The sequence below is a fragment of the Brevundimonas sp. LM2 genome (assembly GCF_002002865.1).
GTDB lineage: Bacteria > Pseudomonadota > Alphaproteobacteria > Caulobacterales > Caulobacteraceae > Brevundimonas.
In genome coordinates this window covers 2,961,321-3,071,307 of record NZ_CP019508.1, presented here as the reverse complement: position 1 = coordinate 3,071,307, position 109,987 = coordinate 2,961,321, and the positions used below count along the sequence as shown (strand labels likewise).

The window sequence follows — 109,987 nt, the reverse complement described above, 5'->3', positions numbered from 1 at the left end:
TCTCGTGGCTCATATTGGCCAGGAAGTCCGACTTGGCGCGGTTGGCGGCCTCGGCGGCGGTGCGGGCCGCCAGCAGCTCGGCTTCGGCGGCGACGCGCGCCGTGACGTCGCGTGCGACGCCGTAGACATGGTCGCCGCGTCTTTGGGCGCGCCATTCCATGGTCAGATAGTGGCCGTCCTTGTGGCGATACCGGTTGATCTGGCCGCGCACCGGGTCGCCGGGCCTGCGCGTCTCGACCTCTCGCGCGCTGTCCCAGGTCACCGGGAGATCGTCGGGATGCACCAGGGCCAGGAGCGGACGCCCCACCATCTCGGAGGGGTGATAGCCCAGGGTGGTGGACCACGACGGACTGACCTTGACCACGATCCCGCGAAGATCCCGAATGACCAGCAGGTCGATCGAGACGTCGAAAAAGGTCGCGATGTCGCCACCGGCGATGTCCGTCGCACCGGGTTCGACTTCGTTAGCGCGCGGCAGCATGGTTCGGCCGATCCACAACGGAAGCTTCGGGTACGCTACCGTACCCGGTGGGGGTTAAGCCCGCATTGATCCTGGCCTTCGGTCGCGCTGCGAGACGCGGGGATGACAAGAAAAAGGCCCGGTGTCTCCACCGGGCCTTTGTCGTTTCAGCGCGGTCCCGAAGGATCAGGCCGCCTCGGCCTCGTCCTCGTCTGCGACTTCGGCGACGGGGGCGTTGGCCTTCTTGGCGCTCAGCGACTTGGACAGCAGCTGGACGGCCGCGTCCTTGTCGATGCGGTTGGCGGCGGCGACCTCGCGGGCCATCCGGTCCAGCGCCGATTCGTAGAGCTGGCGCTCCGAATAGGACTGTTCCGGCTGGCTGTCGGCGCGGTGCAGGTCGCGCACGACCTCGGCGATCGAGACCAGGTCGCCCGAATTGATCTTGGCTTCGTATTCCTGGGCGCGGCGGCTCCACATCGTGCGCTTGATGCGGGCGCGGCCCTTCAGCGTGGTCAGGGCCTTGGTGACGACGTCCTCGCCGGCCAGGGAGCGCAGTCCGGCGGTCTTGGCCTTCTTGGTCGGGACGCGAAGCGTCATCTTTTCATGGTCGAAGGTCACGACATAGACCTCCAGCGACATGCCGGCCACTTCCTGGACCTCGACGGCGGCGACCTTGCCGACACCGTGGGCCGGATAGACGACGGCATCGCCGACCTTGAATTCCAGAACGCTCTTGGTGGTCATGTCATTCCTTTCCCGGACGCAGGGGGGGAGGGCGAACGCAGGCGCGGCGGCGACAATTGCCTTCGGCACCGGCGACGAGGGTCGCCGGAGGAAAACGCATCATTCGTCAGTCGCGGAAACGGATCACCAAACCTCTGGCCGACCCCGTCTTCATGGACGGAGTTCTATCGCAAACGCGGGCGGCGCGTGAAAAACGCATTCCGCCCGACCCAATGTGAAGGAACCTATCACAAAACGGGGCAATTTCAAAACGTCCCGTGCGGACGCTACCAGCGCGCCGTGCGGACTGACCCGCAAACACGGTTCGATCAGGAGTCCTTGCCGGGGTGGTGGTTTCTAGGAGCCCTTGCCCGGCTCGGGGCTGAAATATTTCTCGAACTTGCCGGTCTCGCGCTCGAAGGCCTCGCGGTCGGCGGGCGGTGTGCCCTTGACCGTGATGTTCGGCCAGACCTTGGCGTAGCTGGCGTTGATCTGCAGCCATTTGCCGTCGGGCTCGTCCTCGGTGTCGGGCTTGATGGCGTCGACCGGACATTCCGGCTCGCACACGCCGCAGTCGATGCATTCATCCGGCGCGATCGCCAGGAAGTTCTCGCCTTCGTAGAAACAGTCGACCGGGCAGACCTCGACGCAGTCCATGAACTTACATTTCACGCAGGCGTCGGTGACGATGTAGGTCATGGGCAGGAATTCGGCGTTCTGGAAGGGTGGGCGAAAGGCCCGTCTGAGCGTTCGGGACATGGCAGGCGCGCCTCGCCCCTGTCAACACGTCCGGCGGGCACGGATCGACGCATAAACCTTGCCCTTCCTGATAGCTCGCCTATTTGCACCAGTGCTGATTGCAGTTAGCGCTGTTTTTCCCACTCCAGGAGTTTTCCCATGCTGAACCGTCGCCTGCTCGTGCGTTCCACCGTCGCCGGGGCCCTCGCCCTCGGACTCATTGGCGGCGGCGCCGTCGTCGCCCAGTCCGCCCTGACCCAGAACCCGGCCGAAGTCCGCGCCGGGGCCTATGCCCTGGATTCCGGCCACGGCAAGATCACCTGGTCGGTCGATCACCTCGGCTTCTCGACCTATTACGGCCAGTTCGTGAACGTGAAGGCGGACCTCACGATCGATCCCGCCAATCCCGCGGCCAGCACCCTGACCGCCACCATCCCGCTGACGGACGTCGACCCCAATGACGACCGGCTGAAGGCCCACCTGCAGACCGCCGACTTCTTCGACACCGCCAACCACCCGACCGCCACCTTCGTGTCGCGCTCGGTGACCGTGGACGCGGATGACGCCAACGAGGCCACGGTGGTCGGCGACCTGACCCTGCGCGGCGTCACCAAGCCGGTGACCATCGAGGTCGAGTTCAACCAGGCCGGCACCGCCATGGGCGGCTACAAGGCCGGCTTCGACGGCGAGGCCACGATCAAGCGCTCGGAGTTCGGCATCAACTACGCCCTGCCGGCCGTGTCCGACGAGGTGAAGCTGCACATCGAGGGCGAGTTCAACATCGCCGAGTAAGCCTATTCGGGGTCATCCCCGATCGGGACGTACAGGGCGCGGGCCTCCGCCGGGGGACCGCGCCGCTCGCCCAGGGCCTCGACCCGGACGACCGTGATCCGGCCGTCGCGGGCGAAGACGATCTCGTCGCCCGGGTGGACGACGCGGCTGGGCTTGTCCAGCCGCGTCTGCCGCCCCTGATGCGTCAGCCGCACCGCGCCGCGCTCGACCAGGGCGGCGGCCAGCGACCGCGTCTTGGCGAACCGCGCCCGCCACAGCCAGACGTCGATGCGGACGGACTCGACCGGGTTCATGCGGGGGCCTCCGTCTCCGCCGTCGGCTGCGCATAGGCGGCCGACAGCCGCCGATAGAACCGCGAGTTGAAGGCCACGATCGTGGCGATCAGCCCCAGCACCCCCGCCACCGTGAAGACCAGGGCCATGCCGCGCGCCGGGCCGCGCCCGAACCACTCCCCGATCGCCTCGGCCCCCACGCCGTCGGTCATGAAGGGGATGACCAGGAACTGGGTCAGCGGCCCGATCAGGAAGGCGGTCAGGGGCGAGGCGGCCTGTTCCACTGACTGGGCGAAGCCGAACACCCGTCCCTGCCGCTCGAACGGGACCACCTTCTGCAGCGTCGTCTGTTCCGCCGCCTCCGCATAGGGGCCCAGGAACATCCAGATGAAACAGCCCGCCGCCAGCAGCGGGATGGAGGGCTGGATCGTGAAGATCGCCGCCGTCGTCCAGGCCACCAGATTGACGATCATCAGCGTCCGCAGCGGACGGCTCCCCAGCCCCACGCGCGAGATCAGGATCCCCGACAGGATGAAGGCGATCGAGACCCCGCCCCACAGCAGGCCCCACTGCCGGACCGGCATCATCGACAGGCCATAGGCGTCCATCAGCGCCATGAAGACCCCGCCCAGGAAGTTGTTGAAGGTGGCGAACAGGATCAGGGCGAACAGGCCGGGCACCGCCCCCACGATCCGGATCGTCCCCCTCAGATCGACGCGACGCGGGGCGGCCGTCCCGCCGGTCCCGCCCGCCGGGGCCGGCTCCGGCACCCGCACCAGGCTCAGATGAACGAAGACCAGCGCCGTCAGACCGAGCGCGATGGCCAGGGTCGCGACCATGCCGCCCCAGGCCACCAGCAACCCCGAGATCACCGAGGTGGTCAGGAAGCCTATGCCCGTGACCATGCCGACCAGGCCGTTGGCCCGGTCCCGGCGATCCTCGTCCACCAGCACGGTCACCAGGGTGGGCAGGGCGATGGCGCGGATGTTGCCGGCGATCACGCCCAGCATGATCAGGCCGATGAACACCCACAGGAACGGTCCCGACACCGAGCGCAGCGCGTCCCCTGGCGTCAGCGCCAGCAGCGACAGGGCCGCCGCGTAGAAGGCGGCGGAGACGACGCTGGACCCCAGCATGACCCGCTTCTTGCGATGGTGATCCACCAGGCTGCCCAGCCAGAAGGCCAGACCGGCCGTCAGGGCCAGGTACAGGCCCGCGATCATGCCGGTGGCGAACACCGACCGGGTCTCCAGATAGACCCAGAAGGTCAGGGCGAACCAGACGGTGAAATTGGTCACGTTGGCCACCAGATTGTTGGCCAGCAGATGATGGAAGGGTCGCATTCCGGCGGCGGACCCCATCAGGCAGATTTGGCCACGGCCTTGCGCGGTCGCTTGCGCGCGCGCCGCGCCGAGGCGGCGGGCGGTGCCGGTGCCGGGGCCTGGGTCAGTTCAGCCAGTCGGGCGAAGGGCGAATCCCGCACGACGGCCGGCGGCGCGCCCTCGCGGTCCGGCATCTGGGCCCGGACGACCTTCAGCGCGGCCCAGATCGCCTTGGCGTCCTCACCGGTCCAGCCCAGGGTTGTCAGCGCCTCGTCCGACAGTCGGCCCTTGCCCTCGCGCCTCAGATCGGCGGCCCGTTCCAGCGCCTCGACCGGCACCGCCCGGCCGCCCGCCGCCCGCACTCCGAAGGCGGCCAGCGCCCGCATCGAGGGGCCCGGCACCGGCAGAGGCGTCAGCCCCTCCGCCCGCGCCCGGAACGGCTCGCCCGCGACGAAGGCCTGGGCCATCGCCCGCGCGCGGGGCTTCAGCACGCCCGGCAGCCAGACCGAATGGGTCCCCACCCGGATGGCGAAGGTCTTGATCGTGCGCCGCTCGACCTGGCTCAGGGCGGCCAGATCCCGCTCGACGTCGCGCCGGTCGATGACGCCCCCGGCCTCCAGCAGGCGGAAGGCGATGCCGCGCGGCAGGCCCTTCAGCGCCCCGCTCTCGATCGCGCTCTTCAGTCGTCGCAGGTCGCGCAACGACCGTCCGGCCTCGGCCGCCAGCCAGGCCTCGATCCGCCGCTGGGCCCGATCCCGCGCCGCCGCCGGCCCCAGCTCCCCGATCAGCCGCACCCGGGGGCTGAAGGGCTCGGCATTGACGATCCGCGCCGCCAGGGCCCCGGCCCACAGCACCTCGCCCTCCGGCGTCAGCGAGAAGGCCTCGTCCCCGTCGGCGGCCAGCCTGCCCAGCCGCCGGGCGATCTCGGGCCCGACCGCGCGCAGGGCGGCGGTCTTCAGCGTCCGGTCCGCAAGGGCCGAGCCGCCGGAGGCCACGGCGAACCGCACCCCCTCCAGATGCCCCACCGCCTCGCCGTCGACGGAGACCACCCCGTCCGCCGCCACCTCGGCCATGGTCTCGGCGTGGTCGTGCAGCGACCGCATCAGGGCGGTGGTCTTGCGGTCCACGAACCGCGCCGTCAGCCGTTCGTGCAGTACGTCCGACAGCCGGTCCTCCAGCGCCCGCGCGCGCTCGCGCCAGGCCCTGTTGCCGTCCAGCCAGTCCGGCCGGTTGGCGATGTAGGACAGGGTCCGCACCCCGGCCAGCCGCGCCGACAGTTGGTCGATCTGGCCGTCGTCGCGGTCGACCTCGGCGAAGCGCGGCGCGAACCAGTCGTCGGTCAGCCTCCCCCGCTTGCCGGTCAGGGCGTGGAAGACGTCGCGCGACAGCCGGGCGTGCTCGTCCAGCGTCGTCTTCTGGAAGTCGGGCAGCTGGCAGGCCTCCCACAGCCGCATGATGGTCCCGCGCGACCGCCCGATGCGCTTGACCTCCTCATCCTGCAGGGCGCGGCGCAGCAGGGTCTCGTCCAGCGCCTGGCCGGTCAGCTTCAGCCCGGGGACACCCGGCGTCTGCACCAGCGAGCGCAGCAGGTCGGGCAGGGTGTCGAAATCCAGCCGGGCGTTGCGCCACTCGATGGCCTGTACCGGATCGAACCGGTGCTCGACCACCTGATCCACCAGGTCCTCGTCCAGTTCGTCGGCCTCGCCGGTGACCCCGAAGGTGCCGTCGCGGATGTGGCGACCCGCTCGCCCGGCGATCTGGGCGATCTCGTGGGCGTGCAGCCAGCGGGTGCGCCGCCCGTCGAACTTGCGCATCCCGGCGAAGGCGACATGGTCGACGTCCATGTTCAGCCCCATGCCGATGGCGTCGGTGGCGACCAGGAAGTCCACCTCGCCCGACTGGAACAGGGCCACCTGGGCGTTGCGGGTGCGGGGGCTCAGCGAGCCCATCACCACGGCCGCCCCGCCGCGCTGGCGCCGGATCAGTTCGGCGATGGTGTAGACCTGCTCGGTCGAGAAGGCGACGATGGCGCTGCGCCGGGGCAGGCGGGTCAGCTTCTTGGATCCGGCATAGGTCAGCGACGACAGCCGCTCGCGCGTGACGATCTCCACGTCGGGGATCAGCCGCCGCATCAGGGGGGCCATGGTCGCGGCCCCCAGGAACATGGTCTCGAACCGGCCCCGGGCGTGCAGCAGCCGGCTGGTAAAGACATGGCCGCGCTCGGGGTCGGCGGCCAGCTGGATCTCGTCGATGGCCAGGAACTCGACCTCGCGCTCCAGCGGCATGGCCTCGACCGTGCAGACCCAGTAGTGGGGCCGGGTCGGGATGATCTTCTCCTCGCCGGTGATCAGGGCGACGGCATTGGCCCCCCGCATCCGCACGATCCGCTCATAGATCTCGCGCGCCAGCAGCCGCAGCGGCAGGCCGATCATGCCCGAGGCGTGGCCCAGCATCCGCTCGACCGCCAGATGGGTCTTCCCGGTATTGGTCGGCCCCAGCACCGCGACGACGCGGGACGGGGCGAGGCCGGTGGGGCGGTCGCTCATGGTGAGGATAAGGTGGCGATTCGCCTTGGGTTCCTCAAGGCGGTTGCGGGTCGCGGTGTCGGATCAGACGGTTTTGCGGCCCAGGGTGGCCCGCAGACCCAGATAGACCAGCAGGCCGACCGGCCCGGCCATCAGCGTCAGGAACAGCACCGGCAGCATCGCGGCATGCGGCACGCCCCGCCTGCCCGCATCCTCGATCGCCCACGCCCCGACCCACAGGTCGAAGGCCAGGTAGTGGACCCAGCCCACCAGCACAGCCTCGGGCCGGCTGAAGCCCTCGGTCAGTCCCGCCAGGGTGGTCAGGTCCCCGCCCAGACCGCCGCTCGCGACGGCCTGGACCAGCAGCACCGCATAGGCCACCGCCAGCCCCACCCCGATGCTTCGGGCCGCGGCGATCGCCAGCGGCCGGCGCAGCGGGGCCAGCGCCAGGATCACCCAGCCGACCAGGGCGACCGCATTGGCGAGGTTGAACAGGGCATCCAGGGTCATCTCGGCCTCCTGCGAGACAGCTTAACAGGCCGGCGTGCAGATACGGAACAGGGGCGAAACGAATCAGGACCGAATCGGCGACGCCCCGCGATTCGGGATTTGTTCACCCCCAGATAGGGTAGCTTAACCCGAATTAACCACAAGGCGGGTGTCGGCGCGGCGGGCGGCACGCCCTGCAGGAGGGGCCGAATTCGCCACCCCATCTTTCCCGTCCCGGCGCGACCCGCTAGGACGCGATCAACGGCTCCGTAGCTCAGCTGCATAGAGCAAGGCTTTCCTAAAGCCGAGGTCGGGGGTTGGAGTCCCTCCGGGGCCGCCATCTTTAGAATCGGACCTCACGCGGCTGTCTGGCCGCCTCGATCTCCGAGGGCATGGGCTGGCGGAGGACGGTGAGGCGGTCCGGCCCCACGCGCAGCAAACCCCGCTCCGCGAAACTCTTCAGCCAGCCCTCCATCGGCCAGATCTTCCACCGCGTGTGAAATCGGGTAGCGTTGGCGACGATGGCGTCGAAATGCTGCAGCGGCGGATGGTGGACGGCGTGGTGCTGATGGAACGACCCCGGGCCGCTGCGGAAGACCAGGGGCAGCCCCGCGTCGCGACAGCGGAAGCCGAAATCGGTGTCTTCCGCGCCATAGCCGGTGAAGGCCTCGTCGAACCCGCCGACGTCGTCGAAGGTCCGTCGCCGGGTGCCGAAGGTCAGGGACCAGAACAGGCCGGCATTGGGTTCGATGCGCGAGCCCTCCGGCGGAAAGGCGCGCACCGGGTGGGGCGCGGCGACGGACGTCAGGCCCGCCTCGGTCCAGTCCTCGCCCACGGCCTCGGCCGGCAGATACAGCACCTCGGCGCAGATCAGGTCGTCGGCGGCGCTCAGCGCGGCGTCGATGGACGCCACCAGCCCGGCCATCGGGATACAGTCGACGTCCAGGAACAGCAGGTGCGATCCGCCGGCGTGGCGGGCGGCCAGGTTGCGCGCCTGGGCCAGCGGTAGCCCCGGGGTCTCAAGCCGCACGACCGTGACCGGAAACTCGGGCACGGGATCGAGCGCGACCGGGGGCTCGCTCATGTCGACCACGATCAGTTCGCGGGGCGGCGTCGTACTGCGTCTCAGCCCCTCGACCAGACGTTGAAGGTGCACCGCCCGGTTCTTGACGAGGGTCAGGACGCTGACGTCGCTCATCGCCGTCGCCACAGGTCCAGCCGATAGCGGCTGTGGCGTTCCGTCCGCACCACCTCGATGTCGGTCGCCAGGGCAACCGCCAGTTTCTGGACCGCCGCGTCGCCGGTCTGCGGATAGTCCGTCTCGCCGGTGAAATGGACCAGCAGCAGGTCGCCGCCGGGCACCAGCGCCTGCGCGACGAAGGCCGCCGCCCGGTCCAGGTCGGCGTCGTCCCAGTAATAGGCGACCTCGGACAGGACGATCAGGTCGAAGCCGGGCTCCGTCGGGGTCTGGCCGGGAAAGGCCATCCGGGCGAAACGGACCTGGGGCTGGTCGGCGCAGCGGCGGCGGGCGCGCGCCAGCGCCGTCTCGCTGATGTCCACGGCCAGCAGGTCGCCGGTCAGGGGGGCCAGGCGCTGGGTCAGGGTCCCGCCGGCGCAGCCGACCTCGAAGCCGCGCGGGTAGTGGCGGCCCTCCAGCGCCTGCACCGAGCGATCGAACTTGGCCGCCTCATAGGGCCGGCTTTCCAGGCCCCAGGGGTCGTCGTCGCCCTGGAACATGTCTTCGAAATAGTCGGCCTTCAGGCTCTGGTCAGGACGCGTCATGCTGGGACCTCGGATACAGCCGGTCGCGCATCGGTATGACGCGCTGATGGGGGGGCAGGCGGAAGCCGTCGCCGAAGGCCGGGGTCAATTGCGACCGGTGGGCGGCCAGGGCGGCGCGGCGCCGACCAGGCGTCAACGCCCCGGTCGTCAGGGGCTGGACCCGCGGCGGGGCCTCGCCCCAGACGCAATAGTCGAAGACCGCCACGGGCCTCAGGGCGGCCTGGGCGACCTCGCGGGCCAGCCGGCCGGCGGCGGCATGGTCGCAATGCGGCTCGGCCACGGCGGTCACCGCGAGGGCATCGACCCGCGCGCGCCGGCACAGGGCGGCCAGGGTCCGGACGGTGTCGCGCCACTCCGGCGATCCGGGGCCGAAGGGGCCGGCGTCCGGCCAGTCGAGGAACAGGGGGTCCGGCCCCGACCCGCGCGTCAGCAGCCGGCAGGCGGCGCGCGCCTCGGCCCGGCGCATGGCCCTCAGCCGCGCGCGGCTGGCGGGATCAGGATGCGGATGCGACCCCGTCCCGTCGGTCAGGAAGGCGACGCCGGCCAGTCGGCCCTCGGCAGCGGCCTCGGCGATCAACGCCCCGGCCCCCAGGGTCTCGTCGTCGGCATGGGGGGCCAGCACCAGCCAGCGGGCGGCGCGCCAGCGGGTCGCGGCCAGGCGGCGGGCCCCTACCACAACCGGTCGTCCTCGCCCCAGACGTCGTGATCCAGCCAGGCGATCGCCGCCTGATCCCGCGCATAGTCGGGCCCGGCCTGACGCAGGTACAGGCTCAGGTCGCGGGTGATCTTGTCGATCCTCTGGCCGTCGAAGGCGCTGCGGGTGCCGACCGCGCGGGCGGCGCATTCCATGACGTCCAGCGCCGAGCGCTCGACCACGCCGCGCGTCATCCGGGCGAAGTCCGGCGCGTCCGGGTCATCGACCGCCGCCCGCAAGGCCGCCTCCCGCACCCACAGCCCGGCCGTGCGCGTCGCGGCCACCGCCTCGCCGAAGCGGGCGCGCTGGATCGGATCGGCGCGGGCCGCGTCCGACAGGGCCGCCCGCAGCTCGATCAGCAGGCCCTCGATCCCGCCCAGCTGCACCGCGCAGAACCGCCAGGCCCCGGCGGTGAAGCGCGGATCGCGATCATAGTCGCCGGGCGCGCCCAGCAGGTCGCGGGGCCGGGGCTTCAGGCCGGTCAGGTCGTAGCGCCCGCTGCCGGTCGCCCGCATGCCCCGCACCCGCCATCCGCTCAGATCGGTCCGCTCCGCATGATCGGCGGGGACGACGACCAGGCGGCGCGGGCCCGTCTCGGGACGCACCGTGATCAGGGCATAGGCCAGGCCGCCCGCCCCGGTGGCGAAGGCCTTGGCCCCCTGCAGCCTCAGGTCGTCGTCTGTCCCGACCAGAGTCACCCCGGGGGGCGGCTCGGTCGCCCAGACCCCGAACAGCGCCCCGTCGTCCAGGACGGTCCTCAGCCACGCCGTCTGCTCGGGCGCGCCGTACCAGTCGTACAGCTTCAGGGCATTCACATGGCCCTCGTACAGCCGCCCCAGGCTCAGGTCGGCCCGACCCACGGCGCGCAGCACGTCGAGCAGGGCGAGGGCCTCGGCCGTGGAGTCGTCGAAGGTCTCGCCGCCGCTCTCCACCGGGGCGAAGGTGCGGTGCAGGTCGGCTCCGATCAGGGTCTGGACGCTCTCGATCGGAAAGACCGGCGCGGCGTCGTAGCGCTCGCCCAGCGCGGCCAGCCGCGCGTGCAGCGCCTGCGCCCGCGCCTTCGGGCGGGACGCCTGTGGGGCGGCGAGGATCCGGGCGTGCGCCATCAGTGCGCCGCGCCTTGCGCCGAGCGGTCGGCGAGTTCCAGCAGCCAGTCGCAGGTGGCCTGGCCTGCGTTCGCCGGGATCAGACGGGTCCGGGCCTCTCCCGCTGGCCGCCGCGCGGCGGCCAGCAGGTCGGGCCAGGCCTCGGCGTCGGGCCAGGCCTCAAGCAGCACGGCGGCCCCGGCCGCGGCCAGGCCCCGGCCGGTCGAGCGCTGCTCGTCGAAGGGCCGGTCCTGCGGCAGGCACAGGAACGGCCGATCCGCCGCCAGCACCGCGCCGATGACGCCGTTGCCGGCCGAGCCGATCACGACGCCGGCCGCCGCGATCTCGGCGGCGGCATCCTCCACCCAGCCCAGGGCGACGAGGTTCGGGGGGGCGGCGGCGACGGGGGACATGGGCCCCAGAACGCGCCAGGTCAGGTCCGGGGTGCGTCGCGCCGCCGCCGCCAGGGCCTCGCCGTCCGACGCCCCGCCGCCCGCGCCGAACACCACGACCACCACCGCCTCGTCGACCTCGGCCTCGACGGCGGTGGCCGTCAGCCCGGGGGCATAGCGGGTCTTGGCCCGGACCCAGTCCGGGGTGTCGAGGTCTTCGAGATCGGGGTGAAACGGGGCCAGGATCGCGGTCGCCCCGCGAAAGGCCTCCAGATGGGCCGGATCGGTCCGCCGTCCGGCCAGCCGGACGCAGACCGTCGGCGTCGCGGCCAGCCGCGCCAGCAGGGCGACCTCGACCGAGACGTCCACCACCATCAGCGCCGGCCGGGCCTGGGCGATCCAGCCGGTGATGTCGGCCACGCGCCGGCGCACGCCGGCATGGCCAAGGGGCGCATAGTGAAGGGCGTCGGGACGGTTCGCCGCGCCGTCCTGCCCATTGAAGGCGCGCTCGCCCTCGGGTCGGTCGTCGGCCAGGTCCATCGCCGCCACGGCATCGGTCCGGCCGGCCAGGCCGGTGCCCATCAGGGTGAACCGCTCGGGCGCGCCGGCGGTGATCGCCCGCGCGCGGGTCAGATGTCCGATGCCGTGGTGATGGACGTAATAGCCGATCATGCCGCCACCCCGGGGGTGATCAGCCGGTCCAGCGGCAGGTCGCGGGGCATGGGCGGCAGGGCGGCCTCGGCGGAAAGCAGGGCGGCCTGGCCCAGTCGCGGGCGCTGATCGCGGCGCCAGCGGGCCCGCGTCCGCCAGTGATCGAAGTCGGGCACCTGCGGGACCGCGCCCGTGGTGGCGGCGACCTGCAGCCGTCTCATGTCCTCGGCCATGCCGCCGGCCGCCCGACCCTCCTGGCGCGGCGAGACGCGGGTCCAGACCGACAGGGGATGGGACAGCCGATGGCCGACGGCCCGGGCGGCGGCGACCAGGGCCCGGTCCTCGCCGCTGGGGATGGCCGGCACGCCCCCGGCCGCGGTCCAGGCCGCCACCGTGATGGCCAGGCTGGCCCCCGTATGGTCGCCGTGCCGGGGCGCCGGATCCGGGGGCGAGGGGTCGATGGCGTCCTCGATCGCCCGGACCTGGGCCCAGTACAGATCCCAGAGCGCCCAGACGGCGGCGGCGTGCTCGCCCAGGGGTTCGGCCTCGTCGAGCACCAGACGCCCGCCCACCAAATCGGCTCCGGCCGCGACGGCCGCGAGATTGGCCGAGATCCAGTCGACCGGCGGACGGGTGTCGGCGTCGGTGCTGATCAGGACCGCCTCGGGCCTGCGGGCCAGACGGTCCGCCCCCAGCATCATGGCGCGAGCCCGGGCCGAGCCGGCGTGCGCCAGGTCCGGCGGAAAGACATGGTCGTCGAGCGTCAGGGCCAGTCTGGACCCGTGACGGCGCGCGGCCTCGGTCGCGACGGCCGCCGATCGGTCGGTGGTGTTGTTCAGGGCGATCACCACGGGCACCGGACCCTCGACGTCCTGGTCCGCCAGGGCGCCCAGCAGCGTCGCCAGCCGGTCGGCCTCGTTGCGCGCCGGCACGCAGACGCACCAGGCCCGGGTCTGCGACACGCGCCGCGCGTTCGACCCGGGCCCAGGGGTCAAGGCTGGGCCTCGCCGCCGGCGCCGTCTGGGGTGGGCAGCCCGGCATGGAACCCGGTCCCGGATCGCTGCGGGCCGGGCTCCGCCGCCCGCCGCGGACCGCTCCTGATCAGCGGCGGCAGCGGGTCGGGCACCACCGCGAACCGGGCGTCCATCCGCGCCGGAGCGGGGACCTGAAGCCGCGCCCGATAGTGGGCCAGATACTGGTCGATCATCACCTCGGCATCGCACAGGGTTTCGGCCCTGTGCCGGCAGGCGGATCGCGACAGGGTCAGGGCCTGCCGCGTCGCGACCGCCAGACTGGCGGCGTCGTCGGGGGCGGCCAGGACGCCGCAGGCGTCGGTCAGGATCTCGGGGATGGCCCCGCGCGCGAAGGCCGCGACCGGGACGCCGCAGGCCAGGGCCTCGGCCACCACCAGCCCATAGGGCTCCTCCCAGCAGGGCGTGCACAGGGCCGCGCGGGCCCCCCCGATGACGCCGGCCAGGGCCCCGTGGTCCAGATGCCCCAGATAGACGGTCTCGGACGTCAGCCGCGGCGCGATCTCACGATCCCAATAGGCGCGGTCCAGCAGCGGGCCCGCGAAACGGATCGGCAGCCCGACCAGCCGCGCGGCGTCCAGGGCGAAATGCAGGCCCTTCTCGGGCACGATCCGCCCGTACCAGACCAGATAGGGGTCCGCGGCCGACCGCGGCGCGAAGGCGAACCGGCTCAGGTCGATCCCGTTCAGGATCACCTCATCGACCGTCGTCACCGACGACCAGGCGGAACGGATCGAGCGGGAGACGCCGACGAAACTGTTGTTGCGACCCCGCGCCACCCGCACCCCGCTCTCCAGCCAGGAGAAGGGCGGGGTGTGCAGCGTCGTCACCATCGGCATGGGCAGGGCATCCGCCATGGCGACCGGCAGGTAGTGCAGCGAGTTGTTGTGGATCACGTCGAAGTCGCGATGCCGCAGGTCGTTCATCAGCGACAGATAGGCGTGGTGCTCGCGGAAGAAGGCGACGTCGCGGGCCTCGCCGACGCCGACCGCGCTCAGGGCGGTCTCGTCGCAGATCGCTTCGAGGCCGATGCCGGGCTCCGACAGGGTCGAGGCGAACACGGTCACCTGATGCCCCCGCCGCTTCAGCGCCGACGCCAGCAGATGGGTGTGCATCTCCAGCCCGCCGGCGAACGGCTCGTGGATCGGATATTTAAGATGGGCGATGACGCCTATGCGCAAGGGATCCTCCAGCGTCGCAGTGCGCTCGGCAGGTGGCAAAACACACCGTCATCCAACGGGTTCCGCTGCGCTCTGCCGCAGGACCGATCGACGCGGGTTGCGCGTTGTGCAGACAACCAGGACACGTCGCGCGGCCGTCGCTCACAACATTAAGGAACGCCGGATGTCGGACACCAAGGGCCACGGAAGCCACGCCGCGCGCAGCGCCAACGCCGCCGCCGCCAAGGAGGGCAAGTCCAATCCGCGGACCTCGTCCGCCGCCCAGGCGATCCTCGGCAAGAAGGGTGCGAAGGCCAAGTCGAAATCATGAGCGCCCCGCCGCCGTCGCGGATCCGGGTGGTCGATCTGGAAACAGCGGGGAACGGGCTGACGGACGTCTGCGAGATCGGGTGGCAGGATGTCGTGCTCGGCGGTGACGGCCAGTGGGCGCTGTCCGAGGATCGGGGGGCGCTCTGGGTCAATCCCGGCCACCCGATCTCGCCCGACACCATGGCGGTGCATCATATCCTGGACGAATGGGTCGCCGATGCACCCTACTGGAAGGACGTCGCAGGGACCGTGCTGAGGCCGGAGGGCGGCGCGCTCGCCCTGGCCGCTCATCGCGCCGCGTTCGAGCAGCGCTATTGCACCCCGCGCCTGACCGGCGGAGCCGTCTGGATCTGCACCTGGAAATGCGCGCTGCGGGCCTGGCCCGAGCTGACGCGCTTCTCCAACCAGATGCTGCGCTACCAGCGCCGACCCGCCGGCCTGGTCCATGAGCTGGGTCTGCCCGCGCACCGCGCTTTGCCCGACGCCTACGTCACCGCCCACCATCTGCGGGATCTGCTGAACACCGTGCCCTTCGCCCAGCTCGTGGCCTGGAGCCTGGAGCCCGGTCTCCTGCCCCGGGTGCCCTCCGGCCCCTTTCGCGGCAAGGCCTGGAGCGCCGTGGACCAGGCCGCCCTGGCCGGCCTCGCCGCGGATCGCGACGAAAGCCTTCGCTTCTCCGCGACCCGCGAGCTCGCCCGGCGGCGCGAACAGGGCGAGCCGCCGCCCGAGGCCCCCCTCCAGCGGTCGTTCCTTTGACGCGGGGATGGATGGCGGCCCCTGATCCCCGACCCCGACCGATGGTCGTTTCCGCCGGTCGAAACCCATGTCCAAGGTGATCCGGTAGGCGCGGAGGGACTCGAACCCCCAACCAGACCGTTATGAGCGGTCGGCTCTAACCATTGAGCTACGCGCCCGCCGAACGCCTCGCCTAGCAGGCGTCACGCGCCCGCGAAAGTCCGCGCTCAAGCAGCGAGACGCCGCGCGTCGAGCGCTAGCGCTAACCACAATGCGCTCAAGCAGCGAGACGCCGCGCGTCGAGCGATCGCGCTCGCAAGCCTGTCCGCGATGTCATCGACATGAACGGTTCCTGCCGACGGAACTCGCCCGCCGTTCAGGCGTCAACGGTCAAGGTTCGGCCATGGCCCTCGTCGACAGTGAGGGTCGCCTTCTCGCTCTCGTCAGGATCCACAATGACCCGTTCTCTGCCCGCTCTGATGGTGGGGGCCGCCCTCGTCGGCCTGTCCGCCCCCGCGGCCCTGGCCCAGGCCGCGCCGCCGCCCATGCCGATGCACGCCATGACCCCGGCCCCCGCCCTGAACCTGTCCGCCTATGGCGAGGTCAAGGTCGCGCCCGACATGGCCACCATCAGTTTCGGCGTGGTGACCGAGGCCCCGACGGCCCAGGCCGCCATGGCCGACAACGCCACCCGCATGACCCAGGTTTTCGCCGCCCTGCGCCGCGCCGGTGTCGCCGAGCGCGACATCCAGACCTCGGGCCTGAACCTGTCGCCCCAGTACGACTACGTCCAGAACGAACCGCCCAAGCTCCGTGGCTACCAGGCGACCAACCGCGTCACCGTCGGCATCATGGACCTCGACCGGGTCGGCACCACCGCCGACGCCGTGGTCTCGGCCGGCGTCAACCAGATCGACGGCATCGCCTTCGGCCTGAAGGATCCGAAGGCCGCCGAGGACCAGGCCCGCGTCCTGGCCGTCCGCGCCCTGCAGGACAAGGCGCGCCTGTACGCCCAGGCCCTCGGCGTCGACCTGGGTCCCGTCCGCAGCCTCAGCGAGGGCGGCGGCTACCAGGCGCCCCAGCCGATGCCGCAATATGGGGCCCGCATGGCCATGGCCGAAAGCGACTCCACCCCCGTCGCCGCCGGCCAGCTCGCCGTCCGCATCGACATCACCGGGACCTACGATCTGGGGCGGTAGATCGCTTCCGTCTCCCCTTAAGGGAGAAGGTGGCCGAGCGAAGCGAGGTCGGACGAGGGGCGACTCCCGGTGCTGCCGGTCAGCGTCTGCTCAAGGAAGCTCATCCGTATCCTCGTACCTCTCATCCGCCCCTTCGGGCACCTTCTCCCGCGAGGGGAGAAGGGCTAAGTCCCGATCCAGGGAGACACGCATGACGCTGAACAGCGCGACCTATCTGACCGGCTTCGGCAATCATTTCGCCAGCGAGGCGGTGCCCGGGGCCCTGCCGGTGGGGCGGAACTCGCCGCAGAAGACGCCGATGGGGCTGTATGCCGAACAGCTGAGCGGCACCGCCTTCACCGCGCCCCGGTGCGAGAACCGGCGCAGCTGGCTGTACCGCCTGCGGCCCTCGGCCCAGCATCCGGCCTATCAGCCGCATCCGCAGGGCCTGATCCGGTCCGGCCCCTTCCACAATGCCCCGCCCAGTCCCAACCGGATGCGCTGGGACGCCCTGCCGATGCCGGACGCGCCGACCGACTGGGTCGAGGGGCTGGTGACCTATGGCGGGACGGGCGATGCGGAGGCCCAGACCGGGGTGGGCATCCACCTGTACGCCGCCAACCGGTCGATGGTGAACCGGGTCTTCTACGACGCCGACGGCGAGCTGCTGATCGTCCCGCAGGAAGGCCATCAGACCTTCGTTACCGAGTTCGGCCGCATCGACGCCGGCCCCGGCCATATCGTCGTCATCCCGCGCGGCGTCCGCTTCCGGGTCGAGGTCGAGGGCCCCGTGCGCGGCTATGTCTGCGAGAACTACGGCAGCCCCTTCCGCCTGCCGGACCTGGGGCCCATCGGCTCCAACGGCCTGGCCAATCCGCGCGATTTCGAGACGCCGGTGGCGGCGTTCGAGGACGTGGACCGGCCCACGGAATGCATCCAGAAATTCGCCGGCCGGCTGTGGACCACGACATTCGCCCACAGCCCGCTGGACGTCGTCGCCTGGCACGGCAACAACGCGCCATACCGCTATGACACCGCCCGGTTCAACGCGATCAACACGGTCAGTTTCGACCACCCGGATCCGTCGATCTTCACCGTCCTGACCAGTCCGTCGGACACGCCGGGCACGGCCAATTGCGACTTCGTCATCTTCCCGCCGCGCTGGATGGTGGCCGAGGACACCTTCCGCCCGCCGTGGTTCCACCGCAACGTCATGAGCGAGTTCATGGGGCTGATCACCGGAGCCTATGACGCCAAGGAGGGCGGGTTCGCGCCGGGCGGGGCCTCGCTGCACAACTGCATGAGCGGCCACGGGCCCGATCAGGCGTCCTATGACAAAGCGGTTTCCGCCGATCTCAAGCCGCACAAGCTAGACAACATCCTGGCCTTCATGTTCGAGACGCGCTTTCCGATCCGCACCACGGAATGGGCGCAAACCGCGCCGACGATGCAGCTCGACTACGACGACGTCTGGACCGGATTCGCCAAGGGCGACGTCGGCCGTTGAAAGGACACCCCATGCGCCTCCTGATCGCCGCTCTCGCCCTGATGGCCTCCGCCTGTTCGCCGATGGCCAGCCAGGCCCCCGACGGCGCCGCGCCGGGCCAGACCGCCGAGGCCGCCTGCGCCGCCCGGAACGGCTCGCTGCAGCGGGTCGGCCGGATGCAGACGCTGCAGTGCGTGGTCCGCTACGCCGATGCCGGCAAGCGCTGCACCGACGGCGACCAGTGCGCCGGCGACTGCCGCTATGAGGGCGACGCCTCGGCCCTGGCGGCCAATGCCTCGGTGGCCGGCGTCTGCCAGGCGGACAGCGACCGCTTCGGCTGCCAGACCCCGATCGAGGACGGCAAGGCCACCCCGACCCTCTGCATCGACTAGTCTGATCGTCAGCTGAGTTGACGCCGCTGTCGATCTTTTAGGCGATACGCAGCGCGAAGAAGGTTCATCACAAAGGGCACAAAGAAGTCCACGAAGGACACGAAGGAGCAGAGCCGCGTTGAGGGCGATGCTTTCTGGAGCCGATTCTGGTCGCGGCGTAAGCCGCATTGATCCACGGCGACGACGAGCCTGGTTCTAGCAAGCGCACCGGACCCGTCGTGTCCTTTGTGACCTCCTTTGTGTCCTCTGTGATGAACCCGCCATCGCCGGGACCGAACGGGGACGGTGGGTCAAGTCGAACGATGAAGGCTCTAGATGCGGATCGGCGTCAGCAGTCGGGGCAGTCCGGCATGACGTCGGTTTCCAGCTGCAGGGTGGTGTGGCCGATCCTGAACCGCGTGCGGGCCAGGGTCTGAGCCTCCAGCAGCAGGGCGCGGGGGTCGCCCCGGTCGTGGACGATGTGGGCGGTGAGGGCCGTCTGCGTCGTCGACAAGCCCCAGACGTGCAGGTCGTGAACCGCCTGGACGCCCGGCAGTCCGGCCAGGGCGGACCGCACGGCGGCCACGTCGACCGAGGCCGGGGCCGCGTCCATGGCCAGGCCGACCGAATCCCTCAGCAGGCCCCAGGTCCCCCACAGGATCACGGCCACGATGACGATCGACACCAGCGGGTCGAGGATCGACCAGCCGCTCAGCAGGATCACCCCGCCCGCGATCACCACCCCGATGGACACGGCGGCGTCGGCCATCATGTGCAGATAGGCCCCCCGGGCGTTCAGGTCCGCATGCTGGTCGCGCATGAACAGCAGGGCCGTGCCCAGGTTGATGACGAAGCCGATGCCGGCGACGATCATGACGACGCCGGACTGGACCGGGGCCGGATCGCCCAGCCGCTGCACCGCCTCGAAGGCGATGGCCCCGCAGGCGAAGATCAGCAGCAGGGCATTGGCCAGGGCCGCCAGGATGGTCGCCTTGCCGAAGCCGTAGGTCAGCTGGCTGCCCGCCGCGCGTCGCGCCAGCACCGCCGCCCCGCCCGCCATGGCCAGGCCCAGCACGTCCGAAAGATTGTGGCCCGCGTCGGCCAGCAGGGCGGTCGAGCCGCTGTACAGCCCGGCCCCGAATTCACAGGCCACGAAGGCCAGGTTGACCACCAGGCCGACGCCATAGCGCCAGTCGCCGGTATCGACCGGACCATGGGCGTGCCCATGCCCGCCATGGCCGTGCGAATGGCCGTGCTGGTGGTCATGGTCGTGATCGTGGTGCGCGTGGTCGTGGTTGTGGGCCATGAGGGATGGGTAGGCTGACGGGTGGCTGGTGGCTAGTGGCTGGTGGTTGGTGAGGCTGCGTTAGGAGGTCGGCCTGTCGCGAAAGAAACCGTCGCGTCTTCAGCAACGCCCGATGTTCTTCAGCCACCAGCCACCAGCCACCCGCCAGCCCCTCAGTGCTGATGCGTCACGATCAGCAGCCCCAGCCCGATCAGGGCCAGACCCAGGATCGCCCCCTCGTACCGCGCCCAGCGCTCCAGCTTCAGCACCGAGGCCCCGGCGCGGGCCAGGGTGGTGAAGGTGGCCATGCCGAGGACGGTGCCCAGCGCGAACATCAGAGTGAGCAGGGCCATCACCGCCGGACCCTGCTGCGCCGAGGACATGTAGATCGGCAGCAGCACTTCGCCCGGCGACAGGGCCATGACGGCCACCAGACCCCAGAAGGCGGCCGAGTGCGAGACGGTGGGCTCGGCCAGCTCCAGGTGGGGGCCACCCGCCGGGACCGGGCGGCGCACGAACGCTTTGATCAGATAGAAGCCCCCGAAACCGAACAGCAACACCGCCGACAGATGCGGCAGCAGTCCGGCGACGATCTCGTCCAGGGCCAGGCCGGCGGCGATGATCAGACTGCCGACCACCGCCGTGCTGGCGATATGGGCCAGGCCCGCCGCCATGACTGCAAGCAGGCTGCGCGTCAGGCTCCACCGCTGCGCCCGCCCGACCAGGACGAACGGCAGCCAGTGCGTCGGCAGGGCCGCGTGCAGAAAGGCGGCCGCGAACCCGCCGCCGAGAAGCGACAACAGGACCGGCTGATCGAAAGCGGACGGCGACATTGAAGGCGCTATAGCCTGTTACTTTGTAACGGTCGAGCGTCCTCAGGAAGGTTTGGTTCCGAAACAGCGATGGAAGGCGAAGGACGGGTCCTGGCCCTCTGCCTGATCGCATTCGGGCCGCGATCGTAAGGCCAGTCGCACCGCCTTGACGACGAAGGTCCAGCGCGGCTCGTCGCTGGCGGACGTCGTTCGGCTATGCCCGGCCGAGGCCTGTCCAATCCGCGCGATCCAGGTATGCCTGATCGGCGGCGGGCCGTCGGTCACGGGGCCCGCCGCCGCGCGGGGGTAAGGTTGAAAGGGGTCCGTCCCCTCCAGCATCCTCATGTCCTCCTCGGTCAGCGCGCGCGTCAGCACGAGGCCGTCGCGCCGCAGGATCGTCAGCTCGGCGGCCTGACCCGTTCGCTCGATCTGGATCGCAGGAACCGCGAACATGAAATAGGGATCGTTCAGGGACACCTGCCAGACGTCGCGCCCTGCTTCCGCAGCGTCGGATAAGGACGGCAGGCCCGCGCGGCTCAACTGGTCGCGTTCGAAGTCTTCCTGGCTCCGCTGCGGACCCAAGGCCCCCGCGATTGCCGCCGCCGCCGCCGCTCGCCTAACCGTCTCTTCGTCCGGCAGCGCGGCGGGCTGGGTCTGAATCAGAAACAGCAGGGCGGCGATCGGTGCGAGCGTCATGGCCGTGTCTCCGAACCCGATGCCGCTCGACCGATCGGTCGAGCCTGACGCCCGATGATGACGGACTCACGGTTGCGCGCCTAGTCCTCGCTGAATACCAACGGCGTGTCGGCGGCGGGCAGGCAGGTCTGGTCCACCGCCTTCGTAGGGTCGCGCAAGAAGTCGCGGGCGGCGCGGGCGGCGCAGGCGTTCTGGCCCGTCACGCCATGGGTGGCGTTGGTGACGATCATGACCTGGCTGTCCCGGTAGTTGGCGGCGGCGGCGCGGGTCAGGGCCGGGGGGCAGCCGGGGTCGATCTCGGCGGCGATGAACAGGGTCGGGATGGCGGTGTGGACCGGGGCGTTCTCGACCGGGTCGGCGGCCCCGACGTCGATGGCGGCGCAGACGTCGAACAGTCGCGACAGGCTGGGCACGCTGACCTCGGCGATCGGATCGCCGGCGGCCCCGGCCACCAAAGCGGCCTTGGACTCGAACGGCAGCTCCTCCTTGCACAGGTGCGCCATGTGCTGGCCCTCGAAATAATAGGTCCGGTCCTCGGCGATGGCGGCGACGGGCGACAGATCGCCGCCGATGATCTTCTCGAGATCGGCGGGCAGGCGGCGCACGCCCTGCCGGTCATAGGTCGTGTCCATCAGGAAGGCGGCCAGATCCTCGACGGTCCGGGCCTTGCCGTCCGCACCGGTCCGGGGCCCGGCCAGCCACTCGCGGGCATTGGCCTCGAACCGGGCCGTCAGGTTCGGGTGGCGGGCGTCGCACTCGGACTGGGCCGCGCATTTGCCCAGGATGATGCGGACGGCCGTGGCCACCTGTTCGGGGGTGTGGACCGCCCAGTTGCCTTCCGGCGGCCAGGGGCTGTCCATCACCGCCACGCGCACGATCTGGGGCGCATGGGTGATCACCGCCGCCTGGATGCGGGGGCCGTAGGAGCCGCCGTAGAGGTCGACCTTCGGCAGGCCGAGCGCCCGGGCCAGGTCGGCGACGTCCTGGGCGATCACGGCCGCATTGTATTGCGACAGCTGGACCCCCTGGTCGGCGTACCTCTTCAGGCAGTCCGTCAGCCCCTCGGCATCCTGCGCCGATGGCAGGCCCGCGTCGGTCAGCTCGACGCCGGGGCAATCCATGGACGGGGTCGACTGACCGCCGCCGCGCTGGTCGAAATAGATCCAGTCCTGATCGATCGCCGCCATCGGATCGGCGTCGGGCCGGTCGCGCCAGAAGCCCAGACGGCGACCCACGCCGCCGACCAGGGCTCCCCCGGGGCCGCCATGAAAGACGACGACCGGGGGCAGGGCCTGACCGTTGGCGTCCTGAAAGGGGCGGGACGCGCGGACGCGGACCACGGCGATGTCGATGCGACGGCTGTCCGCCGCGCCCCGCGTCTCGTCGACCGTCAGCGTGCCGCATTCGACGGTCCGCACGTCGGTCGGCCAGTCGGCCGGGCAGTCCTTGACCACATAGACCGGATCGCCCGCCGCAGCGGGGGCGGCGGCCGCCAATCCCAGAAGCGCCAAACCGGCGGCGAGGAGAGTCTTCAGCATGGCGGCGTTCCGGAGAGGTTTGCGGGCTTACCCTGCGCCGGGGCGGCGCTCGGGGTCCAGAGGGGGGGACCTTACCCTTTCGTCATGCCCGGCCTCGCGACGCGCCGAAGAGCGACGGTGCTATCGGTACAGGCTGCCCCGATCCATCGGCAGGCCGCTGGGCCCGGCGCGGCGGCGCTGGGCCACGGTCTGATAGACCAGGATCGAGCCCCGCTCGAACCCCTTGGCGCACATGGCGAAGAAGATCAGCCACAGACGCGTGCGTTCCTCGCCGACCATGGCGATCGCCTCGTCGCGGCGGGCCATCAGGCGGCGGGACCATTCGGCCGTGGTCATCTGGAAATGCTCGCGCAGGTCCTCGACGTCCAGAACCTCGAAGCCGAGGCGGCCCAGGTTGGTCACCGTCATGCCGATGGTGTCCAACTCCCCGCCCGGGAAGATGAATCGGCCGATGGTGCGGGTCGCATTGGTCTGGGGGGCGATGTTGTTCGCATCGCGCCCGCCGCGCCGGACCGAGGCCTGGTGGAAATACAGGCCGCCGGGCTTCAGCAGCCGGTGCATCTCCAGGAAATGCCGGTCGTGGTTGGCGAAGCCCACATGTTCGAACATCTCCACCTGGCTGATGGCGTCGAACCGTTCGGTGGTGGGCAGGTCGCGATAGTCCCTGAGCTCCAGAGTGATGCGGTCCTGCAGGCCCAGGCGCGCGATCTTGGCGTTGGCGAAGGCCAGTTGTTCCTCCGACAGGGTCACGCCGTGCACGGTGACGCCGTAATGCTGGGCCGCCCAGCACGACAGGCCACCCCAGCCGCACCCCACGTCGAGCAGCCTCTGGCCGGGCTGCAGCCGAAGCTTGCGGCAGATCAGGTCCAGCTTGCGGGTCTGGGCGTCCTCCAGCGACTGGTCGGGGCTGGCGTAGGAGGCGCTGGAATAGACCATCTCGGGGTCCAGGAAGAGGCCGTAGAAGTCGTTACCGACGTCGTAGTGGAAGGAGATGAAGTCCTTGTCCCGGCGCGCGGCCTTGTCCTGGCGCTGGCCGACCTCGCCGGTGGCGTCATAGGCGGCGTCGCCGACGGCCCGGGTGCGCCCGCCCATCAGGAAGGGGACCAGTTCGCGCGCGATCAGGCCCTTGTCGACACGACGGGGCAGGTGAACGGCGCGGCCATGGTCCCAGCGGTCGGCCGCCTCCAGCGGGCTGGCGCCCTCGATTCGTACATCGCCCGTGGCGTAGAGCTCGAACAGGGTCATCAGCCCGGGCTTCAGAAGCAGCCGACGCACGGCGGACGGGTCGGACAGCACGATGCGGACGTCGTCGCGCGCGTTCGGCCCCAGCGGCAGGACCTCGCCGGTCCATAGCTGCAGGGAAAGGTCGGCCTGCAGATGGTCGGCGATATGGGCCACGATGCGTCGGGCGGCGATGACCCGGCGGTCAGCAGTCTGGCTCATTTGGGATCCCCGATGGCGTGCCTTCGTCTTTGCACGGCGGGTTCGTTCAGGGCTAGATCACGGTCTGAAATGAGCGCTCCACGGCATTTCCGGCGCCTTTCGCGTTGACTCGAAGGGCACCATCCGTATATGTCGCCGCTCTTCGCCCGCGGGGTCTCCCGGCGGGCGCATTCTTTTTTGCGTTAGCCAAGGCTTCAAGATGTACGCGGTGATCAAGACCGGCGGCAAGCAGTACCGGGTTCAACCGGGCGACACGATCGTCGTCGAGAAACTGGGCGGCGATGCCGGCTCCGAGCTGAAGTTCGACAGCGTCCTGATGCTGGGCGGCGACAATGGCGTGACGCTCGGCGCGCCGCTGATCGACGGTGCCTTCGTCGGCGCCACCCTGATCGAGACCCGCAAGGGCGAGAAGGTCAAGATCTTCAAGAAGACCCGCCGTCAGGGCTATCGCCGCACCAACGGCCATCGCCAGATGGAATCGGTCCTGCGCATCACCGGCATCGACGGCGCCGGCGAGACCGCCAAGTGGGACGGCAAGGTCGACCTGATGACCAAGGCCGAGATCAACCTGCGCGCCCGTGGCCTGGCCAAGCGCGACGCGGCTTCCGCCACCCCGGCTCCGGCCGCCGCTGCTTCGTCCGACGAAGCGTAAACAGTAAGAGAACGGGAGCGCCCAGATGGCTCACAAGAAATCCGGTGGTTCGTCGCGTAACGGTCGCGACTCCCATTCCAAACGCCTCGGCGTGAAGAAGTACGGCAGCGAGAACGTCCTGGCCGGCAACATCCTGGTGCGCCAGCGCGGCACGACCTTCCACCCCGGCAACAATGTCGGCATGGGCCGTGACCACACCCTGTTCGCCCTCGAGCACGGCGCGGTTCAGTTCACGAAGAAATCCAACGGCCGTTGCTATGTGTCGATCCTTCCGGCCAACGACGACGCCCAGCAGGCGATCGCCGCCGAGTAGCGCGAACCGGATCCCGGATCGCGCCGCTTCCCAGAAGCAGCCGATCCGGACCCAGGGAATATTCCGCGGGGAGTCTGGATCACCAGGCTCCCCGTTTGCGTTTCCCGCCTCGAAGTCCGCCCGAGCCCTCTAAGGAGGCGGACCGTCGAACGGGGCAGGGAACATGTGCGTCATCGAGACTTCGCCGGTCGTGGAGACGCGGCGTCTGGTGCTTCGGGCGCCCGCGCCGCAGGAGGCGCCCGTCATCGCCCGGCTGGCGGATGACGAGGCCATCACGCGCATGACCCTGCGCATGCCCCATCCCTATGCTCTGGCCGACGCCGAGGCCTTTGTGGTGAATGTAGCGGCCCAGGATCCCGCCCGGGCCCACACCTTCCTGATCTGCCACGAGGACCTGGGACCGGTGGGCGTCATCGGCCTGTTCGAGGATGCGGATCTGGCCCCGGAGGTCGGCTACTGGATCGGCCGGCCCTTCTGGGGGCGGGGCTTCGCCACCGAGGCGCTGGAGGGGGCTCTGGTCTGGGCCGCCCGGCGCTGGAAGCGGCGCGTTCTGCTGTCCGGGCATTTTGCCGACAACCCGGCGTCCGGTCGCGTGCTGGAGAAGGCGGGGTTTCTCTATACCGGCGAGGTCCGGAACCAGTTCAGCCTCGCCAGGAACGCTCCCGTTCGGACGCGCCGGATGGTCTGGCTGGCTTAACCGCCGGCCAGACCGGGGCCGAAGGCCAGGACGGCGGCCGCCACGCCACCGATCACAGCGGCGGCCGCCCCGGCCATGAAGGCGAAGGCGGTGCGCGTCTGGCGCCGGCGCATGCCGCCGGTGCGGACGCTGCGGATGATGACGAACGGCGATCGGTCGAAGGCTTCCGATCCGACGATGTTGTGCTGGGACATGAACGCGCTCCCCGGGACTGGACTGTCCGGACTGGACATACGACGAAAGCGGTCCGGATGCGTCTGAAAGATGGCGAACGGCGGTTATCCACCGAACCGTGATCGAGTGATCGGCGCTCGTCTAGCCGCAGTAGATCAGCTGACCGGAATAGGCGCGGTAGTAGCCACTGCGCGGATCGTACGAGCGATAGCGGGCGGCGCAGTAGCCCGACCGCCCGTGGTCGCGATAGCCGCCCACCTGCCCGCCGTAGCCTCCGCCGGGATAGACCTGGTCCGGCCGGCCATAGCTGCCGTAGTACTGCGTGCCCTGGTTGTACGGCTGGTAGACATAGCCGCCGCCCTGGCCGTACCGCGAATAGCGGTCGTGGCCGTAGCCGTAGCCATGGCCCTGCGAGCGGTAGGTGCGCTGGTCCCGCCAGCCGGCCCCGCAGTCGTCGCGGCCGCGATCCCAATAGGCGTCGCAGCGATAGTCGCCGGGCCGGTCCCTCTGGCCGTTGTAGTCGTAGCCGTGGCGGCTGTAGCTCGAATACGAGCGGGCCTGATCGGGATAATGCCAGCTCTGGGCCGCGGCGGGGGCCGCGACGGTCAGGACGATGGCGGCGAACGCGAAGGCCTTCATGGTTGACGCCTCAGGCTGGGCGGGACCGGCCCGCCGTGGAAAGGGGACGCTTACAGGGTGACGTTGGCGACCGCGCCGGACCGGGTGACGACGTGGCGCATCAGGATGACGCGCTCGCCGCCCGCGCTGACGGGGGTGATCAGGAACCAGCCGCCGGCGGGCAGGTCGGAGAAGCGGAAGCGGCCGTCCTGGCAGGTCTGCGACCGGACATAGGAGCGGTAGTCGGCGTTGGGATCGGACACCGTCCGGGCGCGGACGACCGCCTCGGGGATGGCCGCCTGTTCGGTCGAGCCGTACAGGGTGCGGAACCGCTGGCGGGTGTAGGGGGTGTCCGGCGTCAGGGCGACCGAGCCGGTGCAGTCGAAGCTCTGGCCGTCGCGGCCGAAGGCGACGCGGCCGTCGATGGCGGCGGTGCCGGTGCGGGCCGACCAGGCGAAGTCCGACACGCTGAAGGGGGCGGGCGCGGCGTAGTTGCCCGCGGTCGCGCCCACGGTCGGGGCGCAGGCGGCGAGGGCGGCGGCGGCGGATAGGACGGCGAGCATTCGGACGGACATGGACCTGGTTCCCCTGACACGGACGCGCGGCGCCCGACAGGCGACCGCCACAAGACCCCTAACGCACCCATAAGGTCAAGGTTGCGACGCCCGGCGCCCTGCGCCACAAGAGCCCATGAGCGTCACATTCGAAGACATCCGGGCGGCCCAGGCCCGGATCGCCGGCCAGGTCGACCGCACCCCCGTCCGCCACTCCCGCCGCCTGTCCCAGGCCACCGGGGCCGAGGTCTGGGTCAAGTTCGACAACCTGCATTTCACCGGCTCGTTCAAGGAGCGTGGCGCCCTGAACCGGCTGCTGTCCCTGACGCCCGAGGAGCGCCGGCGCGGCGTGGTGGCGGCCAGCGCGGGCAACCACGCCCAGGCCCTGGCCTATCACGGCGGGCGGCTGGGCATCCCGGTGACCATCGTCATGCCCGAGGGCACGCCCTTCACCAAGGTGGACGGGACCCGGGGCCACGGGGCCGAGGTGGTCATCCACGGCCTGGACTTCACCGCCTCGACGGAAGAAGCCCACCGGCTGAGGGACACCGAGGGCTTCGTCTTCATCTCAGCCTTCGACGACGCGGGCATCGTGGCGGGCCAGGGGGTCTGCGCGATCGAGTTCCTGGAGGACGCCCCGGACCTGGACGCCCTGATCATCCCCATCGGCGGCGGCGGGCTGATCGCCGGCTGCGCGATCGCGGCCAAGGCGATGAAGCCCGACATCCGCGTCTTCGGCGTCGAGGCGGCCATGTACCCCTCGTTCAGCGCCCGGCGGGCGGGCCTGCCGCCGGTCTGCGGCGGGTCGACCATCGCCGAGGGTATCGCCATCAAGGCCGTGGGGGACATCCCCTTCGCCCTCGCCGACCCCCTGGTCGAGGACGTGGTGGTCTGCGCCGAGGAGGATTTCGAACGCGCCGTCTCGATGTTCGCCACCCTGGAGAAGACGGTGGCCGAGGGAGCCGGGGCCGGGGGTCTGGCGGCCCTGCTGGCCGCGCCGGAGCGGTTCAAAGGGATGAAGGTCGGGCTGGTCCTGTGCGGCGGCAATATCGATGCCCGGATGCTGGCGGTGGTCCTCAATCGCGAGATGGTCCGTGAACGGAGGTTGATCGTCTATCGCATCCTGTCGGACGACCGGCCGGGCATCCTATCGGCCATGGCGGCGGTGATCGGGGACGTCGGCGGCAACATCATCGACGTGGTCCACAACCGGCTGGCGCTCGATGTGCCGGCCAAGGGGGCGGAGTTCGACATCATGGTCGAAACGCGCGATAGCGCCCACGCCGACGAGATCGGACAGGCATTGAAGGACCAGGGTTATGCGCTTCGGATGGGTTAGGCCTTTCGTTCTGACGGCGGTGCTGTCGACCAGCCTGGGCCTGGCCGCCTGCGGGCGCGACGCCGCCACGACCGGCGCGGACGCCGCGGCCAATGCCGAGGCGGCGACCTTCTTCCTCACCTCCAACGCCCGGGCCGAGGGCGTGCGCACCACGGCCAGCGGCCTGCAGTACAAGGTGCTCAACAGCGGCCCGTCCGGCGCCCCCAGCCCCGACCGCAACGACCTGGTCCGGGTCGACTATGAGGGCAGCCTGACCGACGGCACGGTGTTCGACAGCTCCTTCGCCAAGGGCGTCCCCTTCGCCACCCACGTCGACGAGGTGGTGCCCGGCTGGATCGAGGCGCTGCAGCTGATGAAGGCCGGCGACGAGTGGATGCTCTACCTGCCGCCGGAGCTGGGCTACGGCGCCCAGGGGCAGGGGAATATCCCGCCGAATTCGGTGCTGGTGTTCCGGGTCAAGCTGCTGGACGTGGCCCCGGTGCCGGGCGGCGGACGCGGCGTGGGGCTGGCGACGGGCTAGGGGCCGCAGGCCCGTTTTACTGGCTTTGTCGGGGTGGGCGAGGGGGTTCATCACAAAGCGCACCAAGGGGCCACAAAGGGCACGACGGGAGCGTCGATGGGTCGGCCGGCCCGGCCCCTTGGTGTCCTTCGTGATCCCTTCGTGTCCTTTGTGATGAACCCCCTGGCCGTCAAGGCCGCGTCCGGGGCGATGGAGGGACCTGCGGTCCGGGCCGTCGGTCCGGGCGGGGCTCATCCCTGACCGTCGGGCGCGCGGTCTGAAAAAACACCGTCCGACCCGTCCGACCCGTCCGACCTGTTCGCCTCGCGCTGCCCCGCCTGTTCGCGGTGCCAGTCCTCCGCCTCGTCGCGTTCGATCGCTTCCAGGATCTCCGCCGCCTCCGCGTCCATGACCAGGCGCACGCGGCGCCAGCGCAGGGCCTCCATCGCGTCGCCGCGCAGCACCGCCCGCATCATCCGCCGGTGGGCGACGAAGGCCAGGGACCCGAGCTCGACCCGGTCGAGGTCGCCGCCGATCGACTCCTCCAGCGCCACCCCCTCGTCCCAGGGGTCCAGCCGGGCCGGCGGGGTCCAGGGCTGGTCCGCCCGCCGCCACCCCTCGCGCGCCGCCCGCCCCCGCAGGGCGCTCAGCCCGACCCCGTGGAGGCGGCAGCATTCGCTGGCCGACCGCCCGGCCAGATAGTCCTCGCGCACCTGCGCCCACACCGCCTGGGGCGCCGCCACCCCCCGCTGCGATCCCTCGGTCATGCTCCGTCCTCCGTGATGAAAAGGGGAGGAGTGTAAGCCATGGGCGGGGCGTGGTGGGTTGGACGGGGTGTCTTTGCGGACGGGTCTTGAAAGGACGGGGGAATTCGGGGCGAGCGCGGACAGTTTGACGGTGGATGGGGGTAGCAGGTCCCCTTCCTTTCGTCATTCCGGGCGGAGGCGCGCTTGCGCCGGAGACCCGGAACAGGGCGGCGCCGGAGCGAAGCGAAGGCGATGGATCAGCAGCGGTGTCCGCGACAGGTTCGCGCTCTCGCGCGCCGCCTTGTTCCGGGTCTTCGGTCGCTTCGCTCCCTGCGCCCGGAATGACGAAAGGGAAGAAACGCGTTGCCATCTCTGTGGAGATGAACACCAGCCGGGCGCAGCCGAACCGCGTCCTCAACCGAAACGCCTCCAATGTGACGCGCGGCTATTGCTCTCTCGCTAGTGGCAACCAGTCAGGATGTCGTTAGCGAGATGGGGTCAATGATCGAGAGAGGCACTCTCCGTTGAATTGCATACCTTACGACGTCTGCCGTTCCCCCGGCCCCTTCAGCAGGTTCGCCGTCCCAAACAGCCACCAGATGATCGACCTCATCCACTATCCACTTCCCAGCGCGCAAGAATGCCTCAGATTCTTCAAAGCTGAGATCTAGATTTAATACTGTTGATGAAGAAATGAGACGATCGTAACGATCTCGATCCAACCCTATTGAAAACTTATCTCTGTAACTCGAAAAGGGAACAACAGCAACGTGTTCTATGCCGGAATTAATTATGACTTCTGCAAATAACTGATCTGTTCCAATGGCTAGCGATGAATATCCCGCCGATACATCATGCAAACGACGGATCAATGAACCTAACGCGTCGGCGGTCCAGCGCCAATCGATCCCATCCCGTTCTTGATGACCGCTGACCCCGAGTTTCATCACATACAGACCCTTGCGGCATTATCCATGATCCAAGCTGAGGCGGGTTTCCAATCGACGGCCAAAACAAGCTGGAAGAGGTACAACGCTACGAATATTCGAGGTACTGCCGCCTCGGTGATATGAAAAGGCTTGTGTCGAATGCCGTCCTGATCAGGATCAAGTCTCTTCCACTCTTGTGCGAACGGTTGGAAGTGCAGTTCATTCTCCATGTCGTGAATCACAGAAAACTTTGCAGTATTTAGCGTCTTGTAGCTCGATATGCCGGCTGACCACAGGAGGGAGGCTAGTATTCCGGCTGTAGAGAGAGCAAATACCGTCGGCGCGGGAACATCAGAAGTGCGTACGTAGGCGGTGCTGCCGAATATTAGGGTGTTCAAAGTTAGATAAAAACTGTTGGCAACCTGGCGTCTCTGGCTGACGCGGTCCGCCATTTCGACCATAAGCTTATATAGTTCAATCTTCGATAATTCAGAGGGTTGGGCTTTCTTAGCCTCAACACTCTTGGGGGGCTGTTTGGTTGGTATAGCTACCATAATTTTAAGGCGTTGCCACGCTTCCGGTGCACCGAACGTACGTCATCAGCCCACAAATCCAGTGGCTGCTTCCATGGCTGATCCGTCAGATTTGGCGGCTTCGAAAGGTCAAATTCCGGCATCGAAAGGCCGACTGCGCCACGGTCAAAAATGCCGTCATCAATAACCCCCTTCTCTCTCCAAAGAAGTATGGGCAGGCCAATTTGATAAGCCATTGCTGGCTCAATCTGACAGTAGGGGCTGCTCAACCAAGTGCCATTGCGCGACTTTGCAGCTTCGCCGATATCGGAGGCTGGGCGGTCTGTGCCGTCAGCAAGATACGTTCGTCGCAGGCCGATGCATATCAGTCCGCAGCAGGCATTCATTAGGCGACGAACGGCTTCAAGCGGCGCGTTGATGTCATATTCCGACCGACCGAGGGTCACGGGCTCCAACCCGCGATCGGACAGTGAGCGCTCGACGTCGGTCAGAAAATCCTCTTGAGCCTGTAGGTAGCTCTTCGGGGTGCTCACGAAGACCGGTAGTTTCATCGCCATCAGCGGCTACAGCTTCGAAAGGAACGTGCTGATATTATCCCAGGTCCATGCCTTTACAGAAAGCCCAGCGAGGGCAGTAGGAAGCGCGGCAGGGCGATCATCAACAGTTGTGTAGATGCCTATCGTCCGAACGCCTTCTTGGTTTGCCGCTTCAATTTCCCAAAGCTGACCTGTTGCCTTCGCCGTATTCTTGCTAACCAGCGCGATAACTCCATCGCAGTCTTTTATCCGCGCGCGACATTGTGTTTTCCATTTCTCATCCCACGGTTCTTTCACCGACATATCCGTGAATGAGAACGAACTCTTGGCGTTCAGCGCTTGGCCAACGAGATAGTCACGAGCCCATTTGTCTTCGATTGCGAATGCGATGAAAATCCGGTGATTTTTAGCCACGCTTGTCTCCTCCTATGGTTGAGTAACCATGGCTATTTCAAGCCAACAAAGCAAGCACGGGCGATGTGATCTAGAGGAGGTTTGGCGCTCATATCGCCGTGTTACGATCGCAATCTCGCTCCCCCTACAACCGCCCCTTCCGAAACGCCTCCGCCTTCTCCACCGCCGCCTCGGCGCGCCACTTCTTCGGGGCCGCCTTGTCCACCGCCTCGCCCGCCCCGGTCATGATCTCGTTGGCGAACTCCAGGTCCAGCAGTTTCAGCTTCTTGATCTCGTCCCGGAGCCGGCCGGCCTCCTCGAACTCGAGGTTGGAGGCGGCCTCGCGCATCTTGCCTTCGAGGTCCTTCAGCGTGGCCTGGAAATTGTTGCCGATGAAGGCGCGGGCGTCCTCCTTCACGCCGGTCGTGGGGATCAGGACGCGGTCCTTCTCATAGGGGCTGTTCAGGATCTCCTTGATGTCGCGCTTGACGCTCTCGGGCGTGATGCCGTGTTCGAGGTTGTAGGCGGTCTGGCGTTCGCGGCGGCGCTCGGTCTCGGCCATGGCGCGCTCCATCGAGCCGGTGATCCGGTCGGCATAGAGGATGACGCGGCCGTCGACGTTGCGGGCCGCGCGGCCGATGGTCTGGATCAGGGAGGTCTCGGAGCGGAGGAAGCCCTCCTTGTCCGCGTCGAGGATGGCGACCAGGCCGCACTCGGGGATGTCGAGCCCCTCGCGCAACAGGTTGATGCCGATCAGGACGTCGAAGGTGCCCAGGCGCAGGTCGCGGATGATCTCGATCCGCTCCATGGTGTCGACGTCGGAGTGCATGTAGCGCACGCGGACGCCCTGTTCGTGCATGTATTCGGTCAGGTCCTCGGCCATCTTCTTGGTCAGGACGGTGACCAGGGAGCGGTAGCCGGCGCGGGCGACGGCCTTGACCTCGTCGATGACGTCGTCGACCTGGTTGCGGGTCTGGCCGCTGACCGGGCGGATCTCGACCGGGGGGTCGATCAGGCCGGTGGGGCGGATGACCTGTTCGACGAAGACGCCGCCGGTCTGTTCCATCTCCCACGGGCCGGGGGTGGCGCTGACGTGGACCGTCTGGGGCCGCATGGCCTCCCATTCGTCGAACTTGAGCGGGCGGTTGTCGATGCAGGAAGGCAGGCGGAAGCCGTATTCGGCCAATGTGGATTTGCGGCGGTAGTCGCCCCGGAACATGCCGTTGATCTGGCCCACGGTGACGTGGCTCTCGTCGACGAACAGCAGGGCGTTGTCGGGGATGTATTCGAAGAAGGTGGGCGGGGGCTCGCCGGGGCTGCGGCCGGTCAGCCAGCGGGAATAGTTCTCGATGCCGGCGCAGGAGCCGGTGGCCTCCATCATCTCCAGGTCGAAGCGCACGCGCTGTTCCAGCCGCTGGGCCTCCAGCAGTTTCCCGTTCTCGACCATCCAGTCGAGCGTCTCCTTCAGCTCGGCCTTGATGCCGCCGAGCGCCTGGTTGAGCGTCGGGCGGGGGGTGACGTAGTGGCTGGCGGCATAGACGGTGATCTCGGCCAGGTCGGCGGTCTTCTTGCCGGTCAGGGGGTCGAACTCGGCGATGGATTCGATCTCGTCGCCGAACAGGGAGACGCGCCAGGCGCGGTCCTCCTGGTGCACCGGGAAGATCTCGACGGTGTCGCCGCGCTTCCTGAACATGCCGCGGTCGAAATGGACGTCGTTGCGCTTGTACTGCAGGGCGATGAGGTCGGCGCGGAGCTTGGACTCGTCGATCTGGTCGCCGATCTTCAGGTCGAAGGTCATGGCCGTATAGGTCTCGACCGAGCCGATGCCGTAGATGCAGCTGACCGAGGCGACGACGATGACGTCGTCCCGCTCCAGGATCGACCGCGTCGCCGAGTGGCGCATCCGGTCGATCTGCTCGTTTATGGAGCTGTCCTTCTCGATGTAGGTGTCGGTGCGGGGGACGTAGGCTTCGGGCTGGTAGTAGTCGTAGTAGCTGACGAAATATTCGACCGCGTTGTCCGGGAAGAAAGACTTGAACTCGCTGTAGAGCTGGGCGGCGAGGGTCTTGTTGGGGGCCAGGATCAGGGCCGGGCGCTGGGTCGCCTCGATGACCTTGGCCATGGTGAAGGTCTTGCCCGAGCCGGTGACGCCCAGCAGCACCTGGTCGCGGTCGCCCGCCTGGGCCTGGGACACCAGTTCGGCGATGGCGGCGGGCTGGTCGCCGGCGGGGGTGTAGCTGGTCTCCAGGCGGAAGGGGTGGCGGGCGCGGCCCTTCAGGCTCTTGGCCGGACGGTCGGGACGGTGCGGGACCCAGTCGCCGGGGCCGGTGGGGGCCTCCTCCGGCGTCAGGCGCGGCCCGGTGACGGGGGCGAACATGGGGAGGTTCTTCGACGCTTTCGGCATCGGGGGCGCACCGTCGCGGACGAAGGCCGTCGGAGCCTCGGCCACGCCCTTGTTCGGGATGTGCACCGGCTTCTGGATGACGGGGGCCGAGCCCTTGGGGGTCGAGGAACGGTTCATGAACGGAACTTAGTGCGGGGAAGGGGCTGTCGCCAGTCAACGCGCGGGGAGGGGCGGAGGATGCTGCCATCCCACGGTCAGACCTGTGGAGGGGCGTGGTCACAGGGCTGACCCAGAATCGTGGCATCAGGCGGCATGCGGATCCTCACCCTCCTGGCGGTTAGCCTGCTGCTGTCCGGGTGCGGGCGGCTGATCCCCGACGCGCCGGGCAATGGTCCGCGCCCCTACGCTCCGGCGCCGGGGGCGGCGGGGCCGCGCGCCGCCGTGGCATCCGGTGGGGGCGTGATCGACGCCCCCATCGAGGGGGGCACCTTCGCGCGGCTGGGGCGGGCGACGGCCAGTCTGGGCCAGTGCGTGGCCGAGCTGGACGCGGCGCGGGTGACGTTCTCGCCCACGCCCGACCGGGTGAATTCGGAGACCTGCGGCCTGACCGACGCGGGGGTGCTGGGGGCAGACTACGGCACCACGGCGCGGATGGCGCCCTCGGACGTGACCATGACCTGCGCCCTGGCGGCGGCGGTCAGCGTCTGGCGGCGGCAGTCGGTCGAGCCGGCGGCGCGCGAGATCCTGGGCTCCGACGTGGTCCAGATCGACCATATGGGGGTCTATGCCTGCCGGGGGGTGCGCACCGACGCGGGCAGCACGGCGCGGGCCAGCGCCCATTCGCGGGCGGCGGCGCTGGACTTCTCGGGCGTGCGGCTGCGCGACGGGCGCAGGATCACGGTGACGCGCGACTGGGCCGGCGACACGCCCGAGGCCCGGTTCCTGCGCCGCATCCGCGACGAGGGCTGCCAGGTGTTCGGCACGGTGCTGAGCCCCGACTACAACGCGGTCCATTTCGACCACCTGCACCTGGAGGCCGAGCGGGGGCGGCTGTGCCGGTAGTGTGGGGCCCTCTCCGGTGGGAAAGGGCCCTCAAGCCTTAGCGGCGGACGCGGGCCTGGGCCTCGAGCTCGCCGAGGCGGCGGTCGAGGTAGGCGCGGTCGTCGGCGGTGGCGCTGTAGCGGCCGTAGGCGGCCTCGAGCCGGGTCAGGTCGTCGAGCTGGACGCGGACGGCGGCCTGTTCGGTGCGGGACAGGGACGAGACGGCGCGCTCGATCGCGGTCAGGCGGTCGCGCGGGGTCTGCTGGTAGTTGCCGCCATTGTTGCCATTGCCGTAGCCGGTGTCGCCGACGCGGGCGTCCAGGGCGTCGAGACGGGTCTCGATATCGCTGCGCTCGCGGGCGGTCAGGCCGTCGCGCTGATAGCCGGCCTCGACCTGGACCAGGGCGGCGTAGTCGCTGCGCAGGCGGGTGGCGTCGGTGCGGCTGAGGCGGCGGGCGCTGACGGCGGCGTCGACACGGGCCTCGAAGGCGCGGCGGCCGTCGGCCACGGACTGGTAGCCGCCGACGTCGTCGCCGTAGCCGCCGTCCTCGACCGCCAGGGTCAAGGCGTTGTAGCGGGTGGTCAGGTCCTGACGCTCCTGGGTCGTGAACCGGCCGTCGCGGGCATAGGAGGCCTCGAGCTGGACCAGGGCGTCATAGTCGGCGCGGATGCGATCGCCGCTGTAGGACTGAATGGAGCCGGCGCGGATCTGGGCGTCCAGCCGGGTGTCGAAGGCGCTCTGCTGCGCGGCCAGCGGACGGCGGCCGCGGCTCCATTCGGCGTCGACCGTGCCGGTGGTCTGGCCACCCAGCAGCTGCTGCAGGATCTGGCCGAAGACCTGCTGGCCGCTCGACTGGGTCTGGACCGAGGTCTGGGCCTGGCCGTAGGGGGTCTGGGCGGGTGCGGCCGAGGCGGTCGCGAGCGCCAGGGTGCCGGCCGCGAGGGCGGTGAAGGTCTTGAGCGATGTCATGGGGTGTCTCTCCGGGGTCTGGCCCTGTCCGGTGAGAGAACGGGGTGCGGCGGTGAAGGTTGCTTCGGGGCCGGGCCGGCCGTGCTAGGATGGGCCATGACCCACGACGCGAACGACGATGCGACCGACGCAGCGCCCGGCTCCGGACCAACGGCGGGCGAGACCCCGGCCCAGAAGGCCCTGCGGATGAAACAGGCGCGGCTGGACGCGCGGCCCAAGCCCCCACGCGGCGGCAAGTTCCAGAAGGATCAGGCGGCCGGCGTCAATCCGGGGGCCAACCGGCCCTGGACGCACAAGTAACGGACGCGCAGCCGCGTCGGTGTCCGATTCCCGCGAGACGGCCCGGGCTGGACCGGGGCAGGGTCGCCTGAACGAGAAAGGCCCGTCATGACCACCGCCGCCCCCTTTCATGCCCTGCATGCCTCCGGCCTGCTGATCCTTCCGAACGCCTGGGACGCGGCCTCTGCGGCCCTGTCGGTCGCGGCGGGAGCCCGGGCGGTGGCGACGACCAGCGCGGGGGTGGCCTGGGCTTTGGGGTGGCCCGACGGGGGCCGGCCGCCGGAGGTCGAGCTGCTGCAGGCTCTGGCGCGGATCGTGCGGGCGGCCGGTGACACGCCGGTCAGCGCCGACATCGAGGGCGGTTTCTCTGACGACCCCGGTGCCGCCGCGGCCTTCGCCCGACGGACCCGGGACACCGGAGCCGTCGGCATCAATATCGAGGACGGGGCCGATCCGGCGGAGGGTCTGGCCGACAAAATCGCGGCCGTGCGGGCGGCTGTGGGGGGCGACCTCTTCATCAACGCCCGCTGTGACCTGTGGCTGAGAGACATCGGTCCCGCCGAGGAGCGTCTGGACGAGGCGGCGCGACGCGCGGCGATGTACCGGGCGGCGGGAGCGGACGGGCTGTTCATGCCGGGCGTGACGGAGCCGGAGACGATCACCGCGCTGGTCGGCCTGGGCCTGCCGCTGAACCTTCTCGCGCGACCGGGCCTGGCGGACGCCAGGGCTCTGGAAGCCCTGGGCGTGCGTCGGCTGAGCGCCGGATCGAACATCGCGGCGGCGGCCTATGGCACGACGGATCGGCTCAACCGGGCTTTCCTCGACAATGGGGCCTCGGAAGCTCAGCTGGAGGCGGCGTTGGGTTATGGAACGCTGAACGCTCTGATGACGCCTTGAGCGGGTCGGTCAGGGGGAGACGCTTGACTCGGTGTAACCCATAGGTGATATGTAACCCCAAGGTGACATGCATCGGGAGGCGAAGATGATGGCGATGGACGAACGGGATCTGGAACGCGAAGGACGGGGGCGGCGGCGCAAGTTCGTCGCCGGCCTGCTGGCCCTCGGACTGGGCCTGACCCTCGCCGGGCTGGGGTTCGCCCTGGCGCCGTCGCGCTCGGCCGACGCGGCCACCCAGGTGGGGGTCCTGGCCGGGATCGGCGTGGGCCTGGCCATCGGCGGGGCCATCATCGCCTGGAAGACTCGTCCGAACGACCATCGCTGGCACAGCGAGACGGTCGCCGCGCGCCGCGAGCGCTTGCAGGCCGGACGGACCCAGCAGCTGTGGTTGCTGCCGCTGGCCAGCGCGGCCTTCCTGTTCCAGGGCACGCGGGGGGTGACCGCAATCCTGAGCGGCGACGGATCCTGGCCCGACGGGATCAGCGCCCTGCTCCCCGTGCTCTATGCCTGGGTCGCGGCGGCAGTGGCCATGGGCTGGGACCACCGGTCCCGCACCGAGCGGCGTTTCATGGAGGACGAGTTGACGCTGGTCCTGCGCGCCCGGGCCGTGGGCCTGGCCTTCCTGGTCCTGATGGCGGGGGGTACGGTCGCCCTGGGGCTGGGGCTGTGGCGGCCGAGTTTGGCGATCCTGGCCCTCCCGTTCGTGCTGACGGCGGCCGGGGCGACGGCGGGCATCCGCTTCGCCTGGCTGGACCGCGAGGCCGGCCGGGATGGGTGACCCCCGGCTGGGGTCGCGCCTGAAGGAGATCCGCACCGAGGCCGGCCTGACCCAGGCCGAGCTGGCCGAGCGGGCCGGGGTGTCGCGCAAGACGATCAACACGGTCGAGAACGGCGTCTTCGTGCCCTCGACCGTGCTGGCCCTCGCCTTGGCGCGGGCGCTGGGGACGACGGTGGAGGGGCTGTTCTACCTGGTGGAATGAGGCTCCATGCCCCCGCTCATCCCGGCGAAAGCCGGGATCCAGTTCTGTCACCGGCACTGCGCTGGCCATCTATCCCGGCTCGCCGGACACGGTAGCTTGGACAAAGAACTGGGTCCCGGCTTTCGCCGAGATGAGCGGAAGGGGAGGCATCTTGACTCCCTCACACAGTATGCGTCATACACTGTGCGTCACACACTATGTGACGTGAAGGGCTGAACGCGTGACCGTCGACGCCGACCTGTTTGAAACGATGCGGCTGGAGCTGCGGCGCGGGTCGCTGGTGCTGGCGGTGCTCGCCTGTCTGCGGACCGAGCGGTACGGCTACACCCTGCGTCAAGCCCTGGCCGCCGACGGGCTGGAGATGGAGGAATCGACCCTCTATCCGCTGCTGCGTCGGCTGGAGAGCCAGGGCCTGCTGAACAGCGAATGGCGCGAGGAAGAGAAGCGGAAAAAGCGCTTCTATGTGCTCTCGCCCCTGGGCGTGCAGCTGCTGGCCCGGCTGGGCGACGAATGGCGGGCGATCAACGCCTCGCTCGACAAGATTCTCTGACATTGCTGGAGCGAGGGGACCGGGCATGAGCACGAAGACGGAAGACATGATCGAGCGGTATCTGGAGGCCGTGGCGGCCCAGCTGCCGGTCGACGAGCGCGACGACATCATCGCCGAACTGAGGGACCTGATCCTGAGCCGCGTCGAGGCGCGCGAGGAGACCCTGGGCCGGCCGCTGACCGACGACGAGCGCGAGGCCATCCTGCGCGAGATCGGCCATCCGCTGGTCGTGGCGGCCCGCTATCGGAAGGGGCCGGACAGTCTGATTGGGCCGGAGCTGTTTCCCTACTGGCTGTATGGGGTGAAGGCGGGGCTGCTGGTGCTGGTCACCCTGTCGGCGATCGGTCTGTTCATCCGGCTGGTCAGCGGCGGCGACGGGGCCAACCAGGCGATCGGCCAGGCGATCAACGGGGTGATCGGCTCGGGTCTGACCCTGGTCGGCGTTCTGACCGTGACCGGCGCCCTGATGGAACACTACGGCGTCCGGCCGAAATGGCTGACCGACTGGCGGGTCAAGGACCTGTCGGCCTTCGGCCTGTCGGATCCGGCGACGTGGGGCCTGGCGGCGCGGGCCGCCGGGGAGCGGGTCCAGGCGCGCGCGGCGGCCGGCCGACCGGCGGCGGGCCGCAGGGGGTGCCGGGCGCGGCTGACCCCGGTCCGGTCCCTGGTCAGCGAGGCGGCGTTCTCGGCGGTGGCGACCGGGCTGTTCATCCTGTGGTGGGTGGGGCTGGTGTCGTTCCCGGGTCTGGGCACGATGCGGATCAACGGCGATCTGGTGACCGTGACGCCGGCCCCCGTCTGGACGCTGCTGTTCGTGCCGATCCTGATGTATGCCCTGGCCCAGCTGGGGGTCTATCTGTTCACCCTGATCCGGCCGCAGGCGGCGCGGATGCGGGCGCTGCTGGCGGTGGTGGTGGGTGCTGCCGGTCTGTGGCTGACCTGGGCCATCTTCGACGCCGGCCACTGGGCGACGCTGTCGATCGGGGCCGAGCAGGCGCGGATCGCGGGGGACTGGGGGCTGCTGGACGTCGACCGGCTGCGCGAGCTGCGAGACCGGGATCGCGACCTGGTCGGGGTGGCCTCCATGCTGTCGCTGATCATCACCTGGAGCCTGGCGATCTCGGCGGTGAGCCTGATGTACACCATCGTCGCCAACCTGTGGCGCGCGGGGCGGGCCGAGGCTTAGGGGGGCTGATCCGGACAGCGCGTCCGGGGTGGGCCCCCTCCACCCCCCCGCGCAAGCGCGCGGCGGTCCCCCTCGCCCAGTGGGGAGGAGAAGTCCGAAAACCGCGAGACATCGGCGGTGCCGGGGGCCATTCTCCCGACATGGAAAGCGCGAGCGACAGACTGGATCAGGAGGCCTGCTACCGGGCGGCCCTGACGCGCGATGCAAGGTTCGACGGGCGGTTCTTCGGCTGTGTGAAGACCACGGGGATCTACTGCCGGCCGGTGTGCCCGGCGCGGACGCCGAACCGGGAGAACATGCGGTTCGTAGTGACGGCCGCAGCGGCGGAGGAAGCGGGGTTTCGCGCCTGCCTGCGCTGCCGGCCCGAAACGGCCCCCGATCTGGGGGCCTGGAGGGGCACCTCCAACACCGTCAGTCGGGCGCTGAGCCTGATCGAAGCGGGGGCGCTGGACGCCAATTCTGAAGGCGGCGGCGACGTCGATGCCCTGGCCGGGCGGCTGGGGGTCGGGGAGCGGCAGCTGCGCAGACTGTTCAAACAGCACCTGGGCGCGGCCCCGGTCAGCGTGGCCCAGACGCGGCGGGTGCTGCTGGCCAAGGCCCTGATTCAGGAGACCGACCTTTCGATGGCCCAGGTGGCGCTGGGCTCGGGCTTCGGCTCGGTGCGGCGGTTCAATGAGACGTTCCAGGCCCTGTACGGGCAGGCACCGTCGGAGCTGCGTCGGCGCAAGGAGCGGGCGGCGGGGGCGGCGGTGAAGCTGAGCCTCGCCTATCGCCCGCCCTATGACTGGGACGCGATGTTTGCGGCGCTGTCGGCCAGAGGGGATACGGTCGAGGGACGGGTCTGGTCACGGGCGCTGGACCCGGCGGTGGACGGCGCGGCCGGGGTCGTGACCGCGACGCCAGGCAAGCCGGGGCGGCTGGCGGTCTCGGTCGAGGCCTCGGACCTGAAGGCCCTGCCGGGGGTGCTGGCGCGGGTGCGGCGGGTGTTCGACCTGTCGGCGGACCCGGAGGCGATCGCGCGGGACCTGTCGGTCGATCCGGGGTTGCGGCCTCTGGTGGCGGCGCGGCCGGGGCTGAGGCTGCCGGGCGACTGGGTGGATGCGGGCGAGGATGCGCCGAGCGATCGGCTGGCGGATGAGGATCTGGCGGTGCGGGCGGAAGCCTGGCGGCCCTGGCGGGCCTATGGGGCGCTGTATCTTCGCATGGCGAAGAGCGCGGGCGCAGAACGGATGGAGCAAGACGATGACAGACGTGCAGCCTGAGATCCTGACCCTGGACCGGATCGCGACGCCGGTGGGCGAGGTGCTGCTGGTGACCGATGCGGACGGCGCGGTGCGGGCGCTGGACTTCGTGGATTTCGAGCCGCGCATGATGCGGTTGCTGGGTCGGCATGCGCCGGGGGCGACCCTGGTCGCGGGGCGGGCTCCGGAGGCGGTGCGGGGGGCGGTCGAGCGGTATTTCGCCGGCGAGGCGACGGCGCTGGACGGCCTGGTCGTCAAGACGGCGGGGACGGCCTTCCAGGCGGCGGTCTGGGCGGCGCTGCGGGCCATTCCGGCGGGGGAGACGCGCAGCTATGGCCAGCTGGCGGCGGCGGTGGGGTCGCCCCGGGCGGTGCGGGCGGCGGGGTTGGCCAACGGGCAGAACCCGGTGGCCCTGATCGTGCCGTGCCACCGGGTGATCGGCGCGAAAGGGACGCTGACGGGCTACGCCGGCGGGCTGGAGCGCAAGCGCTGGCTGCTGGCGCATGAGGGGGTGGCGATCGGCTGACAGGCCTTCCCCCGCGCTTTGCGGGGGAAAGCCGTCCGTCTTCGAGCGAAGCGAGAACAGGACGGATGGGGGGAACTTCATCCGCAGTTGAAGCAAGACAAGACTTCCCCCATCGGCCCTGGATCGCTGCGCGATCGACGGGCCGCTTTCCCCCATGAAGGATGGGGGAAGGGCTACTTGCTACACCGCCTCCAGGAACAGTTTCGTGGCCGGATTGTCGGTCTCGTCGACATAGGGGTAGCCGAGCGCGGCGAGGGCGGCGGTCAGGGCGGGCTGGTCGGCGGGCGGGACGGAGATCCCGGCCAGGACGCGGCCGACGTCGTCGCCGTGGTTGCGGTAGTGGAACAGGGTCAGGGCCCAGGCGGGGCGCAGGCTGTTCAGGAACTTCAGGAAGGCCCCCGGGCGTTCGGGGAACTGGAAACGCAGGATGCGTTCGTGCGGCAGGCCGGTGGCGCGGCCGCCGACCATGTGGCGGACGTGGAGCTTGGCGGTCTCATTGTCGCTCATGTCCTCGACGTCGTAGCCGTCGGCGACGAGGGCGCGGATCAGGTCGTCCTTCTCGTGCGGGCCCTGTTTGATGGCGACGCCGACGAAGATGTGGGCGCGGCCCTCGCCGGACCAGCGGTAGTTGAACTCGGTGACCGAGCGGCCGTCGAGCGCGTTCAGGAACCGGCTGTAGACGGCGCGGTCGTCGGCCATGGCCACGGCCAGCAAGGCCTCGGTGCCCTCGCCGATCTCGGCCCGTTCGGCGATGTGACGCAGCCGGTCGAAATTGACGTTGGCGCCCGAGTTGACGGCGATCAGGGCGCCCTGATCGGCGATCTCCGGATGGGCGGCGGCCCAGGCCTTGAGCCCGGCCAGGGCCAGGGCCCCGGAGGGTTCGGCCACGGCGCGGCTGTCGTCGAAGATGTCCTTGATGGCGGCGCAGATGGCGTCGTTGTCGACGGTGACGATGTCGTCCAGCAGGTCGCGGCACAGCCGGAAGGTCTCGACCCCCGCGCGGCGCACGGCCACCCCGTCGCAGAACAGGCCGACCTGGTTCAGGGTCACGAGCTCGCCCGCCGCGATGGCGGCCTGCATACAGGCCGCGTCGACCGGTTCGACGCCGATGACGCGGGTCTCGGGGCGCAGGAATTTGACGATGGCGGCGACGCCGGCGGCCAGGCCCCCGCCGCCGATGGGCACGAAGAGGGCGGCGATGGGCTCCGAATGCTGGCGCATGATTTCCAGCCCGACCGTGCCCTGGCCGGCGATGACGTCGGGGTCGTCGAACGGGTGGATGAAGACGGCTCCGTCGGTCAAGGCTCGGCGGCTGGCCTCGGCGAAGGCCTCGTCGAAGGCGTCGCCGTGCAGGATGACGTGGCCCCCGAGCGCGCGGACGGCCGCGACCTTGATGGGCGGGGTGGTCACCGGCATGACGATGGTGGCCGTGGTCCCGCGCTTGCGGGCCGCGAAGGCGACGCCCTGGGCATGGTTGCCGGCCGAGGCGCAGATCACGCCGCGCGCCAGCTCCGGGCCCGTGAGCCCGGCGATCTTGTTGTAGGCCCCGCGGATCTTGAACGAGAAGATCGGTTGCAGGTCCTCGCGCTTCTGCAGCACCGCGCGGCCAAGGCGGCGGCTCAGGCCGGGCAGGGGGTCGAGCGGCGTCTGGATCGCCACGTCATAGACGCGGGCGGTGAGGATGCGGCGGAGGGTTTCTTGCATGGCGGGGCAGTACGGAGGCGTTCGGCGGGATGAAGTCACCTACGATTAGCGGATCAGCGAAGAGATTTCGCCTGAAACCGTGAGGCCCCCGAACGCTCTGCATCCTTGGCCTCGGCCTTACCCTTGCACGCCTCCACCATCGGCCTATATTGGTCGCAGTTATGCTAACTTTGAGCATAAGGGTCGGGAGGCCGCATTGGTCGTCAGTCTGCAGCTGGATCGCAAGATCGCCGAGGAGACCGCGCCGGTCTGGGCCAAGGTCAAGGAGTTCGTCACCCCGATGGAGTGGCCGGATCAGGCGCGGCTGATTTCCGAGATCAACGCCCTGAAACGCGAGCGCGACGCGGTCATCCTGGCGCACAACTACATGGTGCCCGAGATCTTCCACGGGGTCGGCGACTATGTCGGCGACAGCCTGGGCCTGGCCAAGGAGGCGGCCAAGTCGAGCGCCAGGGTCATCGTCCAGGCCGGCGTGCACTTCATGGCCGAGACCTCCAAGATCCTGAGCCCGGACAAGACCGTGCTGATCCCCGACCTGAAGGCCGGCTGTTCGCTGGCCGAGGCGATCACGGGCGCGGACGTGCGGCTGATCAAGCAGCGCTATCCGGGCCTGCCGGTCGTGACCTATGTGAACACCACGGCCGATGTGAAGGCCGAGACCGACATCTGCTGCACCAGCGCCAACGCCGTTCAGGTGGTCGAATGGGCGGCCAAGGAATGGGGCGTCGACAAGGTCATCCTGATCCCCGACGAGTTCCTGGCCCGGAACGTGGCGGCGCAGACGAACGTCGGCATCATCGCCTGGAAGGGACGCTGCATCGTCCATGAGCGGTTCCGTGCCGCCGACATCGAGGAGATGCGTCAGGCCTATCCGGGGGCCGAGATCCTGGCCCACCCTGAGTGCCCGGAGGACGTGCTGGCCGCCGCCGACTTCGCCGGATCGACCGCCGCGATGACGGACTACATCACCGCCAAGAAGCCGAAACAGGTGGTGCTGATCACCGAATGCTCGATGGCCGCCAACATCAAGGGCGACGTGCCCGAGGTCAGCTTCATCGGCCCGTGCAACCTGTGCCCCTATATGAAGCGGATCACCCTGACGAACATCCGCGACGCCCTGCGCGACATGCAGTTCGAGGTCACGGTGCCGGAGGCGATGATCGCGCCGGCGGCCCTGGCCGTGCAGCGGATGATCGACCTGCCGCCGCCGCTGGTGCCCGCGCGCTACGACATGATCAAGGCCCGGCACCATGTGTCGGTGGAACTGATATGAGCGAGACAGGCCCGTGGGGTTCGCGCGACGGACGGGTGGTTACGCCGGTCGCCCCGGTCGCGACGGCGGTGCCCGCCTCCAGCCCCGGCGCGCCGAACATCGACAAGGGGCAGAGCCTGCCCTGGGCCATCGCCTCGACCCTGCTGCTGGGCGGATTTATCTGGCTGGCGACCGGCAGCGGGATCGTGGCGGTGGCCGCGCTGTTCGGCCTGTTCGTGCACGAATACGGCCATGTGCTGGCGATGAACCGGCTGGGGATGGGGCCCGCCAAGATCTACATCATCCCCTTCCTGGGCGGGATGGCGCGGGGGCAGCGGAACCCGGTCAGCGAGTGGCACGGGGTGCTGGTCGCCCTGGCCGGTCCGGCCTTCGGCCTGCTGGCCGTGCTGCCGGCCGTCGGGGTCTGGCTGGCGACGGGCGACGACGCCTGGATGCTGGGGGCCTTCTTCATCGCCATGATCAACCTGGTCAACCTGGCCCCCGCGCCGCCGCTGGACGGCTCCAAGGCCCTGGGGCCGGTGCTGGCGCGGATCGATCCGATGGTCGAGAAGGCCGCCCTGATCGCCATGGGGGCCTTGGCCGTCTGGTGGGGCGTGTCGACCGGGCGCTGGATCCTGGCCGTCTTCCTGGGCATCGCCGTGTTCGGCTCGCTGCAGCGCGGAGCCTGGAGACCGGGTGAGCAGAAGCTGACCTGGGGCGAGGCGGGCAAGTCGCTGGCCCTGTTCCTGATCACCGCCGCCGCCTGCGGCGCGGCCGCCCTGGGCGTGCTGCTGCCGATCGCGGACGGATCCCCGACGCAGGCCCTGTCCATCGCCGCCCGCTTCATCGGCTTCGACCGATGAGTCGCATCGTTCACGACGGGCCGCTGATCATCGGCGGCGGGCTGGCCGGTCTGTCGGTGGCGCTCTCGGCGGCCCCGAGGCCCGTGCTGGTCATCAGCCCGGCCCCCCTGCTGGAGGCGGCGTCCAGCGCCTGGGCCCAGGGCGGGGTGGCGGCGGCGCTGTCGAAGGACGATGCCCCGGCGCTGCACCTGAAGGACACCGAGGCGGCCGGGGCCGGCCTGGTCGACCATCACGCGGCCGAGATCCTGACCGACGAAGGGCGCGCGACCGTCGAATGGCTGGCCTCGCTGGGGGCCCCGTTCGACCGCGACCCCGAGGGCCAGTTCTTCGTCAGCCTGGAAGCGGCCCACTCCATGCCGCGCGTGGCCCGGGTCGGCGGCGACGGCGCCGGGCGGGCCATCCTGTCGGCCCTGGTCGCCTCGGTGCGGGCGGCGGATCACATCACGGTGTGGGAAGACGCGCGGCTGCGGGCCCTGATCCAGGATGCGACCGGCCGCGTGCGTGGCGCGGTGATCGAGCATCCGAGCGGGCGTCTGGTCGAGGTTCTGGCCCCGGCCGTGGTCCTTGCGACCGGCGGGGCGGGCGGGCTGTTCGGGGCGACGACGACGCCGACCGCGCTGAAGGGCGAGGGCATGGCCCTGGCCTGGGCGGCGGGGGCCGAGATCCTGGATCCTGAGTTCGTGCAGTTCCACCCCACCGCCATCGACGTCGGGCTGGACCCCATGCCGCTGGCGACCGAGGCGCTGCGGGGCGAGGGGGCGCGGCTGATCGATCGCGACGGGCATTTCCTGCTGGGCGAAGCCCCGGACGCGGACCTGAAGGCGCGCGATATCGTGGCGCGGGCCGTCCATGCCGCGCGGGCGGCGGGGCGCGGGGCCCTGCTGGACGCCACCAAGGCCATCGGGGCGCATTTCCCGAGCGAGTTTCCGGCCGTCTTCGCCGCCTGCACGGCCGCCGGGCTGGATCCGCGCGTGACCCCGATCCCGGTGGCGGCGGCGGCCCACTATCACATGGGCGGGATCGCGGCCGATCCGGATGGCCACACCGGCCTGGCCGGCCTGTTCGCCGTCGGCGAATGCGCGGCGACGGGGGTGCACGGCGCCAACCGGCTGGCGTCCAACTCCCTGCTGGAGGCGGCGGCCTTCGGGCGGCGGACGGGGCGGGCGGCCGCGCTGGAGACGGGCGTCAGCGGACCCGTCGTCGTCGGGGCGGTCGTCGACGACCTGCCGGATGCGGCGATGCTGGAGCTGCGGACCGGGATGAGCGCGCACTGCGGTGTGGTGCGGGACGGCGAGGGTCTGCACCGTCAGATCGCTCTCATCGATCGGCTGGAAGCCCTGCACGGGGCCCCACCCGCCCTGGTGGCGGCGCGGCTGATCGTCGAGGCGGCCCTGGCCCGGCACGAGAGCCGGGGCGGCCACTATCGCAGCGACTATCCGGACACCGCCACCGTGGCGCGGCATACGCGGTTGATCAAACCTGAGGTTGCAGCGCCTTTTCGCCGGGTGGCGGTTGGGGCATAGTCGCGCCATGGAAGCGAGCGAGGCCAGGGACGGCGTGGAAGAGGGTGCGCGTCGCTTCCTCTTCGACTTCGACGCCTATGAGCGCATGGCCGAGCTGGGCGTGTTCGACGACAAGCCCGGCCGCGTCGAGCTGATCGAGGGGGTGATCGTCGACATGGCTCCGGCTGGAATGGAACACGCCAGGGTCAACAGCGATCTTCTGGTCCGCCTGCACGTCGCCGTCGCAGCGAAGGCGATCGCCGGGTTCGACGTCGTCTCGAACGCGACTCTGCGGATCGACGACCGGAATGCGCCGGAGCCCGACGTCCTCGTGGCGCGACGCCCGGCCGACGGAAAATACTATCGCGGCGAGGATGCCGTCCTGGTGATCGAGGTTTCGGTCTCGACGCAGGATGCCGATCGCAAGGTCAAGGTTCCCCTTTATGCGCGTGCCGGTATCCCCGAACTGTGGATCGTCATGCCGGAGACGCGCTCGGTGCGGATCTATCGGGGGCCGCGCCGCGATGGGCAGTGGGACAGCGAGGTGACCGTGCAGACAGAGGCCCTTCAACCGTTGTTCGCGCCGGAGATCGAGATCGCCTTGACCGAAATCTTCGGCCGTTGATGGTCCCCCGCCTTCCCGACATCCTGATCCTGCCGATCGTGCGCGCCGCCCTGGCCGAGGACCTGGGGCGGGCGGGCGATGTGACCGCGGCGGCCTGTATCCCCGAGCGCGCGCGGATGCGTGCGGTCTTCGCGGCGCGCAAGCCGGGCGTGCTGGCGGGGATCGACTGTGTGCGGCTGAGCCTGCTGGAGATGGATCCCGGGGCCTCCATTGACCTGCGCATGGCGGACGGCGACGCCTTCGAGGCCGGGGCGGTGCTGGCCGAGGTCGAGGCGGGTGCGCGGGCCTTCCTGTCGGCGGAGCGGACGGCGCTGAACCTGCTGGGCCGGCTGTGCGGCGTCGCCACCCTGACGCGGGCCTATGTCGAGGCGGTCGAGGGGACGGGGGCGCGGATCGCGGACACCCGCAAGACCACACCAGGGCTGCGGGCGCTGGAGAAGCACGCGGTGCGCTGCGGCGGCGGGGTCAATCACCGTTTCGGCCTGGATGACGCCATCCTGATCAAGGACAACCACATCGCCGTCTGCGGCGGGGTCGAGGCGGCGGTCCGCGCCGCCCGCGCCCACGTCGGTCACCTGATGAAGATCGAGGTCGAGGTGGACGGGCTGGACCAGCTGGACATCGCCCTGGCCCTGGTCGCGGCGGGCGGGGGACCGGACGTGATCATGCTGGACAATTTCGACCCGGCGATGCTGACCGAGGCGGTGCGGCGCACGCGCGCCGGCGGGCACCCCGTGGTGCTGGAGGCCTCCGGAGGCGTCAATCTGTCGACGGTGCGCCGGGTCGCCGAGACCGGCGTCGATGTGATCTCGGTGGGGGCGCTGACCCATTCGGCCCCGGTGCTCGACATCGGGCTGGACGCCGTCTGAGGCCCCACCGAGCGGCCTCGGAACGCGCCGGGCCGCCACGGGTTAAGCCCGCATGACCGAAGTGCCAGACATCCTGGAAGAGTCTCGCAGCTTCGACGACGAGACACCCGTCCCGGAGCGCGCGGAGCGGAACGGCAGGGCCGTCGAGACGCCGCCGCAGCGACCGGTCCAGCCGGGCTTCGACGGCGAGGACCGGTTCGGCCCCTTGAGTCAGTCCACGCTCAACCGCTGGAGCGTGCGCGACCACAGCCTCTGAGATCTAGGTCGTCGGGGCAGCCGGCGAAGGGGCGGGCACCGGTGACGTCGCGGCCGCGACCGGGACGGCCAGTTCAACCGGCTTGACGGTCGGGGCGGGCGTCTCGGTCGGCCTGTCCTGCGCGGCGGGCGACGACAGGTTTTCCTGCGCGACGACGGCGCTGTAGGCGATCGCCTGACCCGCCTGACGCAGGGTGTTGGCCGGGTCGATCCCGGCATAGACAGCGTTCTGCATCTCGCCGCCGGTCGACGGGCGGGTCTGGTAGGCGAAGGACCGGCTGGATCCCGCGCGGCCGCCGAAGCGGTAGAAGACGTGGGTGCCGACCTGGTTGACCCGCAGCAGCGCGTTCCGCCACGAGGGCGAGACGCCGGTGGTGTGGAAATGGGTGGCGTTGCCGACGCCCACATAGACGCGGCCGGACAGGGCGGCCGAGGCCACCGTGCGGGCCCGGTTCCAGGCGGCGCGATTGACCGGCGCGCGCATCGAGCCGTCGCAGGTGAAGCTGAACTGGCAGCCGACGCGACGGCCGGCCCCCTGGAACACCACGCCGCAGACGCTGTTGGGGAAGGCGGGGTGGCGCGCGCGGTTCAGGACGACCTGGGCCACGGCGCGCATGCCGTCGGCCCCTTCGCCCCGGGCTTCGTAGTAGGCGGCCTGGGTCAGGCATTCCAGATCGCGGCTCTCGTCCAGCGCATTGCCAAGATGGAAGGGACGGGCGGCACCGGCCAGTTCGGTCAGGTTGGCGCGGCGCAGATCGCCGGTGGCGGCGTTGGGGCGAAGTTGCTCGAGGCGGGCCGTCAGCAACTCGGCCTGGCGGTCGCGCTGCGCGGACCCGGCCACGGTGTAGGGATCATGGCGACGGGCGATGGCCAGGGCGCTGGCGTCCAGCCCCCCGGCGGCGGCGGCCAGGGCCTCTTCGGTGAAGCCGGCCGAGGTGGCCCCCTCGATCCGCTCGGCCTGGGCGCGGATGGTGGTCGTGCGGGCGACCGTTCCCCCCAGATAGGCACAGCCGATCGCCAGCCCCAGCACACCGCCGACCACCGCCGCCGCCGTCGTGGGCCGGATCCGGGCCACACGATCGGCGCGCGAGATCGCACGCGACTGCGAGGGATGGAACAAGGGCATCGTCCTATTCAGCAGGGCGGGAAAGCTGCCCCAGGGTCGTCTGCAGAACCGGGCGAGCCGCCTTTCAGGCTGGGTCGCGGGCCGATTTGCGAATCGCGGCTCGATGAACGTCGAGACCGTCGAAGGAAGCGCCTTTAGCCACCCATTTATGTCATCAATGTGGTCGATTCGCAAGTCGGTGCTGCATCGCAGCATTCGCGGGCAGATGTTGGTTAAACGCGAAGCTACCTTTTGACGTTTCCGGTTTCGCCCGAACGCATTCAGCCCCTATTCTGTATCCGGATGCATAGACCAGTGCGAGATCATTTATCGGCCGTCTCAAGACCACTCTAGGCGCGCCTTTTTATTGTATTCGATGCCTGTGTGGCGGCCTGCTGATCTAGCGTGCCGCAGCGCCGCGGAACCTGTGCCGTATGGCGACGTTGTCCTTCTGATCCCCTGAATTTCTGTAGAAAAGCGTTCTGTTCCATGCGTCCCTCCGTCCTGTCCCTGCTGGCCCTCGCCGCCACGGCTCTGGCGCTGTCCGCCTGCGGGCAGACGATCGAACAGCGCGCCGCCACGGGCGCGGTCGCCGGCGCGATCGTCGGCGGGCCGGTCGGCGCGGCGGTCGGGGGCGCGGCGGGCACGATGGTCGGGCAGGCCTCGAGACCCAGATGACCGACCGCGCGCGACGGGGGGTTGGTTCCGCCGCCGCCGACCCCATGTAGGTCGCTCCCCCTGAGGCTCTGGCGCGACGGTCGCTCTCAAGAACGGTCTCAAACCGTGAAAGCTGACCCGGCGCGCTTGATTTTTGCCGTCGATTCGGGTTTGCCGACCGCCGGATGCCTGAGTGCCTCCTGATCGCGTCTTCCGGGTCCATCCGGTCGCGCGACCCAACCCCTCGAAGGACGACCGACCGCCCGCATGAGAGATCTGAAACAAACCGGCTTCAGCGACCGCATCAGCACCCAGCAGGAGGCCAAGAAGGCCCTGTTGGCCAAGTTCAAGCCCAAGCCGACCGTCACCGACCCCGAGTTCGACCGCCTGGCCGAAAAGCGCGCGGCCGAGAAGGAGGCCCTGCGCCTGCAGCACGAGGCCGCCAAGGCCGAGGAGCGCCGCATCAAGCAGGAGCGCGAGGAGGCCCGCCTGGCCGCCCTGCGCGACAGCGAGGAGGCCGTCGAGGCCGAGAAGCGCGCCGCCCGCAAGGAGCGCAAGCAGCTCACCAAGGAAGAACAGAAGGCCGCCCGCGACGCGCGCTACGCCGCCCGCAAGGCGCGCCGCTAGATCCGACGGCGTCGTGGTTCGGCCGGGTGCGCCCGGCCGAGGGCCCGGACGGCGGCCGTCTGCCTCTGTGTCGCAGCGGTCGCTGGCGCCGCAACGCTCGGTCGATGCGCGCGTTTCCGATCCGAACCGCCCTCGCGCGTTCGGGCGATTTCCCCGGACGCGGGTTGGCGAGCGACCGTCGAACCCCTACCTGAGCGGTTGCTCCGCAACCGCCGCCAAAGGAAACGTCCATGACCGCCACCATCGACACCGGCCTGTCCAAGGCCGAACGCGCCAATGTCACCCAGGAGCTCAGCAAGGTCCTGGCCGACAGCTTCGCGGTCTACATGAAGACGCACGGCTACCACTGGAACGTGCGGGGGCCGGAGTTCTTCACCTACCACAACCTGCTGGAGCAGCAGTACCGCGACATCTGGGACGCTCTGGACGACATCGCCGAGCGGATCCGGGCCCTGGGCGAGTTCGCGCCCCAGTCGCATTCGGCCTTCGCCAACCTGACCTCGATCAAGGACGGCGACCCCGAGAAGGACGCCTCGGCCATGCTGAGCGAGCTGATGAAGGACCACGAGACGGTCATCGCCACCTGCCGCACGGCCCTGACGGCGGCGGACGACGATGGCGACGACGTCTCGGTCGACCTGCTGACCCAGCGTCTGGCCGCGCACGAGAAGTTCGCCTGGATGCTGCGTTCGACCCTGGGCGGCCGCTAGGCCCCAGCACAGCCCTGGCCTGAAAAGCGCCGCGAAGGATGGGTAAGCCCCCGTCCTCGCGGCGCTCGCTTCAGGTCCCGAAAGCATTCATGAACGCATTCCTCGCCACGCCGATCGACTGGAACCGGGTGAAGACCCGCGTCCGTCGCTATGCGGCGGCGATGCCGGCGGCCCTTGCGGCCCTGGGCGTGGCCATGGCGGCGGGATCGACGGTGCGGTCCGATACCGATCGGATGGCCGAGGCGGTCGCGCGCGTCACGGGGGGCGACCTGACCCCACGCGGGCTGGCCGCCCTGTCGGCGCGGATGGACCCGGCGCAGATCGCCCTGGCCGATCGCTTCGACCCGAACGCGCGCCACATCATGCTGCTGGGTCTGACGCCGGGCTGGGAGAGCCTGACCCTGGCGGGCAAGCCGTCGCTGGACCTGGGGACCCATGGCCTGGAGGCCCAGCGGCTGAACGCGTCCATGCCCACGGCCATGGGCTCGCTGCGCCCGGCCCAGCCCTTCGTCTTCAACACCGCGAGTCCCGCCGACCGCCAACGCGCGCTGCGCTGCCTGACCCAGGGCGTCTATTACGAGGCCGCGTTGGAAAGCACCGCCGGTCAGGAGGCGGTGGCCCAGGTCATCCTGAACCGCGTGCGCGATCCCAACTATCCGAACACCGTCTGCGGCGTGGTCTTCGAAGGCGCCGAGCGCACCACCGGCTGCCAGTTCAGCTTCACCTGCGACGGGGCCCTCTCGCAGGCTCCGGTCGGCTGGGCCTGGGAGCGGGCCCGAAGCGTGGCCGAACGCGCCCTGGCCGGACACGTCCAGACCCAGGTGGGCACGGCGACCCATTATCATGCGGACTACGTCTACCCCTGGTGGTCGCCGACCCTGGCCAAGATCACCCAGATCGGGGCGCACATCTTCTATCGCTGGAAGGGCCTTCCCGGCGAGACCGCCGCCTTTCGACAGCGCTACAGCGGACGCGAGCCGGTGATCGACGAGGCGCGCTTCTCGCGGCCCCGCCTGATCACTCCACCGACCCTGCTGGCCGAGGCCGGCGACCTGAGCCCGGCCGATGCGGCCATCCTGGCGGCGGGCGGCGCCAATCTGCGCACCGTGGAGATCGACGGACACAGCCGCGTGGTGGGGGTGGCCAGCCTGGGCGGACGCCGTCCCGGAACCGCCGAGGAAATCGCCGCGATCAATGCCCGTCTGGCCACCTTGGAGACCGCCCCGGCCGCGGCCGAGTCCGCGCCCGGCGTCGCGTCGGGAGACGCCGGCATCGCCCGGATGGAGGTCGAGGAAGTCGGTCGCCCGGCCGGTTGACCGGCCGCGCTTGCAACCCGCCCGCCTCCCCGTGCATTTGACGCGATCCCCTCCTGTCGTTGCAAGAGAGACCGATTGACCGCTTCCCCGATAGATCGTCCGTCCTGGGCCGAAGGCGAGCGTCTCCAGACCTTACGCGCCTACGGTATTCTGGACACGCCGCGCGAGGCGGCGTTCGACGACATCGCGGCGCTGATCGCGGGGATCTTCGATGCGCCGATCGCGGTGGTGAACCTGATCGACGAGGGCCGTCAGTGGTTCAAGGCCGAGGTGGGGCTGGGCGTGCGCGAGACGCCGCTGGACACCTCGTTCTGCGCCCACGCCCTGCTGGAGACGGACGGCATGGTGGTGGCGGACGCCACGAAGGATCCCCGTTTCGCCTGCAATCCCCTGGTCACCGGTGAGACCAGCCTGCGGTTCTACGCCGGCCGGTTGCTGAAGACGGCCGACGGCGTGCCGCTGGGGACGCTGTGCGTGCTCGACACCAAGGTCCGGCCCGAGCCGCCGACGGCGCTGCAGATGCAGGCGCTCGACACCCTGGCGCGCCAGGTGATGGCTCAGTTCGACCTGCGTCTTGCGGTGCGGGAGCGGGAACAGGGCCTGGCCGACCTGGCCGAGAGCGAGGCCAAGTTTCGGGCCATCGCCGACTCCCTGCCGCAGATGGTGTGGTCGACTCGTCCGGACGGCTTTCACGACTACTACAACGCGCGCTGGTACGAGTTCACGGGCGTTCCGGCCGGATCGACCGACGGTGAGGGCTGGAACGGCATGTTCCACCCCGACGACCAGGACCGGGCCTGGGCCGCGTGGCAGCAATCGCTGCAGACGGGCGACCTGTACGAGATCGAATACCGTCTGCGCCGGGCCGACGGCATCTATCGCTGGACCCTGGGACGGGCCACGCCGATCCGTAACGCGGAGGGGACGATCACCCGCTGGTTCGGCACCTGCACCGACATCGACGACCTGAAGAAGATGGAGCAGGGCAAGGATCTGCTCAGCCAGGAACTGAGCCACCGGATCAAGAACATCTTCGCGGTGATCTCGGCGCTGATCGCCCTGTCCGCGCGCGAGTATCCGGAAGCTAAGGCCTTCGCCGGCGCGGTCCGGAACCGGATCGGCGCCCTGGCCCGCGCCCACGAATTCGTGCGGCCGCATTCCGAGGTTTCCCGCCCGACGGTGGGGGACACCACTTTGCACACCTTCCTCGGCGCGCTGTTCCAGCCCTATTCCGACAACGCCGGGCGGCCCCGCGTGCTGATCGACGGCGAGGACGCCGTCTTCGACGATCAGGCCGCCACCTCCGTGGCCCTGCTGTTCCACGAGTTGGCCACCAATGCTGCCAAATACGGCGCATTGTCGCGCGAAGACGGGCGTGTCCTTTTGAACACGCGGGCCGAACAAGAGCGGTTCATCCTGCGCTGGACCGAGGTCGGAGGCCCGCCGGTGACCGGCGTGCCCGCCCGCGCGGGCTTCGGCACCTCGCTGGCCACGCTTTCCGTCGAGGGTCAGTTGGGCGGCCGGCTGGAACGAAAATGGCTTTCGGAGGGTTTGGTGGTGGAAGCAAACCTTCCGGCCACGGCGCTTTCAAGACGTCGTGCGGCGCTCAAACTTTCCTAAACCCGGCTCTGGCACCCTTGCCAGCTTCCGGCCCGTCAAAACTGAAACAGAGACTGAAACCGAAGTACCATGACCGCGCGTATCCTGATCATCGAGGACGAAGCCCTGGTGGCCATGGAACTCCGCTTCGTGCTGGAGGATCTGGGTCACGAGGTGATCGCCACCGTCGCGGACGCGCGTGCGGCGCGCGACGTGGCGCGCGAGACGGTGATCGATCTCGCGCTGGTGGACATCCACCTGCAGGACGGGCCGACCGGCATCGAGCTGGGACGCGAGCTGGGTCAGGACATGGGCGTAAGCGTTCTGTTCATGACCGCCAATCCCGGGATGGTGCGCGATGGGGTCGCAGGCACGATCGGCGTGCTGACCAAGCCGAGCGACGAGCGCGCCGTGCAGACCGCGGTCGACTACGCCCTGCGCCGCCGCGAGGGCCGCCCGGTGGAGTACGCACCGCCCGAGCTGCGGTTGTTTGGTTGATCGGACGCCCGTGAGTTTTTCGACGTTTAAAGACGATGCCGGGTCCCGCGCCCGGATCGGTCAGTTAATCTATCGCAGCGTCAGCACCGGATCGGCCCGGGGTGCGATCGAGATCGCGGACATTCTGTACGAAGCGCGATCGAACAACCCGCGGATGGACATCACGGGGGTGCTCGCGGTCGTCGACAACACCTTCGTCCAGGTGCTGGAAGGACCGGATGAGGCGCTGGACCGCCTGATGACGGCGCTCGACGCGGATACGCGTCACACCGGAATGCGGGTCATGCAGCGCCGCCATGTCGAGCAGCGGACGTTCGGCGACTGGGCCATGGTCAGCCCCCGCCTGAGCCCGACCAGCACCGCCAGTCTGGGCCGTCTGCTGGTTGCGAACGACGACCGACTGGATTCCTACGTGCCGATCCTCACGTCCGCCCTGGAGGCGCAGGACCGGCTGGCCGACCACTGGGGCGGCCCCGACCGGAGCGGCGAGTCGGCCTGAGCCGGCCCCTCTACCAGACGCCGATCTTTTCCGCTTCCTGGTGGCTGATCGGATGGTGGGCGCGGGCGTGGTCCTCCTCGGCCAGGAAGCGCACGGCTTCCAGAGCCGCCATACAGCCCATCCCCGCCGCCGTGACGGCCTGGCGATAGACGTCGTCGGTCACGTCGCCGGCGGCATAGCAGCCCTCGACCTGGGTCGAGGTGGTGCCCGGCTTCACCACCAGATAGCCGCCCTGCTTGGTCTCCAGCTGGCCCAGGAACAGCTCCGACGACGGGGCATGGCCGATGGCGATGAAGACGCCGTCGGCCGAGCGCTCGTGGGTCTCGCCCGTCAGGGCGTTTTTCAGCCGGACGCCGGTGACGTTGGAGGCCACGCCGTCGTTCTGGCCCAGGATCTCGTCGACCGCATGGTTCCAGACCACCTCGACCTTGGGGTTGGCGAACAGCCGCTCCTGCAGGATCTTCTCGGCGCGCAGCTCGTCCTTGCGGTGGACCACGGTGACCTTGGCGGCGAAATTGGTCAGGAACAGCGCCTCCTCGACGGCGGTGTTGCCGCCGCCCACCACCACGACCTCCTTGCCGCGATAGAAGAAGCCGTCGCAGGTGGCGCAGGCGGAGACGCCGAAGCCCTGGTATCTCGCCTCGGACTCCAGACCCAGCCACTTGGCCTGGGCCCCGGTGGAGATGATCACGGTCTCGGCCAGGATCTCGGCGCCGGAGTCCAGCGTCAGGCGGAAGGGTCGCCGGGACAGGTCGCAGGCGACGACGATATCCTCGATGATCTCGGTGCCGACGTGGATCGCCTGGGCCTTCATCTGCTCCATCAGCCAGGGGCCCTGGATGGCCTCGGCGAAGCCGGGATAGTTCTCGACGTCGGTGGTGATGGTCAGCTGGCCGCCCGGCTGGATGCCGGCGATGACCACGGGGTTCAGGCTGGCGCGCGCGGCATAGATCGCGGCGGTCCAGCCGGCGGGGCCGGAACCGATGATGGCGACGCGGGTGGTTTTCGGATGGGTCATGAGTGCTATCTAGTCGCTGATTCCGCCGGGCGCGATGCCCGGCTTGCGGATCGCGGACGAAAGGATCGTCGCATGCAGGGACGCAGCTATATCGGCATCTTCATCGCGCTGGGCGCGACGCTGGGGGTGGCCCTCGGCTATGCCGTGGGAAACATCCTGATCGGTCTGATCGTCGGCTTCGCCCTGGGCATCGCCGTCGGGGCGGCGCTGGACGCACGGGGACGCCAGCGCGCCCGACGCGAGGGCGGCGGGGATGGCAGCGACGGGGGCGTCCTGTTCTTCGGGGCCGGCGGCGGCGGTCGCGCCAAGGACAGCCATGGCGACAACGACGGCGGGGCCGACGGCGGCGGTGACGGCGGCGGCGGCGGGGGTGGCGACTAGAGCCGGCCCATCCGCTCCAGGATGATTTGCGCCGCGCGGTCGGTCTCGGCCAGGGGCGGATAGGTCCAGGGCTCCAGGGATCCGTCGAACGGGCGGACCGCGCCCCGCGCCGTCAGATCCGCTTGCAGCCGCGCGAACTTGCCCGGGGCCTTGCGCGCGATCATGGGCAGAAGGTGGACCGGCCGGCCGGTCGTGGCGGCCTCCGCGGCCATGTTGGCGCTGTCCTCGGTGACCAGGATATGGTCGGCCGTCTGCAGGAAGGCAAACAGCGGATTGGGGCCCGTGTCGTCCCAGATCCAGCCCGGCAGGTCGGCCAGCCGCGCGGTCATGGCCGATCGGGCGGCGTCGGGCGTGCGACGCGAGAAGGTCAGCAGGATCGATCCGCCGACGGCGGCCACCGCCGTCGCGATCCGGTCGGCGAGGGCCAGGGCGTGGGCCTCGGTCAGGTCGAAGGCCTTGGACCGCCCGCCGATCAGCATGGCCACATGAGGGCGGGGCAGGGGGGCCAGTCGGCCGGCGAAGGCGGCGGCCGCCTCGCCCAGCCGCTGGGGGGTGATCCGGTTTGGCGAGCCGGTGATGGAGACCACATTCGGGCCCCCCAGCCGATCATGCGCGGGGGCCACCACCAGATCGAACCGGCCAGGATCCAGCCCGGGATCCTGGGTCTGGACCACGAAGGTCCGGCCGCCGCTCCGGGCCCGGGCGCGGAGCGACAGCGGCAGGCTGGCGCGCCCGGTGGCGATCCACAGGTCGGGCCAGGGATCATTGTCCGTCGGAAAGGGCGCGTCACCGGCCGGGTCCAGCAGGGCCGGCGTCTTCAGCGCGACCGGCAGCCAGTCGAACGTCGGCCGCCAGCGCACGCGCCGGACGGCGATCTCGGTCGGGGTCAGTCGGGCGACCGCCTCGGCCAGGCCGAGCGCCTGGTTCTCGATGCCCGCCCGGCCGTCGGTGACGACGCGGATGGAAAGGGGCTGTGCCCCTATTTCCACTCGACCTTGAGGATTTCGTAGGCCTTGACCCCGCCGGGGGTGTTGACCTCGACCGTGTCGCCCACGGCCTTGGAGATCATGGCCCGGGCGATGGGGGACGAGATCGAGATCTTGCCCTGTTTCACGTCGGCCTCGTGCTCGCCGACGATCTGGTAGCGGCCTTCGTCCTCGGTGTCCTCGTCGACCACGGTGACGGTGGCGCCGAACTTGACCTGGTCGCCGCTGAGCTTGGAGACGTCGATCACCTGGGCGCGGCTGATCTTGTCCTCGATCTCGGCGATCTGACCCTCGATCCAGCCCTGACGCTCCTTGGCGGCATGGTATTCGGCGTTTTCCGACAGGTCGCCGTGGTCGCGGGCCTCGGAAATGGCCGCGATCACGCTGGGCCGTTCCACCGACTTCAATTGCTTAAGCTGATCGTCGAGGGTGCGGTAACCCTCGGCCGTCATCGGCACTTTTTCCATGTGGTCGTGATTTTTCTGGGTTGTCGCCCGGTAAACCGGAGAGAGGACGGGGAAGAAACTCTGGCAAGCACTGAATCGCTGGGCGCGAGCGACCGGCCGAAAAGACTAGGGCAGAAGCAGCCCGAACTCAAGACGGCTTGACCGAGGCGTCAGCTGCGGGAGGGGGCGGACCGTCCATGCGACAGCGCGCGCCGGGCGACGCGGTACACGATCCACGACACCAGACCCGCGGCCAGCAGGGCGGCCAGACCGGACATCACCGCGACCCCCATGGCGATGAAGGCCAGGAACAGGACGACGGCGGCGGCCAGGGCGGCACAGATATGGAACATTCTCAGGCGCATGGGCGGATCAACGCCTGGTGTGCGCGTCGGTTGCGCACGGGACCGTCTCCACCCCGAGTCGCCCGGGTCAGGCGTAGGCGTAGGGTCCACCGCGCGCCAGGGCGCGCTGATACGCGGGCCGCGCATGGATGGCGGCCAGAAACGCCTTCAGGCGGGGCTTGTCGGGACCGTAGGGCGCGCGGCTGGCCCCGGCCTCCAGCGGGAAGCTCATCATGATGTCGGCGGCGCTGAAGCTGTCCCCGGCGAACCAGCCGGACTGCGCCAGTTCGGCCTCCCAATAGGCCGTGTGGGTAGCGATCTGAGGGTCGACGAAACCGGTCTGGGCCTTGGTGGCGATGGCCTTGACCAGGGGGCGGAGCAGACCCGGCGACCGCGTCGGCAGGGCCCCGAACACCAGTTTCAGCAGCAGGGGCGTCATGGCGGACCCCTCCGCATAGTGCAGCCAGTAGGTGAAGCGCCGGCCCTCGGCCGTGCCCGGCTGGGGCCTCAGCTCCGCCGTGGGGTAGGTCTCCAGCAGGTATTCGACGATCGCCCCGGTCTCGGCCACGACGATGTCGCCGTCCTGGATGACGGGCGACTTGCCCAGGGGGTGAATGGCGCGCAGTTCAGGCGGCGCCAGCATGGTTCGGGCGTCGCGCTCGTAGCGTTTGACCTCATAGGCCAGCCCCATCTCCTCCAGCAGCCACAGGACCCGCTGCGAGCGCGAGTTGTTCAGGTGATGGACGACGATCATGAGACGGCTCCGCTGGGTCGATACCTCATCCTAGCGGGATTGACGCCGGGGAGGGCAAGGCCCGTTCAGGAGGGGCGGCCGCTCCAGCGCTTGCGCGGGTGGGCCTGGCCCTGGGTCCGGCCGGCGCGGGGCTTGCCGGTCGGGGTCACGCCGTTCTGGCGATTCTGCCACAGCTCATAGGCGAGCGTGGCCAGGGCCAGCTTGCCGGCGTGGCGTCCGGCGAAACGACGACCGCCTTGCGACAGCAGAAGGCCGCCCAGGGCGGTGGCGATACGGGACAGGGCCATAGTCGTTCTCCTCAAGCTCGCAGGTTGAACGGCCGGACACCGCCGAAGTTCACTCGCATTGAGACGAACGATAGCATGTGCTATCAGCTGCGCATGGCTCAACTCCTCGTCAGAAACGTCGGCGACGACACGGTTGAGGCGCTGAAGCGCCGCGCGCTCGCCAATCAGCGTAGCGTTGAGGCTGAGCATCGCGCCCTTCTTGAGGAAGCCCTCGAGACGGAGCGGTTGAAGCAGGTTGAGCGGTTTCGCGCCCGCATCGACGCTCTGCATGAGACGATGAAGGGTCGCACCTTCACGCCGTCGGAAGTCGTGGTCCGCGAGATGCGCGACGAAAATTGATCGTTATCGATACCTCGGTCGCGCTCAAATGGGTGTTGCCAGAGCCGGGCGCCGAGCTGGCGAAGGACGCGCTGCAGCTGGCGCTGATCGCCCCCGACGTCTGGCGGGTTGAAGCTGCGAACGGTATCCGTCGTGCGGTTCGCGAAGGCGTCGGGACGCAAGCCGAGGCGCGGGAATGGCTTTCGATCCTCGACGACGCCCCTGTGCAGGACGTCGCCACCACGAGCGTGCTCAGACAGGGGCTCGACCTCGCCATGGCCCTGGGCCATCCGGTCGATGACTGCCTGTTCCTCGCTCTGGCGATCGACCGTGATTGCCGGTTGCTGACCTCGGACGACAAGTTCCGGCGGGTCGTCGTGGAGAAATCCGATCTGGCATCCCGGATCGTCATGTTGCCGGACCTGTTTCCATGACCCCAGAACCCCGCCTGACCAGCCTCGCCCATGGTGGCGGATGCGGCTGCAAGCTGTCACCCGGCATCCTGCGCGACATCCTGGCCGGCACGCCCCAGGCGGCGGTGTTCGCCAACCTGATGGTCGGCAACGAGACCGCCGACGACGCGGCGGTCTGGCGGCTGAACGACGCCCAGGCTCTGGTGGCGACGACCGACTTCTTCATGCCGGTGGTGGACGATCCGTTCGACTTCGGCCGGATCGCGGCGACCAACGCCCTGTCCGACGTCTACGCCATGGGCGGGCGGCCGATCTTCGCCCTGGCCCTGGTCGGCATGCCGGTCAACGTGCTGTCGGTCGAGACCATCGGCCGGATCCTGGCGGGCGGGGCCAGCGTCTGCGCCGCGGCCGGCATCCCCGTGGCGGGCGGCCATTCGATCGACAGCGTCGAGCCGATCTATGGGCTGGTGGCCCTGGGGCTGGTGCATCCGGACCGGGTGCTGACCAATGCCGGGGCGCGGGACGGCGACGTCCTGATCCTGACCAAGGGGCTGGGGGTCGGCATCCTGAGCGCGGCGTTGAAGCAGGAACGGCTGGACGCCGACGGCTATGCGACCCTGATCGCCTCGACGACCCAGCTGAACGCGGTCGGGGCCGATCTGGCCGAGCGGGGTGAGGTCCATGCGATGACCGACGTCACCGGCTTCGGCCTGCTGGGCCATGCGCTGGAGCTGGCGCGGGGGTCCGGTCTGTCGGTCGAGATCGAGGCGGGGGCCGTGCCCCTGCTGAACGGGGTGGAGGGTCTGGCGCGCGACGGACTGCGCACCGGGGCCTCGGGCCGGAACTGGGCCAGCTATGGCGAGGGGGTGACCCTGCCCGGCGGGTTCGAGGATTGGCGCAGGGATCTGCTGACCGATCCCCAGACGTCCGGCGGGCTGCTGGTCGCGGTCGCGCCGGAGGGGGCCGAGGCGGTCCTGACCCAGATCCGGGCCGCGGGCTTCGACCGCGCGGCCGTCGTGGGCCGGGTCACGGCGGGCGCGGGCGTGAGGGTCGTTTGATCCGTCGCACCACGGACCTGTCGGCGATCGCCCGGGCGGGGTTCGACGCCCTCATCGACGTGCGCAGCCCGGCCGAGTTCGCCGAGGATCATATCCCCGGGGCCATCAACCTGCCGGTGCTGGACGACGCCGAGCGGGCCGAGGTCGGGACGATCTATGTCCAGCAATCGAAATTCCTGGCGCGGAGGATCGGGGCGGCCAAGGTGGCGCGCAACATCGCGGCCCATCTGGACGGAGCCCTGAAGGACCGGGACGGCAGTTTCCGGCCGCTGGTCCACTGCTGGCGCGGGGGCCAGCGGTCGGGGGCGATGGTCTCCGTGATGGACCAGATCGGCTGGCCGGTGACCGTCCTGGACGGCGGCTACATGACCTGGCGGCGCACGGTGCAGACGGCCTTGTATGCCCCGGACGGCCCCTGGCGGGTGGTGCTGCTGGACGGGGGGACGGGGTCGGGCAAGACGGCGCTGCTGGAGCGGCTGGTGGCGCGGGGGGTGCAGACGCTCGATCTGGAGGGTCTGGCGGCGCATCGCGGTTCGCTGTTCGGGGCCCTGGCCGACCGACCCCAGCCGGCGCAGAAACTGTTCGAGAGCCGGCTGTTCGTCGCGCTGGAGGGGCTCGACCCCGCGCGGCCCGTGGTGGTCGAGGCCGAGTCCAGCCGCATCGGGGCGCGCACCGTGCCGCCCGCCCTGTGGGCCGCCATGGGCCGGGCCGAGGTGATCGAGGTCTCGGCCCCGGTCGCGGCCCGCGCGGCCTTCTCGGCCCGGGTCTATGCCGACATCGCCGCCGATCCCGCGGCGCTGGACGCCGCCCTGTCGCGCCTGCCGAAGCACCATTCGAAAGAGACGATCGAGGGCTGGAAGACGCTGGCGCGGGAGGGCGCGTTCAAGGCCCTGGCCGCCGCCCTGATCGCCGACCACTACGACCCCGCCTATCGCCGCATGTCGGCGCGACGCGACCGGCCTGTGCTGGGGCGGGTGGACATGGCGGACGTGTCGGATGAGGCGCTGGACCGGGCGGCGGGTGCCATCGCCGAGACCCTCTCCCAGAGGGAGAGGGCTTGAGCGCCCGAGAGCCATCAGGCGATCGGTCTTGCGCGAAAGGGTGAGGGATTATGCCCTCACCGGTTGGTACCGTAACCCCTCACCCTTTCGGCTAAGACGCATCGCCCCGCTTTGCGAGCCTCAAGCCCTCTCACTCTGGGAGAGGGAGAGCATCTCGATGATCCGGTCCGCCGCCTCGGCCGCCCCGTCCTCCTGCGCCGCCACGACACCCAGACGGGTGGCCGTCTCCTCGACCACCGGGTCCGTCAGCAGGCGCTCTAGCACCGTCGCGACGCGCCTGTCGCGGTAGGCCCGGCGGCTCAGCGTCGCGCCGCAGCCGAGGCGGACGATGCGGGCTGCGTTGTCGAACTGGTCGCCCAGATAGGGCACGATCAGCTGCGGTCGTCCCGCCCGCAGGGCCTGCTGCGTCGTGCCGACCCCGCCCTGGTGCACGACGGCGGCGGCGTGGGGGAACAGCAGGGAGAAGGGGGCGTAGCCGACGGCGATCGCGTCCGGCCCATCGGCGACGGACGGGTCGCCGTCGGGGCCGACCAGCAGGACGGCGCGGCGGCCGAGGCGCCGCGCGGCCTTCAGGCTTTCTGCGTAGAAGTCGCCGGGGTCGTTCACGACGGCGCTGCCCAGGGTGAAGACCAGGGGGGCGGGGCCGGCGGCCAGGAAGGCGGACAGGACCGGGGACAGGCCGACAGGACCGTCGGCCTCGCGGTCGTAGTGGGCCGGACCGACCACCGCGAACCCAGGCGGCGCGTCCGGCTGGGCCGGGCTCAGCAGCGGCGAATACAGACCCAGGGACAGCGCCCGGCCCTCCATCCCATCCATCAGCAGGTTGCGCCGCTCCGACGGCAAGTCCAGCGTCGCGCGGACGGTATTGACGCGACCGGTCCAGCGGGCGGTGCTCGCGCGGGCCATCGCGACGGTCATCCGGTTCAGGGCCAGGCCCAGGCCCCCTCGCGCCGGGAGCAGCCAGGGCGCGGCCTGCAGCCGGGGCGGGTCATAGGCCGAGAACACGACCGCCGGCTGCAGCGCCACCGGCACGAACGCGATCCCCAGACGCTCGGCCGCCATGGCCGCCCCGGCCGCGAAGGTCGCCCCCACGATGGCCGAGGCCCCGTCGGCCGCCTGAATCAGCTCCCGGGATCCTGACTCCAGATAGGGCAGCAGCAGCTTCTCGAACAGGAAGACGCTGGATCGGCCGATGGCGCGGGTCAGGGCGACCCGGTCCAGACCCAGCCGGGCCTCCAGCTCCGCCAGCGTCGGCCCGATGGGATGGAACACCAGCCCCTCGGCCCGGATCTTGTCGGCATACTCGGGCGAAGTGGCGATCTCCGCCTCAAACCCCCGCGCCTCCAGCGCCAGCGCCAGAGCGATGAAGGGATGCAGGTCGCCGAGCGATCCGGCGGTGGCGAGGACGATGCGGCGAGGAGACATGAGCGAAGGGCCTAGCACGCCCTCGAACGGTGCCTCCACCTTGAGAAGGACAAGGCTGAACCCTGTGCTAGCGTTCCCCCATGACCCGATCCCGCACCCGTTCCGTCCTGACCTCGCTGAGCCTGTGGGTGCTCATCGCCCTGGTCGGGGGGGTGGCGGCCGGGGCGGCGGCGCAGGCCTATGGAGTCCCGGGCGGGACGGGGACCATCGCCGTGGTCGATGCGGTGGGGCAGCTGTGGCTCAATGCGTTGCGGATGACGATCATCCCCCTGGTGTTCAGTCTGCTGGTCACCGGCATCGCCTCGATCGCCGACGCGGCGGCGTCGGGGCGACTGGCCTTGAAGGCGGTCCTCGTGTTCGCCGCCCTGCTGATCTTCGCCACGGTCTGGGCGGTCGCATCGTCGCTGGGGCTGCACGCGCTGTGGCCGATCGATCCGGCGGGGGCCCAGGCCCTGATCGCCGGGGCCCCGCCGGAGGCCGCCGGGGAGGTGGCGGGCAATGTGACCGGCGGCGGGTTCGAGGCCTTCCTGACCAGCCTGGCCCCGGCCAACCCGATCCGGGCGGCGGCCGACGACGCCATCCTGGCCATCGTGGTCTTCGCCATCGCCTTCGGGTTCGCCACGACGAAGCTGCCGGAACGCCTGCGCCAGCCCATCGCCCTGTTCTTCGAAGCGGTGGCCCAGACCATGATCGTGATCGTGCAGTGGGTGCTGGCCGTGGCACCCGTGGGGGTCTTCGCCCTGGCCATGGGGGTGGGGCTGCGGGCCGGACTGGGGGCGGCGGGGGTGCTGGGCCACTACATCGCCCTGGTCTGCCTGAGCCTGATCGGGCTGATCGTGATGACCTATGGCGTGGCGACGGTGTTCGGTCGGATCGGCCTGGGCCGGTTCGCCGCGGCCGTGGCCCCGGCCCAGGTGGTGGCTTTCTCGACCCAGTCGTCGCTGGCCTGCCTGCCGGTGATGGTCGAGCGGGCGACGACGCGGCTGGGCGTCTCGCCCGCGACCGCCGGCCTGGTCCTGCCCCTGGCGGTGGCCGTGTTCCGCATCACCTCGACGGTCGCCAACCTGGCGGTGGCCATCTATTGCGCGAGACTGTTCGGCGTCGACCTGTCGCCCCAGGTGCTGGTGGCCGGCAGTATCGCCGCCCTGGCCATCAGCGTCGGTACCGTCGGCCTGCCGGGCCAGGTGTCCTTCTTCGCCTCGATCGGCCCGATCTGCCTGGCCATGGGCATCCCGCTGCAGGTCCTGCCCCTGCTGCTGGCGGTCGAGGTCGTGCCGGACATCTTCCGCACCGTCGGCAACGTCACCGCAGACCTGGCGGCCGCGCGGATCGTCGAGGGGCGCGACGCGGTCGCGGACCCGGAGGCGGCGTCGGGAATCTAGCCGAGCTGGAGGGTGCCCCGATGCACCATGTCCAGCCCGACCACCGCCGTGGTCACCAGGCTGGACACGACATAGGCCAGGACGTTGACCGTCCACGACAGGCGAAGACGGCGGCTGGCGATCACGGTCGGAACCAGCAGCGCCAGGATGACGACGGCGGGCAGGGCCCAGGGGCCCCAGCCCATCAGATCGCTGATCCGCGCCTCGTCGTTCAAGTGAAGGACGCTGACCCCGGCCGCCACGGCGCGCATGAACAGGGCGAAATACAGCACCGCATAGGCCGTCAGGCTCTGCCGCCGCAGCACCAGGACAAAGGCGATCAGCGCCGTGACGACGGTCACCGCCGGCCCGGCCGCCGACATCAGGATCTGATCGATCGGCGTCATCGGCGTGCCGGGGATGACGCTGTTGATGCCGTAGGAGACGGGATAGCCCAGCGCCGCGCCGACCGCCCAGTGCGCCGCCTCGTGGACCAGGTAGGTGGCCACCGCAATGAGCGCGAAACGCCCATAGAAGCCGATCCCGACGCGCGTGGTGGTCATCCTGTCGTCTCCCCTTTTGCCAAGCCATGGCGGGGGTGAAACGACCTGTCGAGTTACGATCCGGTCATGAACGCGCCGGATCGGCCGCGCGATCAGCCGGCGGGCGCGACCTCGGCGGCCACGACGGGGGTCAGGATACAGCCGCCGGCCAGGCCCTGGGCGGCGGCGCAGGGGAAGGCCTCGCTGCTTCCGTCCTTGACGCGGAAGACATAGCCCTCGGCCCCCGAGCATTTGGCTTCGTAATAGGTGCCGTTGGCGCTGGCCCCCATGTAGCGGCCGTCGTCGACCACGCAGCCCGCGCCTTCGGTGCCGGCCAGCAGGGCCTGCAGGGTGGCGTTCTGCTCGGCCGGGGTGGTGAAGGCGCAGGTCGAGCCGGCCTTGACCACGGCCAGGCAGGGGATCTGGCTCCAGCCGGTGGCGGTTTCGGCGATGCGGGCTCCGTCGCGGCCGGCGCAGCCGATCTCATAGATGGCGCGTCCCTCGACCTGACCGATCGCCCGACCCTCGTCCATGGTGCAGGTGACCCCGGCAGCGCGGGCATAGGCGGCCATGGCCGCGTCGACGTTCAGATTGGCGGGCAGGGTGCAGGCGGCGGGCGGGCGGGCCGTGGGGTTGGCGGCCAGGGCGTGGCTGGCCGCCGTGTTGGCGACGACGCAGCCGGTGGCGACCGGCGGCGTCGAGGCGGTGATCAGATGGCCGGGCCCCTCGGCGCACGTGGTCTCGTACAGGTTCAGCCCGTCGTCGGTCGTGCCGCGCAGGATGCCCTGTGACACCACGCAGGTCACGCCGGCCGCCGTGGCGGCCGCGCGCGCGGCGCTGGCGTCTCCGTCCAGCCGGGTGGTCCGCTCGCGGTCGGACTCGCGGGCGGCGTCGGACAGGGCCTTCTCCATGTTGCGGCTGTATTCGCTCATGGCCCCCATGCCGAAGGTGTCCTTGGAGTCCGTGGTGCCGCCGACGGCCTGGGCCAGACTAGGCGACGCCGTCAGCAGTAGCGCCGCCAGGCCGGCGGCAGCGATCGCGCTCAGAGCGGGGAGCTTCGGCATTGGCGTTTCCTCGAATTCTTATTTTCAAAGAGGATTGGCCGGTATGACAGCGCTGTCAATCGATGGTTGCCCGCTTCGACGTTTCTGCGCGTGATCGCGCGGACGTGGCAGGCGACCGCCTCAGGCGGTCAGGGCGAGGGGCGCAACGGTACCCGGCCAGGCGACCGGGGGCAGGGCGGCGATCACCGGCTTGGCCAGCAGATAGCCCTGCATCAGCGTGACGCCCAGATCGCGCAGGGCGTCGTGTTCGCCCACCGTCTCGATCCCTTCGCAGACGGGCTCGATCCCCAGGTCGCGCAGCATGCCCAGGGTGTGGCGCACGATGGTCCGCTTGACCGGGTCGGTGTCGATGTCGCGCACCAGGGCCATGTCCAGCTTGACGATGTCCGGCTGGAACTTGCTGAGCAGCCCGAGGCCCGCATAGCCGGCCCCGAAGTCGTCGATCGCGGTCTTGAACCCCATGGCCCGGTACGAGCGCAGGATGTTCAGGATGTGATTGGTGTCCATCGACTCGTCCTCGGTGAACTCGAAGATGATCCGGTCAATGGGAAAGCCGGTGCGCATGGCGGCCGCCAGGGTCACGCGGATACAGGCGCGCGGCTCATAGACGGCGTTGGGCAGGAAATTGATCGACAGGTGCGACCCGCCGGCCGCCATGTCGAGCCCGGCCGCCAGCTCGATCGCGGTCTTGCGGCACAACTGGTCGAAGGCATAGCGGTTGTCGTGCGACACCTGGGCCAGCACCGCCCCCGCTCCGCTGCCGTCCTGGCCCCGCACCAGGGCCTCATAGGCGAAGACCGTCTGGGTTTCGATGTTGGCGATCGGCTGGAACGCCATGGTGATCGGCAGATCGAATCCGGTTCCGTCCCGGCACGCAACACACGACATAGCTCAGGTCCTCTAAGAGCCCTGACCCTCGCGCATAAATCTTAAAATAAGTTGTCGCACCCCCTCGACTGCACCGAAATGTGGGGCTTGGCTCAACCCCAGCGAGAGGGTCGGGACGCCAGGGCGTCGAGCGAGTCGATGAAGGCCGCATGGCTTTCCAGGCCCTCGACAGCCCCGGGCCTCAGGGCCAGTTCGGCGGCTTCGGCGGACAGGGCGCGCACCTCCGCGCTCCGGCTGGGGCCCAGGGCGGCCAGGCTGCGCGCCCGCGAGCGCACCAGGATCAGGGCGGCGTCCGGATAGCGCCCCTCGAGCCGGGCGATCCACAGCAGGGCCTCCTCGCCCAGCCCCCGCAGGTCGCCGGCGCGCGCTCGGATCATGGCGGCGGCCTCGCGCAGCGCCGGCCAGGCCATCAGGAAGGCCAGCCCGCGGGTGGCGTCGCCCCAGCCCGCTGCCACCGCGTGGGCGCGATCGATCGCCTCGACATCGTCGAAATCGGCCAGGCGCGAGACGAAGGCCCGCAGGGCGGTCTCGTCCAGACTGCGTTCGAAGGCGGCCCAGCGCGCGCGCTGGGCGTCCTCGGTCCGGCCCTCGGCCTCCAGCACCTCGATCTCGGCGGCGTCCCAAACCGGCGACGGCTCGGGCGGGAGATCGGCCTCGCGTCGGCGCGACGAGGCCGTGGGGCGCGGTCGGGCGCGGTCCAGAGCCTCGCGGGCCGCCTCCGCCAGGCCCGCCGCCGCCAGCCGTCGCGCCACCTGGGCCCCCACCTCGGGCCGGGCGCGATCCTCGGGGGCGAAGGTACCGGCCCAGGCCCGGGCGTCGCCGGCGCGATCGGCCAGCTTGCGCACCACCAGGGCCCGCCGCCCGGTCGGGGACGGCCGGCCGGCGGTCAGCGCCTCCAGCAGGCGCATCGCCAGGGCCGGGCTCATCGTCGTGGCGGCGCGTCCGATCCAGCCGCCCCATTCCGACAGCCGGGTCTCGACCGCCTCGGCCAGGACCGGGGCGGCCCGGTCGGGCCCGGCGGCGGTGGCGACGGCCCCCAGGTCCTCGGCGGCGGCGAAGAACAGGTCGGACAGCTCGCCCTTGGGGTCCTTCACCCGGGTGGTCAGGCCTGGATACAGGTCCAGCCAGGCCGACAGCCGGTCCAGGGCGGCCCCGGCGTCGTTGGGGGCCAGCCGCTCGACGATGGCGCGGCGATGGACCTGAAGATCGGCGATCAGCTCCGGCCGCTTGCGCCACGACACCCGGGTCCGGCTGGCCGCCAGGGCGTTCATCCGCTTGTCGATCTCCAGCGCCAGATCGCCGGGGCCGACCTCGGCCGCCAGCTCCAGCTTCAGCCGGCGCTTCAGATTGGTGTCCCCGACCGTCGCCTCGATCAGCAGCGTCGCCAGCCGCTCGGCCCCCAGGGCGGCCAAGTTGGCGGTCGACAGGGTCTTGCGGGCGGAACTGGAACGCGGGGCCATACGGCCATCAACGGGCTGCGCCGACCCAGGTCAACCGCCGGGCGTCGCGCAAGGCCGTTGACGCGAATCTGCGAAGCTGTTCGGCTACCGTTCACATGTGGGCCCCCAAACGGGTCCATCACGTTGGCAGGAGGGTCGCATGGCCCAGATTAGCTACTCGGATCTTTACGGCATCGCCCACGAGCGCGGGTTCGACGAGGTCATCGCCGCCGGCGACATGGTGCGCACCGGACCCAACCTGTTTCCGCACTACACGGTTATCGCGGTGGACGGGGACAAGGCCTGGCTGCGCGATGTGCAGACCGGGGTCGATGCCCTGGCGGACCTGGGCCGCTGTCGCAAGATCAACGGACCGTCGACCCCCGAGGAAGACTGAACCAACGACTCCGCGGGGAATGAGCCAGCCCCCGCCGACCTGTGCCCCGGAGAGTGCGCCATATCCGCCTTCATGTTCGCCACGGGGATCGAGAATTCCATCCCGCGCATCAAGAACGGGACGGTGCGCGTCGATCAGATGGAGGTGTGCGGACATTACCGTCACTGGCGCCGGGATTTCGACTGTGTCGAGGAACTGGGCATCCGCTTCCTGCGCTACGGCCCGCCGCTGCACACCACCCTGATCGGGCCCGGCCGGTACGACTGGTCATTCGCCGACGAGACCTTCGCGGACCTGTTCCGGCGCCGTCTGATCCCGATCGTCGACCTGTGCCATTTCGGCGTGCCCGACTGGCTTGGCGACTTCCAGAATCCGGATTTCCCCGTCCATTTCGAGGCCTATGCCCGCGCCTTCGCGATGCGGTTTCCCTGGGTCCAGTTCTACACGCCGGTCAATGAGATGTTCATCTGCGCCACCTTCTCGGCGCGCTATGGCTGGTGGAACGAACAGGGGACCAGCGACCAGACCTATGTCACCGCGTTGAAAAACATCGTCCGCGCCAATGTTCTGGCGATGGAGGCGATCCTGGCCGTCCGGCCCGACGCCATCTTCATCCAGAGCGAGTCGTCCGAATATTTCCACGCCGAGACGCCGGCGGCCATCGGGCCGGCCGAGACGCTGAACGGCCAGCGGTTCCTGACGCTGGACCTGAACTACGGCCATCGGGTCGACTCCGGCGTCTACGAGTACCTGATGGACAACGGGATGACCCGGGACGAGTACCATTTCTTCCTGGGGCGGCGGCTGCGCCAGCACTGTATCCTGGGCAACGACTACTACTGGACCAACGAGCACCGGGTTGCGGCCGACGGCAGCACCCGCGCCTCGGGCGAGATCTTCGGCTACAGCGAGATCACCCGTCAGTACTACAACCGCTACAAGCTGCCGGTGATGCACACCGAGACCAATCTCGCCGAGGGCCCGAACGGGGACGAGGCGGTGAACTGGCTCTGGAAACAGTGGGCCAACGTCCTGAGGGTCAGGAACGACGGGGTGCCGACGCTGGGCTTCACCTGGTATTCGCTGACCGACCAGGTCGACTGGGACTCCGCCCTGCGCGAGCAGAACGGGACGGTGAACCCGCTGGGCCTCTATGATCTGGACCGCAACATCCGGGCCGTCGGGCGATCGTACCAGCAGCTGATCCGCGACTGGGGCGAAGTCCTGCCGACCCAGAGCGTCTGCCTGAGCCTGCCGGTCGTTCCGCCCGAGGACTACGGCGATCACCACTCCCGCGAACAGTCGCGCGAGGCCGTCGAACAGCGGCGCGAAGAGCTGGACGACGCCTGACGGAACCGATCGCCGCCTTTCGTGTTGGGGTTTCGGAGACGTTCATGACCCCGACGGCCGCGCATACCCTGGTGAACGGCGACGAGATTGTCACCGACGCCGATCCGGGCGTGCGCTACACCGTCGTCGCCGTCCATGAGCGCAAGGCCTGGATCCGCGGGATGACGGGCCAGAGCGAGATGATCGTCGATCATCACCGCTGTTCGCCGGTACGGCTGCTGAACTAGCCGATCAGACGACCCGGGCGTTCGCCAGCAGCGCCCAGACGATCATTCCCACGCCCGCCAGATGCAGCAGGATGGTCGCCCCCAGACGGCTGCGGAACGGTTCCTTGCGGGTCTTGTGGCGCAGCAGGTGCTGACCCAGCCAGGCCCCGAACCCGCCGAACAGGGCGGCGGTCAGCAAGGTGCGCTCTGGCGTGCGGCGCACGCCCGCCGCCGCCGCCCGCTTGTCGATCCAGAAGCGGGCGAAGGCGTGCAGGTTGGCCAGGGCCAGAAGGATCAGGAACAGATCGATCCGGCTCAGCGCCATCTCAGTGCGCGTAGTCCTGGATCGGGCGCACATCCAGGGTGTCGGCCTGGATCGCCCCGATCCCCTGCGCCGCCGCCAGGGCCCCGGCGGCGGTGGTGTAGTAGGGGATCTTCATCATCAGGGCGGTGCGACGCAGGCTGAAGCTGTCCTGCAGCGACTGTTTGCCCTCGGTCGTGTTGATGACCAGCTGGACGTCGCCGTTCTTCATCGCGTCGACGATGTTGGGGCGGCCCTCCAGCACCTTCTTGACGAAGCCCACGGGCAGGCCCTGCTGGACCAGCCAGGCGTGGGTGCCGCCGGTGGCGATGACCTCGAAACCCTGTTTCAGTAACAGGGCCACGGCCTCGACGATGAAGGGCTTGTCGTCGTCCTTGACGCTGACGAAGGCACAGCCCGTGGTCGGCAGGGTGGTGCCGCCGCCGATCTGGGACTTGGCGAAGGCGCGGGCGAAGGCGGGGGCCATGTCGGTCTCGCCCTCGCGCTTGAAGTCCAGGCCCATGACCTCGCCGGTCGAGCGCATCTCGGGTCCCAGGATGGTGTCGACGCCGGCGAAGCGGGCGAAGGGGAAGACCGCCTCCTTGACCGCGATATGGTCGTAGGGGACGTCCTTCAGGCCGAAGGAGGCGAGGGGCACCCCGGCCATGACCTTGGCGGCGATGGCGGCGACCGGCTGGCCGATGGTCTTGGCCACGAACGGGGCCGTGCGGGACGCGCGCGGATTGACCTCCAGCACGAAGATGCGCGGGTGTTCGCTATGCGGCTCCTCGATGGCGAACTGCACGTTCATCAGGCCGCGGACCTTGAGCGCCCGGGCCATGGCCTCGGTCTGGCGCTTCAACTCCTGGACGATCTCGGCCGACAGGGAGAAGGGCGGCATGGAGCAGGCGCTGTCGCCCGAGTGCACGCCGGCCTCCTCGATGTGCTCCAGCACGCCGGCGACAAACACCGTCTCGTCGTCGCACAGGGCGTCGACGTCGACCTCGGTGGCGCGGTTCAGATAGTGGTCGATCAGCACGGGATCGCTGCCCGAGACCCGCATGGCCTCGCCGACGTAGCGGTCCAGCTGCTCGCGGTCGTGGACGATCATCATGCCGCGTCCGCCCAGCACATAGGAGGGGCGCAGGACGACGGGATAGCCGACCTCGTCCGCCTTGTCGGCCGCCTCTTGCGCGGACCGCGCCAGGCCGTTCGGCGGCTGCATCAGGCCGATGTCATTGAGCATGACCTGGAAGCGCTCGCGGTCCTCGGCCAGGTCGATGGAGTCCAGGCTGGTGCCCAGGATCGGGATGCCGTCCTCGTGCAGGGCATGGGCCAGCTTCAGCGGGGTCTGGCCCCCGAACTGGACAACGACGCCGATCAGGTTGCCGTTGGACCGCTCGACCTCGATCAGCTCCAGCACGTCCTCGGCCGTCAGGGGCTCGAAATACAGCCGGTCGGAGGTGTCGTAGTCGGTCGAGACGGTCTCGGGGTTGCAGTTGACCATGATCGACTCGACGCCGATGTCGGCGAAGGCGAAGGCCGCGTGACAGCAGCAGTAGTCGAACTCGATGCCCTGGCCGATCCGGTTCGGACCGCCGCCCAGGATGATGGCCTTCTTCCTGTCGGTCGGGTTGGACTCGCACTGCGGAACCTGGCCGAGAGCGCCGGTCTCATAGGTCGAGTACATATAGGCGGTGGCGCTGGCGAACTCGGCGGCGCAGGTGTCGATCCGCTTGAACACCGGGCGGACGTCGAGCGCGCGGCGGGCGTGGCGGACGGCCGTCTCGGTCGTGCCGGTCAGCTGGGCCAGGCGGGCGTCGGAGAAGCCCTTGGACTTCAGCGTGCGGAATGCGGTGGGCTCGGTCGGCAGACCCTGGACCCGGACGTGGCCTTCGGTGCGCACGATGTCGGCGATCTGGCGCAGGAACCAGGGCTCGTACGAACAGGCGGCGTTGACCTCCTCGACCGACAGGCCGTGGCGGAAGGCCTGGGCGATGACGCGGATGCGGTCGGGCGTGGGCTGCCCCAGGGCGCGGACCACGGCGGCGCGCGCGCTGGCCTCGTCCTCGACATCGACCGTGCCCTCGATCTCGATCTCGTCGAAGCCGGACAGGCCGGTCTCCAGACCGCGCAGGGCCTTCTGCATCGACTCCTGGAAGGTCCGGCCGATGGCCATGACCTCGCCCACCGACTTCATCGAGGTCGACAGGGTGGCCTCGGCCCCCGGGTATTTCTCGAAGGCGAAGCGGGGGATCTTGGTCACGACATAGTCGATCGACGGCTCGAACGAGGCCGGCGTCACCATGGTGATGTCGTTGGTCAGTTCGTCCAGGGTGTAGCCGACGGCCAGACGGGCGGCGACCTTGGCGATCGGGAAGCCGGTGGCCTTCGACGCCAGGGCCGAGGAGCGCGAGACGCGCGGGTTCATCTCGATCACCACCATCCGCCCGTCGGCCGGGTTGATGGCCCACTGGACGTTCGATCCGCCGGTCTCGACCCCGATCTCGCGCAGGACGTTGATGGAGCCCGTGCGCATGCGCTGGTACTCCTTGTCGGCCAGGGTCAGGGCCGGGGCGACGGTGATGCTGTCGCCGGTGTGCACCCCCATCGGGTCGATGTTCTCGATGGAGCAGATGATGATGCAGTTGTCCGCCTTGTCGCGGACCACCTCCATCTCATACTCCTTCCAGCCCAGGACGCTCTCCTCGATAAGCACCTCGGTGGTCGGCGACAGGTCGAGGCCGCGCAGCACGATCTCCTCGAACTCCTCGCGGTTGTAGGCGATGCCGCCGCCGGTGCCGGCCAGGGTGAAGCTGGGGCGGACGATGGCGGGCAGGCCGACGAACTCCAGCCCGTCCAAGGCCTCGTCCAGCGTATGGGCCGCCTTGGACTTGGGCGATTCCAGCCCCAGCTTGTCCATGGCGTCGCGGAATTTCTGCCGGTCCTCGGCCTTGTCGATGACGTCGGCCTTGGCCCCGATCATCTCGACGCCGTATTTCGCCAGCGCGCCGGAGGCGTCCAGCGCCAGGGCGGTGTTCAGCGCCGTCTGCCCGCCCATGGTCGGCAGCAGGGCGTCGGGGCGTTCCTTGGCGATGATCCGCTCGACGAATTCGGGCGTGATCGGCTCGATATAGGTCGCGTCCGCCATGTCCGGATCGGTCATGATGGTGGCGGGGTTGGAGTTGACCAGGATGACCCGGTAGCCCTCGGCCTTCAGCGCCTTGCAGGCCTGCACGCCCGAATAGTCGAACTCGCACGCCTGGCCGATGACGATGGGCCCGGCCCCGATGATCAGGATCGACTGAATGTCCGTACGTTTGGGCATCTCAGCCTCCTCTAATTGGTCACGACCGCGCACTCCCAGCCGTCGTAATCGAGCTGGAAGGCCGCGGCCCAGGATTGCATCATGGCGCTGACCGGGGCGAAGCTGTCTTCGTCTACGGCCATGGTCGTCTCGAGAATGGTGGCTTCGTCTTGGCCCTTGGTCAGGAAGCCGGCGCGGCGCGCCACCTCGTTCAGGTCGTCGTGGTCACCCTCGCCATAGAAATAGAACAGCGTGTGACGCGGCGTGATCCCGCTGTCGCCATGCGCCGCCAGGGAGGCGCGGATCATGGCGTCGCGTTCGTCGTGAGGGATGACGTCGTCGTCCAGGGTGGTCTCTCTCGCGCGCAAGCGACCGGCGACGCCGTTCCCGCACGGGTTCGGCGCGCCGGTGGCGATAGGGGTGTCGGCTAAGCGGTCGCTTTAGCGACAGCGTGACAGCCATGCAAGGCGCGGTCCGGAAGTCCGGGAAATGCGTCTGGACCGCTGCGCAACGGCCCAGCCACTCTGAGTTCAAGAGGCGTCGATCAAGCAACGCTGACCGTCGAACGCTGTCACTGCGGCGCAGGAAAAGGTTTAGCTATACCAGAAGTTGAAATGGAGAACGCGTAGCGATGTTATCTCTCAACAAAATATGGTCCTATTTGAGATTAGAGAACACAATGTGGCCGTAGTTGAGGTCATTTGAGCGTGAACTATGGGTAAAATCGTCACATCGGAACATGTTTGAGGCGGAAGTGACTTGGTTGCGACTTCGGACTGTTGCAATTGAGATGGGTCCGGCGGTAGTCGCCGCTCTCATCCTTTCCCCCTTTTTCAAAGCGAGCCCAGATCTCATGGTGAACCGTTCCCGTCTTCGTCGTACCTCCGCCCTCGCCGGCGGTGTGCTCGCCGCGTCTCTGATGAGCGCGCCGGTGCTGGCGCAGACGGCGCAGCCGGTGCAGGACGAAGCGACGACGGTCGAAGAGGTCGTGGTCACCGGCTCGCGGATCCCGCGGCCGAATCTGGAGCAGCCCACGCCGGTCTCGACCGTGACGTCCGAGGCGATCGAGACCGCGGGCACCCAGGATCTGGGCTCGATCATCGCCGAGCTTCCGGCGCTGAGCTCCGGGTCCACCGTCCGGGGCAACTCCGACAGCTTCGGCGACGACGGCGGGCTCAACTTCGCCGACCTGCGCGGTCTGGGCGCGTCCCGGACCCTGACCCTGGTGGACGGCAAGCGCCATGTCGGCGGCGACGCCGGCAATGCGGCGGTCGATCTGAACTCGATCCCCGCCGCCCTGGTCGAACGCGTCGAGGTCATCACCGGCGGCGCCTCGGCCATCTATGGCTCGGACGCGGTCTCGGGCGTGGTCAACATCATCCTCAAGGATGATTTCGAGGGCGTCGAGTTCAGCACCCAGGGCGGCATCTCGCAGGACGGCGACGGCGGCAACTATTCGGCCAGCGCCATCTTCGGCCGCAACTTCCTCGATGGTCGGTTCAATGCGACCGCCAGCGTCTTCTACGATCACTCCGACCAGGTCCTGGCCTCGGACATCGGCGCGCTGCGCGACATCGGCACGATCCTGAACCCCGCCGACACCGGCCCGAACGACGGCATTCCGGACCGGCTGCTGGTGCCGAATGTCCTCAGCGACTACCTCGACGAGAACGGGGTGATCTTCGCGAACGACGCCGCCTCGACCATCATCACCGTCTTCCGTCCTGACGGGACGCCCGTGCCCCAGCGGCCCCGCCTCGGCACCAACAGCTTCGCCTTTGGCCAGTTCGCCGACTGCGAGACCTGCACCGCGCTTGAAGACTATGTCGTCCTGCAGCCCGAAACGGACCGCATCGGCACGAACATCCGGCTCCGCTACGATCTGACCGACAACGTCACGGCCTATTTCGACGGCAAATATGTGCGGTCGGAAATCCTGGACTTCGTGCAGCCGTCCTTCACCTTTGGCGACTATCTCATTGCGCCGGACAATGCCTTCATTACCCCCGAACTGGCGTCCGTCATCGGCGGGCGCGAGGTTACCTTTGGCCGCTTCAATGCGGACGTGGGCAGCCGCATCAACGACATCACGCGCGAGACCTATCGCGCCGTCGCCGGCGTGCGCGGCACGGTCGACACCAGCTTCGCCGACATCGGCTGGGACCTGTCCTACAACTACGGCGAGACCCAGAACGAGTTCGCCTCGCGCAACGGCCTCATCACGGGCAACTACGCCGCCGCGATCGACGCCGTGCGGGGCGCCGACGGCGTCATCCGCTGCCGCAGCCAGACGCCGGGTGCCGACCAGACGGCCGAAGCCTGCGTGCCCTTCAACCCGTTCGGCCAGCAGAACACCCAGGCCGCGATCGACTATGTGAACTACGAGGCGACCCGCAACCACACGATCACCCAGGAGGTCGTCACCGGGCTGTTCAACTTCGACACGGCGAAATTCTTCAGCCTGCAGGGCGGGCCGATCGGCTTCGCGGGTGGCTTCGAATACCGCAAGGAAACCAGCGAGAACATCAACGACCCGCTGGTGGCCTCGGGCATCACCGACAGCGCGGCCCAGCCCGATGCCTTCGGCGAGTTCGACGTGACCGAGGGCTTCGTCGAGTTCAACGCCCCCCTGCTGGCGGACCTGCCCTTCGCCTACCGCCTGTCGGTCGACGGGGCCTATCGCTACGCCGACTATTCGACCGTCGGCGGCGCCGAGGCCTGGAAGGTGGGCGGCCTGTACGCGCCGATCCGCGACATCTCGTTCCGCGGCACCTATTCCAAGGCCGTCCGGGCGCCGAACATCACCGAAGCCTTCCTGCCGGCGAGCGCGGGGTTTGAATCGGTCTCCGACCCCTGCGACGTCGACAACATCGATGCCGATCCCGATCGGGCCGCCAACTGCGCGGCGGACGGCGTGCCCGCCGGGTTCGTGTCCAACACCAACGCCTCGATCGACAGCGTCTCCAGCGGCAATCCGGACCTGGACGCCGAGGAGGCCGAAAGCTTCACGGCCGGCGTGGTCCTGCAGCCGCGCTTCCTGCCGGGGATGAGCTTCACGGCCGACTACTATGACATCCAGATCGACAAGGCGATCGCCCTGGTCGGCGCCCAGGACGTGATCGACAACTGCTACGACGCCTCGGGCGGGCTGGATCCGGCCTTCTGCGGCATGTTCACGCGCGGCGCCGACGGCAACATCGACGGCGTCTCCACGACCTATGTGAACGCCGCCGCGCTGACGACCAAGGGCTGGGATTTCGAGGTCACCTCGACCCGCGAGCTGGACGCGGACCGCTGGGGCTTCCTGGCCGGACGGGTGAGCAGCTCGTTCACCGCCAACTACCTGGAAGAGCTGGACGTCTTCGTCTTCGCCGACCGTCCGGACGAGATCGACAACGAAGCCGGCGAGATCGGCGATCCCGAGTGGTCCTACAAGTCGCGCATGACCTGGGACAACGGCACCTGGGCCGTCACCGGCGAAACCCGGTACGAAGGCCGCGCGGCCCGCTATGACGTCACGCCCATCCCGGGGGTGAATCCGGCGGAGTCCACCATTCCGAACGAGGTGCCCGGCCAGCTGTATCACGATGTCGTCGTGCGCTACCGCATCAACGACGGACTGTGGAAGGCCTCGAACATCGAGCTGTTCGCCGGGGTGAACAACCTCACCGACGAGGACATCCCCTACGGCCTGACCGGCAACGGCACCTCGTCCAGCTACGAGCTGTACGGTCGCCAGTTCTTCGGCGGACTGCGCGCCCGGTTCTAGAACCGTCGCCTGACGGGAAAGAGGGCGGTCTCCCTGCGGAGGCCGCCCTTTTCTATGCGCGCTCGGCGATCCAGTCGGGCAGGGCGGTGATGGCGTCCAGCGCGCCGTAGCGGGCGTGTCCGTCCGGCGCGTCGGCCAGTTCGTGGGCCCAGGTGACGGCATAGGGGATGTGGACGGCGAAGGCCCCGGCCTCCAGCGCGGGCAGGACGTCGGACTTCATCGAGTTGCCGACCATGACCGCCTCGTCCGGTCCGGTGCCGTGGCGGGCGAAGACGCGGTCATAGGTGCCGCGATCCTTTTCCGAGACGATCTCGACGGCGGCGAACCAGTCGCCCAGCCCGGAGGCGGCCAGCTTGCGCTCCTGGTCCAGCAGGTCGCCCTTGGTGATCAGGACCAGGCGATAGGTCTCGGCCAGGGCGGCCACGGTCTCGTCGACGCCGGGAAGGGTCTCGACCGGGTGGGCGATCATCTCGCGCCCCGCGGCCAGGATCTCGCGGACCACCGAGGCGGGGGCCTCGCCGTCGCACAGCTCCATCGCGGTCTCGATCATCGACAGGGTGAAACCCTTGATGCCGTAGCCATAGAGCCGAAGGTTGCGCCGCTCGACCTCGGCCAGCCGGGCCTCGGTCGTGGCCGTGTCGGCATGGACCGATAGCAGGTCCAGGAACCGCGCCTGGGTCAGGCGGAAGATCGTCTCATTGTGCCAGAGGGTGTCGTCGGCATCGAGACCGACCGTGGTGATGGGCATGGGCGTGGCCTTCGGCAGGGCGCGGGTGAGCGGAAGCGTCGCACGGACCGGTCGACGGCAACCGGCTAGGGCTGTCGTGAGGACAATCCGATCCTCGGGTCAAGCCCGGGGACGAGGGGTTCGGGGGGGCTGTCTATGAGCGAGACTTCGGCGGTGGTGATCGGCGCGTCCGGCGGCATCGGGGCGGCCGTGGCCGATGCGTTTCAGGCGTCCGGTGCGTTCGGCGTCGTCCATCGCTTCGCGCGCTCCCTGGCGGGTGAGCAGCATATCGATCTGGAGGACGAGCCCACAATTGCTGCCGCCGCCGCCCGGGTCGCCGAGGGGCCGAAACCGGCGCTCGTGTTCGTGGCCACCGGCGTGCTGCATCACGGCCAGGAGCCGGAGCGGTCCTACAGGACCCTGAGCGCCGAGCATCTGATGCGCGACTACCGGGTCAACACCGTGGGACCGGCCCTGGTGGCGCGCCATTTCCTGCCGCTGATGCCACGCGACCGGCGCGCCGTGTTCGCGGCCCTGTCGGCCCGGGTGGGGTCGATCGGGGACAATCGGCTGGGCGGCTGGCACAGCTATCGGGCGTCCAAGGCGGCGCTGAACATGATCCTGGCCAACCTGGCCATCGAGCTGGCGCGGTCGCATCCTCAAGCCGTGGTGGCGGGCCTGCACCCCGGCACGGTCGACACCGGGCTGAGCCAGCCGTTCCAGCGCGGGGTCACGCCGGGCAAGCTGTTCACCCCCGCCTATTCCGCCGAACGCCTGCTGGCGGTGTTGGACGGCCTGACGCCCGCCGACAGCGGCGGTGTTTTCGCCTGGGACGGAGCGCGGATTCCGGCTTAAGCGTCGGCGTATGAGCCAGACCGAGACGATTCCGCTTCCCGCCCAGCATGGCGGCCGCAAACTGGGCTGGGGGTTGGCCGCCCTGGTCGTGGCGGGCAACATGATCGGATCGGGCGTCTATCTGGCCCCCGTGGCCTTGGCGGCGACCGGCAGTTCCAGCCTGATCAGCTGGCTGATCTGCGGGGCGGGGGCCATGGTGCTGGCGGCGGTGTTCGCGGGGCTCGGCCGGTTCCAGCCCGACGCGGACGGGCTGACGGACTTCACCCGGCGGGGCCTCGGTCGGTTTGTCGGCTATCAGACCGCGATCGCCTATTGGGGCGTCTGCATGACCGGCAATGTCGCCGTGGCCCTGGCGGGGACCGGCTATCTGGCCTTCTTCGCCCCGGTCCTGGCCGAGCCGATCCCGGCCATGCTGTGCAATCTGGTGCTGATCGGCATGACCACCGCAGCCTATGCGGCCGGAGCCCGGGTCGCGGCGCGGCTGGGCGCGGTCACGCTGGTGATCGGCCTGCTGCCGCTGCTGCTGGCCATCGTCGCCGGCTTCATCGCCTTCAGCGGCGCCACCTTCACCGCCTCGTGGTCGCCCAGTGGACTTCCCCTGGCCCAGAGCGTGCCGGCGTCGCTGGTGGTGATCTTCTGGTCCTTCCTGGGGCTGGAGAGCGCGGCGGCCCTGTCGCGGCTGGTGCGCGACCCGGCCCGCGACGTGGGCCGCGCCAGCGTCGCCGGCGTCGGCCTGGCGCTCGTGGTCTATGTCGCCGCCAGCGTGGCGGTGTTCGGGGTGATCCCGGCGGGCGAGCTCGCCACCTCGACCAGTCCGTTCGCCGATCTGGCGGCGCGGGTGTTCGGGGCTTCGGTGGCCGGGTTCGTGGCCGCCTGCGCGGTGATTAAGGCACTGGGCACCATCGCCGGCTGGACCATCCTGGGCGGCGAGACGGCGCGCAGCGCGGCCGAGGCCGGCTATCTGCCGCGCTGGTTCAGATCGGCCGCCACGCCCGGACGGCTGCCCCTGGCCAATCCGCTGATCAACGGAGCGGTCATGGCCGCCCTGGTGGTGATGACGTCCCAGCCGACCCTGGCGGGGCAGTTCGGCCTGCTGATCGGGGCCTGCACGGTCCTGACCATCTGCCTCTATGCCCTGTGCTGCATCAGCCTGTTCCGCGCCAGCCGGGCCCCGGGATGGCGCGCCCTGGCGGTCGTCGGTGGGGTCTTTTCGGTCGGGGCGGTGATCGCGGCGGCCCCCGGCAATGTGGTGCCGGCCCTCGTCCTGTTCGCCGTGGCCTCGGTCGGATGGCTGTGGGTGCGCAAGGGGCCGGGGTCGCGCGTTGACCCGGCCGCATCGCCTCTGTAGCAACGCCGCCGTTTGATCGCCGGGATTCGGTGTAAGGGAACGGCCATGACCACTCAGCTTCTTCCCGGCGCGACCGGCGTCCTGGCCCTGGCCGACGGCACCATCTTTCAGGGGATCGGTGTCGGCGCGACCGGCGCGGCGCTCGGCGAGGTGGTCTTCAACACCGCCATGACCGGCTATCAGGAGATCCTGACCGACCCGTCCTACATGAGCCAGATCCTGGCCTTCACCTTCCCCCACGTCGGCAACACCGGCACCAATGTGGAGGATATCGAGCAGATGGGCGGGGGATCGGACACCTCGGCCCGGGGCGCGATCTTCCGCGACCTGCCGACCGACCCGGCCAACTGGCGTTCCGATGCCAGCCTGGACGCCTGGATGAAGCGGCGCGGGGTGGTGGGGCTGTCGGGCATCGATACCCGCGCCCTGACCCAGCGGATCCGCGACCACGGGGCCCCCCATGCGGTGATCGCCCACGATCCCGAAGGCAAGTTCGACCTCGCGGCCCTGGTGGCCCGGGCCAAGGCCTGGACCGGTCTGGTCGGGCTGGACCTCGCCAAGCCCGCCTCGACGCTGCAGGCGTTCGAATGGGACGAGGGTCTGTGGGAATGGCCGGAGGGTCATCCGAAGACCCAGGGGCGCAAGTCGGTCGTGGTCATCGACTATGGCGTCAAGCGCAACATCCTGCGGGCCCTGGCCTCGACGGGTGCGAAGATCACGGTGGTCCCGGCCACGACGACGGCCGAAGAGGTGCTGGCGCGCAATCCCGACGGCGTGGTCCTGTCCAACGGCCCAGGCGATCCGGCCGCGACCGGCACATACGCCGTGCCCGAGATCCGAAAGATCGTAGACAGCGGCAAGCCGGTGTTCGGCATTTGCCTGGGCCACCAGATGCTGGCCCTGGCCCTGGGCGGCGCCACGGTGAAGATGGACCAGGGCCACCACGGGGCCAACCATCCGGTCAAGGACCTGACCACCGGCAAGGTCGAGATCGTATCGATGAATCACGGCTTCACCGTCGACCGCGACAGCCTGCCCGACGCCGTGGTCGAGACCCACGTCAGCCTGTTCGACGGCACCAACTGCGGCATCCAGCTGAAGGACCGGCCGGTGTTCAGCGTCCAGCATCACCCGGAGGCCTCGCCCGGGCCCACCGACAGCCTGTATCTGTTCGACCGGTTCCAGGCCCTGATGGAGCGGTAACGCCGGCACGGGCAAGCGTCACTGTTTCTTCCGCGAACTTGTGCTAGCGTCCGCGCATGCGGCGCATCCTTCTTGCCCTGACCGGCTGTCTCGCTCTGACCCTGGGTGGCTGCGCCAGCGGGGCGAGAAGCGCTTTCGATGCCCAGGACCGCGACGGCGCCCGGCCCATGGGGCTGGTGGCGGCGGCCGGCCATCCGATCCGCGTCTATCTCGACGCCGAGGACCGGGCCGCGATCTTCCAGCAGGCCTTCCGCGACGGCGTGCCGACCGGACCCGACGCGCATCTGGACTTCATCGCCCTCAGCGGCGGCGGCTCGAACGGAGCCTTCACCGCGGGCCTGATGAAGGGCTGGAGCGATCGGGGCGACCGCCCCGATTTCGAGGTCGTGACCGGGGTGTCCACCGGTGCCCTCGCGGCTCCGTTCGTCTTCCTGGGGCCGGCCTACGACGATGAGCTGGCCGAGGCCTATACCGGCGGCGCGGCCGCGGGTCTGCTGCAACCCCAGGGGCTGGGGGCCTTTTTCGGATCAGGTATCTACAAGTCGGAACCGCTGCGCGCCCTGGTCGAACGCTATGTCGACGCCGACCTGCTGCGCGCCATCGCGATCGAATCCGCCAAGGGCCGGGTGCTGCTGGTCGCCACCACCGACCTGGATTCGCAACGCGGAGTCAGTTGGGACCTCGGCGCGATCGCCAGCCAGGGGACGCCCGAGGCGCTGGCGCTGTTCCGCAGCGTCCTGGTGGCCTCGGCCAGCATCCCCGGCGCCTTTCCGCCGGTCCTGATCCAGTCCGACAACGGCGGCCTGAGGTTCGAGGAGATGCACGTCGACGGCGGGGTGACCACACCCTTCCTGGCGGTGCCCGAGACGCTGTGGTCGTTCCGCGAGCCGTCGGGCACGCTTCGCAACGCGCGGTTCTATGTGTTGATCAACGGCCGCACCAACCCCAGTTTCGCCATCACCCGAGACAGCCCCCAGGGGGTCCTAGGTCGCAGCGTGGACATCCTGCTGCGCGCCTCTCTGCTGACGACCCTGGCGGGCAACCGGGCGTTCGCCGACACGAATGCGCTGTTCTTCCGCTATGCCGCCCTGCCGGATGACTCCGAGGCCTCGGCGCTGGACTTCAGCGTGGAGTCCATGACCGCCGTCTATCAGGTCGGCCGCCAGGGCGGGCGCGACGGCACGGCCTGGCGCTGATCAGGGCAGGGGGGCGAAGCTGCGCTCCTCGCGCAGGGCGCAGGCCTTGCGGACCGCGACCGGGGCGGCGTGGAGCCAGTAGTCGGCGTCTTCGGGCCGATCGGCCTGTTTCCGCTCGATGCCGCGCCGGCGGCGCTGCGCGGCGTTGTCGAGCAGACGGGCGTGCAGGGCGCGCGGGGTCAGATCGTGGATCGCGGGGGCATAGGGAACGGCGACGGGGTCGGGGCCGATGGGCTCGACCGCCGGACGGGCGATGGAGATGAACATGGGAAAGCTCGTGTTACTGGGTGCAGCGGCGCTTCTGCGCCCGTGTGAACAGTGGATTAACCCTGTCATCTGTGGATAGTTCCGCTTTCGGACGAAATAATGTTCAACCAAAACAGGCTCTTACAGCCCCGCTTTGGCCTTCTTGGTTAATGAGACGTTAACTGCCATCGTCGCGCTTTGGGGCCTAGGATGCGCCGTGCGCTTCGATGACCGTTTCCTGGAAGAACTGAAGGCCCGCCTTCGCCCGTCCGACGTGATCGGTCGGTCGGTGAAGCTCAAGCGCCAGGGTCGCGAATGGGTGGGCCTGAGCCCTTTCTCGAAGGAGAAGTCGCCGTCCTTCTTCGTCAACGACGACAAGGGCTTCTTCCACGACTTCTCGTCGGGCAAGCACGGCGACGTCATCAGCTTCCTGCAGGAGACGGAGCGGCTGAGTTTTCCCGAGGCGGTCGAGCGGCTGGCCGCCGAGGCCGGGATGCAGCTGCCGGCCGAGGATCCCCAGGCGGCCGAGCGCGAGGCGAAGAAACAGGGCCTGACCGACTGGATGGACCTGGCGCAGAAATGGTTCGCCGCCAATCTGCGCCGCTCCACCGGCAAGGCAGCGCGGGAGTATCTGGAGAAGCGCGGCCTGCCCGAGGACCAATGGGACCGGTTCGGCCTGGGCTATGCACCGAACGACCGCGAGGGGCTGAAGGCGGCCCTGGTCCAGCGCGGGGCAAAGCCGGGCGACCTGGTCGAGATGGGCATGCTGATCTCGCCCGAGGGCGGCGGGTCGCCCTATGACCGGTTCCGCGACCGGCTGATGTTCCCGATCCTGGACGCGCGCGGGCGGCTGGTCAGCTTCGGCGGCCGGGCCATGAATCCCGACGACCGGGCCAAATATCTGAACGGGCCGGAGAGCCCGCTGTTTCACAAGGGGGCGACCCTGTACGGCCTGCCCGAGGCGCGGCGGATCCTCGGGGCGGAGTCGAAATCGACCCAGAGCATCATCGTGGTCGAAGGCTATATGGACGTGATCGCCTGCCAGCGCGCGGGTCTGCCGGCGGTGGCCCCGATGGGCACGGCTCTAACCGAGGAGCAGATGGCCCTGCTGTGGCGGGTCTCGTCGGAGCCGATCCTGTGTTTCGACGGCGACGGGGCCGGGCAGAGGGCGGCCTTCCGCGCCATCGAACGGGCCCTGCCGCTGCTGAAATCCGGCCGGTCGTTCCGCTTCGCCCTGCTGGAGGGGGGCCAGGACCCGGACGACATCCTGCGCGACAAGGGGGCCCCGGCCCTGCGCCAGGCCCTGACCGAGACGCGGCCCTTCGCCGAGGTCCTGTTTCGGCGCGAGGCCGAGGTCGAACCGCTGGACACGCCCGAACGCAAGGCCGGGCTGAAAGGGCGGCTGCGCACGGCCGCCTCGGCCATTCAGGACAAGGATCTGGCCGAGCAGTATCGGCGCGATCTGTTCGAGCGGTTCGACGCCCTGTTCCCAGGCCGATCTCAGGCCCCGCAGCGGGCCCAGGCGGCCGGGGGGCGCTGGCGTCCCGGCGGCCCGCCCCCCAAGCTGGGCCAGACTGCGGAAGGGGCCCAGGCCATGCAGGCGCTGAACCGCTCGATCGAGCCCATCGCCGCCGCCCTGGCCCACGGGGCCATCGAGGACCCGGAACGGATGGACGACCATCTGGAGGCGATCGCCTCGCACGGCTTCGGCGACCCGGCTCTGGACGGCCTGGCCCAGGAGCTGGTGCGGCTCCGTTTCGCCGGCCAAACGCTTGACAGCGCGGCCCTGCGTCGCCATCTCGCGTCTTCCGGACACGATGCTTTAGTGCGCGAGGTCGAGAAGGCGGCGGCAAAGTCCGGCGCGCCTTTCCTGGCCGCGAATGCGCCCCTCGCCGAGGCAAGGGTCCGGTGGTCGCAAGGCTTCGATGCCCTGACCCGCGTGGCGGGTCTGGACTCGGCGCTGGCGTCAGCGAAGTCGGGGGCGGATCACGCCTTCGACGCCTCGGCCTTCAGTCGTCTGAAGGCGGAGCGCGATGCGTTGCGGCGAGCCATCCGGAGCGGGACGATCTGGGACGACGCGGTGGTTTCGTAGGGAACCAGGCGTCCAGAGGCGCTGTTTTGGAACGAATGTTGCATTTTTGCCAAGGGGCCTGATCCCCCCCAGTGGCCGGAGACGTAGACTGAATGAGCGATACGCAGGAACCGCCTGAGGCCACCACCGACGGCCCGCTGCTTGATCTGACCGATGCCGGCGTCAAGAAGTTCATCAAACAGGCCAGGGCGCGCGGCTATGTGACGATGGAGGAGCTGAACAAGGTTCTGCCCTCCGAAGAAGTCACGCCCGACGCCATCGAAGACACCCTGGCGATGCTCAGTGAAATGGGCGTCAACGTCGTCGAGGCCGAAGAAGACGCGGCTGAATCGACGGGCGGAGAGCTGGCGGAGAAGGCCGAAACCTCTGTCACCGAGGGCGATGCCAAGCCGACGTACGACCGGACGGATGATCCCGTTCGCATGTACTTGCGCGAGATGGGGAGCGTCGAGCTGCTGTCGCGCGAGGGCGAGATCGCCATCGCCAAGCGGATCGAGGCGGGGCGCGACGCGATGATCTCGGGGCTGTGCGAGAGCGCCCTGACGTTCGAGGCCATCATGGTGTGGCGCGACGAGCTGGCCAACAACCGCATCCTTCTGCGCGAGATCATCGACCTGGACGCCACCTACGGCGTGCTGAACCCCTCGTCCCTGCCGCACAACCAGCCCCAGCCCCCGATCCCGGGCCAGCCGATCGCGCCCAAGCCCGAGCCCGCGCCGGGCTCGGCGGAGGCTGCCGAGGCGGAAAAAGCTGAGCAGGATGAAGAGGATGAGGATTTCGACGACGGCGGCGGGATGTCGATCTCGGCGCTGGAGGCGGAGCTGCGCGACGGGGTCATGGAGACCCTGGACGCCATCGCCAACGACTTCGACGGCTTCCGCCGCCTGCAGGAGAAGCTGGTCGAGACCCGGCTGAAGGGCGAGGACCTCAGCGCCAAGGACCGCAAGGCCTATGACACCCTGTCGGCCGCCATCTCGGGCCGGCTGAAGACGCTGAAGCTGAACAACAACCGCATCGAGGCCCTGGTCGAGCAGCTGTACGCGATCAACAAGCGGCTGATCGGTCTGGAAGGCCGGCTGCTGCGCCTGGCCGACAGCTACGGCATCTCGCGTCCCGAATTCCTGAAGGCCTATTTCACCGCCGAGCTGGACCCGACCTGGTCCACCCGGGTCAAGGACATGGGCGTGCGCTGGACCAAGTTCAGCGACAACGAGGCGACCCAGATCGCCACCATCCGGAACGACGTCGCCGCCGTGGCGGTCGAGGCCGGCCTGCCGATCGACGACTATCGCCGCATCGTCCAGACCGTGCAGAAGGGCGAGCGCGAGGCCCGTCAGGCCAAGAAGGAGATGGTCGAGGCCAACCTGCGCCTCGTGATCTCCATCGCGAAGAAATACACCAACCGCGGCCTGCAGTTCCTGGACCTGATCCAGGAGGGCAACATCGGCCTGATGAAGGCGGTCGACAAGTTCGAGTACCGCCGCGGCTACAAGTTCTCGACCTATGCCACCTGGTGGATCCGTCAGGCGATCACCCGCTCGATCGCCGATCAGGCCCGGACCATCCGCATCCCGGTCCACATGATCGAGACGATCAACAAGATCGTCCGCACCAGCCGCCAGATGCTGCACGAGATCGGCCGCGAGCCGACCCCGGAGGAACTGGCCGAGAAGCTGGCCATGCCGCTGGAGAAGGTCCGCAAGGTCCTGAAGATCGCCAAGGAGCCCATCAGCCTCGAGACGCCGATCGGCGATGAGGAGGATTCGCACCTGGGCGACTTCATCGAGGACAAGAACGCCATCCTGCCCATCGACGCGGCGATCCAGAGCAATCTGCGCGAGACCACCACCCGCGTGCTGGCGTCCCTGACGCCGCGCGAGGAGCGGGTCCTGCGCATGCGCTTCGGCATCGGCATGAACACCGACCACACCCTGGAAGAGGTCGGCCAGCAGTTCTCGGTCACCCGCGAACGCATCCGCCAGATCGAGGCCAAGGCCCTGCGCAAGCTGAAACACCCGTCGCGGTCGCGGAAGCTGCGGAGCTTCCTGGACAGCTGAGGTCAGGCAGTAGGCAGTAGGATCAGGGCCGCTTCCGGGAGAAGGCGGCCCTTTTCTTTGACCGGGTCAAGGCGACCGGAGGGGGAGCGGGCCGCGTGGTTGACCATGGAGGGCTTCGGCTCATACTGGCGGCCCCACGAGCGACAGGGATGGAGCGGTCGATGCGCATCGAGGTCGAGCAGGAAGACGACGGCCGCTGGTTGGCCGAGGCCCCGGCCCTGCCCGGGGTGATGGCCTACGGCACGTCGCGGGACGAGGCCGTCAATCGCGTCGAGACCCTGGCGCTGCGGGTCGTCGCCGAGCGTCTGGAGCAGGGTGAACGCACCCCCGAACTGGATCGGTGGTTCGCGGCGGCATGAGCCCATGGCCGTCGGTCAAGGCGCGACGCCTGATGGCGGCCCTGTTGAAGCTGGGCTGGACGATCAAGCGGCAATCCGGATCGCACAAGGTCCTGGCCCGCGACGGCTGGGCCGAGGTGGTGTTCGCGTTTCATGACGGCGATGAGGTGGGCCCGAAGATGTTGGCGCGTCTGGCCCGGCATACCGGGCTGACGCCCGAGGATCTGTAGGGCAAGGCCAGACGCCTCCCGGTGACAGGCGGGACGAGGGAGAGCTCGCCACTCGTCGAGCGGCAGGCTCTCGGCCGTGCGTCATACCCGCTCCAGCGTCCGGGCCTGGGGGGCGTGGCCGTTGAGGACGCCGGTGGGGTCGCCCATGCGGGCCACGGCGTCGGCGAAGTCGAGGTATTCGGCGGCGAAGGCGGGGGGCAGGGCCTCGACCAGCCAGGCGTTCTCGATCCAGACCTCGACCACATGGAAATGGCCGCCGCGGTCGCAGACGAAACAGTCCCAGCCGCGCGCGGCGGCCATCGCCTGGATCGCCTGGGCGGTGTGGCTGACGCTGACGGCGAAATGGGTGGGCGAGCGCTCCACGGCCTCGGGCGGGCGGGTCAGGAAGACGGCCCCCGGATCGCCGTTGGGGGCCATGACCGAGCCTGAGGGATAGATCTCGATCGCGGTGCCGTGGCCGTCGGCCTTGAACACCATATAGCTGCCGGGGTTGGGGGCGAAGTCGACGGTCACGCCGTCGATCAGTTCGGCGAAGAAGTCGGCGACCGCTTTCGGATCGCGGGCGGCGACGGACAGGTGGTGGATCATCGGGGTCCTCTGAAGGTCTGGACAGGGCTCCGCCGGGGCGCGCGGCGGGGGCCGGGCACCGGGATCGCCGGAGCGGTGTGGGATGGATGGCGGCGCGGCCCGGGGCCCGCCGACGCCACGATCTAGTCCGGGCGAACGCTGGTCTTCAACTTAAACAAACGTCATGAGGTCGAGTTAACCTTGGTCGTATTTTCGGCAGGAAATCGCCATCGGCAGCGCCCGATGTCCCGGTTCGTCCTGTACCGGCTCAGTCCTGGTTCGTACCGGTCCTGGCGCGACAGGCAGGTTCAGGAGGGGACAGAAGGATGGCACGACCGATCCTGACGTAACGTCGTGCGATGATCCGCGCATGACCGAGGATGGCATCCGCACCCGTCGCAACTTTCCGGCCGAGACCTGGGCCGTCATCCGTGACGCCTATCTGGGCGGAGAGACGGCCGAGTCGATCTCGCGCCGTCTGAACATCTCCATCAACACGATCCGCAAGCGCGCCAGCCGCTGCGGCTGGACCCACGCCGCGCATGCCCGGGCGATCGCCCGCGCCGCCGACGCGGGGCCGCCCGCCCCGGTCGACCTGAGACAGGCCCGCGACGGCGCCATCGCCTATGCCGCCAGCCTGCTGGGGGAGGGCCGGGCGCTGGAGGCCAGCGCCGTGCTTCGCGCGGCCGAGGCCCTGGGACGGATCACGGGGGACGGGGGCGACGGCCCGCCGGCCGAGCCGCCCCCGCCGACGCCGGAGGAGGTCGTCGCGGAACGGGCGGCGCAAAAGGAAGTGATGGACGTGGTGCACCAGCAGGTCATGGAATGGGCCGACCAGCTGGCCTTCGACCTGCTGACCGACCGGGGCCCGCCCCAGGCCGCCTATGGGGCCTTCGCCTGGCGCTGGCGGGCCTGGGTGCTGGGGCCCGAGGTCGCCCTGTCGGACTTCCGAGCCGGGATCCACGGCGGCTGGGCCAGCCGCTACTGGGACGCCGAGGGCCGGCTGCTGGAGATCGACCCGATCCCGCCCCGGCCCGACCTGCTGATGGTCACCCAGCACCTGCGCCGCTGCCAGGGGGTGGACTGGGGCCAGGAAGACCTGACCGGCTGGCGCTGGCCGCCCCGGGACTGGTGGGGGGAGGAGGAGGAGGGCGAGGGAGTGGTGGAGCAGGTGGAGCGGGGGCCGAGGGTAAGGGCGGTGTGAGGGTCAGGCGGTGGCGGGAGAGGGTCTAGCGCCCTGCCGCCGCGCGCTCCTGATTGAGGGCGAACAGATGTTCGAGCACGGCCTTGTCGGTCAGGTCAGAGGGCCAGCCGTAGGCCGCCGCGACGGCGGCGTCGAGGCGGCGATGGGCCATGTCCAGCCATTCGGGGCGCTGGTTGTAGAGGTTGGTCATAGTGAGGGTCTTGAGCACCTTCGCCGCTTCGTCCGAGACCGGCAGGACGCGTTCCGGATAGCCGGGAACGACCTCGGGCTCGAAGCGCACCAGGTCGGCGGGGTTCAACCAGGCCTCACGCTTTTCGTTCAGGTCTCGTGCCGCTTCGGCGATAGCGATGGCGCGCGGATCCTTGGCATAGTCGTCGGCGGCAATGTTTGGGGTCAGGCCTTCGGGGAATGGGAAGGTGTCGAACGTCGACGTGTGCATATATTCGGAGTCGTTGCCTACACCGTGATTTCCGCCGAACCGAAGTGACCATATTCTGTGATGTTTGGCCTCAAGCAGCCCATGAAACGCATCGTCGGTTCGCCTGAACACGACAAGTCGAGTGTCTGGCATCTCGTTCTTTCTTAACCAAACGAAGAACCTGTGTTTTGAGACACGTGGCGTGGCCAAGAAGCGTTCGCCTGCCCAAAGAGCGCTGAGCAATGAATTCCTACGACGCTGTAGGATCCACCAACGAGCGCGAGTTCTGGGCTCGCCAGCGCGAAGCAAAGGTTCGCCAGCAGCGATTTTTGCGGCATCATCCTCAGCCCACCTACGCCGCAACAGTTCGTATGGCTGTTCATAGAGACAAGCTTCTGCGTCTGAGGCAGCTTCGCCGAAATCGATGATCCACCAATCGGCGCGACGGTCAGTAAGGTCGTCTCCATTCACCCAGTGCCTCAGCACATCGGCATTTGGACGAGCGTTGGGATTGAGAGGTTTGGCAAGCAGGTCTCGTGCGACGGTCGGGGGAACCTCAAACGGGCCGCCGCTGATTGTGCCCTGGGCCGCCACCCCTAGAGAATCGGACAGCGTAGAAGGTCGCACCTGAGCGACATCCGCACGAAGATCGGCGCTGATACGCTCGACATTCTCGCCGTCGAGCGACGCAGCACTGGCAATTGCTGGCGCGGCGAAATTGACGAAGGAAACACGAACCTGAGCTCCGTCTTGATTCCAAAGCTCGTTGGACCAAGCGTCGAAGATGATCAGCCCGGCATCCAAAGACGCCTGTACGACACTCCTAGAAGCGCCTCTTCTAATCGCTTGGGTCGTGATGAAGCCGAAACGAGCAACACGACCTTCCAATGCCAACTGGGTTGCCTTGAAAAACCAATAGGCGACGAGATTTGCATCAGCGGGAACGCGGTCCTCAAATGCGGATCGGATTCGACTGAGATCATTCTGCTTAAGCGCTGACTGCTGCTTTTTCCCTCCCACAAATGGCGGGTTTCCAACAAGGACATCGACTTGGTCGGCGCGCTCTAGCCATTCCGCCTCGGTTCCATCGGGGTTCAGCAGGGCGTCGCGGTTCTCGATCTGGTCGAGCTTGGCGAGGATGGGTTTGGGCCAGTTGCGGTAGCCGTTTTTCAGGCTCCATTGCAGATCGCCGATCCACAGGGTGACCCGCGCCAGTTCGGCTGCATAGGGTTCGATCTCGATGCCGCGCACCGCACTCAGCGACACGCGCGGCCCCGGCGACTGCAGGCCGGTAAGCCGCTCGGCCTCGATCAAGGCCTTCAGCTCCAAATCCTTCAGCGCATGGAGCGCGACATAGAGGAAGTTGCCGGAGCCGCAGGCGGGGTCGAGCACACGGTAGGCACCGAGCCGTTGCAGGAAGGTCTCCAGTCGATCACGCGCCGCCCGAAGGTGCTCATCGCGCAAGGTATCCAGCTTTTTGAGCTTAGGTTGGACCGCCCTTAGAGCGGCTTGTGCGGCTGGCGGGAGCCTGCGAGCGCCGACGCCATCGAACAGCTCGAGGTTTTTGGATTGGCGAGCCCGTACTGCCTCAGACTCGGAGATTGCGTCAGCATCTTCTGCGCTGAGTTTGGCCGCGAGGCTATCAAGCGTGGTCTTTCGCTGCCCTTCAGCTTCGTCAGCGGCCGTAGCAGCGGCGGCTATTTCGGCGCGGGCGGCCGCCCATTCCGCCTCCAGCGGCCAGACAATGACAGGGTTGACGATCTTCAGAATCTTGGCGCGGTCGGTGTAGTGGGCCCCCAAGGCCGCGCGCTTGCGCGTGGCCTTCAGCGCTTCTTCGAACATGGTGCCGAAAATGGCCGGGTCGATCTCGGACCAGTCATGCTCATCGGCGGTGTCGGCGACCAGCTTCAGGTCCGGCGCTTCTAGCAGCAAAGGCTCGGCACCGTCGAACAGGCCGCCGTTGAACCAGTTGATAACGCCGACGCCGAGGAAGAAGCGGTCGTCCTCCTCTTCGCTGGCCATGGCCTTGAACAGGCTGGCGAGCGCCTTCTGAGCGAGCGCCGGCCTGGTCTGGACGCCCCGGATTGTCTTGGTGAACAGCTTGTCGGGCAGCAGGCGCGCGTCCTCGGCGAACATGCAGAAGACGAGCTGATTCAGGAAGTGGGCGATGGCGCGTGGATCGTGCAGCGGCGTGTCGGCGGGAGTGCGGCGATCCTGGAGGCGACGACCCAGTTCGGCGAAGCGTTCGACGGCCTTGGCTGTCAGCTCCTGCGGGCTGACGGTCGGTTTAAGCTTTTCCGAGCCCTCGAAGATCTGGCGCAGCAGATCGCGTTTGGCAGGGTCGCGCAGGTCCTCCAGCGCGAACTCGTGGACCGCTGTAACCGTATTGGTGAAGTTGGTCCGGACGATGATCCGCGACATGTCCGACGTCACCAGATAGGGCGGATTTTCCAGGTCGGAGACATAGGTCGCGAGCTGGCGGAAGGCCTTGTCGAGGTCCTTGTGCGGACCCTTGTATTCCCAAGCGAAACAGCCCCGCCGCCAGACATCGGCCCAGCCGTCGTCGCCTCCGGCCTTGGTCGCCCCGCGCTCGAAACAGTAGCGGTCGGGATCGGTCGGCTGCGGCTGATCCAGCAGGGCGCAGAGATCGAGAAAATGCATCTGCGAACCCTGCCGCTCGCGCAGGGTGGCGTCGTTCCATTTGGCGATGAAGTCAGCGGGCGTCACGACCCGTCATCGCCCGCTTCGCCTCCGCGTGGCAAGGGTTTAGCCGCCGGCGGTGAGACCGTAACCCCTCACCCTTTCGCGCAAGACCGATCGCCTGCGGCTCTCGGGCGCTCAAGCCCTCTCCCGCCGGGAGAGGGGGCGTGTGCGGTGCGCCTTGCCGCCGCCACCCGGGCCCACACCACCGCCACCCCCGGGCTCGCGATCAGGGCCGCGCCGATCCCGTCCCACACCCCGTCCGCCAGCAGGGCCCCGATCAGGCCGGTGAGGACGAGGGCGGCCAGCAGCAGCGGCAGGGCGAAGATTGCGGCCAGGGACTGGCGGTGGGCCAGGGCGATCATGGGTGGGGCTCGCGCCGGGTGGGGGTGGGGGCGGGGCGGGACAGCTTGCGCTTGCCCAGCCACAGGTAGAGGCCCGAGAGCAGGATGACGATGGTGGCCAGGTCCAGCAGGGCCCAGACGATCTTCAGCGGCAGGCCGCCGTAGTCGCCGAAATGCAGGGGCTGGGACAGGCCCAGGGCCTTCACATACCAGGGCATGGGGGCGATGGCGGCCAGGTCGCCGGTGCGGACGTCGATCAGGGCCGGGGTGGTCAGGTGGGTCGTCAGCGGCGTGTCGCCGTGGAAGAAGACCGCATAGTGGTGGTCGGTGGTGTACTCCGTGCCCGGGAAGGCCACGAACTGCAGCTGCAGCCCCGGCAGGGCCTGGCGGGCGCGGGCGACGGCGGCGTCCAGCGAGGCGCGCTCGGACACGGCGACGGGGGCGGTGGTCTCGGCGGCGGCGGTCAGGCCGGCCAGGGCGTCGGCCTTCCACAGGGCCAGGATGGGCACGGCCAGGGTGTTGACCACGCCGGTCAGGCCGACGACGACGACCCAGGCGGCGGCCGTGATCCCCAGCAGATTGTGCCAGTCCAGCCAGCGGGTGCGGGCGGTCTTCTCCACCCGCAGCGTGCCGAACGGCAGGCGGCGCATGAAGGGAGCGTACAGGACCACGCCCGAGACGACGGCCACCAGAAACATCAGCCCCATCCCGCCGAGGAACAGCATGCCGCCCAGGCCCAGGAACAGGTCGGTGTGCAGCTGGAGCAGGAACTCCACGACCGGATGGCCGGCGACCAGGGGGGCGGGGTCGCCGCTGGTCTGGTCGATCGGCTGGAAATTGTACTGGCCGGCGGGGGCGTCGGGGGCGCGGCTGGTGACGTTCACCACCGGCCGGTCCTCGTCGAAGCTCATGAAGGCGGGGACGTCGCCGGGCTGGCGGGCCAGGGCGGTGGCGAGGACCTGGTCGAGGCTGAGCGGCTGGGCCTCGGGGGCGGAGGGCGCCCAGGGCGCGTCCAGCAGGACCTCGTTCAGCTCATGACTGAACACCAGCGGCAGGCCGGTGAGGCACAGCATCAGCAGGAACAGGGTCGAGACCAGGCTGGACCAGCGGTGGGTCCAGGACCAGGCGCGGATCGTGGCCGGGCTCACCCGCTCAGAACTCAGCGGAGATCGACAGCGACAGGGTACGGGGCGCGCCCAGGGTCAGGTAGTTGGCCCCTGGATAGCCGCCGACGGCGACCCACTGGTCCTCGTCGGCCAGGTTCTCGACCCGGGCGCGCAGGGTCAGGGGACGACCCGAGGCCTCGAACGCATAGCGGACGCCGGCGTCGAGGCGGGTCCAGCTGTCGAGATCGACGGTGTTAGCGGCGTCGACGGCCTGCTCGCCGGTGTAGACCAGGCGGCCCTCCAGGGTCAGGCCGGTCAGCTGGGGCAGGTCCCACTCGACATTGACGTTGCCCTGGACCTCGGGGGCGCCGATGGGGGCGCGGCCGTCGAGGGCGCCGTCGGCGGTCTGGGTCAGTTCGGCGTCGAGCAGGGTCCAGCCGCCGAGGACGCGCAGGCCGTCGCGCGGCTCGCCGAAGAAGGAGACCTCGAGGCCCTGGTTGCGCTGCTCGCCATTGGTGGCGAAGCGGCCGTTCTCGACGAAGGCCGAGGGCAGGGTGGTGCGGAACAGGCTGACCGAGCCACCGAAGCGTCCCAGGTCGTATTTCATCCCGACCTCGGCCTGTTCACCGCGGAAGGGCGACAGCACCTCGCCGGCATTGGTCACGGGGGTGCCGCCGGACACGGCCGGGGCGGTCTGGCCGGGGATCAGGGCCTCGGCATAGTTGGCGTAGAGGGAGATCCGTGCGGTCGGCTTGTAGACCACGGCGAAGGCGGGGGTGACGGCGTCGCCCTCGTAGGACGAGCCCAGGGCACCGGTGTTGTAGTCGTAGGTGCGGGTCTCGATCTCCTGATAGCGGGCCCCGGCGGTCAGCAGCAGGCGGCCGTCCAGCAGGGACATCATGTCGGCGATGGCGACGGACGAGGTCTCGACCCGTTCGGTGACGCTGGGGTCGTTCAGGTCGCCGCCGACGAAGAAGGTGGCGGCGGGCGGGGGGACGGCGACGGGGTTCGACAGGCTGGAGGCGAAGCCCGCGAAGTCGGAGAAGGCATAGGCGTTCTCGGACCGCGACCGGACCTGGGAGGCGGAGGCGACCAGCCGGTGGTCGACCGGGCCGGTGGTCAGTTCGGCGCGGACGCCGACGTCGCCGGACCAGACCGTGTCCTGGCGCGCATTGTCGAAGCGGTAGGCGCTGGTGGTGCCGTCGGGCTGAGCCGTGGGGTTGGCCAGGATGTTGTCCTCCTGGCCGCTGCGCCCGCCGAAGGCGGCCCAGGCGGTGACGCGGTCGGTCAGGTCCAGCTCGCCGCGGACGACGCCGAACAGCTGTTCCTCGTCGGTATAGGTCCAGGGCTGGGCGAAGTTGGTGGTGGCGTCGGGGGCGGCGGGGACGGCGCCGGTCGGGGTCACGGTCGGGCGCGGGGCATCGATGCGGTGATCCTGCCAGCCCAGGTCGGCCGAGAACCGGGCCCGGGCGCCGCGCCGGTCGAGGCCCAGGCCGACGACGTTCAGGGTGCGGGACTGGTCGTCGATCGCGCCCTCGCCGTCGCGGCGGGCAACGTTCAGGCGCAGGCCGGTGTCGCCATCGGTCCCGAAGCGGCGCGAGACGTCGGCGGCGGCGTAGCCCTCGCCCCCGCCTTCGAGGCCCAGGGTCAGGCGGGTCAGGGGCTCATTGCCGGCGCGCTTGGGCGTCAGGTTGAAGGCCCCGCCGACGCCGGATCCGCCGGGGGCCGCGCCGTTCAGGAAGGCGGTGGCCCCGTGGAAGACCTCGACCCGCTCCAGGAACTCGGCGGCCACGAACTGACGCGGCAGGATGCCGTACAGGCCGTTGTAGGTCATGTCGTCGGAGTACACGGGGAAGCCGCGGATGACGTACAGCTCCTGGAAATTGCCGAAGCCCTTGGAGACGCGGACGGCGGGGTCGTTCTGGAGCACGTCGCCGACGCTGCGGGCCTGCTGGTTGCGGGCGAGCTCCTCGGTATAGGCGGTGACGGCGAAGGGGGTGTCGAGCTGCGACAGGGATCCGAACAGGCCGACCCGGGCCCCGCGCGCGACCTGGCCCCCGGCATAGGGGGCGGCCAGCTGGACCTGCGATCCCGTGACGACCACCTCTTCCAGCCGGTCGGCGGCGGCGTCCTGGGCCAGGGCCGGGGCGGCGAGGGCGAACAGGGCGGTGGTCGAGAGGGCGAGGGCGCGGAGCATGGCGGGGAGACCTGAGAATGAGAACGCGTCGCAATAGAGGAAGCCTCGGCGTCTCGCAAGATGTCAGGGCGTCGCTTGGCAAAGGTCGGACATTTGACGCAGGATGGGGTGGGGGATGGCGGAGACCGTCCGCCCACAGGGAGGCCACCATGCTGTCGAGACCCCATCGCCGCGACCTGCTGATCGGCGGAACCGCCGCCGCCCTGGCCCTGCCCGGCGCTTCCGCGCTCGCGGGGAGCTTCCAGGACCGCAAGCTCGGCTATGCCATCGTGGGTCTGGGGCGGTATGCGGACGTCATCCTGCCCCGGTTCGCCGAGTGTCGGCACTCGCGCGTGACGGCCCTGGTCAGCGGCTCCATGGACAAGGCGCGACGCTATGCCGCCCAGTACGGCGTGCCCGAGACCGGCCTCTATGGCTACGACACCTTCGACACGATCCGGGACAATCCGGACGTCGACATCGTCTATGTGATCCTGCCCAACGGCATGCACCATGAGTACACCCTGCGGTCGGCGGCGGCGGGCAAGCATGTGATGTGCGAAAAGCCCATGGCCAATACGGCGGCGGAGGCCGAGTCCATGATCGCCGCCTGTCGCGCCGCCGGGCGCAAGCTGATGATCGGCTACCGCAGTCATTTCGAGGCGGCCAACCGCGAGGCGATGCGGATCGTGCGCGACGGGGAACTGGGCCGGGTCCGGATCGTCACGGCCGAGCACGGTTTCAACGCCGGCGACCCGACCCAGTGGCGGCTGAACAAGGCGCTGGCGGGCGGGGGCTCGCTGATGGACATCGGCATCTACAGCCTGCAGGCGGCCCGCTATCTGACCGGGGAGGAGCCGGCCTCGGTCACGGCGGTGGAGAGCACCGACCGGTCGGACGTGCGCTTCCGCGAGGTCGAGGACACGATCAACTTCCAGCTGACCTTCCCGTCGGGCGTGGTGGCCCACTGCGTCTCCACCTATGGCTCGAACCACAACCGCTACCGGGTGGTGGGGACCGAGGGCTGGCTGGATGCGGAACCGGCGACCGCCTACAACGGCAATCGGCTGCGGCTGCGGCGCGGGGGCGAGACCGTCGACCATGTCGCTCCGGCCCAGCCCAACAACCAGTTCTCGGCCCAGCTGGATCACCTGTCGCAGTGCGTGATGACGGACAGCCAGCCGATCGTGGCGGGCGAGGAGGGGCTGCGCGACATGCGGATCATCGAGGCGATCTATCAGGCCGCGCGCGAGGGGCGGACGGTCGCCCTCTGACCCGCCGGTGATCCCTGCCGCGGCTCAGTCCATCGGCTGGAAGACGCGCACATAGTCGACCTACATCGTCTGCGGGAAGGCCGCGTCGTCGATGCCTTCCGCCCCGCCCCAGTCGCCACCGACGGCGATGTTGAGGATCAGGCCGAACGGGCGGTCGAAGGGCCAGGTGGCCCGGTCGCCGGCCTTGTCGTTGTCGAAGCGGTGGTAGTCCACGTCGTCGATGGCGAAGACCACGGCGTCGGGTGTCCAGCGGACCTGATAGCGGTGGAAGGCCTCGCAGGCGTCCGGAACGGCGACCTCGGCCCCGCGCTGGGTCTGGGCGACGTGGTTGTAGGCCCCGGTGTGGACCGTGCCGTGGACGATGCCGGGCCGGTGACCGACGTGTTCCATGATGTCGATCTCGCCGTCCTGCGGCCAGGCGGTCATGTTTTCCCGCAGCATCCAGATGGCGGGCCAGGTGCCCCGGCCGCACGGGACCCGGGCGCGCACCTCGTACAGGCCATAGGTCCAGTGCTGGCGGCTGACCAGCCGGGCCGAGGTATAGGCCTGGCCGCCGCTGTCGGCCGCGTCGGGTTGCTCGTGCCGGGCCTCGATGATCAGGTGGCCGTCCTCGACCCGGGCGTTCCGCAGCCGATCGGCGGCATAGTACTGGGCCTCGTTGTTGTACCAGCCGGTGGCGTTGGCGTGGGTGTCGTAGGTCCAGCGCGCGGGATCGGGCAGGCCTGCGTATTCGAACTCGTCGGCCCAGGCCAGGCGGTAGCCGGCGGGCGGAGTCTGCGCCAGGGCGGGCGCGCTCGGGGCCGACAGGACCAGGACGGCCAGGGCCAGGCGCCCGGCGCGCGCGGCACCGTCATCCGTGAATGCGTGACGCGCGGGCATCTGCATCACCCCGCGAACACCACCTCGAACCCGCCCCACATCATGCGCTTGCCGTCGAACGGCATGTCCAGCTCCTTCCAGGCCGGGTCGGTCTCCATGGTGGCGAAACAGGCCTCGGCCGTGGCCTTGTCCGGCCATTTGATCCACGAGAAGACGACGGCCTCGCCGTCCTCCAGCTTCACCGCCAGGTCGAAGCCGGTCAGCTTGCCGGGCGGCACGTCGACGCCCCAGGTCTCGACCTGTTCCAGAGCGCCGTATTTCTGGAAGATCGGCCAGCTGACTTCGGCTGACTTGATGTAGCGATCCCTGTCGTCGGTCTTGACCGGGGTGAGGAAGCCGGAAACGTAAGTCATTTGTCCTCCTTCGGAGGCGCTACCGCTCGGCTCCCGGAGCCTCGCTGCTTGAGCGCCCGGTTGTTCGGGGCGCTACCGCTCGGCTCGAAAAGCCTGCCGCCTCAGCGCCCGGTGGTCGGGAGCGCCAAGGTGCGGCCGTCAGGCGAGGATGTCCAGCAGGCTGCCGACCATGTCGTCGGCGGTTCTCAAAACGGCGACGTTGGCCGAGACCGCCGTGGCGGCCATGGTCTGTTCGACCAGTTCGGCCCCGAGATTGTCCAGGGAGCCCGTCGCGGTGCGGATGGCGCTCTGTTCGAACCGGGCGGTGGCCGTGGCGATGCCGGAAGCGGCGATGGCGGAGGCGATCATCGGCTGATCCTCAGGTTCTCGATGGCCCCGGCGATGCGGTCGAAGGCCGCGCCGATGCCCGACGCGCTGGTGACTGGGAAATAGTGGTCGGCGTCGGTGGCGCAGCGCCGCAGCAGGGTCTGGGCCGTCCCATCCACCTGGACGGCCACGGTGTAGATCTCCAGCCCCTCCTTCTTCATGTTGCCGCACATGTCCTCGGTGCTGCCGAAGGGGTCTTCGGCGCCCCGGCTGACGTGGTCGAAGCGCTCGTCCATCTTCTGGCGGCGGGTCGTGTCGTTGCCGGAGACGATGCCCAGCCGGTTCTGCCAGATATAGCCCAGGCCGTTGTACATGCTGTCGTTGGGGGTGTTGGTGTCGCTCATGACGTTCGCGCCGTCGGTCATGATGATGATGATCTTCTTCAGCCGCTCGGTGCCATAGGGCCGTCCGTCGCCGAAGGGCGCGCGCGGCGACAGGGTGTGCCAGCCCCACATGGCGCCCAGGGGGACGTTGGTGTTGCCGGAGGCGACCATGTTCTTCACCGCCGTGCGCAGGGCCGTGTAGTCGTCGGTCAGCCGGATGATGGGTTGCAGGTCGCAGCCCATGTTCGGGCCGATCGACGTCGTCAGGGTCAGGCGGTGGCCGTTGGCGGCGTTGCGGGGCGTGCTTGAATAGCGCGCTGTGTTGCGGACCCGATCGAACCATTCCTTCTTGCGGGCCGCCGCGCCGGCCGTGGTGTTGGCGAAGGCCGGATTGGCGGTCGAGCCGCCGCGGCCGTCCTCAAGATAGTCGTTGCCCTCGGACGCATAGCCCTTCCACGTCGAGTCGTTGGGATAGTCCTTGTCCGGCTGGTCCGGGGCGAAATACGGCACGAACATCGTCGCCTTGGTCGCGCTGGTCGGGGCCGTGTCGCGGATGTCGTAGGGCTGGGGCCGGCTCTCGACGCAGCCACCCCAGGTGGTGTTCAACCAGCCAAACAGGTCGAAGCGCCCGGCGGCGTTGGCGTCGAACAGGCTGTAGGCGTTGGTCGAGCTGTTGTAGATGCCACCGCCCGTATGATCGACCGCATTGCTCATCCAGCTGGGCGGCGTGTTCGTGCCGCCCGGCAGCACCCGGACCGTCTGGGAAAAGGGCACCAGGGAGATCTTGATGGCGTCCGGCTCGATGGACCGGCCATCGGCCGCCTCCAGCCGATTGATCAGCGCGAGCGCCGCCGCCTTGGTGTTCACCAGCCGGTTCTGCTCGGACATCGACCCGGTGTTGTCGATCACCAGAGCGACTTCGATCCGGTTGTTCGAGCGCAACGCTTCGGAATGGGCCCTGACGGGGATCTGGTCGCCCAGCACCTGATCGTAGGGCGGCAGGATGATGTTGGCCACGAGGGCGTCGACGTTCACCGTCGTATCAGCGACGACCGCGCCCGTGGTCATGTCCAGGTGGAAGCTGGTGGCGTCGGTCAGCAGGGTGATGTCGCCGAACGCGGCCAGATTGGCCTGAAGCGCCGCCAGGCCGACGCGATTGATGTTGGGGTCGTCGGTGTACTGCGAGCGGGCGGCGGCCAGGGTGGCGGCGTCCAGGGCATCCTGCAGATTCATCCGCACCGTCGAGGCGCGATTGATGTCCACCCCGCCCAGGGTCATGAACACCATCGTCGGCAGGGCCATCGCGAAGATCAGGGCGACGTTGCCCCGGGAGTCGGCGGCGAAGCGTGCCGCGAAGGTCTGCAGGGCCTCGACTGTCCGTGTCACGCTACGCATGGTTACCCGCACTCTGGTCACGGGCCGACTGGGTCCGCGCGCGGACAGACTTACGAGTTAGCGATTAATGGAACGGTAGGGGCGAGAGTTAACGCACCGATATATAACAACATTATTTCAGATGACGCAGGCGGCCAGGCCCTCGTTTCGGACGGTGCGCGCGGCGGCCTGGATGCGGGACGCGCGCCGTCGGACATAGGGACCGGGGGTGCCGGCGTCGTAGCGGCGCGGGCTGGGAAGGATGGCGGCGAGCCGGGCCGCCTGACGCGGGCTGAGGTCGGCGGCCGAGGTCCCGAACCAGTGCCGGGCCGCCGCCTCGGCCCCATAGACGCCCGGCCCCATCTCGGCGACGTTAAGATAGACCTCCAGGATGCGGCGCTTGCCCCATCCGGTCTCGATCAGCACCGTATAGCCCGCCTCCAGTCCCTTGCGCACCCAGTCGCGGCCGGGCCAGAGGAAGACGTTCTTGGCGGTCTGCTGGCTGATGGTCGAGCCGCCCCGGATCCGGCGGCCGTTCTCGTTGTGCTTCAGCGCCTTTTCGATCGCCTCGAGGTCGAAGCCGCCGTGGCTGCAGAAGCGGGCGTCCTCGGCGGCGATGGCGGACACGACCAGGTGGGGCGAGATGTCCTCGAGCGGCGTCCAGCGATAGTCCAGGCCTTTGCCGGCCAAGGCCTGCTGCGCCATCAGGATGGTCACGGGAACCGGCAGGAACCGGTGGATCAGCACCCCGCCCAGGGGCAGCAGGGCCAGGATCAGCAGGGCGATCAGCCAGGGTCGGCCGCGACGGCGGCGACGGGGGGACGGCGACGGGGTCCGGGTGTCGGTCATGCCGGCAGATTCACGTCCCAAAGGAAAACCACAAGAAAGGCCCCCGCCGCGACGGTCAGAAGGACGACCACAGCCAGGCACCCGAAGGCCATGCGCGGGGTCTGGCCCCGCTCTTTTCGACCCCGCATTCCGGACCCCCGCTCATGGCCGACGATAGGCGGGGGCGGCGCGGCGTGTCGAGCGATCAGTCGATCGAGACCTCGGCGACGCCGGCGTTGCCGTCCTCGTCGGCCCAGGCGACGCGGGTGGCGTCGGGGCTGAGGGCCAGGGCGGCGATGGGGGAGCCCTTCTCGGCCTTGACGAAGTTCAACCCCTGACCGGCGGGGTCGGCGACCCAGACCCGGCCATCGGCCAGGCCCGCCGCCAGCCGGCCGTGCGCCGTGCGGGCGGAGATCAGGGTCACCTGGGTGGAATCGTCGAAGCCGATCTCGGACGCCTCGCGGCCCATCGGACCGTTGGCCCCGACGAAGGGCCACAGCACCGCCCCGTGCGCCCCGGACGAGGCCAGCAACGCCCCCTTGGACAGGAAGGCGAGGCTGCGGATCTTGGACGGATAGCCGCCCATGCGCAGGTTCTTGGAGTCCTTCAGCCGCCAGCCGTGCAGCTGCATGTCCTGCATGGTGGTGACGACGAAGGCCCCGTCGGGGGAGAAGGCCACGCCGGTGTGGGATCCGGCCCAGGTCAGCTTCGTCGGCTTCTGGTCGGCGATGCGCGCGAACCACAGACAGGCCCCGCCATAGGTCGAGGTGGCGACGCGGCGACCCTTGGGATCAAAGGCGACGCCCGAGACGGTGCGCTCATGCTGGAAGTCGCGGCGGAAGACGATGTCGGTGGCGTCGATCACCGACAGGGTCTTGCCGGAAGAGAAGGCGATCAGCTTGGTCACGCTCGAGGCGTCGATGGCGTCGATCCATTGCCCTTTCGCCGTGGCCAGGACCCCGGCCTCGCCCTTGCGGCTCCAGATCACCCGGCCGTCGTCGCCGCCGCTGACCAGGCCGTCGCCGGAGGGGTGGACGGTGGCGCACAGGATGGCCCCGTCATGGACGGCGTCGAACACCCCGTCCTCGAACCGGACCGAGCCGTCGCCCAGGGCGAAGACCGCGCCCGAGGAATCGAAATGCGCCGAGGTGACCTGGGCGTCGAAGGCGAAGGTGGTCACGCCGCGCAGGCTTCGAAACCGGCCTTCAGCGCCGCCTCGTCGAGGTCGCGGCCGATGAAGACGGCGCGGCTCCAGCGGCGTTCGGTGGGGCCCCATTCGCGCTGCAGGTCACCCTCCAGGATCATGTGCACGGCCTGGAAGACCAGGCGGCGGTCCTCGCCCTGCACGTCGATGATGCCCTTGGCGCGCAGGATGTTCTGGCCCTGCTGCCCCAGCAGCTGGTCCAGCCACTGGGTGAATTTCACACCGTTCATCGGCCGGTCCAGCGACAGGGAGATGCCCTTGATGTCGTCGGCATGGCTATGCCCGCGCGGACCGTCGGCGGGCGTCGAAACACCGTCCGACCCGTCCGACCCGTTCGGGGTGTGCGCATGGTCGTGCCCGTGATCGGCATGATCGTGGTCATGATCGTGCGCGGAGTGATCGTGGCCGCAGTGTTCGTCGTGGACGTGGCCGGCCTCGCCGTGGGCGGGTCGGGCGACGAACTGCGGATGCAGATCGAGGATGCGCTCCAGGTCGAAGCCGTGCAGGCCCAGCACCTGGTCGAGCGGGACATTGGCCCGCTCGGCGCGCAGGATGGGGGCCAGGGGGTTGAGGGCGCGCAGCCGGGCCTCGACCGCGAACAGCTCCTCCGGCGTGGCCAGGTCGACCTTGTTCAGGATGATGCGGTCGGCGAAGGCGACCTGTTCGCGGGCCTCCCTGGAGTCGTCCAGCCGGGCCATCACATGGTGGGCGTCGACCAGGGCGGTGACGCTGTCCAGCGTCGTCTTGGCCTTGACGTCGTCGTCGACGAAGAAGGTCTGGGCCACGGGGCCGGGGTCGGCCAGGCCCGTGGTCTCGACGATGATGGCGTCGAAGGCGGGCTGACCGGGTTTCTGGCGCTTCATCAGACCGGCGACGACGCGGATCAGGTCGCCGCGCACGGTGCAGCAGACGCAGCCGTTGTTCATCTCGAACACGTCCTCATCAGCCCCGACCACCAGGTCGTTGTCGATGCCGATCTCGCCGAACTCGTTGACGATGACGGCGTAGCGCTTGCCGTGGTCCTCGGTCAGGATCCGGTTCAACAGGGTGGTCTTGCCGGCGCCGAGATAGCCGGTGAGGACGGTGACGGGGATTTTCGTATCGGTCATGGGCGCTAGATGGCGGCTCTGGCTGCGAAGGGGAAGGGGTTCGGGCTCAGCCCTTCCCCCATTCTTCATGGGGGAAAGCCGTCCGTCGTCGAGCGGAGCGAGACCAGGACGGATGGGGGAACTTTTCTGTCGAGGGTAAGTAAGCAAGACAAGACTTCCCCCATCGGCCCTGGATCGCTGCGCGATCGACGGGCCGCTTTCCCCCGCAAGCGGGGGAAGGGCGGAGCGGGCACGCCACGACCGGGCTTGCGTCCGAACGGACGATAGGCTCGTTAGGGTCATATGACGCTGATCGAGATTGCCCGCCTGCTGGGCCTGAACCTGGTGCTGATCGTGGCCGTGATGCTGGGGCTGTGGACCCTGGCCCTGCGGCTGAAGGACGTCAGCTTCATCGACGGGGTCTGGCCGCTCGGGATGCTGTTCCTGGCCCTGGTCACCTTCCCCCGGACTGACGGCGATCCGGTGCGCCAGGGGCTGCTGCTGTGGCTGTGCGGGGTCTGGGCGGTCCGGCTGGGCTGGCATCTGCTGCATCGGTGGCGCGGGCATGGGGCCGACGGCCGCTATACGGAGATCGTCGAGACCCAGGAGCGCGAGCACGGCTGGAGCTTCGGCAAGACGGCGCTGCTGTTCGTCTTCCTGCCTCAGGGGGTGCTGGCCTGGCTGACCTGCCTGCCGGTGCAACTGGGCCAGGTGTCGCCGGTGCCGCCGATGGGGGCGATCGGCTGGATCGGGGCGATCGTCGTGGTGGTCGGCATCGGCTTCGAGAGCATCGGCGACGCCCAGCTGGCGGCCTTCCGCAAGGATCCGGCCAACAAGGGGAAGGTCCTCGACACCGGCCTGTGGCGCTATACGCGGCATCCGAACTATTTCGGCGACGCCTGCGTCTGGTGGGGGCTGTGGCTGATCGCGGCCGAGACGGGCTGGATCGGCATCGCCTCGATCGTGGGCCCGGTGTTCCTGACCTTCACCCTGACGAAATGGTCGGGGATCGGCATCACCGAAAAATCCACGGCGAAGACCAAGCCGCAGTATGCGGACTATATCCGCCGGACCAGCGCCTTCATCCCCCTGCCGCCGAGGAAATAGACACCGGCCTGCGGGGCCGGGGCGCCTGGCGGCGCAGGGACGGACGTGGACGTCCGCGCTCCAAACGAAAACCCCCGCCGCTTGCGCGACGGGGGTTCGGTCGTCTCAAAAAGCGCGAGGCTTACTGAGCGGGAGCCATGGCACCCTCGGCCGGGGCCATAGCGCCGGCAGGGGGGGTTGTCGAAGGCGTGTTCTCGGTGGTCAGGCCACCGTCGGCGTTGCCGGCTTGCTGCTCGATGGCGTCAGCCTGCTTGTTCAGCGCGGTTTCCGCGGCTTCGTTGTCGGTGTTGCCGGCCTGTTCTTCCAGGGCGTCGGCTTGTTTTTCGGCGACGTCGTCGGCGGGCGACTGGCAAGCGGCCAGGCCGGCGAAGGCGGCGACGGCGATCGAGGCAATCATCAGTTTACGCATGGGGTCTTCCTCCATTGTGGAGACAGGCAAACGCCACGCTTCCAATCGGGTTCACGCCGACGTGATAAAAAAACGCGATCCCGTTACCCGGCCTCGGCGAAGGCTACCCGCGCGGCGCCGAGCAACGCGGCGTGCTTGTGGGTGATCACCCAGGTCGGGATGTCCGTCATATAGTCCTTGAACCGGCCCTTGCGCTCGAAGCGCTGGCGGAAGGGGCTGGCCTTTAGGAAAGGCAGGATGCGCGGGGCGATGCCGCCGGCGATATAGACCCCGCCGCGCGCCCCGGTGGTCAGGGCGATGTCGCCCGCGACCGCCCCCAGGATGGCGCAGAACCGGGCCAGGGTGGCCCCGCACGGGCTGTCCGGGTCGGCCAGGGCGGTGGTGGTGATCTCGGCCGGATCCTCGATATGGGTCTGGCGCCCGTCGATCCGCGCCAGGGCGCGGTGCATGTTCAGCAGGCCCGGTCCGCAGATCAGCCGCTCGATGGACACGCGGTCGTAGCGTTCGCGCAGGATGCGCAGGATCTGGTCCTCGACCGTGTCGCCGGGCGGGAAACAGGCGTGGCCGCCCTCGGACGGCATGGCCATCTCCTGGCCGTGGGCGTCGCGGACCAGGGCCGAGACGCCGAAGCCGGTGCCGGGCCCCAGGACGGCGATGGTCGCGTGCGGATCGCCCGCCTCAGGCCCGCCCAGCCGTTCCAGGTTCTCGGCCGGGATGACGGGGGCGCCCCAGGCCAGGGCCTCGAAATCGTTGATCAGCTTGACCGGGTTCAGGCCCAGGGTCTGGAGTTCGGCCTCCGACACCCGCCAGGGCGAGTTGGTCAGGTCGATGGTGCCGTCCTCGACCGGACCGGCCACGGCGATGACGCCGCCGGTCGGCTTGACCTCGCAGCCGTCGATGAAGGCCTTCACCCCGCCCAGGAAGGTCGGATACTGGTCGGCCGGGAAGCTTTCATGATGCTCCAGCACCGGCTTGCCGTCGACCATATGGGCGATGGCGAAGCGGGCATTGGTGCCGCCGACGTCGCCGACGAGGAGGGTCTTGCCGTTGCTCATGCGTCGTCCCTCGGAGCGCGGACCTCTAGGTCCGCCCTGTGGTGAAAGCCGTCAGCGGACCTTGAGGTCCGCGGTCCGTTGAAGCGGCTCATGCGTCGATTTCCCGGTCCTGGACATTGGCGTCCGCGACGTCGCGGATCTCTGGTTGCTGGTGCGTCGGCTCGGCCACGAAACAGACCGAGGCCCCCTGTTCGGCCGAGGAGACGACGGCGCGGAAGGCCCCGAACAGCTCGCGGCCATAGCCCCAGCTCTGGACGGCGGCGGGGCGGGCCCGGTCGCGTGTCGACAGGTCGGCGGCGACGGTCAGGACCCCGGCCTCGGCGTCCAGGCGGACGATGTCGCCGTCGTGGACGAAGGCCAGAGGCCCGCCTTCCAGCGCCTCGGGCGTGACATGGATGGCGGCGGGGGTCTTGCCCGAGGCCCCCGACATGCGGCCGTCGGTGACCAGGGCGATGGGGACGCCCCGGTCCTGCAGGATGCCCATCAGGGGCGACAGGGAATGAAGTTCGGGCATGCCGTTGGCCTTGGGGCCCTGGAACCGCAGGACGATGACGCCGCCGGTGTCCAGCTCGCCGCGCTGGAAGGCGGCCAGCACCTCTTCCTGGGCATCGAACACCCGGGCGGGGCCCTCGACGATCCGGTGCTGCGGCTTCACGGCCGAGATCTTGATGACCGCGCGGCCGAGATTGCCCTGGACTAGGCGCAGGCCGCCCTCGGTGTCGAACGGGTCGGCGGCGGGGCGCAGGATGTCGCGGTCGAGGCTTTCGCTGACGCCGTCCTTCCACACCAGGGTGCCGTCGATCATCGCCGGTTCCTGGAAATAATGGTGGATGCCCCGGCCCATGATCGTCGTCACGTCCGAATGGATATGGCCGGCCTGCGCCAGCTCGCGAGCGACGAAGGCCACGCCGCCGGCGGCCTGGAAGGCGTTCACATCGGCCGAGCCGTTGGGATAGACCCGGGCCAGCAGCGGCGTCACCGACGACAGCTGGTCCAGATCGGTCCAGTCGATCAGCACCCCCGCCGCCCGGGCCATGGCCACGAGGTGGATGGCGTGGTTGGTCGATCCGCCGGTGGCCAGCAGGGCCACGATCATGTTGACGATGGATTTTTCGTCGATGACGTCGGCCATGCGGCATTCGCCCGACTGGGCCAGTTCGACCGCCCGTTGCGCCGCCGCCGCCGTCAGGGCGTCGCGCAGGCCGGTCTCCGGATGGACGAAGGCGGTGGAGGGCATGTGCAGTCCGCCCAACTCCATCATCATCTGGTTGGAGTTGGCGGTGCCGTAGAAGGTGCAGGTGCCGGGCGAGTGGTAGCTGCCGATCTCGCTGGCCAGCAGGTCGGCGCGGTCGACCTTGCCTTGCGCGTACTCGGCGCGGACGCGGGCCTTCTCGGCATTGGGGATGCCGCTGGGCATGGGGCCGGCGGGGGCGAAGACGACGGGCAGGTGGCCGAAGGCCAGGGCCCCCATGAACAGGCCGGGCACGATCTTGTCGCAGACGCCCAGCATCATGGCGGCGTCGAAGGCGTCGTGGGTCAGGGCGACGCCGACCGACATGGCGATGACGTCGCGGCTGAACAGGCTCAGCTCCATGCCCGGGCGGCCCTGGGTGACGCCGTCGCACATGGCGGGGGTGCCGCCGGCGACCTGGGCCGTGGCCCCCACCTGGCGCACCGCCTCGCGGATCACCGCGGGGAAGCGTTCGAACGGCTGATGCGCCGACAGCATGTCGTTGT

Annotated in this window: 116 protein-coding genes and 2 tRNA genes (2 of these 118 only partly in view); 55 read left to right on the top strand and 63 right to left on the bottom strand. The window is 69.3% G+C overall.

Features of this window, described 5'->3' with window-relative positions; genetic code table 11:
* From BZG35_RS15250 to fdxA, 3 genes are all read right to left on the bottom strand, one after another.
* Positions 1–481 carry the start of an ATP-binding protein gene (locus BZG35_RS15250; RefSeq protein ID WP_077356897.1) on the bottom strand. Its footprint begins 1,091 nt before the window's first position, so only the first 481 of its 1,572 coding nucleotides appear in the window; it begins with the start codon at positions 479–481; its stop codon lies off the left edge, out of view.
* A gap of 165 nt (positions 482–646) precedes the next feature.
* Positions 647–1,204: a CarD family transcriptional regulator gene (locus BZG35_RS15245; protein ID WP_077356895.1), complete on the bottom strand. Its 558-nt coding sequence runs from the start codon at positions 1,202–1,204 to the stop codon at positions 647–649.
* Positions 1,205–1,540: 336 nt separating this feature from the next.
* Positions 1,541–1,882 (bottom strand): ferredoxin FdxA, encoded by a 342-nt coding sequence (fdxA, locus tag BZG35_RS15240; RefSeq protein ID WP_077356893.1) that lies wholly within the window; start codon positions 1,880–1,882, stop codon positions 1,541–1,543.
* A 198-nt stretch (positions 1,883–2,080) separates the two neighbouring features.
* Here fdxA and BZG35_RS15235 point away from each other — a divergent pair, with 198 nt between their 5' ends.
* Positions 2,081–2,713, top strand: coding sequence for a YceI family protein (locus BZG35_RS15235; protein ID WP_077356891.1), 633 nt, complete (start codon positions 2,081–2,083; stop codon positions 2,711–2,713).
* A gap of 2 nt (positions 2,714–2,715) precedes the next feature.
* Here BZG35_RS15235 and BZG35_RS15230 read toward each other — a convergent pair whose 3' ends face one another.
* The 4 genes from BZG35_RS15230 to BZG35_RS15215 all read right to left on the bottom strand — a co-directional run bounded on the left by BZG35_RS15230 (position 2,716) and on the right by BZG35_RS15215 (position 7,342).
* On the bottom strand, positions 2,716–3,006 hold the full coding sequence (locus BZG35_RS15230; RefSeq protein ID WP_077356889.1) for an RNA-binding S4 domain-containing protein: 291 nt from the start codon (positions 3,004–3,006) through the stop codon (positions 2,716–2,718).
* Positions 3,003–4,346: an MFS transporter gene (locus BZG35_RS15225; protein ID WP_253189194.1), complete on the bottom strand. Its 1,344-nt coding sequence runs from the start codon at positions 4,344–4,346 to the stop codon at positions 3,003–3,005. Before BZG35_RS15225 ends, BZG35_RS15230 begins: the two co-directional genes overlap by 4 nt.
* The gene (locus BZG35_RS15220) at positions 4,346–6,853 is read right to left on the bottom strand and encodes a helicase-related protein (protein ID WP_077356885.1); all 2,508 of its coding nucleotides are present in this window, start codon (positions 6,851–6,853) and stop codon (positions 4,346–4,348) included. Before BZG35_RS15220 ends, BZG35_RS15225 begins: the two co-directional genes overlap by 1 nt.
* Before the next feature lie 63 nt (positions 6,854–6,916).
* The gene (locus BZG35_RS15215; protein ID WP_077356883.1) at positions 6,917–7,342 is read right to left on the bottom strand and encodes an ABA4-like family protein; all 426 of its coding nucleotides are present in this window, start codon (positions 7,340–7,342) and stop codon (positions 6,917–6,919) included.
* Positions 7,343–7,584: 242 nt separating this feature from the next.
* On the opposite strand from BZG35_RS15215, the gene BZG35_RS15210 reads away from it, so the two are divergent.
* Positions 7,585–7,661, top strand: a tRNA-Arg gene (locus BZG35_RS15210).
* A 3-nt stretch (positions 7,662–7,664) separates the two neighbouring features.
* Here BZG35_RS15210 and BZG35_RS15205 read toward each other — a convergent pair.
* Genes BZG35_RS15205 through BZG35_RS15175 form a run of 7 tightly spaced genes read right to left on the bottom strand, consistent with a single transcriptional unit; the run spans position 7,665 to position 14,137 of the window.
* The gene (locus BZG35_RS15205; protein WP_077358191.1) at positions 7,665–8,519 is read right to left on the bottom strand and encodes a glycosyltransferase family 2 protein; all 855 of its coding nucleotides are present in this window, start codon (positions 8,517–8,519) and stop codon (positions 7,665–7,667) included.
* Positions 8,516–9,103 (bottom strand): SAM-dependent methyltransferase, encoded by a 588-nt coding sequence (locus BZG35_RS15200; protein ID WP_077356881.1) that lies wholly within the window; start codon positions 9,101–9,103, stop codon positions 8,516–8,518. Before BZG35_RS15200 ends, BZG35_RS15205 begins: the two co-directional genes overlap by 4 nt.
* Positions 9,090–9,779 (bottom strand): PIG-L family deacetylase, encoded by a 690-nt coding sequence (locus BZG35_RS15195; RefSeq protein ID WP_077356879.1) that lies wholly within the window; start codon positions 9,777–9,779, stop codon positions 9,090–9,092. The genes BZG35_RS15200 and BZG35_RS15195 overlap by 14 nt, the downstream gene beginning before the upstream one ends.
* A complete protein-coding gene (locus tag BZG35_RS15190) occupies positions 9,773–10,903 on the bottom strand; it encodes an acyl-CoA dehydrogenase (protein ID WP_077356877.1) in 1,131 nt (376 codons plus the stop codon). Before BZG35_RS15190 ends, BZG35_RS15195 begins: the two co-directional genes overlap by 7 nt.
* Complete coding sequence (locus tag BZG35_RS18030; protein ID WP_077356875.1) at positions 10,903–11,946, bottom strand: glycosyltransferase; 1,044 nt, start codon at positions 11,944–11,946, stop codon at positions 10,903–10,905. The genes BZG35_RS15190 and BZG35_RS18030 overlap by 1 nt, the downstream gene beginning before the upstream one ends.
* Positions 11,943–12,887 carry a glycosyltransferase family A protein gene (locus tag BZG35_RS15180; RefSeq protein ID WP_077356873.1) on the bottom strand — a complete coding sequence of 315 codons (945 nt, stop codon included), beginning with the start codon at positions 12,885–12,887 and terminating at the stop codon, positions 11,943–11,945. The genes BZG35_RS18030 and BZG35_RS15180 overlap by 4 nt, the downstream gene beginning before the upstream one ends.
* A gap of 29 nt (positions 12,888–12,916) precedes the next feature.
* Positions 12,917–14,137 carry a glycosyltransferase gene (locus BZG35_RS15175; RefSeq protein WP_077356871.1) on the bottom strand — a complete coding sequence of 407 codons (1,221 nt, stop codon included), beginning with the start codon at positions 14,135–14,137 and terminating at the stop codon, positions 12,917–12,919.
* A gap of 163 nt (positions 14,138–14,300) precedes the next feature.
* Between BZG35_RS15175 and BZG35_RS18025 the strand changes: the two genes are divergently transcribed.
* Both BZG35_RS18025 and BZG35_RS15170 read left to right on the top strand, forming a co-directional pair.
* On the top strand, positions 14,301–14,447 hold the full coding sequence (locus tag BZG35_RS18025) for a hypothetical protein (protein ID WP_171981976.1): 147 nt from the start codon (positions 14,301–14,303) through the stop codon (positions 14,445–14,447).
* Positions 14,444–15,202 carry a DNA polymerase III subunit epsilon gene (locus BZG35_RS15170; RefSeq protein ID WP_077356869.1) on the top strand — a complete coding sequence of 253 codons (759 nt, stop codon included), beginning with the start codon at positions 14,444–14,446 and terminating at the stop codon, positions 15,200–15,202. Before BZG35_RS18025 ends, BZG35_RS15170 begins: the two co-directional genes overlap by 4 nt.
* Before the next feature lie 85 nt (positions 15,203–15,287).
* Here BZG35_RS15170 and BZG35_RS15165 read toward each other — a convergent pair.
* Positions 15,288–15,360, bottom strand: a tRNA-Ile gene (locus tag BZG35_RS15165).
* Between the two features lie 276 nt (positions 15,361–15,636).
* On the opposite strand from BZG35_RS15165, the gene BZG35_RS15160 reads away from it, so the two are divergent.
* From BZG35_RS15160 to BZG35_RS15150, 3 genes are all read left to right on the top strand, one after another.
* Positions 15,637–16,380: an SIMPL domain-containing protein gene (locus BZG35_RS15160; RefSeq protein WP_077356867.1), complete on the top strand. Its 744-nt coding sequence runs from the start codon at positions 15,637–15,639 to the stop codon at positions 16,378–16,380.
* Between the two features lie 190 nt (positions 16,381–16,570).
* On the top strand, positions 16,571–17,866 hold the full coding sequence (gene hmgA / locus BZG35_RS15155; RefSeq protein ID WP_077356865.1) for a homogentisate 1,2-dioxygenase: 1,296 nt from the start codon (positions 16,571–16,573) through the stop codon (positions 17,864–17,866).
* Between the two features lie 11 nt (positions 17,867–17,877).
* Positions 17,878–18,237: a hypothetical protein gene (locus BZG35_RS15150; RefSeq protein WP_077356863.1), complete on the top strand. Its 360-nt coding sequence runs from the start codon at positions 17,878–17,880 to the stop codon at positions 18,235–18,237.
* A gap of 328 nt (positions 18,238–18,565) precedes the next feature.
* Here the strand turns inward: BZG35_RS15150 and BZG35_RS15145 are convergent, their stop codons facing one another.
* From BZG35_RS15145 to BZG35_RS15125, 5 genes are all read right to left on the bottom strand, one after another.
* Positions 18,566–19,522 (bottom strand): cation diffusion facilitator family transporter, encoded by a 957-nt coding sequence (locus tag BZG35_RS15145; protein WP_077356861.1) that lies wholly within the window; start codon positions 19,520–19,522, stop codon positions 18,566–18,568.
* 152 nt (positions 19,523–19,674) lie between these two features.
* A complete protein-coding gene (locus BZG35_RS15140; RefSeq protein ID WP_077356859.1) occupies positions 19,675–20,334 on the bottom strand; it encodes a hypothetical protein in 660 nt (219 codons plus the stop codon).
* 42 nt (positions 20,335–20,376) lie between these two features.
* The gene (locus BZG35_RS15135; RefSeq protein WP_077356857.1) at positions 20,377–21,009 is read right to left on the bottom strand and encodes a hypothetical protein; all 633 of its coding nucleotides are present in this window, start codon (positions 21,007–21,009) and stop codon (positions 20,377–20,379) included.
* 80 nt (positions 21,010–21,089) lie between these two features.
* Positions 21,090–22,547 carry an alpha/beta hydrolase gene (locus tag BZG35_RS15130; protein ID WP_077356855.1) on the bottom strand — a complete coding sequence of 486 codons (1,458 nt, stop codon included), beginning with the start codon at positions 22,545–22,547 and terminating at the stop codon, positions 21,090–21,092.
* 120 nt (positions 22,548–22,667) lie between these two features.
* Positions 22,668–23,990: a cyclopropane-fatty-acyl-phospholipid synthase family protein gene (locus BZG35_RS15125; RefSeq protein WP_077356853.1), complete on the bottom strand. Its 1,323-nt coding sequence runs from the start codon at positions 23,988–23,990 to the stop codon at positions 22,668–22,670.
* Between the two features lie 199 nt (positions 23,991–24,189).
* On the opposite strand from BZG35_RS15125, the gene rplU reads away from it, so the two are divergent.
* The 3 genes from rplU (at position 24,190) to BZG35_RS15110 (ending at position 25,652) form a co-directional block, all read left to right on the top strand.
* Positions 24,190–24,642 carry a 50S ribosomal protein L21 gene (gene rplU, locus BZG35_RS15120; RefSeq protein WP_077356851.1) on the top strand — a complete coding sequence of 151 codons (453 nt, stop codon included), beginning with the start codon at positions 24,190–24,192 and terminating at the stop codon, positions 24,640–24,642.
* Between the two features lie 25 nt (positions 24,643–24,667).
* The gene (rpmA, locus tag BZG35_RS15115; protein ID WP_077356849.1) at positions 24,668–24,955 is read left to right on the top strand and encodes a 50S ribosomal protein L27; all 288 of its coding nucleotides are present in this window, start codon (positions 24,668–24,670) and stop codon (positions 24,953–24,955) included.
* Between the two features lie 163 nt (positions 24,956–25,118).
* Positions 25,119–25,652: a GNAT family N-acetyltransferase gene (locus BZG35_RS15110; protein ID WP_077356847.1), complete on the top strand. Its 534-nt coding sequence runs from the start codon at positions 25,119–25,121 to the stop codon at positions 25,650–25,652.
* Here BZG35_RS15110 and BZG35_RS15105 read toward each other — a convergent pair.
* The 3 genes from BZG35_RS15105 to BZG35_RS15095 form a co-directional block, all read right to left on the bottom strand.
* Positions 25,649–25,846, bottom strand: coding sequence for a hypothetical protein (locus tag BZG35_RS15105; protein ID WP_077356845.1), 198 nt, complete (start codon positions 25,844–25,846; stop codon positions 25,649–25,651). The genes BZG35_RS15110 and BZG35_RS15105 overlap by 4 nt on opposite strands.
* A gap of 121 nt (positions 25,847–25,967) precedes the next feature.
* Complete coding sequence (locus BZG35_RS15100; protein ID WP_077356843.1) at positions 25,968–26,465, bottom strand: BA14K family protein; 498 nt, start codon at positions 26,463–26,465, stop codon at positions 25,968–25,970.
* Positions 26,466–26,515: 50 nt separating this feature from the next.
* Complete coding sequence (locus BZG35_RS15095) at positions 26,516–27,019, bottom strand: hypothetical protein (RefSeq protein ID WP_077356840.1); 504 nt, start codon at positions 27,017–27,019, stop codon at positions 26,516–26,518.
* A 115-nt stretch (positions 27,020–27,134) separates the two neighbouring features.
* Here BZG35_RS15095 and BZG35_RS15090 point away from each other — a divergent pair, with 115 nt between their 5' ends.
* Positions 27,135–28,337 carry a threonine ammonia-lyase gene (locus tag BZG35_RS15090; RefSeq protein WP_077356838.1) on the top strand — a complete coding sequence of 401 codons (1,203 nt, stop codon included), beginning with the start codon at positions 27,135–27,137 and terminating at the stop codon, positions 28,335–28,337.
* Complete coding sequence (locus BZG35_RS15085) at positions 28,318–28,857, top strand: FKBP-type peptidyl-prolyl cis-trans isomerase (protein ID WP_077356836.1); 540 nt, start codon at positions 28,318–28,320, stop codon at positions 28,855–28,857. Before BZG35_RS15090 ends, BZG35_RS15085 begins: the two co-directional genes overlap by 20 nt.
* A 230-nt stretch (positions 28,858–29,087) precedes the next feature.
* Here BZG35_RS15085 and BZG35_RS15080 read toward each other — a convergent pair whose 3' ends face one another.
* The 6 genes from BZG35_RS15080 to uvrB form a co-directional block, all read right to left on the bottom strand.
* Complete coding sequence (locus BZG35_RS15080) at positions 29,088–29,603, bottom strand: hypothetical protein (RefSeq protein WP_077356834.1); 516 nt, start codon at positions 29,601–29,603, stop codon at positions 29,088–29,090.
* 452 nt (positions 29,604–30,055) lie between these two features.
* Positions 30,056–30,529, bottom strand: coding sequence for a hypothetical protein (locus BZG35_RS17750; protein ID WP_150126064.1), 474 nt, complete (start codon positions 30,527–30,529; stop codon positions 30,056–30,058).
* On the bottom strand, positions 30,529–30,972 hold the full coding sequence (locus tag BZG35_RS17745; protein WP_150126063.1) for a hypothetical protein: 444 nt from the start codon (positions 30,970–30,972) through the stop codon (positions 30,529–30,531). The genes BZG35_RS17750 and BZG35_RS17745 overlap by 1 nt, the downstream gene beginning before the upstream one ends.
* Before the next feature lie 86 nt (positions 30,973–31,058).
* The gene (locus BZG35_RS15075; RefSeq protein ID WP_216351857.1) at positions 31,059–31,601 is read right to left on the bottom strand and encodes a hypothetical protein; all 543 of its coding nucleotides are present in this window, start codon (positions 31,599–31,601) and stop codon (positions 31,059–31,061) included.
* A 6-nt stretch (positions 31,602–31,607) separates the two neighbouring features.
* Entirely contained in the window at positions 31,608–31,994 is a 387-nt protein-coding gene (locus BZG35_RS15070) for a TIR domain-containing protein (RefSeq protein WP_077356832.1), read from the bottom strand.
* Positions 31,995–32,118: 124 nt separating this feature from the next.
* Positions 32,119–34,350 carry an excinuclease ABC subunit UvrB gene (gene uvrB, locus BZG35_RS15065; RefSeq protein WP_371454845.1) on the bottom strand — a complete coding sequence of 744 codons (2,232 nt, stop codon included), beginning with the start codon at positions 34,348–34,350 and terminating at the stop codon, positions 32,119–32,121.
* Between the two features lie 279 nt (positions 34,351–34,629).
* Between uvrB and BZG35_RS15060 the strand changes: the two genes are divergently transcribed.
* A complete protein-coding gene (locus BZG35_RS15060) occupies positions 34,630–35,379 on the top strand; it encodes an extensin family protein (RefSeq protein WP_077356828.1) in 750 nt (249 codons plus the stop codon).
* Between the two features lie 37 nt (positions 35,380–35,416).
* Here the strand turns inward: BZG35_RS15060 and BZG35_RS15055 are convergent, their stop codons facing one another.
* Positions 35,417–36,328, bottom strand: a complete 912-nt coding sequence (locus BZG35_RS15055) for a hypothetical protein (protein ID WP_077356826.1) — start codon at positions 36,326–36,328, stop codon at positions 35,417–35,419.
* 96 nt (positions 36,329–36,424) lie between these two features.
* On the opposite strand from BZG35_RS15055, the gene BZG35_RS15050 reads away from it, so the two are divergent.
* The 8 genes from BZG35_RS15050 (at position 36,425) to BZG35_RS15015 (ending at position 41,987) form a co-directional block, all read left to right on the top strand.
* Positions 36,425–36,628, top strand: coding sequence for a hypothetical protein (locus BZG35_RS15050; protein ID WP_077356824.1), 204 nt, complete (start codon positions 36,425–36,427; stop codon positions 36,626–36,628).
* 87 nt (positions 36,629–36,715) lie between these two features.
* Positions 36,716–37,504 (top strand): isocitrate lyase/phosphoenolpyruvate mutase family protein, encoded by a 789-nt coding sequence (locus BZG35_RS15045; RefSeq protein ID WP_077356822.1) that lies wholly within the window; start codon positions 36,716–36,718, stop codon positions 37,502–37,504.
* 94 nt (positions 37,505–37,598) lie between these two features.
* Entirely contained in the window at positions 37,599–38,282 is a 684-nt protein-coding gene (locus tag BZG35_RS15040; protein WP_150126062.1) for a hypothetical protein, read from the top strand.
* Positions 38,275–38,484 (top strand): helix-turn-helix transcriptional regulator, encoded by a 210-nt coding sequence (locus tag BZG35_RS15035; RefSeq protein ID WP_077356818.1) that lies wholly within the window; start codon positions 38,275–38,277, stop codon positions 38,482–38,484. Before BZG35_RS15040 ends, BZG35_RS15035 begins: the two co-directional genes overlap by 8 nt.
* Before the next feature lie 250 nt (positions 38,485–38,734).
* Entirely contained in the window at positions 38,735–39,034 is a 300-nt protein-coding gene (locus BZG35_RS15030) for a PadR family transcriptional regulator (protein WP_050762537.1), read from the top strand.
* A 25-nt stretch (positions 39,035–39,059) separates the two neighbouring features.
* Positions 39,060–40,220, top strand: a complete 1,161-nt coding sequence (locus BZG35_RS15025; RefSeq protein ID WP_077356816.1) for a hypothetical protein — start codon at positions 39,060–39,062, stop codon at positions 40,218–40,220.
* Positions 40,221–40,360: 140 nt separating this feature from the next.
* Positions 40,361–41,482, top strand: coding sequence for a bifunctional transcriptional activator/DNA repair enzyme AdaA (locus BZG35_RS15020; RefSeq protein WP_077356814.1), 1,122 nt, complete (start codon positions 40,361–40,363; stop codon positions 41,480–41,482).
* The gene (locus tag BZG35_RS15015) at positions 41,463–41,987 is read left to right on the top strand and encodes a methylated-DNA--[protein]-cysteine S-methyltransferase (protein WP_171981975.1); all 525 of its coding nucleotides are present in this window, start codon (positions 41,463–41,465) and stop codon (positions 41,985–41,987) included. The genes BZG35_RS15020 and BZG35_RS15015 overlap by 20 nt, the downstream gene beginning before the upstream one ends.
* 180 nt (positions 41,988–42,167) lie before the next feature.
* Here the strand turns inward: BZG35_RS15015 and ilvA are convergent, their stop codons facing one another.
* Entirely contained in the window at positions 42,168–43,691 is a 1,524-nt protein-coding gene (ilvA, locus tag BZG35_RS15010; RefSeq protein WP_077356812.1) for a threonine ammonia-lyase, biosynthetic, read from the bottom strand.
* Between the two features lie 196 nt (positions 43,692–43,887).
* On the opposite strand from ilvA, the gene nadA reads away from it, so the two are divergent.
* The 6 genes from nadA to BZG35_RS14980 are packed head-to-tail and all read left to right on the top strand — an operon-like array spanning position 43,888 to position 49,058.
* Positions 43,888–44,964: a quinolinate synthase NadA gene (gene nadA / locus BZG35_RS15005; RefSeq protein WP_077356810.1), complete on the top strand. Its 1,077-nt coding sequence runs from the start codon at positions 43,888–43,890 to the stop codon at positions 44,962–44,964.
* Positions 44,961–45,806: a metalloprotease gene (locus tag BZG35_RS18020; RefSeq protein WP_077356808.1), complete on the top strand. Its 846-nt coding sequence runs from the start codon at positions 44,961–44,963 to the stop codon at positions 45,804–45,806. The genes nadA and BZG35_RS18020 overlap by 4 nt, the downstream gene beginning before the upstream one ends.
* A complete protein-coding gene (locus BZG35_RS14995) occupies positions 45,803–47,329 on the top strand; it encodes an L-aspartate oxidase (protein WP_077356806.1) in 1,527 nt (508 codons plus the stop codon). The genes BZG35_RS18020 and BZG35_RS14995 overlap by 4 nt, the downstream gene beginning before the upstream one ends.
* Before the next feature lie 7 nt (positions 47,330–47,336).
* Entirely contained in the window at positions 47,337–47,933 is a 597-nt protein-coding gene (locus BZG35_RS14990) for a Uma2 family endonuclease (protein WP_077356804.1), read from the top strand.
* Positions 47,933–48,802, top strand: a complete 870-nt coding sequence (gene nadC, locus BZG35_RS14985; RefSeq protein WP_150126060.1) for a carboxylating nicotinate-nucleotide diphosphorylase — start codon at positions 47,933–47,935, stop codon at positions 48,800–48,802. Before BZG35_RS14990 ends, nadC begins: the two co-directional genes overlap by 1 nt.
* Before the next feature lie 52 nt (positions 48,803–48,854).
* Complete coding sequence (locus tag BZG35_RS14980; RefSeq protein ID WP_077356800.1) at positions 48,855–49,058, top strand: hypothetical protein; 204 nt, start codon at positions 48,855–48,857, stop codon at positions 49,056–49,058.
* Positions 49,059–49,061: 3 nt separating this feature from the next.
* Here the strand turns inward: BZG35_RS14980 and BZG35_RS14975 are convergent, their stop codons facing one another.
* Positions 49,062–50,177, bottom strand: coding sequence for a cell wall hydrolase (locus BZG35_RS14975; RefSeq protein WP_253189193.1), 1,116 nt, complete (start codon positions 50,175–50,177; stop codon positions 49,062–49,064).
* A 474-nt stretch (positions 50,178–50,651) separates the two neighbouring features.
* On the opposite strand from BZG35_RS14975, the gene BZG35_RS14970 reads away from it, so the two are divergent.
* The 7 genes from BZG35_RS14970 to BZG35_RS14940 all read left to right on the top strand — a co-directional run bounded on the left by BZG35_RS14970 (position 50,652) and on the right by BZG35_RS14940 (position 56,068).
* Positions 50,652–50,840: a hypothetical protein gene (locus tag BZG35_RS14970; protein WP_077356796.1), complete on the top strand. Its 189-nt coding sequence runs from the start codon at positions 50,652–50,654 to the stop codon at positions 50,838–50,840.
* A 246-nt stretch (positions 50,841–51,086) separates the two neighbouring features.
* Positions 51,087–51,446: a DUF6481 family protein gene (locus BZG35_RS14965; RefSeq protein ID WP_077356794.1), complete on the top strand. Its 360-nt coding sequence runs from the start codon at positions 51,087–51,089 to the stop codon at positions 51,444–51,446.
* 230 nt (positions 51,447–51,676) lie between these two features.
* Positions 51,677–52,156: a Dps family protein gene (locus BZG35_RS14960; RefSeq protein ID WP_077356792.1), complete on the top strand. Its 480-nt coding sequence runs from the start codon at positions 51,677–51,679 to the stop codon at positions 52,154–52,156.
* A gap of 89 nt (positions 52,157–52,245) precedes the next feature.
* Positions 52,246–53,472: a cell wall hydrolase gene (locus BZG35_RS14955; RefSeq protein ID WP_077356790.1), complete on the top strand. Its 1,227-nt coding sequence runs from the start codon at positions 52,246–52,248 to the stop codon at positions 53,470–53,472.
* Between the two features lie 75 nt (positions 53,473–53,547).
* Positions 53,548–55,092 carry a sensor histidine kinase gene (locus tag BZG35_RS14950; RefSeq protein ID WP_077356788.1) on the top strand — a complete coding sequence of 515 codons (1,545 nt, stop codon included), beginning with the start codon at positions 53,548–53,550 and terminating at the stop codon, positions 55,090–55,092.
* A gap of 69 nt (positions 55,093–55,161) precedes the next feature.
* Entirely contained in the window at positions 55,162–55,569 is a 408-nt protein-coding gene (locus BZG35_RS14945; protein WP_077356786.1) for a response regulator, read from the top strand.
* Positions 55,570–55,579: 10 nt separating this feature from the next.
* On the top strand, positions 55,580–56,068 hold the full coding sequence (locus BZG35_RS14940) for a BLUF domain-containing protein (RefSeq protein ID WP_171981974.1): 489 nt from the start codon (positions 55,580–55,582) through the stop codon (positions 56,066–56,068).
* 10 nt (positions 56,069–56,078) lie between these two features.
* On the opposite strand, the gene trxB is transcribed toward BZG35_RS14940, so the two are convergent.
* The gene (trxB, locus tag BZG35_RS14935) at positions 56,079–57,086 is read right to left on the bottom strand and encodes a thioredoxin-disulfide reductase (protein ID WP_077356782.1); all 1,008 of its coding nucleotides are present in this window, start codon (positions 57,084–57,086) and stop codon (positions 56,079–56,081) included.
* Positions 57,087–57,158: 72 nt separating this feature from the next.
* Between trxB and BZG35_RS17735 the strand changes: the two genes are divergently transcribed.
* Positions 57,159–57,467 carry a hypothetical protein gene (locus BZG35_RS17735; RefSeq protein WP_150126059.1) on the top strand — a complete coding sequence of 103 codons (309 nt, stop codon included), beginning with the start codon at positions 57,159–57,161 and terminating at the stop codon, positions 57,465–57,467.
* Here BZG35_RS17735 and BZG35_RS14925 read toward each other — a convergent pair.
* From BZG35_RS14925 to BZG35_RS14905, 5 genes are all read right to left on the bottom strand, one after another.
* A complete protein-coding gene (locus BZG35_RS14925; protein ID WP_077356778.1) occupies positions 57,464–58,456 on the bottom strand; it encodes a mitochondrial fission ELM1 family protein in 993 nt (330 codons plus the stop codon). The genes BZG35_RS17735 and BZG35_RS14925 overlap by 4 nt on opposite strands.
* Positions 58,447–58,920, bottom strand: a complete 474-nt coding sequence (gene greA / locus BZG35_RS14920) for a transcription elongation factor GreA (protein ID WP_077356776.1) — start codon at positions 58,918–58,920, stop codon at positions 58,447–58,449. Before greA ends, BZG35_RS14925 begins: the two co-directional genes overlap by 10 nt.
* 149 nt (positions 58,921–59,069) lie before the next feature.
* Positions 59,070–59,264 (bottom strand): hypothetical protein, encoded by a 195-nt coding sequence (locus tag BZG35_RS14915; RefSeq protein WP_077356774.1) that lies wholly within the window; start codon positions 59,262–59,264, stop codon positions 59,070–59,072.
* A 67-nt stretch (positions 59,265–59,331) separates the two neighbouring features.
* Entirely contained in the window at positions 59,332–59,997 is a 666-nt protein-coding gene (locus BZG35_RS14910) for a glutathione S-transferase family protein (protein WP_077356772.1), read from the bottom strand.
* 65 nt (positions 59,998–60,062) lie between these two features.
* Positions 60,063–60,284, bottom strand: a complete 222-nt coding sequence (locus tag BZG35_RS14905) for a cysteine protease (RefSeq protein ID WP_077356770.1) — start codon at positions 60,282–60,284, stop codon at positions 60,063–60,065.
* 75 nt (positions 60,285–60,359) lie between these two features.
* Here BZG35_RS14905 and BZG35_RS14900 point away from each other — a divergent pair, with 75 nt between their 5' ends.
* Genes BZG35_RS14900 through mnmH form a run of 4 tightly spaced genes read left to right on the top strand, consistent with a single transcriptional unit; the run spans position 60,360 to position 63,134 of the window.
* The gene (locus BZG35_RS14900; RefSeq protein ID WP_253189192.1) at positions 60,360–60,623 is read left to right on the top strand and encodes a hypothetical protein; all 264 of its coding nucleotides are present in this window, start codon (positions 60,360–60,362) and stop codon (positions 60,621–60,623) included.
* On the top strand, positions 60,620–61,036 hold the full coding sequence (locus tag BZG35_RS14895) for a type II toxin-antitoxin system VapC family toxin (RefSeq protein ID WP_077356768.1): 417 nt from the start codon (positions 60,620–60,622) through the stop codon (positions 61,034–61,036). Before BZG35_RS14900 ends, BZG35_RS14895 begins: the two co-directional genes overlap by 4 nt.
* On the top strand, positions 61,033–62,073 hold the full coding sequence (selD, locus tag BZG35_RS14890; protein WP_077356766.1) for a selenide, water dikinase SelD: 1,041 nt from the start codon (positions 61,033–61,035) through the stop codon (positions 62,071–62,073). The genes BZG35_RS14895 and selD overlap by 4 nt, the downstream gene beginning before the upstream one ends.
* Complete coding sequence (mnmH, locus tag BZG35_RS14885) at positions 62,070–63,134, top strand: tRNA 2-selenouridine(34) synthase MnmH (protein WP_077356764.1); 1,065 nt, start codon at positions 62,070–62,072, stop codon at positions 63,132–63,134. Before selD ends, mnmH begins: the two co-directional genes overlap by 4 nt.
* 120 nt (positions 63,135–63,254) lie before the next feature.
* Here mnmH and BZG35_RS14880 read toward each other — a convergent pair whose 3' ends face one another.
* Positions 63,255–64,559: a glycosyltransferase gene (locus BZG35_RS14880; protein WP_077356762.1), complete on the bottom strand. Its 1,305-nt coding sequence runs from the start codon at positions 64,557–64,559 to the stop codon at positions 63,255–63,257.
* A gap of 80 nt (positions 64,560–64,639) precedes the next feature.
* Here BZG35_RS14880 and BZG35_RS14875 point away from each other — a divergent pair, with 80 nt between their 5' ends.
* Complete coding sequence (locus BZG35_RS14875; protein ID WP_077356760.1) at positions 64,640–65,941, top strand: dicarboxylate/amino acid:cation symporter; 1,302 nt, start codon at positions 64,640–64,642, stop codon at positions 65,939–65,941.
* On the opposite strand, the gene BZG35_RS14870 is transcribed toward BZG35_RS14875, so the two are convergent.
* The 4 genes from BZG35_RS14870 to BZG35_RS14855 all read right to left on the bottom strand — a co-directional run bounded on the left by BZG35_RS14870 (position 65,938) and on the right by BZG35_RS14855 (position 69,874).
* Positions 65,938–66,483, bottom strand: a complete 546-nt coding sequence (locus BZG35_RS14870) for a hypothetical protein (RefSeq protein ID WP_077356758.1) — start codon at positions 66,481–66,483, stop codon at positions 65,938–65,940. The two genes, BZG35_RS14875 and BZG35_RS14870, sit on opposite strands and share 4 nt — an antisense overlap.
* 92 nt (positions 66,484–66,575) lie before the next feature.
* Positions 66,576–67,526: a hypothetical protein gene (locus BZG35_RS14865; protein WP_077356756.1), complete on the bottom strand. Its 951-nt coding sequence runs from the start codon at positions 67,524–67,526 to the stop codon at positions 66,576–66,578.
* Between the two features lie 120 nt (positions 67,527–67,646).
* Positions 67,647–68,414: an EAL domain-containing protein gene (locus BZG35_RS14860; RefSeq protein WP_077356754.1), complete on the bottom strand. Its 768-nt coding sequence runs from the start codon at positions 68,412–68,414 to the stop codon at positions 67,647–67,649.
* Positions 68,415–68,506: 92 nt separating this feature from the next.
* Positions 68,507–69,874 (bottom strand): DUF6880 family protein, encoded by a 1,368-nt coding sequence (locus BZG35_RS14855; protein ID WP_216351856.1) that lies wholly within the window; start codon positions 69,872–69,874, stop codon positions 68,507–68,509.
* Positions 69,875–70,013: 139 nt separating this feature from the next.
* Between BZG35_RS14855 and BZG35_RS14850 the strand changes: the two genes are divergently transcribed.
* The 3 genes from BZG35_RS14850 to BZG35_RS14840 all read left to right on the top strand — a co-directional run bounded on the left by BZG35_RS14850 (position 70,014) and on the right by BZG35_RS14840 (position 71,827).
* Positions 70,014–70,250, top strand: a complete 237-nt coding sequence (locus tag BZG35_RS14850) for a hypothetical protein (protein ID WP_077356752.1) — start codon at positions 70,014–70,016, stop codon at positions 70,248–70,250.
* A 72-nt stretch (positions 70,251–70,322) separates the two neighbouring features.
* The gene (locus BZG35_RS14845) at positions 70,323–71,600 is read left to right on the top strand and encodes a family 1 glycosylhydrolase (RefSeq protein WP_077356750.1); all 1,278 of its coding nucleotides are present in this window, start codon (positions 70,323–70,325) and stop codon (positions 71,598–71,600) included.
* Between the two features lie 44 nt (positions 71,601–71,644).
* Complete coding sequence (locus tag BZG35_RS14840; protein ID WP_077356748.1) at positions 71,645–71,827, top strand: hypothetical protein; 183 nt, start codon at positions 71,645–71,647, stop codon at positions 71,825–71,827.
* A gap of 4 nt (positions 71,828–71,831) precedes the next feature.
* Here the strand turns inward: BZG35_RS14840 and BZG35_RS14835 are convergent, their stop codons facing one another.
* The 3 genes from BZG35_RS14835 to BZG35_RS14825 are packed head-to-tail and all read right to left on the bottom strand — an operon-like array spanning position 71,832 to position 75,782.
* Positions 71,832–72,131 (bottom strand): DUF1294 domain-containing protein, encoded by a 300-nt coding sequence (locus BZG35_RS14835; protein ID WP_216351855.1) that lies wholly within the window; start codon positions 72,129–72,131, stop codon positions 71,832–71,834.
* 1 nt (position 72,132) lies between these two features.
* The gene (gene carB, locus BZG35_RS14830; protein ID WP_077356746.1) at positions 72,133–75,435 is read right to left on the bottom strand and encodes a carbamoyl-phosphate synthase large subunit; all 3,303 of its coding nucleotides are present in this window, start codon (positions 75,433–75,435) and stop codon (positions 72,133–72,135) included.
* 11 nt (positions 75,436–75,446) lie between these two features.
* On the bottom strand, positions 75,447–75,782 hold the full coding sequence (locus BZG35_RS14825) for a ribonuclease E inhibitor RraB (RefSeq protein WP_253189191.1): 336 nt from the start codon (positions 75,780–75,782) through the stop codon (positions 75,447–75,449).
* A 488-nt stretch (positions 75,783–76,270) separates the two neighbouring features.
* On the opposite strand from BZG35_RS14825, the gene BZG35_RS14820 reads away from it, so the two are divergent.
* Positions 76,271–79,183 carry a TonB-dependent siderophore receptor gene (locus BZG35_RS14820; protein ID WP_171981973.1) on the top strand — a complete coding sequence of 971 codons (2,913 nt, stop codon included), beginning with the start codon at positions 76,271–76,273 and terminating at the stop codon, positions 79,181–79,183.
* A 52-nt stretch (positions 79,184–79,235) separates the two neighbouring features.
* Here the strand turns inward: BZG35_RS14820 and BZG35_RS14815 are convergent, their stop codons facing one another.
* Positions 79,236–79,931 carry an HAD family hydrolase gene (locus BZG35_RS14815; RefSeq protein ID WP_077356742.1) on the bottom strand — a complete coding sequence of 232 codons (696 nt, stop codon included), beginning with the start codon at positions 79,929–79,931 and terminating at the stop codon, positions 79,236–79,238.
* A 135-nt stretch (positions 79,932–80,066) separates the two neighbouring features.
* On the opposite strand from BZG35_RS14815, the gene BZG35_RS14810 reads away from it, so the two are divergent.
* From BZG35_RS14810 to BZG35_RS14795, 4 genes are read left to right on the top strand one after another with little or no spacing between them, the layout of a single operon-like run.
* Positions 80,067–80,765 (top strand): SDR family NAD(P)-dependent oxidoreductase, encoded by a 699-nt coding sequence (locus BZG35_RS14810; protein ID WP_171981972.1) that lies wholly within the window; start codon positions 80,067–80,069, stop codon positions 80,763–80,765.
* Positions 80,766–80,775: 10 nt separating this feature from the next.
* Positions 80,776–82,113 carry an amino acid permease gene (locus BZG35_RS14805; RefSeq protein WP_077356738.1) on the top strand — a complete coding sequence of 446 codons (1,338 nt, stop codon included), beginning with the start codon at positions 80,776–80,778 and terminating at the stop codon, positions 82,111–82,113.
* A 45-nt stretch (positions 82,114–82,158) separates the two neighbouring features.
* Entirely contained in the window at positions 82,159–83,316 is a 1,158-nt protein-coding gene (carA, locus tag BZG35_RS14800) for a glutamine-hydrolyzing carbamoyl-phosphate synthase small subunit (RefSeq protein WP_077356736.1), read from the top strand.
* Between the two features lie 56 nt (positions 83,317–83,372).
* Positions 83,373–84,512 (top strand): patatin-like phospholipase family protein, encoded by a 1,140-nt coding sequence (locus tag BZG35_RS14795; RefSeq protein ID WP_077356734.1) that lies wholly within the window; start codon positions 83,373–83,375, stop codon positions 84,510–84,512.
* On the opposite strand, the gene BZG35_RS14790 is transcribed toward BZG35_RS14795, so the two are convergent.
* Entirely contained in the window at positions 84,513–84,779 is a 267-nt protein-coding gene (locus BZG35_RS14790) for a hypothetical protein (RefSeq protein ID WP_077356731.1), read from the bottom strand.
* 196 nt (positions 84,780–84,975) lie between these two features.
* On the opposite strand from BZG35_RS14790, the gene dnaG reads away from it, so the two are divergent.
* The 4 genes from dnaG (at position 84,976) to BZG35_RS14770 (ending at position 89,475) form a co-directional block, all read left to right on the top strand.
* Positions 84,976–86,850 (top strand): DNA primase, encoded by a 1,875-nt coding sequence (gene dnaG / locus BZG35_RS14785; protein WP_077356729.1) that lies wholly within the window; start codon positions 84,976–84,978, stop codon positions 86,848–86,850.
* A 92-nt stretch (positions 86,851–86,942) separates the two neighbouring features.
* Positions 86,943–88,907 carry an RNA polymerase sigma factor RpoD gene (gene rpoD / locus BZG35_RS14780; RefSeq protein WP_077356727.1) on the top strand — a complete coding sequence of 655 codons (1,965 nt, stop codon included), beginning with the start codon at positions 86,943–86,945 and terminating at the stop codon, positions 88,905–88,907.
* Between the two features lie 161 nt (positions 88,908–89,068).
* On the top strand, positions 89,069–89,266 hold the full coding sequence (locus BZG35_RS14775; protein WP_077358183.1) for a type II toxin-antitoxin system HicB family antitoxin: 198 nt from the start codon (positions 89,069–89,071) through the stop codon (positions 89,264–89,266).
* Positions 89,263–89,475 carry a type II toxin-antitoxin system HicA family toxin gene (locus BZG35_RS14770; RefSeq protein WP_077356725.1) on the top strand — a complete coding sequence of 71 codons (213 nt, stop codon included), beginning with the start codon at positions 89,263–89,265 and terminating at the stop codon, positions 89,473–89,475. The genes BZG35_RS14775 and BZG35_RS14770 overlap by 4 nt, the downstream gene beginning before the upstream one ends.
* 81 nt (positions 89,476–89,556) lie before the next feature.
* On the opposite strand, the gene BZG35_RS14765 is transcribed toward BZG35_RS14770, so the two are convergent.
* Complete coding sequence (locus BZG35_RS14765) at positions 89,557–90,063, bottom strand: hypothetical protein (protein ID WP_077356722.1); 507 nt, start codon at positions 90,061–90,063, stop codon at positions 89,557–89,559.
* 349 nt (positions 90,064–90,412) lie between these two features.
* Between BZG35_RS14765 and BZG35_RS14760 the strand changes: the two genes are divergently transcribed.
* Positions 90,413–91,246 (top strand): hypothetical protein, encoded by an 834-nt coding sequence (locus BZG35_RS14760; protein ID WP_077356720.1) that lies wholly within the window; start codon positions 90,413–90,415, stop codon positions 91,244–91,246.
* A 25-nt stretch (positions 91,247–91,271) separates the two neighbouring features.
* On the opposite strand, the gene BZG35_RS14755 is transcribed toward BZG35_RS14760, so the two are convergent.
* The 4 genes from BZG35_RS14755 to BZG35_RS14740 form a co-directional block, all read right to left on the bottom strand.
* Positions 91,272–94,391, bottom strand: a complete 3,120-nt coding sequence (locus BZG35_RS14755) for a DNA methyltransferase (RefSeq protein WP_077356718.1) — start codon at positions 94,389–94,391, stop codon at positions 91,272–91,274.
* A gap of 68 nt (positions 94,392–94,459) precedes the next feature.
* Positions 94,460–94,729, bottom strand: a complete 270-nt coding sequence (locus BZG35_RS14750) for a hypothetical protein (RefSeq protein ID WP_077356716.1) — start codon at positions 94,727–94,729, stop codon at positions 94,460–94,462.
* Positions 94,726–95,856 carry a PepSY domain-containing protein gene (locus BZG35_RS14745; RefSeq protein WP_077356714.1) on the bottom strand — a complete coding sequence of 377 codons (1,131 nt, stop codon included), beginning with the start codon at positions 95,854–95,856 and terminating at the stop codon, positions 94,726–94,728. Before BZG35_RS14745 ends, BZG35_RS14750 begins: the two co-directional genes overlap by 4 nt.
* Before the next feature lie 4 nt (positions 95,857–95,860).
* Positions 95,861–98,011, bottom strand: coding sequence for a TonB-dependent siderophore receptor (locus BZG35_RS14740; protein ID WP_077356711.1), 2,151 nt, complete (start codon positions 98,009–98,011; stop codon positions 95,861–95,863).
* Between the two features lie 149 nt (positions 98,012–98,160).
* Here BZG35_RS14740 and BZG35_RS14735 point away from each other — a divergent pair, with 149 nt between their 5' ends.
* Positions 98,161–99,264: a Gfo/Idh/MocA family protein gene (locus tag BZG35_RS14735; protein WP_077356709.1), complete on the top strand. Its 1,104-nt coding sequence runs from the start codon at positions 98,161–98,163 to the stop codon at positions 99,262–99,264.
* Positions 99,265–99,324: 60 nt separating this feature from the next.
* Here BZG35_RS14735 and BZG35_RS14730 read toward each other — a convergent pair whose 3' ends face one another.
* The 7 genes from BZG35_RS14730 to BZG35_RS14700 all read right to left on the bottom strand — a co-directional run bounded on the left by BZG35_RS14730 (position 99,325) and on the right by BZG35_RS14700 (position 105,700).
* Complete coding sequence (locus tag BZG35_RS14730) at positions 99,325–100,143, bottom strand: family 16 glycosylhydrolase (RefSeq protein WP_077358181.1); 819 nt, start codon at positions 100,141–100,143, stop codon at positions 99,325–99,327.
* Between the two features lie 5 nt (positions 100,144–100,148).
* Entirely contained in the window at positions 100,149–100,496 is a 348-nt protein-coding gene (locus tag BZG35_RS14725; protein ID WP_077356707.1) for a DUF1428 domain-containing protein, read from the bottom strand.
* Between the two features lie 138 nt (positions 100,497–100,634).
* Complete coding sequence (locus BZG35_RS14720) at positions 100,635–100,844, bottom strand: hypothetical protein (protein ID WP_077356705.1); 210 nt, start codon at positions 100,842–100,844, stop codon at positions 100,635–100,637.
* Positions 100,841–102,580, bottom strand: a complete 1,740-nt coding sequence (locus tag BZG35_RS14715) for a VWA domain-containing protein (protein ID WP_077356702.1) — start codon at positions 102,578–102,580, stop codon at positions 100,841–100,843. The genes BZG35_RS14720 and BZG35_RS14715 overlap by 4 nt, the downstream gene beginning before the upstream one ends.
* A 117-nt stretch (positions 102,581–102,697) precedes the next feature.
* Positions 102,698–103,408 (bottom strand): monofunctional biosynthetic peptidoglycan transglycosylase, encoded by a 711-nt coding sequence (gene mtgA / locus BZG35_RS14710; RefSeq protein ID WP_077356700.1) that lies wholly within the window; start codon positions 103,406–103,408, stop codon positions 102,698–102,700.
* A gap of 184 nt (positions 103,409–103,592) precedes the next feature.
* Entirely contained in the window at positions 103,593–104,567 is a 975-nt protein-coding gene (locus BZG35_RS14705) for a WD40 repeat domain-containing protein (protein WP_077356698.1), read from the bottom strand.
* Positions 104,564–105,700 carry a GTP-binding protein gene (locus tag BZG35_RS14700; RefSeq protein WP_077356696.1) on the bottom strand — a complete coding sequence of 379 codons (1,137 nt, stop codon included), beginning with the start codon at positions 105,698–105,700 and terminating at the stop codon, positions 104,564–104,566. The genes BZG35_RS14705 and BZG35_RS14700 overlap by 4 nt, the downstream gene beginning before the upstream one ends.
* Before the next feature lie 282 nt (positions 105,701–105,982).
* On the opposite strand from BZG35_RS14700, the gene BZG35_RS14695 reads away from it, so the two are divergent.
* A complete protein-coding gene (locus BZG35_RS14695; RefSeq protein ID WP_077356694.1) occupies positions 105,983–106,786 on the top strand; it encodes a DUF1295 domain-containing protein in 804 nt (267 codons plus the stop codon).
* Between the two features lie 121 nt (positions 106,787–106,907).
* Here the strand turns inward: BZG35_RS14695 and BZG35_RS14690 are convergent, their stop codons facing one another.
* From BZG35_RS14690 to edd, 3 genes are all read right to left on the bottom strand, one after another.
* On the bottom strand, positions 106,908–107,195 hold the full coding sequence (locus BZG35_RS14690) for a hypothetical protein (protein ID WP_077358180.1): 288 nt from the start codon (positions 107,193–107,195) through the stop codon (positions 106,908–106,910).
* An 83-nt stretch (positions 107,196–107,278) separates the two neighbouring features.
* Positions 107,279–108,250 (bottom strand): glucokinase, encoded by a 972-nt coding sequence (gene glk, locus BZG35_RS14685; protein ID WP_077356692.1) that lies wholly within the window; start codon positions 108,248–108,250, stop codon positions 107,279–107,281.
* 88 nt (positions 108,251–108,338) lie between these two features.
* On the bottom strand, positions 108,339–109,987 hold the 3' portion of the coding sequence (gene edd / locus BZG35_RS14680) for a phosphogluconate dehydratase (protein ID WP_077356691.1). Its footprint extends 241 nt past the window's final position; 1,649 of the gene's 1,890 nt are visible here — the last part of the coding sequence; the start codon falls outside the window, past its right edge; its stop codon occupies positions 108,339–108,341.

Coding starts and splice junctions, on each gene's coding strand:
- BZG35_RS15055 (WP_077356826.1), bottom strand. CDS start 36,328: ATGACATCGCTCAAGACCTTCACCGCCCTCGCGGCCGGCACCCTGGCG.
- BZG35_RS15030 (WP_050762537.1), top strand. CDS start 38,735: ATGCGGCTGGAGCTGCGGCGCGGGTCGCTGGTGCTGGCGGTGCTCGCC.
- BZG35_RS14995 (WP_077356806.1), top strand. CDS start 45,803: ATGAGTCGCATCGTTCACGACGGGCCGCTGATCATCGGCGGCGGGCTG.
- BZG35_RS14845 (WP_077356750.1), top strand. CDS start 70,323: ATGTTCGCCACGGGGATCGAGAATTCCATCCCGCGCATCAAGAACGGG.
- BZG35_RS14955 (WP_077356790.1), top strand. CDS start 52,246: ATGAACGCATTCCTCGCCACGCCGATCGACTGGAACCGGGTGAAGACC.
- BZG35_RS14870 (WP_077356758.1), bottom strand. CDS start 66,483: ATGACCACCACGCGCGTCGGGATCGGCTTCTATGGGCGTTTCGCGCTC.
- BZG35_RS18030 (WP_077356875.1), bottom strand. CDS start 11,946: ATGATCGGCTATTACGTCCATCACCACGGCATCGGACATCTGACCCGC.
- BZG35_RS14865 (WP_077356756.1), bottom strand. CDS start 67,526: ATGCCGAAGCTCCCCGCTCTGAGCGCGATCGCTGCCGCCGGCCTGGCG.
- nadC (WP_150126060.1), top strand. CDS start 47,933: ATGGTCCCCCGCCTTCCCGACATCCTGATCCTGCCGATCGTGCGCGCC.
- BZG35_RS14850 (WP_077356752.1), top strand. CDS start 70,014: ATGGCCCAGATTAGCTACTCGGATCTTTACGGCATCGCCCACGAGCGC.
- BZG35_RS15075 (WP_216351857.1), bottom strand. CDS start 31,601: ATGGCGATGAAACTACCGGTCTTCGTGAGCACCCCGAAGAGCTACCTA.
- BZG35_RS14790 (WP_077356731.1), bottom strand. CDS start 84,779: ATGTTCATCTCCATCGCCCGTCCGGCGGTCGAGCCCATCGGCCCCGAC.
- selD (WP_077356766.1), top strand. CDS start 61,033: ATGACCCCAGAACCCCGCCTGACCAGCCTCGCCCATGGTGGCGGATGC.
- BZG35_RS14795 (WP_077356734.1), top strand. CDS start 83,373: ATGCGGCGCATCCTTCTTGCCCTGACCGGCTGTCTCGCTCTGACCCTG.
- BZG35_RS15095 (WP_077356840.1), bottom strand. CDS start 27,019: ATGTCCGTCCGAATGCTCGCCGTCCTATCCGCCGCCGCCGCCCTCGCC.
- carB (WP_077356746.1), bottom strand. CDS start 75,435: ATGCCCAAACGTACGGACATTCAGTCGATCCTGATCATCGGGGCCGGG.
- BZG35_RS14815 (WP_077356742.1), bottom strand. CDS start 79,931: ATGCCCATCACCACGGTCGGTCTCGATGCCGACGACACCCTCTGGCAC.
- BZG35_RS15100 (WP_077356843.1), bottom strand. CDS start 26,465: ATGAAGGCCTTCGCGTTCGCCGCCATCGTCCTGACCGTCGCGGCCCCC.
- BZG35_RS15245 (WP_077356895.1), bottom strand. CDS start 1,204: ATGACCACCAAGAGCGTTCTGGAATTCAAGGTCGGCGATGCCGTCGTC.
- BZG35_RS15230 (WP_077356889.1), bottom strand. CDS start 3,006: ATGAACCCGGTCGAGTCCGTCCGCATCGACGTCTGGCTGTGGCGGGCG.
- carA (WP_077356736.1), top strand. CDS start 82,159: ATGACCACTCAGCTTCTTCCCGGCGCGACCGGCGTCCTGGCCCTGGCC.
- trxB (WP_077356782.1), bottom strand. CDS start 57,086: ATGACCCATCCGAAAACCACCCGCGTCGCCATCATCGGTTCCGGCCCC.
- BZG35_RS15080 (WP_077356834.1), bottom strand. CDS start 29,603: ATGACCGAGGGATCGCAGCGGGGGGTGGCGGCGCCCCAGGCGGTGTGG.
- BZG35_RS14750 (WP_077356716.1), bottom strand. CDS start 94,729: ATGATCGCCCTGGCCCACCGCCAGTCCCTGGCCGCAATCTTCGCCCTG.
- BZG35_RS14725 (WP_077356707.1), bottom strand. CDS start 100,496: ATGACTTACGTTTCCGGCTTCCTCACCCCGGTCAAGACCGACGACAGG.
- rpmA (WP_077356849.1), top strand. CDS start 24,668: ATGGCTCACAAGAAATCCGGTGGTTCGTCGCGTAACGGTCGCGACTCC.
- BZG35_RS14855 (WP_216351856.1), bottom strand. CDS start 69,874: ATGGCCCCGCGTTCCAGTTCCGCCCGCAAGACCCTGTCGACCGCCAAC.
- BZG35_RS14730 (WP_077358181.1), bottom strand. CDS start 100,143: ATGCCCGCGCGTCACGCATTCACGGATGACGGTGCCGCGCGCGCCGGG.
- BZG35_RS18025 (WP_171981976.1), top strand. CDS start 14,301: ATGTCGGACACCAAGGGCCACGGAAGCCACGCCGCGCGCAGCGCCAAC.
- BZG35_RS15205 (WP_077358191.1), bottom strand. CDS start 8,519: ATGAGCGACGTCAGCGTCCTGACCCTCGTCAAGAACCGGGCGGTGCAC.
- BZG35_RS15220 (WP_077356885.1), bottom strand. CDS start 6,853: ATGAGCGACCGCCCCACCGGCCTCGCCCCGTCCCGCGTCGTCGCGGTG.
- BZG35_RS14775 (WP_077358183.1), top strand. CDS start 89,069: ATGCGCATCGAGGTCGAGCAGGAAGACGACGGCCGCTGGTTGGCCGAG.
- BZG35_RS15135 (WP_077356857.1), bottom strand. CDS start 21,009: ATGACGCTCGCACCGATCGCCGCCCTGCTGTTTCTGATTCAGACCCAG.
- BZG35_RS14965 (WP_077356794.1), top strand. CDS start 51,087: ATGAGAGATCTGAAACAAACCGGCTTCAGCGACCGCATCAGCACCCAG.
- BZG35_RS15045 (WP_077356822.1), top strand. CDS start 36,716: ATGACCACCGCCGCCCCCTTTCATGCCCTGCATGCCTCCGGCCTGCTG.
- BZG35_RS14905 (WP_077356770.1), bottom strand. CDS start 60,284: ATGGCCCTGTCCCGTATCGCCACCGCCCTGGGCGGCCTTCTGCTGTCG.
- rplU (WP_077356851.1), top strand. CDS start 24,190: ATGTACGCGGTGATCAAGACCGGCGGCAAGCAGTACCGGGTTCAACCG.
- BZG35_RS14770 (WP_077356725.1), top strand. CDS start 89,263: ATGAGCCCATGGCCGTCGGTCAAGGCGCGACGCCTGATGGCGGCCCTG.
- BZG35_RS15085 (WP_077356836.1), top strand. CDS start 28,318: ATGCGCTTCGGATGGGTTAGGCCTTTCGTTCTGACGGCGGTGCTGTCG.
- BZG35_RS15200 (WP_077356881.1), bottom strand. CDS start 9,103: ATGACGCGTCCTGACCAGAGCCTGAAGGCCGACTATTTCGAAGACATG.
- uvrB (WP_371454845.1), bottom strand. CDS start 34,350: ATGTTCGCCCCCGTCACCGGGCCGCGCCTGACGCCGGAGGAGGCCCCC.
- BZG35_RS15015 (WP_171981975.1), top strand. CDS start 41,463: ATGACAGACGTGCAGCCTGAGATCCTGACCCTGGACCGGATCGCGACG.
- BZG35_RS15025 (WP_077356816.1), top strand. CDS start 39,060: ATGAGCACGAAGACGGAAGACATGATCGAGCGGTATCTGGAGGCCGTG.
- BZG35_RS14810 (WP_171981972.1), top strand. CDS start 80,067: ATGAGCGAGACTTCGGCGGTGGTGATCGGCGCGTCCGGCGGCATCGGG.
- BZG35_RS15190 (WP_077356877.1), bottom strand. CDS start 10,903: ATGGCGCACGCCCGGATCCTCGCCGCCCCACAGGCGTCCCGCCCGAAG.
- BZG35_RS17735 (WP_150126059.1), top strand. CDS start 57,159: ATGCAGGGACGCAGCTATATCGGCATCTTCATCGCGCTGGGCGCGACG.
- BZG35_RS14880 (WP_077356762.1), bottom strand. CDS start 64,559: ATGTCTCCTCGCCGCATCGTCCTCGCCACCGCCGGATCGCTCGGCGAC.
- BZG35_RS17750 (WP_150126064.1), bottom strand. CDS start 30,529: ATGAAACTCGGGGTCAGCGGTCATCAAGAACGGGATGGGATCGATTGG.
- BZG35_RS14860 (WP_077356754.1), bottom strand. CDS start 68,414: ATGTCGTGTGTTGCGTGCCGGGACGGAACCGGATTCGATCTGCCGATC.
- fdxA (WP_077356893.1), bottom strand. CDS start 1,882: ATGACCTACATCGTCACCGACGCCTGCGTGAAATGTAAGTTCATGGAC.
- BZG35_RS14980 (WP_077356800.1), top strand. CDS start 48,855: ATGACCGAAGTGCCAGACATCCTGGAAGAGTCTCGCAGCTTCGACGAC.
- BZG35_RS14915 (WP_077356774.1), bottom strand. CDS start 59,264: ATGCGCCTGAGAATGTTCCATATCTGTGCCGCCCTGGCCGCCGCCGTC.
- glk (WP_077356692.1), bottom strand. CDS start 108,250: ATGAGCAACGGCAAGACCCTCCTCGTCGGCGACGTCGGCGGCACCAAT.
- BZG35_RS14700 (WP_077356696.1), bottom strand. CDS start 105,700: ATGACCGATACGAAAATCCCCGTCACCGTCCTCACCGGCTATCTCGGC.
- BZG35_RS14910 (WP_077356772.1), bottom strand. CDS start 59,997: ATGATCGTCGTCCATCACCTGAACAACTCGCGCTCGCAGCGGGTCCTG.
- hmgA (WP_077356865.1), top strand. CDS start 16,571: ATGACGCTGAACAGCGCGACCTATCTGACCGGCTTCGGCAATCATTTC.
- BZG35_RS15130 (WP_077356855.1), bottom strand. CDS start 22,547: ATGCTGAAGACTCTCCTCGCCGCCGGTTTGGCGCTTCTGGGATTGGCG.
- BZG35_RS15050 (WP_077356824.1), top strand. CDS start 36,425: ATGACCCACGACGCGAACGACGATGCGACCGACGCAGCGCCCGGCTCC.
- greA (WP_077356776.1), bottom strand. CDS start 58,920: ATGGAAAAAGTGCCGATGACGGCCGAGGGTTACCGCACCCTCGACGAT.
- BZG35_RS14875 (WP_077356760.1), top strand. CDS start 64,640: ATGACCCGATCCCGCACCCGTTCCGTCCTGACCTCGCTGAGCCTGTGG.
- BZG35_RS14695 (WP_077356694.1), top strand. CDS start 105,983: ATGACGCTGATCGAGATTGCCCGCCTGCTGGGCCTGAACCTGGTGCTG.
- BZG35_RS14715 (WP_077356702.1), bottom strand. CDS start 102,580: ATGCGTAGCGTGACACGGACAGTCGAGGCCCTGCAGACCTTCGCGGCA.
- BZG35_RS15020 (WP_077356814.1), top strand. CDS start 40,361: ATGGAAAGCGCGAGCGACAGACTGGATCAGGAGGCCTGCTACCGGGCG.
- BZG35_RS15140 (WP_077356859.1), bottom strand. CDS start 20,334: ATGTCGCCGTCCGCTTTCGATCAGCCGGTCCTGTTGTCGCTTCTCGGC.
- BZG35_RS14960 (WP_077356792.1), top strand. CDS start 51,677: ATGACCGCCACCATCGACACCGGCCTGTCCAAGGCCGAACGCGCCAAT.
- BZG35_RS14735 (WP_077356709.1), top strand. CDS start 98,161: ATGCTGTCGAGACCCCATCGCCGCGACCTGCTGATCGGCGGAACCGCC.
- BZG35_RS17745 (WP_150126063.1), bottom strand. CDS start 30,972: ATGGTCGAAATGGCGGACCGCGTCAGCCAGAGACGCCAGGTTGCCAAC.
- BZG35_RS14945 (WP_077356786.1), top strand. CDS start 55,162: ATGACCGCGCGTATCCTGATCATCGAGGACGAAGCCCTGGTGGCCATG.
- BZG35_RS15170 (WP_077356869.1), top strand. CDS start 14,444: ATGAGCGCCCCGCCGCCGTCGCGGATCCGGGTGGTCGATCTGGAAACA.
- BZG35_RS14970 (WP_077356796.1), top strand. CDS start 50,652: ATGCGTCCCTCCGTCCTGTCCCTGCTGGCCCTCGCCGCCACGGCTCTG.
- BZG35_RS15145 (WP_077356861.1), bottom strand. CDS start 19,522: ATGGCCCACAACCACGACCACGCGCACCACGATCACGACCATGACCAC.
- BZG35_RS15040 (WP_150126062.1), top strand. CDS start 37,599: ATGGACGAACGGGATCTGGAACGCGAAGGACGGGGGCGGCGGCGCAAG.
- BZG35_RS15090 (WP_077356838.1), top strand. CDS start 27,135: ATGAGCGTCACATTCGAAGACATCCGGGCGGCCCAGGCCCGGATCGCC.
- BZG35_RS15215 (WP_077356883.1), bottom strand. CDS start 7,342: ATGACCCTGGATGCCCTGTTCAACCTCGCCAATGCGGTCGCCCTGGTC.
- ilvA (WP_077356812.1), bottom strand. CDS start 43,691: ATGCAAGAAACCCTCCGCCGCATCCTCACCGCCCGCGTCTATGACGTG.
- mtgA (WP_077356700.1), bottom strand. CDS start 103,408: ATGACCGACACCCGGACCCCGTCGCCGTCCCCCCGTCGCCGCCGTCGC.
- BZG35_RS15125 (WP_077356853.1), bottom strand. CDS start 23,990: ATGAGCCAGACTGCTGACCGCCGGGTCATCGCCGCCCGACGCATCGTG.
- BZG35_RS14740 (WP_077356711.1), bottom strand. CDS start 98,011: ATGCTCCGCGCCCTCGCCCTCTCGACCACCGCCCTGTTCGCCCTCGCC.
- BZG35_RS15150 (WP_077356863.1), top strand. CDS start 17,878: ATGCGCCTCCTGATCGCCGCTCTCGCCCTGATGGCCTCCGCCTGTTCG.
- BZG35_RS14720 (WP_077356705.1), bottom strand. CDS start 100,844: ATGATCGCCTCCGCCATCGCCGCTTCCGGCATCGCCACGGCCACCGCC.
- BZG35_RS15060 (WP_077356828.1), top strand. CDS start 34,630: ATGCGGATCCTCACCCTCCTGGCGGTTAGCCTGCTGCTGTCCGGGTGC.
- BZG35_RS15235 (WP_077356891.1), top strand. CDS start 2,081: ATGCTGAACCGTCGCCTGCTCGTGCGTTCCACCGTCGCCGGGGCCCTC.
- BZG35_RS14840 (WP_077356748.1), top strand. CDS start 71,645: ATGACCCCGACGGCCGCGCATACCCTGGTGAACGGCGACGAGATTGTC.
- BZG35_RS14900 (WP_253189192.1), top strand. CDS start 60,360: ATGTGCTATCAGCTGCGCATGGCTCAACTCCTCGTCAGAAACGTCGGC.
- BZG35_RS14835 (WP_216351855.1), bottom strand. CDS start 72,131: ATGGCGCTGAGCCGGATCGATCTGTTCCTGATCCTTCTGGCCCTGGCC.
- BZG35_RS14990 (WP_077356804.1), top strand. CDS start 47,337: ATGGAAGCGAGCGAGGCCAGGGACGGCGTGGAAGAGGGTGCGCGTCGC.
- BZG35_RS14760 (WP_077356720.1), top strand. CDS start 90,413: ATGACCGAGGATGGCATCCGCACCCGTCGCAACTTTCCGGCCGAGACC.
- BZG35_RS15225 (WP_253189194.1), bottom strand. CDS start 4,346: ATGGGGTCCGCCGCCGGAATGCGACCCTTCCATCATCTGCTGGCCAAC.
- BZG35_RS15105 (WP_077356845.1), bottom strand. CDS start 25,846: ATGTCCCAGCACAACATCGTCGGATCGGAAGCCTTCGACCGATCGCCG.
- BZG35_RS15035 (WP_077356818.1), top strand. CDS start 38,275: ATGGGTGACCCCCGGCTGGGGTCGCGCCTGAAGGAGATCCGCACCGAG.
- BZG35_RS14805 (WP_077356738.1), top strand. CDS start 80,776: ATGAGCCAGACCGAGACGATTCCGCTTCCCGCCCAGCATGGCGGCCGC.
- BZG35_RS18020 (WP_077356808.1), top strand. CDS start 44,961: ATGAGCGAGACAGGCCCGTGGGGTTCGCGCGACGGACGGGTGGTTACG.
- BZG35_RS14690 (WP_077358180.1), bottom strand. CDS start 107,195: ATGCGTAAACTGATGATTGCCTCGATCGCCGTCGCCGCCTTCGCCGGC.
- rpoD (WP_077356727.1), top strand. CDS start 86,943: ATGAGCGATACGCAGGAACCGCCTGAGGCCACCACCGACGGCCCGCTG.
- BZG35_RS14765 (WP_077356722.1), bottom strand. CDS start 90,063: ATGATCCACCACCTGTCCGTCGCCGCCCGCGATCCGAAAGCGGTCGCC.
- BZG35_RS15110 (WP_077356847.1), top strand. CDS start 25,119: ATGTGCGTCATCGAGACTTCGCCGGTCGTGGAGACGCGGCGTCTGGTG.
- BZG35_RS15160 (WP_077356867.1), top strand. CDS start 15,637: ATGACCCGTTCTCTGCCCGCTCTGATGGTGGGGGCCGCCCTCGTCGGC.